The organism is Methylobacterium goesingense, assembly GCF_022179225.1.
In the GTDB taxonomy this organism is placed as follows: Bacteria; Pseudomonadota; Alphaproteobacteria; order Rhizobiales; family Beijerinckiaceae; genus Methylobacterium; species Methylobacterium goesingense.
Window position 1 is genome coordinate 1 of sequence record NZ_BPQL01000066.1, and the last position, 81,016, is coordinate 81,016.

Annotated in this window: 71 protein-coding genes and 2 pseudogenes; 37 read left to right on the forward strand and 36 right to left on the reverse strand. The window is 66.9% G+C overall.

Annotation, left to right across the window (positions count from 1 at the left end; all coding sequences use genetic code 11):
* The 4 genes and pseudogenes from MFF30_RS12360 to MFF30_RS12375 all read left to right on the forward strand — a co-directional run.
* Nucleotides 1–269, forward strand: a pseudogene (locus tag MFF30_RS12360) (succinate--CoA ligase subunit alpha); the annotation flags it as partial.
* Nucleotides 270–487: 218 nt separating this feature from the next.
* The gene (locus MFF30_RS12365; protein ID WP_238279724.1) at nt 488–3,247 is read left to right on the forward strand and encodes a phosphoenolpyruvate carboxylase; all 2,760 of its coding nucleotides are present in this window, start codon (nt 488–490) and stop codon (nt 3,245–3,247) included.
* Between the two features lie 130 nt (nt 3,248–3,377).
* Nucleotides 3,378–4,352, forward strand: coding sequence for an HpcH/HpaI aldolase/citrate lyase family protein (locus MFF30_RS12370; RefSeq protein ID WP_238279725.1), 975 nt, complete (start codon nt 3,378–3,380; stop codon nt 4,350–4,352).
* Between the two features lie 219 nt (nt 4,353–4,571).
* Nucleotides 4,572–5,006, forward strand: a complete 435-nt coding sequence (locus MFF30_RS12375; protein WP_238279726.1) for a GlcG/HbpS family heme-binding protein — start codon at nt 4,572–4,574, stop codon at nt 5,004–5,006.
* Nucleotides 5,007–5,162: 156 nt separating this feature from the next.
* Here MFF30_RS12375 and MFF30_RS12380 read toward each other — a convergent pair whose 3' ends face one another.
* Nucleotides 5,163–6,029 (reverse strand): outer membrane protein, encoded by an 867-nt coding sequence (locus MFF30_RS12380; RefSeq protein ID WP_238279727.1) that lies wholly within the window; start codon nt 6,027–6,029, stop codon nt 5,163–5,165.
* 264 nt (nt 6,030–6,293) lie between these two features.
* Between MFF30_RS12380 and MFF30_RS12385 the strand changes: the two genes are divergently transcribed.
* Nucleotides 6,294–6,473, forward strand: coding sequence for a hypothetical protein (locus tag MFF30_RS12385; RefSeq protein ID WP_238279728.1), 180 nt, complete (start codon nt 6,294–6,296; stop codon nt 6,471–6,473).
* Between the two features lie 211 nt (nt 6,474–6,684).
* Here MFF30_RS12385 and MFF30_RS12390 read toward each other — a convergent pair whose 3' ends face one another.
* Together MFF30_RS12390 and MFF30_RS12395 are read right to left on the reverse strand one after the other, a co-directional pair.
* Entirely contained in the window at nt 6,685–7,443 is a 759-nt protein-coding gene (locus MFF30_RS12390) for a competence/damage-inducible protein A (RefSeq protein WP_238279729.1), read from the reverse strand.
* 67 nt (nt 7,444–7,510) lie between these two features.
* Nucleotides 7,511–9,781 carry a lytic transglycosylase domain-containing protein gene (locus MFF30_RS12395; protein WP_238279730.1) on the reverse strand — a complete coding sequence of 757 codons (2,271 nt, stop codon included), beginning with the start codon at nt 9,779–9,781 and terminating at the stop codon, nt 7,511–7,513.
* 187 nt (nt 9,782–9,968) lie between these two features.
* Between MFF30_RS12395 and dapA the strand changes: the two genes are divergently transcribed.
* Both dapA and smpB read left to right on the forward strand, forming a co-directional pair.
* Nucleotides 9,969–10,868, forward strand: a complete 900-nt coding sequence (gene dapA / locus MFF30_RS12400) for a 4-hydroxy-tetrahydrodipicolinate synthase (RefSeq protein ID WP_238279731.1) — start codon at nt 9,969–9,971, stop codon at nt 10,866–10,868.
* An 82-nt stretch (nt 10,869–10,950) separates the two neighbouring features.
* Nucleotides 10,951–11,424: an SsrA-binding protein SmpB gene (gene smpB / locus MFF30_RS12405; protein WP_238279732.1), complete on the forward strand. Its 474-nt coding sequence runs from the start codon at nt 10,951–10,953 to the stop codon at nt 11,422–11,424.
* 182 nt (nt 11,425–11,606) lie between these two features.
* On the opposite strand, the gene MFF30_RS12410 is transcribed toward smpB, so the two are convergent.
* Entirely contained in the window at nt 11,607–12,299 is a 693-nt protein-coding gene (locus MFF30_RS12410) for a LabA-like NYN domain-containing protein (protein WP_238279733.1), read from the reverse strand.
* Between the two features lie 875 nt (nt 12,300–13,174).
* On the opposite strand from MFF30_RS12410, the pseudogene MFF30_RS26195 reads away from it, so the two are divergent.
* Nucleotides 13,175–13,489: pseudogene (locus tag MFF30_RS26195) on the forward strand (aldehyde dehydrogenase family protein); the annotation flags it as partial.
* A 640-nt stretch (nt 13,490–14,129) separates the two neighbouring features.
* Here MFF30_RS26195 and cynS read toward each other — a convergent pair.
* The 4 genes from cynS to MFF30_RS12430 are packed head-to-tail and all read right to left on the reverse strand — an operon-like array spanning nt 14,130 to nt 17,860.
* Nucleotides 14,130–14,618, reverse strand: a complete 489-nt coding sequence (gene cynS, locus MFF30_RS12415; RefSeq protein ID WP_238279734.1) for a cyanase — start codon at nt 14,616–14,618, stop codon at nt 14,130–14,132.
* A gap of 36 nt (nt 14,619–14,654) precedes the next feature.
* Nucleotides 14,655–15,650 (reverse strand): ABC transporter ATP-binding protein, encoded by a 996-nt coding sequence (locus MFF30_RS12420; RefSeq protein ID WP_238279735.1) that lies wholly within the window; start codon nt 15,648–15,650, stop codon nt 14,655–14,657.
* A gap of 5 nt (nt 15,651–15,655) precedes the next feature.
* Complete coding sequence (gene ntrB / locus MFF30_RS12425; RefSeq protein ID WP_238279736.1) at nt 15,656–16,495, reverse strand: nitrate ABC transporter permease; 840 nt, start codon at nt 16,493–16,495, stop codon at nt 15,656–15,658.
* A gap of 3 nt (nt 16,496–16,498) precedes the next feature.
* Complete coding sequence (locus MFF30_RS12430) at nt 16,499–17,860, reverse strand: CmpA/NrtA family ABC transporter substrate-binding protein (RefSeq protein WP_238279737.1); 1,362 nt, start codon at nt 17,858–17,860, stop codon at nt 16,499–16,501.
* Nucleotides 17,861–18,033: 173 nt separating this feature from the next.
* On the opposite strand from MFF30_RS12430, the gene MFF30_RS12435 reads away from it, so the two are divergent.
* Entirely contained in the window at nt 18,034–19,938 is a 1,905-nt protein-coding gene (locus MFF30_RS12435; RefSeq protein WP_238279787.1) for a sigma 54-interacting transcriptional regulator, read from the forward strand.
* An 18-nt stretch (nt 19,939–19,956) separates the two neighbouring features.
* On the opposite strand, the gene MFF30_RS12440 is transcribed toward MFF30_RS12435, so the two are convergent.
* Complete coding sequence (locus MFF30_RS12440; protein WP_238279738.1) at nt 19,957–21,579, reverse strand: ABC-F family ATP-binding cassette domain-containing protein; 1,623 nt, start codon at nt 21,577–21,579, stop codon at nt 19,957–19,959.
* Nucleotides 21,580–21,747: 168 nt separating this feature from the next.
* On the opposite strand from MFF30_RS12440, the gene MFF30_RS12445 reads away from it, so the two are divergent.
* The 3 genes from MFF30_RS12445 to MFF30_RS12455 are packed head-to-tail and all read left to right on the forward strand — an operon-like array spanning nt 21,748 to nt 25,157.
* Nucleotides 21,748–23,646: an MHYT domain-containing protein gene (locus tag MFF30_RS12445; RefSeq protein ID WP_238279739.1), complete on the forward strand. Its 1,899-nt coding sequence runs from the start codon at nt 21,748–21,750 to the stop codon at nt 23,644–23,646.
* Between the two features lie 34 nt (nt 23,647–23,680).
* Nucleotides 23,681–24,094 carry a response regulator gene (locus tag MFF30_RS12450; RefSeq protein WP_238279740.1) on the forward strand — a complete coding sequence of 138 codons (414 nt, stop codon included), beginning with the start codon at nt 23,681–23,683 and terminating at the stop codon, nt 24,092–24,094.
* A gap of 13 nt (nt 24,095–24,107) precedes the next feature.
* The gene (locus MFF30_RS12455) at nt 24,108–25,157 is read left to right on the forward strand and encodes a sensor histidine kinase (protein WP_238279741.1); all 1,050 of its coding nucleotides are present in this window, start codon (nt 24,108–24,110) and stop codon (nt 25,155–25,157) included.
* A 144-nt stretch (nt 25,158–25,301) separates the two neighbouring features.
* On the opposite strand, the gene MFF30_RS12460 is transcribed toward MFF30_RS12455, so the two are convergent.
* Nucleotides 25,302–26,231, reverse strand: a complete 930-nt coding sequence (locus MFF30_RS12460; RefSeq protein ID WP_238279742.1) for a histone deacetylase family protein — start codon at nt 26,229–26,231, stop codon at nt 25,302–25,304.
* A 390-nt stretch (nt 26,232–26,621) separates the two neighbouring features.
* Here MFF30_RS12460 and panD point away from each other — a divergent pair, with 390 nt between their 5' ends.
* From panD to MFF30_RS12495, 7 genes are all read left to right on the forward strand, one after another.
* Nucleotides 26,622–27,044: an aspartate 1-decarboxylase gene (gene panD, locus MFF30_RS12465; RefSeq protein ID WP_238279743.1), complete on the forward strand. Its 423-nt coding sequence runs from the start codon at nt 26,622–26,624 to the stop codon at nt 27,042–27,044.
* A gap of 201 nt (nt 27,045–27,245) precedes the next feature.
* Nucleotides 27,246–27,680: a hypothetical protein gene (locus MFF30_RS12470; protein ID WP_238279744.1), complete on the forward strand. Its 435-nt coding sequence runs from the start codon at nt 27,246–27,248 to the stop codon at nt 27,678–27,680.
* Nucleotides 27,681–27,893: 213 nt separating this feature from the next.
* The gene (locus MFF30_RS12475; RefSeq protein ID WP_238279745.1) at nt 27,894–29,897 is read left to right on the forward strand and encodes an acetyl-CoA carboxylase biotin carboxylase subunit; all 2,004 of its coding nucleotides are present in this window, start codon (nt 27,894–27,896) and stop codon (nt 29,895–29,897) included.
* 68 nt (nt 29,898–29,965) lie between these two features.
* Nucleotides 29,966–30,397, forward strand: coding sequence for a gamma-glutamylcyclotransferase family protein (locus MFF30_RS12480; protein ID WP_238279746.1), 432 nt, complete (start codon nt 29,966–29,968; stop codon nt 30,395–30,397).
* The gene (locus tag MFF30_RS12485; protein WP_238279747.1) at nt 30,397–30,675 is read left to right on the forward strand and encodes an acylphosphatase; all 279 of its coding nucleotides are present in this window, start codon (nt 30,397–30,399) and stop codon (nt 30,673–30,675) included. Before MFF30_RS12480 ends, MFF30_RS12485 begins: the two co-directional genes overlap by 1 nt.
* A 115-nt stretch (nt 30,676–30,790) precedes the next feature.
* On the forward strand, nt 30,791–31,513 hold the full coding sequence (locus MFF30_RS12490; protein ID WP_238279748.1) for a DUF599 domain-containing protein: 723 nt from the start codon (nt 30,791–30,793) through the stop codon (nt 31,511–31,513).
* 134 nt (nt 31,514–31,647) lie between these two features.
* Nucleotides 31,648–31,917 (forward strand): DUF3253 domain-containing protein, encoded by a 270-nt coding sequence (locus MFF30_RS12495; RefSeq protein WP_238279788.1) that lies wholly within the window; start codon nt 31,648–31,650, stop codon nt 31,915–31,917.
* Here MFF30_RS12495 and MFF30_RS12500 read toward each other — a convergent pair.
* Nucleotides 31,866–32,708, reverse strand: a complete 843-nt coding sequence (locus MFF30_RS12500) for a YdcF family protein (RefSeq protein ID WP_238279749.1) — start codon at nt 32,706–32,708, stop codon at nt 31,866–31,868. The two genes, MFF30_RS12495 and MFF30_RS12500, sit on opposite strands and share 52 nt — an antisense overlap.
* A 267-nt stretch (nt 32,709–32,975) precedes the next feature.
* Here MFF30_RS12500 and MFF30_RS12505 point away from each other — a divergent pair, with 267 nt between their 5' ends.
* Nucleotides 32,976–33,242 carry a DUF6894 family protein gene (locus MFF30_RS12505; RefSeq protein ID WP_238279750.1) on the forward strand — a complete coding sequence of 89 codons (267 nt, stop codon included), beginning with the start codon at nt 32,976–32,978 and terminating at the stop codon, nt 33,240–33,242.
* Nucleotides 33,243–33,473: 231 nt separating this feature from the next.
* Here MFF30_RS12505 and MFF30_RS12510 read toward each other — a convergent pair whose 3' ends face one another.
* From MFF30_RS12510 to rpoZ, 3 genes are all read right to left on the reverse strand, one after another.
* Nucleotides 33,474–36,131, reverse strand: a complete 2,658-nt coding sequence (locus MFF30_RS12510) for an MGH1-like glycoside hydrolase domain-containing protein (RefSeq protein WP_373320893.1) — start codon at nt 36,129–36,131, stop codon at nt 33,474–33,476.
* A gap of 459 nt (nt 36,132–36,590) precedes the next feature.
* Nucleotides 36,591–38,834, reverse strand: a complete 2,244-nt coding sequence (locus MFF30_RS12515; protein WP_238279752.1) for a RelA/SpoT family protein — start codon at nt 38,832–38,834, stop codon at nt 36,591–36,593.
* 182 nt (nt 38,835–39,016) lie between these two features.
* Nucleotides 39,017–39,427, reverse strand: a complete 411-nt coding sequence (gene rpoZ / locus MFF30_RS12520; protein ID WP_238279753.1) for a DNA-directed RNA polymerase subunit omega — start codon at nt 39,425–39,427, stop codon at nt 39,017–39,019.
* A gap of 232 nt (nt 39,428–39,659) precedes the next feature.
* Here rpoZ and MFF30_RS12525 point away from each other — a divergent pair, with 232 nt between their 5' ends.
* The 5 genes from MFF30_RS12525 (at nt 39,660) to fabF (ending at nt 44,322) form a co-directional block, all read left to right on the forward strand.
* A complete protein-coding gene (locus tag MFF30_RS12525) occupies nt 39,660–40,382 on the forward strand; it encodes a carbonic anhydrase (RefSeq protein ID WP_238279754.1) in 723 nt (240 codons plus the stop codon).
* Nucleotides 40,383–40,552: 170 nt separating this feature from the next.
* Nucleotides 40,553–41,494, forward strand: coding sequence for an ACP S-malonyltransferase (gene fabD, locus MFF30_RS12530; protein WP_238279755.1), 942 nt, complete (start codon nt 40,553–40,555; stop codon nt 41,492–41,494).
* Between the two features lie 15 nt (nt 41,495–41,509).
* A complete protein-coding gene (gene fabG / locus MFF30_RS12535) occupies nt 41,510–42,250 on the forward strand; it encodes a 3-oxoacyl-[acyl-carrier-protein] reductase (protein ID WP_238279756.1) in 741 nt (246 codons plus the stop codon).
* Nucleotides 42,251–42,737: 487 nt separating this feature from the next.
* Nucleotides 42,738–42,974 carry an acyl carrier protein gene (locus MFF30_RS12540; RefSeq protein ID WP_018044468.1) on the forward strand — a complete coding sequence of 79 codons (237 nt, stop codon included), beginning with the start codon at nt 42,738–42,740 and terminating at the stop codon, nt 42,972–42,974.
* Between the two features lie 85 nt (nt 42,975–43,059).
* Nucleotides 43,060–44,322 carry a beta-ketoacyl-ACP synthase II gene (fabF, locus tag MFF30_RS12545; RefSeq protein WP_238279757.1) on the forward strand — a complete coding sequence of 421 codons (1,263 nt, stop codon included), beginning with the start codon at nt 43,060–43,062 and terminating at the stop codon, nt 44,320–44,322.
* A gap of 3 nt (nt 44,323–44,325) precedes the next feature.
* Here fabF and MFF30_RS12550 read toward each other — a convergent pair whose 3' ends face one another.
* The gene (locus MFF30_RS12550; protein WP_238279758.1) at nt 44,326–45,225 is read right to left on the reverse strand and encodes a DUF4435 domain-containing protein; all 900 of its coding nucleotides are present in this window, start codon (nt 45,223–45,225) and stop codon (nt 44,326–44,328) included.
* 92 nt (nt 45,226–45,317) lie between these two features.
* A complete protein-coding gene (locus tag MFF30_RS12555) occupies nt 45,318–46,358 on the reverse strand; it encodes an AAA family ATPase (protein WP_238279759.1) in 1,041 nt (346 codons plus the stop codon).
* 483 nt (nt 46,359–46,841) lie between these two features.
* Between MFF30_RS12555 and mltG the strand changes: the two genes are divergently transcribed.
* The 3 genes from mltG to gmk are packed head-to-tail and all read left to right on the forward strand — an operon-like array spanning nt 46,842 to nt 49,769.
* The gene (gene mltG / locus MFF30_RS12560; RefSeq protein ID WP_238279760.1) at nt 46,842–48,203 is read left to right on the forward strand and encodes an endolytic transglycosylase MltG; all 1,362 of its coding nucleotides are present in this window, start codon (nt 46,842–46,844) and stop codon (nt 48,201–48,203) included.
* 13 nt (nt 48,204–48,216) lie between these two features.
* Nucleotides 48,217–49,095, forward strand: a complete 879-nt coding sequence (locus tag MFF30_RS12565; protein WP_238279761.1) for a YicC/YloC family endoribonuclease — start codon at nt 48,217–48,219, stop codon at nt 49,093–49,095.
* 11 nt (nt 49,096–49,106) lie between these two features.
* Nucleotides 49,107–49,769, forward strand: coding sequence for a guanylate kinase (gene gmk / locus MFF30_RS12570; RefSeq protein ID WP_238279762.1), 663 nt, complete (start codon nt 49,107–49,109; stop codon nt 49,767–49,769).
* A gap of 34 nt (nt 49,770–49,803) precedes the next feature.
* On the opposite strand, the gene MFF30_RS12575 is transcribed toward gmk, so the two are convergent.
* The 5 genes from MFF30_RS12575 to MFF30_RS12595 form a co-directional block, all read right to left on the reverse strand.
* A complete protein-coding gene (locus tag MFF30_RS12575; RefSeq protein WP_238279763.1) occupies nt 49,804–51,456 on the reverse strand; it encodes a sensor histidine kinase in 1,653 nt (550 codons plus the stop codon).
* A gap of 293 nt (nt 51,457–51,749) precedes the next feature.
* Nucleotides 51,750–53,219, reverse strand: a complete 1,470-nt coding sequence (locus tag MFF30_RS12580) for a Hint domain-containing protein (protein ID WP_238279764.1) — start codon at nt 53,217–53,219, stop codon at nt 51,750–51,752.
* A 303-nt stretch (nt 53,220–53,522) separates the two neighbouring features.
* The gene (locus MFF30_RS12585) at nt 53,523–54,353 is read right to left on the reverse strand and encodes an EamA family transporter (protein ID WP_238279789.1); all 831 of its coding nucleotides are present in this window, start codon (nt 54,351–54,353) and stop codon (nt 53,523–53,525) included.
* A 75-nt stretch (nt 54,354–54,428) separates the two neighbouring features.
* Entirely contained in the window at nt 54,429–55,508 is a 1,080-nt protein-coding gene (locus tag MFF30_RS12590) for a lysylphosphatidylglycerol synthase domain-containing protein (RefSeq protein ID WP_238279765.1), read from the reverse strand.
* A gap of 91 nt (nt 55,509–55,599) precedes the next feature.
* Entirely contained in the window at nt 55,600–55,974 is a 375-nt protein-coding gene (locus tag MFF30_RS12595) for a (2Fe-2S) ferredoxin domain-containing protein (protein WP_238279766.1), read from the reverse strand.
* A 210-nt stretch (nt 55,975–56,184) separates the two neighbouring features.
* Between MFF30_RS12595 and MFF30_RS12600 the strand changes: the two genes are divergently transcribed.
* The gene (locus MFF30_RS12600; protein ID WP_238279767.1) at nt 56,185–57,498 is read left to right on the forward strand and encodes a KpsE/RkpR family capsule polysaccharide export protein; all 1,314 of its coding nucleotides are present in this window, start codon (nt 56,185–56,187) and stop codon (nt 57,496–57,498) included.
* A 52-nt stretch (nt 57,499–57,550) separates the two neighbouring features.
* Nucleotides 57,551–57,817 carry a hypothetical protein gene (locus MFF30_RS12605; RefSeq protein WP_238279768.1) on the forward strand — a complete coding sequence of 89 codons (267 nt, stop codon included), beginning with the start codon at nt 57,551–57,553 and terminating at the stop codon, nt 57,815–57,817.
* Nucleotides 57,818–57,937: 120 nt separating this feature from the next.
* Here MFF30_RS12605 and flbD read toward each other — a convergent pair whose 3' ends face one another.
* From flbD to MFF30_RS12645, 8 genes are all read right to left on the reverse strand, one after another.
* Nucleotides 57,938–59,305 carry a sigma-54-dependent transcriptional regulator FlbD gene (flbD, locus tag MFF30_RS12610; protein WP_238279769.1) on the reverse strand — a complete coding sequence of 456 codons (1,368 nt, stop codon included), beginning with the start codon at nt 59,303–59,305 and terminating at the stop codon, nt 57,938–57,940.
* Between the two features lie 170 nt (nt 59,306–59,475).
* On the reverse strand, nt 59,476–59,820 hold the full coding sequence (gene fliN / locus MFF30_RS12615; RefSeq protein WP_238279770.1) for a flagellar motor switch protein FliN: 345 nt from the start codon (nt 59,818–59,820) through the stop codon (nt 59,476–59,478).
* 21 nt (nt 59,821–59,841) lie between these two features.
* Nucleotides 59,842–60,441 carry a FliH/SctL family protein gene (locus MFF30_RS12620; RefSeq protein WP_238279771.1) on the reverse strand — a complete coding sequence of 200 codons (600 nt, stop codon included), beginning with the start codon at nt 60,439–60,441 and terminating at the stop codon, nt 59,842–59,844.
* Nucleotides 60,438–61,490 (reverse strand): flagellar motor switch protein FliG, encoded by a 1,053-nt coding sequence (gene fliG / locus MFF30_RS12625; RefSeq protein WP_238279772.1) that lies wholly within the window; start codon nt 61,488–61,490, stop codon nt 60,438–60,440. Before fliG ends, MFF30_RS12620 begins: the two co-directional genes overlap by 4 nt.
* 39 nt (nt 61,491–61,529) lie before the next feature.
* A complete protein-coding gene (gene fliF / locus MFF30_RS12630) occupies nt 61,530–63,146 on the reverse strand; it encodes a flagellar basal-body MS-ring/collar protein FliF (protein ID WP_238279773.1) in 1,617 nt (538 codons plus the stop codon).
* A gap of 211 nt (nt 63,147–63,357) precedes the next feature.
* Complete coding sequence (gene sciP, locus MFF30_RS12635; RefSeq protein ID WP_018044452.1) at nt 63,358–63,633, reverse strand: CtrA inhibitor SciP; 276 nt, start codon at nt 63,631–63,633, stop codon at nt 63,358–63,360.
* 100 nt (nt 63,634–63,733) lie between these two features.
* Nucleotides 63,734–64,408: a flagellar hook assembly protein FlgD gene (locus MFF30_RS12640; protein ID WP_238279774.1), complete on the reverse strand. Its 675-nt coding sequence runs from the start codon at nt 64,406–64,408 to the stop codon at nt 63,734–63,736.
* 12 nt (nt 64,409–64,420) lie between these two features.
* Nucleotides 64,421–66,091 (reverse strand): flagellar hook-length control protein FliK, encoded by a 1,671-nt coding sequence (locus MFF30_RS12645; RefSeq protein ID WP_238279775.1) that lies wholly within the window; start codon nt 66,089–66,091, stop codon nt 64,421–64,423.
* A 305-nt stretch (nt 66,092–66,396) separates the two neighbouring features.
* On the opposite strand from MFF30_RS12645, the gene mnmA reads away from it, so the two are divergent.
* The 4 genes from mnmA (at nt 66,397) to MFF30_RS12665 (ending at nt 70,780) form a co-directional block, all read left to right on the forward strand.
* Nucleotides 66,397–67,548 carry a tRNA 2-thiouridine(34) synthase MnmA gene (gene mnmA / locus MFF30_RS12650; protein WP_238279776.1) on the forward strand — a complete coding sequence of 384 codons (1,152 nt, stop codon included), beginning with the start codon at nt 66,397–66,399 and terminating at the stop codon, nt 67,546–67,548.
* 66 nt (nt 67,549–67,614) lie between these two features.
* Complete coding sequence (locus tag MFF30_RS12655; protein ID WP_238279777.1) at nt 67,615–68,268, forward strand: class I SAM-dependent methyltransferase; 654 nt, start codon at nt 67,615–67,617, stop codon at nt 68,266–68,268.
* Nucleotides 68,269–68,330: 62 nt separating this feature from the next.
* Nucleotides 68,331–69,107 (forward strand): TVP38/TMEM64 family protein, encoded by a 777-nt coding sequence (locus MFF30_RS12660; protein WP_238279790.1) that lies wholly within the window; start codon nt 68,331–68,333, stop codon nt 69,105–69,107.
* 191 nt (nt 69,108–69,298) lie between these two features.
* Nucleotides 69,299–70,780, forward strand: coding sequence for a sensor histidine kinase (locus MFF30_RS12665; RefSeq protein ID WP_354466057.1), 1,482 nt, complete (start codon nt 69,299–69,301; stop codon nt 70,778–70,780).
* 46 nt (nt 70,781–70,826) lie between these two features.
* Here MFF30_RS12665 and bioB read toward each other — a convergent pair whose 3' ends face one another.
* Both bioB and MFF30_RS12675 read right to left on the reverse strand, forming a co-directional pair.
* Entirely contained in the window at nt 70,827–71,846 is a 1,020-nt protein-coding gene (gene bioB / locus MFF30_RS12670; protein WP_238279779.1) for a biotin synthase BioB, read from the reverse strand.
* A 49-nt stretch (nt 71,847–71,895) separates the two neighbouring features.
* On the reverse strand, nt 71,896–72,780 hold the full coding sequence (locus tag MFF30_RS12675) for a fumarylacetoacetate hydrolase family protein (protein WP_238279780.1): 885 nt from the start codon (nt 72,778–72,780) through the stop codon (nt 71,896–71,898).
* 450 nt (nt 72,781–73,230) lie between these two features.
* Here MFF30_RS12675 and MFF30_RS12680 point away from each other — a divergent pair, with 450 nt between their 5' ends.
* Nucleotides 73,231–74,556, forward strand: a complete 1,326-nt coding sequence (locus tag MFF30_RS12680) for an OmpP1/FadL family transporter (protein WP_373320895.1) — start codon at nt 73,231–73,233, stop codon at nt 74,554–74,556.
* A 147-nt stretch (nt 74,557–74,703) separates the two neighbouring features.
* Here the strand turns inward: MFF30_RS12680 and MFF30_RS12685 are convergent, their stop codons facing one another.
* Together MFF30_RS12685 and MFF30_RS12690 are read right to left on the reverse strand one after the other, a co-directional pair.
* Nucleotides 74,704–75,513, reverse strand: coding sequence for a universal stress protein (locus MFF30_RS12685; RefSeq protein ID WP_238279781.1), 810 nt, complete (start codon nt 75,511–75,513; stop codon nt 74,704–74,706).
* Between the two features lie 78 nt (nt 75,514–75,591).
* Nucleotides 75,592–75,888 (reverse strand): BON domain-containing protein, encoded by a 297-nt coding sequence (locus tag MFF30_RS12690; RefSeq protein WP_238279782.1) that lies wholly within the window; start codon nt 75,886–75,888, stop codon nt 75,592–75,594.
* A 265-nt stretch (nt 75,889–76,153) separates the two neighbouring features.
* On the opposite strand from MFF30_RS12690, the gene MFF30_RS12695 reads away from it, so the two are divergent.
* Nucleotides 76,154–76,972 (forward strand): universal stress protein, encoded by an 819-nt coding sequence (locus MFF30_RS12695; protein WP_238279783.1) that lies wholly within the window; start codon nt 76,154–76,156, stop codon nt 76,970–76,972.
* A 101-nt stretch (nt 76,973–77,073) separates the two neighbouring features.
* Here the strand turns inward: MFF30_RS12695 and MFF30_RS12700 are convergent, their stop codons facing one another.
* From MFF30_RS12700 to MFF30_RS12710, 3 genes are all read right to left on the reverse strand, one after another.
* On the reverse strand, nt 77,074–77,901 hold the full coding sequence (locus tag MFF30_RS12700; protein ID WP_238279784.1) for a Crp/Fnr family transcriptional regulator: 828 nt from the start codon (nt 77,899–77,901) through the stop codon (nt 77,074–77,076).
* Nucleotides 77,898–78,254 (reverse strand): Hsp20/alpha crystallin family protein, encoded by a 357-nt coding sequence (locus MFF30_RS12705; protein ID WP_238279785.1) that lies wholly within the window; start codon nt 78,252–78,254, stop codon nt 77,898–77,900. The genes MFF30_RS12700 and MFF30_RS12705 overlap by 4 nt, the downstream gene beginning before the upstream one ends.
* A gap of 463 nt (nt 78,255–78,717) precedes the next feature.
* The gene (locus MFF30_RS12710) at nt 78,718–79,686 is read right to left on the reverse strand and encodes an alpha/beta hydrolase (protein ID WP_238279786.1); all 969 of its coding nucleotides are present in this window, start codon (nt 79,684–79,686) and stop codon (nt 78,718–78,720) included.
* A gap of 435 nt (nt 79,687–80,121) precedes the next feature.
* On the opposite strand from MFF30_RS12710, the gene MFF30_RS12715 reads away from it, so the two are divergent.
* Nucleotides 80,122–81,016: TolB family protein (locus MFF30_RS12715; RefSeq protein WP_373320894.1), on the forward strand; the 895-nt coding region annotated here is incomplete at its 3' end.

The following is an 81,016-nucleotide window of genomic DNA, read 5'->3' on the forward strand; positions in this document are numbered from 1 at the left end:
TGATGATCGGCGAGATCGGCGGTCCCCAGGAGGCGGAAGCCTCCGCCTGGATCAAGGAGCACATGACGAAGCCCGTGGTCGGTTTCGTCGCCGGCCTAACCGCCCCCAAGGGGCGCCGCATGGGCCATGCCGGCGCGATCATTTCCGCCACCGGCGACTCCGCCGCCGAGAAGGCCGAAATCATGCGCTCCTACGGCCTGACCGTGGCCCCGAGCCCCGGCGAGTTCGGCACGACGGTGGCGCAGGTGATGCGCAAGCTGGCGGCCTGAGATCGTCGACCCTCCCCCGTCTCGTGGGGAGGGTGGTCATGGGCGAGACGGCGGGGGATGTCCCCATGCGCTGAGGTCAGGCCCTCGCGCATCGCCCCCGAGCCCCGGCCCTTGAACGTTCCGGCCGCCGATCGCATGCTTGCGGTGGCCGCTTCACACGGACCGTTGCCCGCTTCCGTCGCGGTCAGTCGGCGAAGAACTTTCCTCAAGGTGGCCCCATGACGGATACCCTGCACGCCCCGGTCGGAGCCGTCGACCATACCTTCGCGCCGCCCGTGATCACGGGCACCTCGTCGAAGGAAGCCCTCGACATCCTGTTCCACGCCCTGCTCGCCGTGGCCCGCCGGCACGAGCCCGAGCTTGAGGACGTGCTGCACGGGCGCGCCAACATCTCAGAATTCTCGCCCGAGCTCCTCGCGCGCGCCCTCCAGGTGCAGGGCATCTGGTTTCAGCTGCTCTCCATCGCCGAGCAGAACGCGGCCATGCGCCGGCGCCGTCAGGTCGAGCGCACCAAGGGCCGCGAGGCCTTGGGCGGCAGCTTCAGCGCCGTCCTGTCCGAGGCGGTCGCGAGCGGCATCAAGGCCCCGGAGATTCACGCGCTCCTCAAGGACCTGCGCATCCGACCGACGATCACCGCGCACCCCACCGAGGGCAAGCGCGTCACCGTGCTGGAGAAGTTCCGCCGCATCTATCTGGTGCTGCGCGAGCTCGAATTGCCGCGCTGGACCGAGCGCGAGCGCAACGGCCTGATGAACGAGCTGCGCGACCAGATCGAGCTCGTCTGGATGACGGGCGAACTCCACCTGGAGAAGGCCACCGTCGAGCGCGAGGTCGCCTGGGGCCTGCACTTCTTCGACGAGACCCTGTTCGAGATGCTGCCCGAGGTGCTCTACTCCCTCGAGGAGAGCCTGGCGCAGTATTATCCGGACGAGAAGTTCGAGGTGCCGCCGTTCTTCCAGTTCGGTTCGTGGATCGGCGGCGACCGGGATGGCAACCCCTACGTCACGTCCTCGGTCACCCGCGCCACCCTGCAGCGCAACGCGCTCGCCTCCCTCCGGCGCTACCGCGACGGCGTCACGGCGCTCGGCCGTACCCTTTCGCTGACCGAGCGCTCGCTGCCGGTGCCGGAAACCTTCAAGGCCGCGCTGGCGCAGATGCTCGCCGAGAGCGGCGACGGCCGCGCCATCGCCAGCCGCAATCCCGGCGAGGCCTATCGCCAATTCCTCACCTGCGTCCTGCGCAAGCTCGAAGCGACCATCCTGCGCAACAAGGGCCAGCGCTCGACGGGACCCGACTATCCGAGCGCCGACGGCCTGATCAACGATCTGCGCACCCTGGAGCAGGGTCTGGCCGACGCCAAGTGCCCGTCGCTGGCCGTCGACCTCGTGCGGCCGGTGCGGCGCATGGTGGAGATCTTCCGTTTCTCGACGGTCCGCCTGGATCTTCGCGAAAACACCACCCGCACCACCAAGACCCTGCAGGCCCTCTGGCAGGAAGCCAACGGCCAGAACCGGACGCCGCCGGACGTCGACGCCCCCGAGTGGAAGGCTTGGCTGCTCGCCGAGCTGGCCAAGCCCCGCCAGGGCGAGCGCAGCTTCGAGAACCTGCCCGACGACGCCCGCGAGACCCTGGAGACCTTCGCCCTCGTGGGCGAGATGCGGGCGCAGCTCGACCGCGAGGCCTTCGGCGCCTTCATCCTGTCGATGACCCGCTCAGTGCAGGACATCCTGGGCGCCTACCTGCTGGCCAAGGAGGCCGGCAACTTCCTCGACGCCGCAGGCACCGAGATCTGCTGCCTGCCGATCGTGCCACTGTTCGAGACCATCGACGACCTGCGCGCCGCCCCCGCCATCATGAAGGAGCTGTTCTCGATCCCGGTCGTGCGCCGCTCCACCCGCTGGCAGGGCGGCGTCCAGGAGGTCATGATCGGCTACTCGGATTCGAACAAGGACGGCGGCTTCGTCGCCTCGAACTGGGAGCTCTACAAGGCCCAGGACAAGCTGACCCAGCTCGGCAAGGCCGCCGGCGTGCCGATCGCGTTCTTCCACGGCCGCGGTGGCTCGGTGAGCCGTGGCGGCGCCCCCACGGCCCGGGCCATCGCGGCCCAGCCGCCGGGCTCGATCAACGGGCGCTTTCGCACCACGGAGCAGGGCGAGGTCGTCTCGTTCAAGTACGCCAACCGGGGCACTGCCGCCTACCAGATGGAGCTCCTGGCCTCGTCCGTGTTCCAGCACGCCCTGAAGTCGGAGCGCGAGGCCGCCGGCATCCCACGCAGCGAGTTCGACGATTGCCTGGAGGCGCTCAGCGGCGCCTCGCGGGCAGCCTACGTCAACCTGATCCAGCACCCCGATCTCGTGACCTATTTCGGCTCGGCGAGTCCGTTGGACGAGATCGCGCTCCTCAACATCGGCTCGCGCCCGGCCCGCCGCTTCGGCGCCCGCTCGCTCTCCGACCTCCGGGCGATTCCCTGGGTGTTCGCCTGGTCGCAGAACCGGCACGTCATCACGGGCTGGTACGGCGTCGGCTCGGGCCTCGCGAGCTTCCTCGACGTGCGCGGCGCGCAGGGCGAGGCGCAGCTGAAGCGGCTTTTCGCCGAATCGAAGCCCTTCCGCCTCATCCTCGACGAGGTCGAGAAGACGCTGCTCATGGTCGATCTCGAGATTGCCCGCGATTACGCGAGCCTCGTGCCCGACGAGGGCGCCCGCAACAGCATCTTCCCGCTGATCGAGGCCGAGTACGCGCTGACCCGCGAGATGGCCCTGCGGGTCAGCGGTGGGCGCGAACTCGCCGAGCGCTTCCCCCTGTTCCGCGACCGCCTGAATGGGCGGCTGCCGACCATCAACCAGGTCAGTCGCGAGCAAGTGGAGCTTCTGCGTCGCTTCCGCTCCGAGCAGGACGAGGACCAGCGCGAGGCGGTCAAATCCGCCCTGCTGCTCTCCATCAATTGCATCGCGGTCGGCTTCGGTGCGACCGGATGACGAACTTGTCAGGTTGCCGGAGGTGCGTCGCGGTCCATGGGCCGGCGCGCCGCGGCGCCTCCATCGGTATGGTGGCCCGACTCTCGGGTCTCATGAACGTCCAGAATACTTGCCCTAGGAAGGATACCCAATGAGCTTCACCCTGATCCAGCAGGCGACCCCGCGCCTCCACCGCTCGGAACTCGCCGTCCCGGGCTCCAACCCGACCTTCATGGAGAAGTCCGCCAGCTCCAAGGCCGACGTGATCTTCCTCGACCTCGAGGACGCGGTCGCCCCGGACGACAAGGAGCAGGCCCGCAAGAACATCATCCAGGCACTCAACGACCTGGATTGGGGCACCAAGACCATGATGATCCGCATCAACGGTCTCGACACCCACTACATGTACCGCGATGTCGTCGACATCGTTGAGGCCTGCCCGCGCCTCGACATGATCCTGATCCCCAAGGTCGGCGTGCCGGCCGACGTCTACGCGATCGACGTGCTGACCACCCAGATCGAGCAGGCCAAGAAGCGCGAGAAGAAGATCGGCTTCGAGGTGCTGATCGAGACAGCCCTGGGCATGGCCAACGTGGAGGCGATCGCCACCTCCTCGAAGCGCCTGGAGGCCATGTCGTTCGGCGTGGCGGACTACGCCGCCTCGACCCGCGCCCGCTCCACCGTCATCGGCGGCGTGAACAAGGACTTCTCGGTGCTCACCGACAAGGACGAGGCCGGCAACCGCGAGACCCATTGGCAGGACCCCTGGCTGTTCGCCCAGAACCGCATGCTGATCGCCTGCCGCGCCTACGGCCTGCGCCCGATCGATGGCCCCTTCGGCGACTTCTCCGATCCGGATGGCTACACCTCCGCCGCCCGCCGCTGTGCGGCCCTGGGCTTCGAGGGCAAGTGGGCGATCCACCCGAGCCAGATCGATCTCGCCAACGAAGTCTTCACCCCCTCCGAGGCCGAGGTCACCAAGGCCCGCCGCATCCTCGAGGCCATGGAAGAAGCCGCCAAGGCGGGACGCGGCGCCGTCTCCCTCGACGGCCGCCTCATCGACATCGCCTCGATCCGCATGGCCGAGGCGCTGATCGAGAAGGCTAACGCGATGTCCGCCAGCTGAGCGTTCGGCTCGGGCAACCTCAAGAACCCACGACGCGGCCGCCCCTTCGGGGCGGCCCTTTTGTTTGGCGCGTGGCACCGGACCGTCCGGCACCAAATTGCGTCGACATCCGTTAGCAGACGTCCGCTACGGCGTGCCTTGCCGCACCATCGACTGGGCGTCGCCGGCCGGCGGCCGCATGACACGAGAACCCTCACCGGTATTCAGGGAGCCCCCATCATGCACGTGACCATCGAAGACGCGCACAAGGCCATTGAGGCCGCCCGCGCCAAGGCCGTGGAACTCGATACGCAAATGTGCATCGCGGTCGTGGATTCCGGCGGCAACCTCAAGGCCTTCTATCGGATGGACGGTGCCTGGGTCGGCTCCATCGACATCGCGCACAAGAAGGCGAAGACGTCCGTCTTCTTCGGGATGACGACGGGGCAGATCGGCCAGCTCTCGCAGCCCGGCGGACCGCTCTACGGCATCGAGCATTCCAACGACGGGCTCATCACCTTTCCGGGCGGCATCCCGATCGTCGACGCCGACGGCGAGATGTCCGGCGCCATCGGCGTCAGCGGCTCCACCGTGGAGAACGACCACGCCGTGGCCCTGGCGGGCGCCAGCTCCATCGGCGCTACCGAACTGCCCGCCCATCCCTGGCGCACCTGAGCGGTTTGATGCGCGCGGGCCGGGCGACCGGACCCCGCGCCTTCCCCGGCCGGTTTGCCTGCGCAAGACCGAAACGAAAGAATGCCCCGCTCTCGCGAGCGGGGCCTTCTTTCGTCTTAAGCTCCGGCCCCACGTGGAAGCCGGAGCGTGGGCAGCTCAGAGGCCGCCGAACTTGTAGTTGAAGCCGGCCTTGATGATGTTGCCGGAGGTCTCGAAGCGCGAGGTGTAGGAGCCGGTGGCAGCGGGGAGGCCGACGTTGTTGACGACGACGTTGCGGCTGCCGAGGTCGTAGTGGAGGTACTCGGCCTTCAGCGTGATGGCGCTGGCGCCGAGGAGGCCGCCGATGAAGTTGAAGCGGTTCAGGAAGCTGTCGGTGGGGATCGCGTACTCGATACCGCCGCCGTAGGCGAAGCCCGTCTCCATGTCGTTGTAGCGGCCCGAATAGGCCAGGACGTTGGTGCCGGTGAAGAAGTTGGCGCGGTAATCGACGCTGCCATAGGCGAAGCCGCCGGTTCCATAGACGAGGAACCGGTCGAAGGCGTAGCCGAGGCGGCCCTGCACGGTGCCCAGGTAGTCGAGGCGCTGACGGAAGGTCGCGGGATCGCCGAGAACCGGGTTCAGGGGCGTCAGGGGACCGAGGTAGCCGTAACGCTTGCTGATGTCGGTCCAGGTGACGTCGGCGTTGACGCCGATGACGAAGCCGGAGCCCGGGGTGAACTGATAGTTGTAGCCGATGCCGCCACCGACGTTGCCGATCCCGTCCTGCTCGGAGCGGAAGTTCTGCGGACGACGGTTGAGGTCGACGTTACGCTGGGTCAGCGCATCGTTGCCGATGGTGCGGATGTTCTGACGGTCGCTAAACGCGTACGAGCTGTGGGTGCCGAGGTAGAAGCCGGTCCAGGTGAAGACCGGGATGGCCGTGAAGACCGGCGGCGGCGCCTGGCGGCGCGGCAGGTCGGCGGCCGAGGCCGAGCCGATGGCGACCAGCGAGGCGACGCCGGCCAGGAGAAACTTCTTGATCATCACGGTGGGTTCCGAAATCCGAGGCTTGACCGCGAAGCTAGCTCGCCCCGCCGGCACGGACTATGCCCGCCAAGCCACACCCAACCACAGATGCGTTCGCCGACGCACAAAGTTGCGCCCACGCGAAGTCCGACCCACCGCATGATGCACTATGCGCGAAATGCCTGCGGCTCGGAACGGTGCGTCGCGGGATACGTGAACGGCCGGTTAAGTACGTTGGGCTAAACCGTTCGGGGACGTTTTCCAACCGTGACGGGAGCGACGATGACACGGGACCAACTCGCCGCCGAACTGAAGCGCATCGCCGCCGACCAGGTCAGCGACATCGAGCGCGCGGTCAAGGACGGCCACAAGACGATCGCGCTGAACGAGATCGCCGATCTCAACCGCAATCTCAAGGCTCTCGCCGCGGCAGTGAAGGGTAAGAGTATCGTTCGCGCCTGAAACGACGACACGCTTCAGCCTGGATCGGAGGATTTGGCCGGCGGCATATGCGTGTCGTTTCTCGATCTACTCCGGCCATGACGCTGTCGATGGGCGGACAGATTTTTCCATGCTCATCAAACACTCCGCCCCTGGCTCGCTTTTGCTCGACGAGCCCTCCGCGTCTGCTTCGCGGGCCGCCGAGAAAAAAGCGTCCCCCGGTCGTGAACGGTCAGCCGGACATGCCGCCGCGCAACCCGTCGAGAAGCGCGTCCACATCGGCCCGGGCGGCGGCCAGGGCGGCGGCATCGCGCCCACGCACGACGATGCGATTGGCAAAACCATTCGGCGTCATCGAGGGATAGGAGCCGATCGAGACCGTCGCGTGCGCCTTGGCGATGGCCGCCAAACCACCCGCATAGGTACCCTCGGGCAGGTTGCCGGCCTCGATCGTCTCGGACAGGACCTTGGCGCCGGTCACCAGCGTCGGCCCGACATTGTCGAGCATCGCCTGCATGATCCCCGGCACGCCTGCCATGACGATGACATTGCCGATCCGGAAGCCAGGCGCCTTGGAAATCGGGTTGGTGATGAGGTCTGCCCCAGCCGGGATGCGCGCCATGCGCAGGCGCGCCTCGTTCAGGTCTTCGGGCTTGTGACGCTCCAGCAACATCGCCTTCGCCCGCGGGTCGACATCGATCGACACGCCGAAGGCAGCGGCGACGCAGTCGGCGGTGATGTCGTCGTGGGTCGGACCAATGCCGCCGGTGGTGAAGAGGTAGGTGTAGGCACCGCGCAGAGCATCGATGGCGGCGACGATGCGGTCGGCCTCGTCGGGCACGATGCGCACCTCCTTCAGATCGATGCCGATGGCGGTGCAGTAATCCGCGATCGTGCCGATGTTCTTGTCCTTGGTGCGCCCGGACAGGATCTCGTCACCGATGACCAGGACGGCAGCGGTGACGGCGGCGGCTTCGGATGTTTCGGTCACGGCAAATCCGGGTCAGGGGGACAGAGCCTGCCAAGTAGCGCGACCGGGCCCGCCTGACCACGCGTTCTCAGCGTGCGCCGCGCTGAAGGTCGCCGTCGATGAGGAGGGCGCTCTTGCCGTCGAGCCGATTGCGGTAGACCTGCAGGTTCTCCATCACCCGCTGGACGTAATTGCGCGTCTCGGTGAAGGGGATGCGCTCGACCCAGTCGATGGGATCGATCCCGGTCTTGCGCGGGTCGCCGTAGGCGTCGATCCATTTCTTCACGTTGCCGCCACCGGCATTGTAGGCCGCGAAGGCGAGGATGTACGAGCCGCGCCAATCCTCCATAAGTTCGCCGAGGTGGGCTTGGCCGAGGCGGGCGTTGTAGGCAGGATCGCTGGTCAGGCGGTCCTGGTCGAAACTGGCACTGACGCGGCGGGCGGTACGCTGTGCGGTGGCTGGCATCATCTGCATCAGCCCACGCGCGCCGACGCTGGACTGCGCCAGCGGATCGAACTGGCTCTCCTGCCGGGCGATGGCGAAGACCATGGCCTTCTCCACCAGGGGCACAGCGGCCGACGCCTCGTAGCTCGGGATACCGATGGTCGGGTAGGCATGGGCGTCGAGGGGCAGCCCACGCTGGACGGCGATCTTGCCGATGGCCACCAGGGCGCGGGAGTTGCGCTGCTCGGCGGCGATATTGCCGAGCGCTTCGAGCTCGGCCGCATCGGTGAGGCGGTTGGCGGTGTCGATGTAGAGGGGCAGCGCGAGGTCGCGGATGGCGGCGGCCTCCAGCATCTTCAGGGCCCGCACGTAGAGGCGCTGGTCGAAGGCTGCTTGCTGGCTGGCGTCGAGGCTGGGGATGCTGCGGAGCGACAGGCTCGAGCGTCCGAGCTTCGTCCGCGCCAGTTGGCCGTAATACGCGATGGGCTGGAGGGCGGCGCGCTCGTAGAAGGCCTTGGCGGCATCGGCCTGGCCGAGTGCCTCGGCCGCGCGGCCCTGCCAATAGGCGGTGCGGGCCAGCGAGATCGGCGTTTCGGCGATTCGGGCCGCCTCGGCGAAATGTTGCGCCGCCCTGGCGGCATCGTCCTGGAAGCGCAGCGCGATCCAGCCAGCATGAAATTCCGCCTCGATACGCTTTTCGACGGTGCGGGCACACGGCGCACGGGCCACCGCGTAGGCGGCGCCCGGATCGTTCGCGTCAATCAGCTTGCGAGCGACGATCCGGCGCTCGACCCACCATTCGTCGCCGTCCACGAGCACATCGGGGTTCGAGGGCGCAGTGGCCAGCATCGCCGCCGCCTCCACGAACTTGTCGTGTCGCCGCAGGTACTGTGCCCGTGACAGGATGTATGAGGAATCGCTGCGCAAGGCCGGCGGCACCGCGTTGAGGGCGGCCGGTGCGCTCGAGCTTTTGTCTTCCACCGCGCGCCGCGCACGCACGAGGGTCGCGTAGCCACCGCCCGCCAGCGTCGCCGCCCGCCCGGCCGTGTCGTAATCCTCCTTGAGGAGCGCGCGCTCCATGCGATAGCGGTGATCGACCCGGGTCAGAGCCGTCGGAAAGGCATCGAGCACCCGCATCTCGAGGTTCCGGCCGAAAGTCTCGGAGCGCCACAAGTCACGCACGAGCACTGAAGCGTCCTCGTCGAGGCCTTCCGCCCGGAACGCCAGAGCCAGGGCGAACTTGCCCGGCGCACTTGCTGGCCGCGACGCGGCGAAGAAGGCCCGCACCGTCGCGGGATTACGACGTTCGGTCAGCAGGGCTTCCTCGGCCCGGCGACGGAGGAGGGGGCCGGCCGGCCAGTCGGGATTGGTGCGGGTAAAGGCAACGGTGCGCTCGAAGCCGATGCCGGCGCCTGCCCGGATCGCCACCCATTCGAGGAGCGCGCGCGCGGCCGGGTCGTTGAAACCGTCCCGCAGTCGGTCACCCTCGGAGACGCGGCCCTTGCGGTAGGCGTCGATGGCCTGCCGCAGAGCCGGCAGGTCGATACCCGGCGCCACCTGGGCCGCACGGGCAGGGTCGGGCACCTCCGGGACAGGGGCCGCCGGGGAGACGGTCGCGTCAGGCAACGGGAAAGCGATGCCAGCCTCGGGATCGGCCGAAGCGTAGGCCTTGGCGGCGGCAGGCAGCCCCTGGCTCGGGGCAGCTTCCGGCGTCCTTCCTTCGACCTTAAGAGCATCGGCCGCGATCGGGTCGGCGGCCTTGGCCTCTGGCAGTGCGGCCGACGGCGCGACAGCGTCGCTGGCTGGGCGATGGCTCGCCGCATCCCCTTCCTGAGCGGACGCCGCCGCGAGGGCGCCGGCCGAAACAAGGCTGAGGGCCAGCATCAGGGCTGCGCGCTGCGTCGAGAACACCATGGTTCTTCCAGTCCCATCACCTCGGACAGTCCTTCAAGCTCACCCAAAGGGCATTAAGAAGGCATTAACCCCGTGAAAGCAGCGTTTGCGCCGTTGCTGGCGAGGGCCTATGTCTGCCCGTCCGCGTAAAGCGGTGCCGCTGCCGGACAACCGGCGCATGACGAGACCGACGGCTGGGAACGCCAGGATGACCGAGACCTCCACACGACGCCTTAGGGGCGCAATGTCCGCCCTCGTGACTCCGTTCAAGGACGGTGCCTTCGACGAGGCGGCCTTCCGCAAGTTCGTGAACTGGCAGATCGCGCAGGGCATCCACGGGCTCGTTCCGACAGGCACCACCGGCGAGAGCCCGACCCTGAGCCATGCCGAACACGACCGCGTCGTCGAAATCTGCATCGAGGAAGCCGCCGGCCGCGTGCCCGTGATCGCCGGCGCCGGCTCCAATTCCACCGCCGAGGCGGTGGAGCGCGCCCGCCACGCTGAGAAGGCGGGAGCGGATGCGGTGCTGGTTGTCACGCCTTATTACAACAAGCCGACCCAGGCCGGCCTCTACGCGCATTTCAAGGCCGTGAACGATGCCATCGGCATTCCGATCATCCTCTACAATATTCCGGGCCGTTCCATCGTCGACATGAGCGTCGAGACGATGGCGCGCCTGTACGAACTCGAGAACATTGCAGGCGTGAAGGATGCCACGGCCAAGCTCGACCGGGTGAGCCTGCAGCGCCAGGCCATGGGCGAGGATTTCATTCAGCTTTCGGGCGAAGATGCGACGGCGTTGGGCTTCAATGCCCATGGCGGCCGCGGCTGCATCTCGGTGGTCTCGAACGTGGCGCCGCGGCTCTGCGCCGAACTGCAAGAGGCGACCCTCGGTGGCGACTACGCCAAGGCGCTCCAGATCCAGGACCGCCTGATGCCTCTTCACGCCAGCATGTTCGTGGAGCCGAACCCGTCGCCCGCGAAGTACGCCCTCGCGCGCCTCGGCCTGATGACCGACGAGGTCCGTCTTCCACTCCTTCAGGTGAGCGCAGAGACGAAGGCGCTTGTCGATGCCGCTCTGCGCCATGCGGGCCTCCTTGACGCTTGAGTCCGACTGGCGAAGTGAACCGCGCAGAACCATATTCCTCGGCCCGGTCGCGATGGCGCGGCCGGCCTGACCTGACGTTGTGATGGCTCCCAAACCAGAATCGAACCGCCGCGTCGTCGCCGACAACCGCGCCGCGCGCTACCATTACGAGATCACCGACACGTTTGAGGCCGGACTCGCCCTGACGGGGACCGAGGTCAAATCGCTGCGCAAGGGCAAGGCGACCATCGGAGAGGCCTATGCCGGACCGTCCGGTACCGATCTGATGCTGTTCAATGCGTATATCCCGGAATACGTCGAGGCAAACCGCTTCAACCATGAGACGAAGCGGCCACGCCGGCTTCTGCTTCATCGCAAGCAGATCAACAAACTGATCGGCGCCACCCAGCGCGAGGGCTTTACGGTCGTGCCCCTGAAGATCTACTTCAACGAGCGCGGCCGGGCCAAGATCGAACTCGGCCTCGGCCGGGGCAAGAAGCTGCATGACAAGCGTGAGGCCGCCAAGGAGCGCGATTGGCAGCGCGCCCGCGCCCGCATCTTGCGCGATCGCGGCTAGCTGTTTTTCGCCGAACGGTCGGCGTCGAAGGTCCCAATCGCTAGCCTGAGGCGCCGAATCGTCGGCGTTGATACAACTTAAACTACACCATCGTAGTACCGTACTACCGTACCCGGGTTCACCGGGACGGCAGCGCAATATGGGCAGCTCCAGGCGTGAGGGCGTCCAAAACGACCGTCGCGTCAGGTTTCCGAAACGTCATCGTTCTGACGGATCCCGTAGCGACTTTCGAGGGCTGGGCTCGGCCGCACTGGGCGATCCGCCGCGCTCTCTCCACGCGAACGTGTGGGCGTTTCACCATGGGGGCGTGTCTCCTGCCCACGCGCCTCGTGGTTACGCGGAGACCGCTCGCCGGCATCGCGTCCGATTCGCGGCAGTAGGTGAGCGAGGTCAATGAACTCATCGGCTTGGCGCCGTAGATCGTCGGCAATCATGGCGGGTTGGGTCTGGATCGTCGAGACGACGGTGACTTTCACACCGCGCCGTTGCATCGCCTTCACAAGCGAGCGGAAGTCGCCGTCGCCCGAGAACAGGATCATGTGATCGATACGTGAGGCCAGATCGAGAGCATCGATCGCCAACTCGATATCGATGTTGCCTTTGACTTTACGCCGTCCCTGCGAGTCTACGAACTCCTTTGCAGGCTTCGTAACAACGCAAAAGCCATTGTAATCCAGCCAATCGATCAGCGGTCGGATCGAGGAATATTCCTGGTCTTCGACGACCGCAGTATAATAGAACGCTCGCACGAGCATGTCGCGAGATTGAAATTCCTTCAGTAACCTGCGATAATCAATCTCCGCTCCGAGAGTTTTTGTGGCTGCATACAGATTTGCGCCATCAATGAAGAGCGCGCTACGTTGACCGGAATTCATAGATTAATCCAAAAATTATCTAATATTTTGACTTGATCGGTGTAGTTCTTGGTCTAGACTATCGTTAAGGATGCATCGATTTTAGATCCCACTGAAAATAAGAATATTTTCTTATTAAATTGACTGCCATACTATTACTGTAGCGGAACTGGAAAGGCGAGCATCCGGTACCTGTGACCATAAGCCAGGGAATGTCAATTCCGTCCCCCGTATTTGTCTTGGGCGGGATCTGCTGACTAAGAGTAAGCGTCAACAGAATGTTGCCATCGACTGAGAGCTATCCTAGGTTGTGCTTGCTTGGTCTTTAGACTCGCTCGGCCTTGACGTCATCTGCGAGCGCCGCCGTGCCCCGCTTCATCCCCTCGTCCTCATCACCAGATGACTAGAATCGGTGGCGCTCGGTCTGTGTTCGATAAGATGGGCGCCTCTCCGGGCAGCTGCGGCGGGGACTGCTCGTGCCCGGCATCGTCTCGACGCCGATGCTATCGCGGCGACCGTTGCGACGGATTTCTCGGGACGACGAGGACAGTCTGTCGGCGACTGCTCAGCATGCACCTCCTTCGCGTCCTGCTCCGCCGGGTCCTGGCAATCCCGGGCGAGCGTGAGATCGAGGCGATGGTCGCATGACCGCGCCGCAGTTGCTCTCCCTCACCGGTGACGAAACGACGATCCGACGCATCTTTGAATTGCGTCTGTCGCTGGCCGATGTCCCGCCGTCCGACCTAGGCCTACCCCGTCACAGGCACCGGCGGTGAGACGGCGCGCCAAGGAGGTCGACAGCGCAATGTCCGCATTCTCGAGGTTGCCGACGAAACTCCGCCGGACGCCCGGGGGCTTCGACAATCCTGATGACGAGGTAACGGGCACGAACGGCATGCGCAGAGTTGCTGGTCGAAGGGCGCAGTCTGGGCCAGCGGGGCCACTTCCTCAGCGATACCTTGTCCGGCCATGTTCTTTCGGAGTTTTCGATCTACCGTGAGGAGATCCTCGGGCCTGTGCTTGCGATCACCCGGTCAACGGGCGACGCCGCCGCGCGCCTCAGAAACGACTACGCGTTCGGCCGCAGTGCCGCGATCGTCGCCCGCGATGTGGGATGCCGCGCGCCAGTTCATCCACGGGATCGGCATGGTTGCATCAACGTGCCGATCCCGTGCGACGGCGCTCCACTCGTTCGACCGCCGGGCTTCTAGACCCGTCTCCAAACCGTCAATGCCCGCTGGCGCACAGGCATCCGCGCCGGCTCCAATCCTGACGTGCCCACTTGGGAATCGGGCCGAATATTCTTTAATCCGCAGCGATCGCCCTGAAACTCCGTCGAACGAATTCGGGTGCCTTCACCGATGATGGGATGATGACCTTGCGCAAGGTAAGGCAGGGTCGTTTTAATATCCTCCGACGGCGTTGCCGCCTCCCGAAACCAGGCACATCAGCTGCCGTGCGCATACTGAATAGTCTGGATCGCATTTTCTCGGCGACAAATGAGACTTGTCAGAGTGCTGTCGCTTACCAAGCTGATGCTACCCGGTAAAAAACGATATCGCCTTACATCCCATGCTCTAGCTTTTCCGGAGGCATCGATGTCTTGAGCGATTGGAATCGACACACGTTCCCGGTCGCACATTCCATCCTGCGCTCGCCATGATCAAGGCTTTCGCAGCCAGAGATCTCTTGGTCCCGTCCGATCCGGACCCGGCGCTCGACCACTCCGCCTTCCGCAGCGCCTGCGACGTTGGCCTATCCATCGCCACGACACAGGCGCTGCCAGCCGCCTCGGTGGCGGGCGGGAGTCTAACCCGCACGCCGCCGAGCCCAGGGGCGTGAGAGCCGCCCTCAACCTTCCTTGAAGCCGTAATCCGGCACGCCCTCTTCGTTGCCGTAGTACTTATAGGGTAGGAACTTGCCCGAGAGGTTCATCTTCACCCGGTCACCCTTGTTGTTCGGCTCGCGCTCCATGGTCATGTTGAAGTCGATGGCGGACATGATGCCGTCGCCGAACTCCTCCTGGATCAGTTCCTTCCAGGTGGTGCCGTAGACCATCACCAACTCGTAGAAGCGGTAGATCAGCGGGTCGGTCGGCGGCATCTGGGCGATCGAGCCGCGATAGGGCGCCTCGTTCAGCATGCGCTCTTCGGCCTGCGAAAGGCCGAACAGTGCAGCGGCCTTGGCGGCCTGGGCCTTGGGGAGCTTCATCTGGCCCATGCAGGCTGCGGTGATCAGAATCGGCGAGATGCCGCCGATCTCGTCCTGGATGTGTTTCCAGGTCCAGCCCTTCTCGCGCTTGATGTCGAGGAGCTTCTCGGTGAGGTCTTCGCGCTTCATGGCTTTCGTCTCCGTGACGGGTTGGAAGGGGGTTGGTCAGGCGCGCAGAGCCGGGGCTTCGGCGCCCAGCAGTGCAGCGGTGTCCGCGTCGCTCAGACTGGGACGGATCACCGGCGGGTGGCGCTGGTCGTAGCCGGGCGGCATTGCGTCCCGCAGGGTCTTCGAGCGCGTGACGAGGAAGTCCATCAGGTGATTGCGCAGGGCATAGTAGCCGGGCGCGTGGTGCAGTTGCGTGCGGTCACGGACCTTCGGCAGCGGGTTCTCGACGATTTCGGCCACCTTGGCCTGGGGGCCGTTGGTCATCAGCACGATGCGGTCGGCCAGATAGATCGACTCGTCGACGTCGTGGGTGATCATGAAGACGGTCTGGCCAGTCTCGACGCAGATTCGCCGGACCTCGTCCTGAAGCGTGCCGCGGGTTAGCGCGTCGAGCGCCGAGAACGGCTCGTCCATGAGCAGGATCTTGGGCTCGATGGCCAGCGCCCGGGCGATGCCGACACGCTGCTTCATGCCCCCGGACAGCTCCGACGGCCGCTTGTGTTCGGACCCGGCCAGCCCCACCGTCGCGATGGCCTTGTGGGCGCGGGCCTCGACCTCGGCCCGGCCCGCCTTGCGCCAGCGCGAGGAGACCGCGTAGGCGACGTTGCCCAGCACGGTGCGCCAAGGCAGGAGCGCGTGGCCCTGGAAGATCACGGCCCGATCGAGGCTGGTTCCCTCGATGGCCTGCCCGTCCGCGATGACGACGCCCTCGCTCGGCGCCTCCAGCCCGGCCAGGATGTTGAGCACCGTGGTCTTGCCGCAGCCGGAATGCCCGATCATGCAGACGAACTCGCCCCGCCGCATCGGTAGCCAGAGATTCTCGAATACCGTGGTGCTGGTGCCGCCGGGCGCGGGGTAGCGCCGGGCGATCCCTTCGATCGAGATGAATTTCTCGGATTGGGGTGTGGTCTGGGACGGCATGCGGGCGTCTCCGGTATTGTCCGACGATCCGGAGCGGAAGGGCGAGGCGCGGAAGGGGAGGAGCGTTGCCATGGCGTTCACTCCGGAAAGGTGACGAGGCGTTGCGCCCGCGCCAGCACTTGGTCGAGGATCATGCCCACGAGGCCGATGACGAGGATCGAGGTGATCACATTGGTGATCGAGAGATTGTTCCACTCGTTCCAGACGAAGTAGCCGATGCCGGTGCCGCCCACGAGCATCTCGGCCGCCACGATGACGAGCCACGCGATGCCGATCGAGATGCGCATGCCCGTGAGGATGGTGGGCGCCGCCGCCGGTAGGATCACCGTCACCGCCCGACGGAATGGGCCCACCTCAAGAGTTCTGGCGACGTTGAGCCACTCGCGCCGGGTTCCGGCGACCCCGAAGGCGGTGTTGATCAGCATCGGCCAGAGCGAGCAGATGAAGATCACGAAGATCGCCGAGAGCCCGGAATCCTTGATCGTGTAGAGGGCGAGCGGCATCCACGCCAAGGGCGAGACCGGCTTGAGAAGCTGGATGAAGGGGTCGAGGGCCCGGCCCATCAGGGGCGACATGCCGATGATGAAACCGATCGGGATCGCCACGATCACCGCAAGTCCGTAGCCGAGCGCCACGCGGCCGATGGAGTAAGCAAGCTGGATACCCAGCCCCTTGTCGTTCGGCCCCCGGTCGTAGAACGGGTCCCGTAGGTGCTTCCAGATCGTGGCGCCGACGTCGAGGGGCCCCGGCATGGCCGACTTGCCGGTGGTGGCGCTGGCGCCCATGAGGGCGGCGTATTCCGGGTCCATCGCCTCGGTCTTGGCCGTGCCGCTCACGGCGATCTGCCAAGTGAGCAGGAATGCGAGAAGCAGGGCAAGCGAGACGAGGCCGGCGCGAAACCGAAGGGTGTTGGCCATGGTTCAGCCCGCCCGCTTGATCTTGAAGGAGTCGAGATATTCCTTCGGCTTGGCCGGATCGAAGGTCTTGCCCATCACCACGAAGCTCTTGGTGGTGGTCTCCGGCGGCGTGAGGCCGTTCTGCTTCATCAGCCTGGCGGCGTCGGTGGCGAGGTAGACCTTGGCGGCCACGGCCGCGTAGTCGACATCACCCTTGATCTGACCCCAGCGCTGCATCTGGGTCATGATCCAGACGGCGAAGGACTGCCAGGGGAAGGCGTCGAAATCGACCCGGTCGGGCACCTTTCGCACGTTGCCGAGGCCGTCCGCGAAGGTGCCGGTGAGCACCTGCTCCACCACCGTAACCGGCTGGTTGAGGTAATTCGCCGGTGCGATCTGCGCGGCGATCTCTTTCCGGTTCTCGGGCTTGGCCGCGTAGGTCGTGGCCTCGATGATCGCCCGCAGCAAGGCCGCGTAGGTGTTCGGGGTCTGGGTGATGAATTCCTGCGAGGCCGCGAAGGCGCAGCAGGGATGGCGGTCCCAGATTTCCTTGGACAGGATGTGAATGAAGCCGACCCCGTCATAGACCGCGCGCTGGTTGACCGGATCGGGGGCCAGGAACCCGTCGATGTTGTCGGCGCGCAGGTTCGCGACCATGTCGGGCGGCGGCACCGCGCGGATCTGCACATCGGTGTCGGGGTCGATGCCGGCTTCCGCGAGGTAATAGCGCAGCAAATAGTTGTGCATCGAATAGTCGAAGGGCACCGCGAGCTTGAAGCCCTTCCAGTCCTTCGGGTCGCGCCGGTCCTTGTGCTTCATGGCCAGCGTGATCGCCTGACCGTTGACGTTCTCTACCGCCGGCATGGTGTAGGGCTGGGGGTTCGACCCGACGCCGAGAGAGATCGCGATGGGCATGGGCGCCAGCATGTGGGCGGCGTCGTATTCGCGGTTGAGGGTCTTGTCGCGGATCACCGCCCATCCGGCAGTCTTCACCACCTCGACGTTGAGGCCCTGCTTCTCGTAGAAGCCCATGGGCTTCGCCATGATGATCGGCGTGGCGCAGGTGATCGGAATGAAGCCGATTTTCAGATCGGTCTTCTCGGGCTTGGCGCCCTGCGCGAAGGCCTCGGCGATGAGGCCGGTGGGCAGGAACTGGCTGACGGCGGCGAGCGCCGTGCCGGCCCCGACGCTCTTCAGAAAGGCGCGGCGCTCGGCATCCCGCGGGAACAGCGCCCGCATCACCGTGCCCTCGACGACCCGCTGGATCGCCGCATCTCCGCTCGGCAAGGCCGCATCGTGCTCGCTTTGAGAACCATGCGCGCCGCAGGAGCAGCCGCCGCGGCGTAACCGCCGGGACGCATCGAAGGGATTATCGAACAGGGCCATGTTTCGCTCGCCGTCGGATGATGCAGCTCATCAGCAAGCAGCATGCCAACGGGTCCAGAATTTATTGTTCAGACATTGCAACACTTTAAGAGATCGATCATGAAATACGTGAATTCGTGATTCATGAAAAATCGGAGTTCTACTCCGAAAATTCGTAGCAGCGATTGGGAATGATGAGCGATACAGCGCGTCGATCAGACTTCGGCCTCGCGTTCGAGGAGTGCCGTGAGCCCATGCTCGTGCTCGATCCGGCAGCAGACCGCATCGTCGACGCTAATGCGGCTGCCGCCCGCCTACTCGGGTATCCGCGCGCCGGTCTGCAAAGCATGCCCGCGAGCGCCCTTCATCCCGGTCAATTGGCGACGCTGATCGTCTTCACCCAGGCCGTCCAAGCGAAGGGGCATTGGTGGACGCATGCCCTGACGCCGCGCCATGGCGAGGGTCGGGCGCTGCGCCTCGAATATGCCGGTTCTCTTCTGCCAAGCGTCGCGCCGATGATGCTGGTCACGCTGGCCGACCTCGAGGATCGCCGCCACCGGCAAGTGGATGCGCAGGCCGACGCCCACATGCGTGCGGGCCTCTCCGAGTGGCAGCGGATGGAGCGGATCTTTCGCGACATCGAACGCGAGAACCAGCTCATCCTGCGGGCAGCCGGGGAGGGCATCTACGGCGTTAACGCCGAGGGCGTGACGACCTTCGTGAACCCGGCGGCCGAACGCATGCTGGGGTGGGCCGCGACCGACCTCGTCGGCAAGGACATGCACGCCACCGTTCACCACACCCATCCCGACGGCGTGCACTACCACCACCACGATTGCCCGATCTACGCAGCATTCCGCGACGGGGCCGTCCATCAGGTCGACACGGAGGTGTTCTGGCGCCGCGACGGCAGCGCGTTCCCGGTGGAGTACACCTCGACGCCGATTCGCGATCGGGGACGTCTCCTCGGCGCGGTCATCGTGTTCCGCGACGTCAGCCAGCGCCGCGAGGCAGACGAGCGCCTGCGCCAGGCCCTCGCCGAGGTCGATTCCCTGCGCGAGCGCCTGGAACTCGAGAATGCCTACCTCAAGGAGGAAATCCGGCTGGAGAGCCACCACCAGGGCATCATCGGCCGCTCACCCGCCATCGAGGCGACGTTGCGGCAGATCGACCTCGTGGCCGGCACCGATGCCACCGTCCTGGTCACGGGCGAATCCGGTACCGGCAAGGAGCTGATCGCGCGCGCGATCCACGAGGCGAGCCGCCGCCGCGACCGGCCGCTGATCCGGGTGAACTGTGCCGCCGTCCCGCGCGAGCTGTTCGAGAGCGAGTTCTTCGGCCATGCCAAAGGCGCCTTCACGGGTGCCCTGCGGGACCGGGTCGGGCGCTTCGAGCTCGCTGATGGCGGCACGCTGTTCCTCGACGAGGTCGGAGAGATCCCCCTCGACCTTCAGGGCAAGCTGCTGCGGGTGTTGCAGGAGCGCTCCTTCGAACGCGTCGGTGACGAGCGCACCCGCGCCGTCGATGTCCGGCTGATTGCCGCCACAAACCGCGACCTGCGCGATGAGGTCCGGCGCGGTCGCTTCCGCGAGGATCTCTACTTCCGGCTGAACGTCTTTCCCATCGCGGCGAGTCCCTTGCGCGAGCGTCCGGAGGACATCCCGTTGATCGCGCAGCATTTCCTGAAAGGGGCCGCGCGCCGCCTGAACATCCCGGAGCCGCGTCTGACGGAAGGGGATGCGCGCCGCCTCGCCCGCTATCCCTGGCCCGGCAACGTGCGCGAATTAGAGAACGTCATCGAACGTGGCGCCATCCTGGCCGTGCGCGGCCGCCTGCATCTCGACCTGCCGGAGGCGGAACCCGCTGCGCGCGGTCGTGATGCCGTGCCGTCCCTCGCGCCGGCGACCCAGCCCGTGACGGAGGCCGAGCGCCGGGCGCGCGACCGCGCGGAGATCGAGGCGGCCCTGGCGATGACCGGCGGCAAGGTGTTCGGTGAAGGAGGAGCGGCCGAGATGCTCGGTCTGCGCCCGACCACCCTGGCCTCCCGGATCAAGGTGCTGGGGATCGATGGCCGGGCCTATCGCGGGAAACGATCATGAACGCCGGCGAGCGCCGCCTCAGCTGCGCAGGCCCGGCGCCTCCTGGCCCGTGCGGGCGACGTATTCGGTGTAGCCGCCGCCGTACTGGTGGATCCCGTCCGGGGTGAGTTCGAGGACGCGGTTCGAGAGCGCGGCGAGGAAATGCCGGTCGTGGCTGACGAAGAGCATCGTGCCCTCGTAATTCGCAAGCGCGGCGATGAGCATCTCCTTGGTGCCCATGTCGAGGTGGTTGGTCGGCTCGTCGAGCACGAGGAAGTTCGGCGGATCGTAGAGCATTCGTGCCATCACCAGCCGTGCCTTCTCGCCGCCCGAAAGTACGCGGCAGCGTTTCTCCACGTCGTCGCCCGAGAAGCCGAAGCAGCCGGCCAGTGCCCGCAGGCTGCCCTGGCCGGCCTGCGGAAAGGAATCCTCCAGGAAACCGAACACCGTGCGGTCGCCGTCGAGGACATCCATGGCGTGCTGGGCGAAGTAGCCGAGCTTGACGCTGCCGCCCACCGCCACCGTGCCGTCGTCGGGCTGCGCGGTGCCGGTGACGAGCTTCAGGAGCGTCGACTTGCCGGCGCCGTTGATGCCCATCACGCACCAGCGCTCGCGCCTGCGAATCCCGAAGTCGAGTCCCTCATAGATCGTGCGGCTGCCGTAGCGCTTGTGCACGTTCTTGAGCATCACGACGTCGTCGCCGGAGCGGGGAGCCGGCAGGAACTCGAAGGCGACGCTCTGGCGGCGCTTCGGGGGCTCCACGCGCTCGATCTTGTCGAGCTTCTTGACCCGGCTCTGGACCTGCGCGGCATGGGAGGCGCGCGCCTTGAACCGCTCGATGAACTTGATCTCTTTCGCCAGCATCGCCTGCTGGCGCTCGAACTGCGCCTGCTGCTGCGTCTCGTTGACCGCCCGCAGCTGCTCGTAGAAGGCGTAGTCGCCCGAATAGGTGGTGAGCTGGCCGCCGTCGATCTCGACGATCTTCGTGACGATGCGGTTCATAAACTCGCGGTCGTGCGAGGTCATCAGGAGCGCGCCCTCGTAGCCCTTGAGGAAGGCCTCCAGCCAGATCAGGCTCTCCAGATCCAAATGGTTCGACGGCTCGTCGAGGAGCATCACGTCGGGGTTCATCAGCAGGATGCGGGCGAGCGCCACGCGCATCTTCCAGCCGCCCGAGAGCTTGCCGACATCGCCGTCCATCATCTCCTGGGAGAAGCTGAGGCCCGCCAATACCTCGTAGGCGCGGCCTTCGAGCGCGTAGCCGTCGAGTTCCTCGAAACGGGCCTGGACCTCGCCGTACCGCTCGATCAGGGCTTCCATCTCGTCGGCCCGGTCCGGGTCGGCGAGGGCCAGTTCGACCTGCTTCAGCTCGGCCCCGATCTCGCTTACCGGCCCCGCGCCGTTCATCACCTCCGTGACCACGGTGCGGCCGGACATCTCGCCCACATCCTGGCTGAAATACCCGATGGTGATGCCGCGATCGGCGGCGACCTGGCCCTCGTCGGGCTGCTCCTCGCCGGTGATCATCCGGAACAGCGTGGTCTTGCCGGCACCGTTCGGGCCGACGAGACCGACCTTCTCGCCCCGCTGAAGGGCGGCGGAGGCCTCGATGAAGACGATCTGGCGGCCGTTCTGCTTGCCGATTTTTTCGAGGCGGATCATGACATCACGGAGGTTCGGGCGGGTGCAGCGGCCTTACGGCATGCGGGCGCCGAGGGGTAGTGCGGCGCGGCAACCGAGCGGATCGATCCTGCCCGCGTCCGCAATGGCCCTCAAGCGAGGGACCGGCTAAGTTCGCTTCGTCTCCGGAACGGTCTCCCGCGCGCAACGATGCTTCACACCGGCTACAATCCGGCGCTCGTCGCCTTGTCCATCTCCATCGCGGTCTTCGCGTCCTACACCGCGCTGGACCTTGGTGCCCGCGTCGACGCCGCCGGATCGAAACGGCGTTGGGGCTGGATCGCCGGTGCGGCGGTCGCGATGGGCGGCGGCATCTGGTCGATGCACTTCGTGGGCATGCTGGCTTTCGAGATGGGGATGCCGGCAGCCTACGACCTGCCCACCACCGCGCTGTCCCTGCTTCTCGCGATTCTCTTCACCGGGGCGGCCTTCGCGTGGATCAGCGCGCGCGGTGCGACGGGCCGCAGCTTCCTGATTGCCGGCCCGGTGATGGGGCTCGGCGTCGCGGCGATGCACTACACCGGCATGGCGGCGATGCGCGTGCCGGGCAATCTCGCCTATCACTGGCCCGTGGTGATGGTCTCGGTCCTCATCGCGGTAATCGCCGCGACCACAGCGCTCTGGCTCACATTTCGCCGAAACAGCGTCTGGCAGAAGCTCATCGCCGCCGTGGTGATGGGCATCGCGGTGGCGGGCATGCACTACACCGGCATGGCGGCCGCAACGTTCACCGCCGAAGAGGCGGGCGCCCACGCGGTCCACGAAGCCGTTCTCAGCCATGCCCAGCAGAACCTCGCGCTTGGGGTCTCGGGCGCGACCTTCCTGATTCTGTTCCTGGCGATGCTCGCGTCCTCGTTCGATCAGCAGCGGGTCCAGACCGAGCTGCGCGCCAGCGAGGCGCGCTTCCGGGCCGCCGTCCAGGCCGTGCGCGGCGTGCTCTGGACCAACGACGCGGAGGGCCGAATGCTCGGCGACCAGCCCGGCTGGAGCGCCATTACCGGCCAGACCCGCGCGGAGTACGAGGGCTACGGCTGGGCTGACGCCGTGCACCCGGATGACAAGCAGCCCAGCATCGAGGCCTGGAACGAGACGGTGCGCCAGCGCCGGACCTTCGTGCACGAGCACCGCGTCCGCTCCGCGGACGGGAGCTGGCGCCACTACGCGATCCGGGCCGTGCCGGTGACGGATGCCCACGGGGCGATCCGGGAATGGGTCGGCGTGCATACCGATATTTCCGAGCAGCGCCTGGCCGAGGCCGAGCTGCGCGAATCGAACGAGGAGATTCAGCGCTACGCCTACATCGTGAGCCACGATCTGCGTGCGCCCCTCGTCAACGTGATGGGCTTCACCAGCGAGCTCGATGCCACACGCGAGGACGTGCGCGCGGCCCTGGGGGATCATCCGCAGGCGGCGCGGATCGACGCCGATCTCGAGGAAGCCCTCGGCTTCATCAAGGCGGCCGTGACCCGGATGGAAAGCCTGATCGCCGCGATCCTGAAGCTGTCGCGGGAGGGCCGACGTACCTTCGCGCCGGAACCCCTCGACATGTCGGCGCTCCTCGGCCGGATCGCCGACGCTCAGCGTCACCAGACCGAGCGGGCGGGCGCGCAGGTGATCATCGCCCCCGACCTGCCGGTCATCGAGGCGGACCGGCTCGCCGTCGAGCAGGTGTTCGGAAACCTGATCGACAACGCCGTGAAGTACCTCGATCCCGCACGGCCCGGCCGGATCGAGATTCACGCCAGCGCCGTCGGCGGGCGCCGCGTCCGTTTCAGCGTCACCGACAACGGACGGGGCATCGCCGCGCGGGACCACGCTCGGGTGTTCGAACTATTCCGGCGCTCAGGTACGCAGGATAAACCGGGGGAGGGCATCGGGCTCGCCCACGTCAAGGCGCTCGTGCGCTCCCTCGGCGGGCGCATTCACATCGATTCGGAGTTGGGCATCGGCACAACCTTCAGCGTGACGCTGCCGCGCGAGGGCGTTACAGGTCATGCTTCGTCCATTCCCGAACGGGACGGGCCGCGGGTGCGGCTCGCAGCAGAGTAAGGGCTCGGTCAGCGTGAACGCCGTCGAAATCGTCATGATCGAGGACGATGAGGGTCATGCCCGCCTGATCGAGCGCAATATCCGCCGGGCGGGCGTGAACAACACCATCCTGCCCTTCCGGGACGGGACGTCGGCGCTCGAGTACCTCCTGGGTGCCGACGGCTCCGGCGAGGCGAGCGCCAAGCGCCACATCCTGATCCTCCTCGACCTCAACCTGCCGGACATGACCGGCATCGACATCCTCGAGAAGGTGAAGGCGAACCCGCACACCAAGCGTTCGCCCGTGGTCGTCCTCACCACCACGGACGACAACCGCGAGGTCCAGCGCTGCTATGACCTGGGTGCCAACGTCTACATCACCAAACCCGTGAATTACGAAGGCTTCGCGAACGCCATCCGGCAGCTCGGTTTGTTCTTCTCGGTCATGCAAGTGCCTGAAAACCCATGATGTCTGCCCGCTCATGACCGAGCCCCTGCCTCCAGGCCGCGGACGCGTCCTCTACATCGACGACGATCCCGGCCTGGGGCGGCTGGTGCAGCGCGCGCTCACGGCGCGGGGCTACGTCGTGGAACTGGCCCTCGACGGCGATGCAGGGCTGGTCCGCCTCGGGGCGGGCGGCATCGACGTGGTGGCCCTCGATCATCACATGCCCGGCCAGACAGGTCTCGACATCCTGCCCTGCATCCGTGCCCTGCCCGAGGCGCCGCCCGTCGTCTACGTCACCGGTTCGGAGGACAGCCGCGTCGCGGTGGCGGCCCTGAAGGCCGGCGCTGTCGATTACGTCTGGAAGGATCTCCAGGGCCAGTTCCGCGAACTCCTCGGCGAGGCGGTCGACACGGCCCTCCGCCAGGAGGCGCTCCGGCGTGACAAGGAGCGGGCCGAGCAGGCGGTACGCGAGGCCCGCGACCGAGCCGAGATCATGCTGCGCGAGGTCAATCACCGCGTGGCGAACTCGCTGGCGCTGGTGGCGGCGCTGACGCACATGCAGACCAACGCGGTCTCGGACCCAGCCGCCAAGGCGGCCTTGCGCGAGATGCAGGCGCGGATCTCCGCTATCGCCGGTATCCACCGGCGGCTCTATACCTCCGACGACGTGGAGGCCGTCGACCTCGACGCATACCTCGCGAGTCTCGTGGAGGAACTTCAGGCTGCGATGAAGGCGGCGGGACGCGATCACGCCATTCGCCTCGAGGCGGCCCCGGTACGGCTTGCCACCGACAAGGCGGTCTCGGTGGGCGTGGTCGTCACCGAGCTCGTGACGAACGCCTACAAGTACGCCTACCCACCGGACGTGCCGGGTGAGATCCGGGTTTCGGTGATTCGCCAGGACGCGGACAGCCTGACCTTGACCGTCGAAGACGATGGCATCGGTTGGACCGGGGAGGGCCAGCCTCGCGGGACCGGCCTGGGCTCGCGTATCGTCAAGGCGATGGCGGCGAACCTGCGCACGGCCCTTGTCTACGCCGGCGGCCGGGCCGGCACACAGGCGACCCTGTCATTCCAGGGCTAGAGCCGGGGACGCCAGTCGCGACATTTCATACCAAATCTGTTTGATCCCTTCCGGCGATCCCTGCGGGATGCCAGATTTGGGCTTCGCTCAAGCGCCGCGCAGGCTTGCTGATGGGTCATCCGCTTCGATCAAGCTGATGACCCATCACCGCCCCATCAGCGCATCCACGTGCGCGGCGGCGGAGAGCCCGAGCCCTTTGAGGCTGTAGCCGCCCTCCAGCACCGAGACCACGCGTCCGCCCGCGTGCCGCTCGGCCAGGTCCATCAGGCGGCGAGTGGCCCAGCCGAAATCGGCCTCGGTCAGGCGCACGCTCCCGAGCGGGTCGAGGTGGTGCGCGTCGAAACCCGCCGAGATGATAATGAGGTCCGGCGCGAAGGACTCGAGGCGGGACAGGATTCCGGCCTCGAAGACCTCGCGGAAGACCGCGCCATCGTCGCCCGCGCGCAGGGGCACGTTCACGATGGTGTCGTGATTGCCACGCTCCCCACGTGCACCCGTGCCGGGAAACAGGGGCATCTCGTGGGTCGAGGCGTACATGACGGATCGATCGTCCCAGAAGATGTCCTGTGTCCCGTTCCCGTGATGGACGTCCCAGTCGACCACGGCGACGCGGGCCGCCCCGTGTGCCTCGCGGGCATGGCGAGCGGCGATGGCGGCGTTGTTGAAGAGGCAGAAGCCCATGGCGGTCATGCGCTCGGCATGGTGGCCGGGCGGACGCATGGCGACGAACGCATTGGTGCACTCGCCCGTCATCACCGCATCGACCGCATGGACCGCACCGCCGACCCCGCGCAGGGCCGCCTCCAGGGTGCCGGGCGAGAGAAGCGTATCGCCGTCGATCTGGACGTAACCATCCTGCGGCGACGCCTCGATGATCGCCTGTACGTAGGGAACCGGGTGAACGAGGGTCGGAACCTCCGGCGCGGCCTTCGGCGCCAGTGCACGCACGAGTCCGACGAAGCGTTCGTCCTCCAGGGCCCGGTCCACGGCGCGGATACGGTCCGCCCGCTCGGGGTGCCCCTCCGGCATGGCGTGGTCGAGGGCAGCGGGATGGCTCACGTACAGCGTCGTCACGGTCGTCCCCCTGGCGGTATCGCTGCGCGCCGCCGCGCAGCAGCGAGCCTTGCAGATGTGCCATGCCTGCGCGCACTCCACCATGCCGGGATGCGCGCCGCATTCCGGTTGTGCAAGCCTTCGTTCGCGCGAGCCTTCGCAGACCGAGCCACGATTTTGCAGGCGCTTTCCGCCGCTGACAGACCCGCGATCGGACATTGAGCCGCGTGAGGTGGCAGAGCATGACATGCGCTCTCGGAGGGATCCGTGCTTGCATCACGGGCCGTCCGCACGCGATGAGCCTGCCGCGAGTGCAAGGCGCGGCAGGCGCGGGGTATGTCGGCCCCGGACGAGCCATCGTGAGATCAGGGGCTGGCGCCGACGCACGGCCGAACCAGGGAAGTTTAGACGATGCAGAGTTTCATGCGCGCCAAATTGCATGGCCTCCGGGTGACCGGTGCCGACCTCAACTACCACGGCTCGATCACCCTTGATGCCGACTTCTGCCGGGAGGTCGGACTCGATCCGCTGGAGTTCGTCGAGATTTGGAACAAGATGTCGGGCGCGCGGATCAGCACCTACGTGCTCTACGGAGCAGCCGGCTCGCGCTGCTGCATCCTGAACGGCGCTGCTGCGCGGACCTGTCAGGTCGGCGACGAGGTCATCATCGCCTCCTCGACCTACGGTTCGGTTGCGGACGTCATCGCGCAAAAGCCGAAGGTACTCATCTTCGGTGACGGCAACACCGTCGCCGACCGTGTCACTTACGATGTCTTCCGAGACGCGGAGGGACGGCTCGATATGCGCGTCCTCAGCACCGGACCGATCGCGTGAATCTCCGCATCGCGATCGCGCGCCGGGATTCGGGTACGCGGCCGGCAAGTCAGGATTTCGAAACGCTCATTCGTGAGCAGGCTTTAACCTGAACGTCGATTCAGATTTGCGCGTTAAGGACTTGAACGATGCCCTCCTGCATAGTCGAACAATCGAAAGACACACAGACCGGCCAAGACAAAGCCGGAGAGGTATCAAGAGATGATCAACCTTTCGCTGCAGGTTTTCTGTAACCGTATCGTCGCCGCCGGCCGCATCGGCGCCGAGGACGTCCAGACCCTCTGCCGGAACGTCCTGCCGGACGGGCTGACCTGCCGGGACGAGGCCGACATGCTGATCGCCCTCGACCGCGTGGCGACCTCGGATGCCGCCTTCGGCGACTACCTCGTGACCTCCGTGGTGGATTTCGCGGTGTGGGGCGAGCGGCCGACCGGCTACATCGACCCCGAGGTGGCCCGCTGGCTCGTCGGCTCTCTCAGCAACGGCAGCGGCCCAACCGCGCTCGCCGCCCGGATCGCCCGCGAAGTCGTGCGCGAGGCCCAGGCCAGCGACGAGGCACTCATCGCCTTCGCGCTGGCCGTAAACCGCCACACCGCCGAGACGACGGCCTCCACGATGGTGCGGCTGGCTGCCTGAGCGGGTCGCCCACACGATCCAGGCCGCACAAATCGGCGCATACAAAATCCATTTGTGCAATGCACATCCTCATGGCTGCGACGCACGCACGAAAACTCTGGACACCCTCGGATCGATCAGCTTCCCGAAGCCGCATAACTGCTTTAACGGGAACGAGCTTGGGCGTTTGTTGAGACGCCGCATGTTCCCTGACGGACCAGAGTGCGCGGAAAGATGTTCGACAAGATTCTGATCGCGAACCGTGGCGAGATCGCCTGTCGCATCATCAAGACCGCCCGCCGCATGGGCATCAAGACCGTGGCGGTCTACTCGGATGCCGATCGTGACGCCGTGCACGTCGCCATGGCCGACGAGGCGGTGCATATCGGCCCGGCCCCGGCCGCGCAGTCCTACCTGCTGATCGACAAGATCATCGACGCCTGCAAACAGACCGGCGCCCAGGCGGTGCATCCCGGCTACGGCTTCCTGTCCGAGCGGGAATCCTTCCCGCGTGCGCTCGAGGCAGCCGGCATCGTTTTCATCGGGCCGAACCCGGGCGCGATCGCCGCGATGGGCGACAAGATCGAATCCAAGAAGGCGGCCTCGGCCGCCCAGGTCTCGACCGTGCCGGGCTTCCTCGGCGTCATTGAGAGCCCTGAGCACGCGGTCACCATCGCGGACGAGATCGGCTATCCCGTGATGATCAAGGCCTCCGCTGGTGGCGGCGGCAAGGGCATGCGCATCGCCCACTCGGCCGGCGAAGTCGCGGAAGGCTTCGCCCGTGCCAAGTCCGAGGCCGCCTCGTCCTTCGGCGACGACCGCGTCTTCGTCGAGAAGTTCATCACCGATCCGCGCCACATCGAGATCCAGGTGATCGGCGACAAGCACGGCAACGTGATCTACCTCGGCGAGCGCGAGTGCTCGATCCAGCGCCGCAATCAGAAGGTCATCGAGGAGGCGCCGTCGCCGCTGCTCGACGAGGCCACCCGCCGGAAGATGGGCGAGCAGGCCGTCGCACTGGCGAAAGCCGTGAACTACGATTCCGCCGGCACGGTGGAGTTCGTGGCAGGCCAGGACAAATCGTTCTACTTCCTCGAAATGAACACCCGCCTGCAGGTGGAGCACCCGGTCACCGAGATGATTACCGGCCTCGACCTCGTCGAGCTGATGATCCGTGTCGCGGCCGGTGAGGCTCTGCCGCTGGCGCAGGCCGACGTGAAGCTGAACGGCTGGGCGGTCGAGAGCCGCGTCTACGCCGAGGACCCGACCCGCAACTTCCTGCCTTCGATCGGTCGCCTCACAACCTACCGGCCGCCGGCGGAGGGTCAGTTCGGCGCCGCGACCGTGCGCAACGACACCGGCGTGGAGGAGGGCGGCGAGATCGCGATCCACTACGATCCAATGATCGCCAAGCTCGTCACCTGGGCGCCGACCCGGGCCGAGGCCATCGAATCGCAGGGCGAGGCCCTCGACGCCTTCGCCATCGAGGGTATCCGCCACAACATCCCGTTCCTCGCCGCCCTGATGGCGCATCCGCGCTGGCGCGAGGGCAACCTCTCGACGGGCTTCATCGCCGAGGAGTTTCCGGAGGGCTTCGTCGCCCCCGAACCGAAGGGCGAGATCGCACGGCGCATGGCGGCCGCGGCCGCGGCCATCGACCACAAGATGAACCAGCGCAAGCGCGGCATCTCCGGCCAGATGCGCGACCCCGCGCTGCTGCACTTCGAGCGCGAACGCGTCGTGGTGCTGGCGGGCGAATCCTATCCGGTCACCGTCGAGGCGGTGGGTGGCACCCTGATCGTCAAGGCCGAGGACGGCGAAACCTGGACGGTGTCGAGCGACTGGCGCCCCGGCGAGCCGGTCTGGCAAGGTGAGATCGCCGGAACCCGCGTCGCCATGCAGGTGCGTGGTCTCCTCAACGGCGTCGCGCTCCAGCATGCCGGCGCCGCCGCCGAAGCCCGCGTCTACACGAAGCGCGAAGCAGCGCTCGCCGCCCTGATGCCCGTCAAGGAGGATGCGGGTTCGGGGAAGCAGGTGCTCTGCCCGATGCCCGGCCTCGTCAAGGCGATCCTGGTCAAGGAGGGCCAGGAGGTGAAGAACGGCGAAGCGCTCGCCATCGTCGAGGCGATGAAGATGGAGAACGTGCTGCGCGCCGAACGCGACGCCACCGTCGCCAAGATCGCCGCGAAGGAAGGCGACAGCCTCGCGGTCGACGCCGTCATCCTCGAATTCGCCTGAGGATCCGCCGCCGCGCGCGCTTCGCCTCTCGGACGAAGCGGGCGTGACCAAGAGCCAGGGACGGGTCGATGCCCCTCTATTTCGCTTACGGCGCGAACATGGACGCCGGCGCGATGGCGGCGCGCTGCCCGCGCTCGACTTTGATCGGGCAGGGCCGTCTCAATCGGCATCGCTTCATCATTATGCGCGAGGGCTATGCCTCGGTTGTACGCGATCCGCGTGCGACCGTGTTCGGAATCCTTTGGGATCTCGCCCTCGGGGACGTAGCGGCCCTCGACCGCTACGAGGGTGTGGCCTCGGGTCTCTACATCAAGGCGATGCAGCCGATCACGGTGCCGGGTGGATCGAAGCGAGCGCTGATCTACCTCGGCGGCACGAGCGTCACGGGTTCGCCCCGCCCGGGCTATCTGGAAGCGGTCCTGGCCGCGGCCACCGCCGCGCAACTGCCGGCGGCGTACCGCGCGGAATTGCATGCCTGGCAGCGAGGACGAACGCCGTGATGTCCGAAATCCGTACCGTTGCCGTCATCATCCGTGGGCGGGTCCAGGGCGTCGGATACCGGATGTGGACACGGGACGAGGCCGAGCGCCAGGGCCTCGCGGGCCATGTTCGCAATCGGTCCGACGGCAGCGTCGAAGCGGTCTTCTCGGGGTCGAGTGACGCGGTCGGTCGGATGCTGGAGGCTTGCCGGCACGGCCCCCCCGGCGCGCGGGTCAGCGAAGTGGTGGTGTCCGACCACGGCGAGGCGCCGCCACAAGCTGGATTCGCGATCCGCTGACGCCGGACACCCTTCGATCGGTTTCAGGGCACAGGACGGGTGGACAGCCAGTCGGCATCCGGGCTAGCGCCCGGTGCGAGGCGGCCGGCCACCGGGCGTCCAGAGACGGGACCCGATGCTCACCGCCGACTTCTCCTATCTCGACCTCGCGGCGCTTTGCTACTTCGTGGCGGCCTGGGCCGGATACGGCGTCGCCGTCGCGCGCATGCGCGGGCGCCGCACCAGCCTCAGCCAGATCATGAACGCCCAGCGCGCCGAGTGGACGCGCCAGCTCATCGGGCGCGACAACCGCGTGGTCGACACCACCATCAACGCTTCGTTGCAGAACGGGACCGCTTTCTTCGCCTCGACATCATTGATCGCGCTGGGCGGCGTGCTGACCCTTTCGCGCTCCGGCGACGATGTGCTCACGCTGTTCGGGGCCCTGCCGTTCGGTGCCATCGCCACGCGGGTCACCTGGGAGATCAAGGTCGCGGGCCTGGCGGTCGTGTTCGTCTACGCCTTCTTCAAGTTCTCCTGGGCCTATCGCCTGTTCAATTACGGCGCGATCCTCCTCGGTGCCGTGCCGCCGAAGGGATCTGGAGCCACGCCGGAACAGATGCAGCGCGCCGCCCGCAAGGCAGCGGCGATGAACATCGCCGCCGGTAGCCATTTCGCGCGCGGACAGCGAGCCTTCTTCTTCGCCCTGGCCTATCTCGGCTGGTTCGTGAGTCCCTGGCTCCTCATGCTGACGACCACGGCGGTGGTCCTGGTCATGTGGCGGCGGCAATTCGCATCGAAAATTCGCGCGGCACTGCTGGCGGAAGACGACGGGACAGGGCAGGGGTGGCAACCATGACGATTCCAAAAAAGCCGACGCGCCAGCGCACCTCCTCCCCGAAGAAGCCGCCTGAGGCGGCCAAACCGGTTGCTCAACCGGCCGCCGCGAAAACGGGTGGGCGGCCGGAGCGGAAGGGCCCATCCGAGGAGGCCATCGCCGAAACGATCCTGCGCCTCGTCGCGGCGCGCGGGGCCAGCAAGACGGTTTGCCCCTCGGAAGTGGCGCGCGATCTTGCCGGGCCGCAGCCGGAGGCCTGGAGCCCTCTGATGCAGCCCGTCCGCCGGGTCGCGGTGCGGATGACCAAGGCCGGCGAGGTCGCGATCCTGCGCAAGGGCAAGCCCGTCGAGGACCCGGACGACTTTCGCGGGATCTACCGGCTCGGCGCCGTCTCGGCGACCTCGGACGATACCGACGCGGATTGAGGCGCGGGCAACAGGGCGTCGGTGTAGCCGGCGAGCCTGTAGGCCACGAGGCCGAGCCATTCCTTGACCATCAGATCAAGGAGCATCAGCCCGTCCGAGGCGAAACCGTTGAAGCGCAGGGCATCGCCCCACCCGTTGGTGCGGTAATCCACCGGGTAGGCGGTGACCGTAAACCCCGCCTGTCGGAAACAGCCGACGGCGCGGGGCATGTGCCAAGCGGATGTGACCAGGAGCCAGCGCTCGCCGGGCTTTGGCTTCACCAAAGCAGCACTGAAGACCGCGTTCTCGCGGGTGTTGCGAGAGCGATCCTCTAGGATCAGCCGGGTGCGCGGCAGGCCCATCGTTTCGGCGTAGCGCCCGACAATCTCGGCCTCGGAGGCTGTAGTGCCGTTGAGGCTACCACTGCCGCCGGTAAAGACGAGGCGGCTCTGCGGATATCGCCGGGCGAGGTCCGCCATGGCGATCTGGCGCTCGCCGGCATCGTTGACGACGAGTTGGCCCCGCTCCGCCGAGGTGCGGGTCTCTATGGCACCGCCAAGCACGATGATGCCCGCTACCGGGATGTCATCGGCCACATGGGCGGGAAATCGCTCCTCCAGTGGCAGCGCGACCAAGCCTGCGATTGGGGTGAAGCCGACCGTAACGAGTAGGATGCTCGCGAGGGCACCAAGCCAGAGGCCGAGGCGGAGCCATCCGGATGCCGCGAGACCGAAGCCGACGAGCACCAGCAGCGTCAGGGTATTCGACGGCGTGACAAGGAAGTAGAGAAGTTTCGAGAGCGGGAAAAACATCGGGGCGCGGATTCTCGGGACGGTTTGAAGGTCATACATTAAGGCGCGACGTGCTGTCCCGCGTCATCGCCGACCATCATCCATCCGTCGATTGGCGGCGTTTTTCCTTTCGAACGCTTCACCCGCGCGACATCTGAGGACTCTCCCGCCGAGCGTGACAGAAATGTCCCGCAGAGCATCGAAGCGTGCTCCGGAGATTGCGCTTCAGCCGACGACGGCTTAGGTTAACCATGAGGGTGGGATAAATTCCCACGGATTCTAAGCTTCATGCCACGCTACTTCATCGATCTCCACGACGGCGCACATTACGTCAAGGACAAGGTCGGCTTCGAACTCGCCGATGAAGCCGCCGTTCGCGGCAAGCTCGTGCGGATCATGGCCAAGATCGCGCAGGAATTCAGTCTTGATACCGAACGCCAGGATTATCTAGCGATCGTGCGCGACGAGTCCGCAGGGGTGCTCTATCGCGCCCATCTGTCCCTGGACATCGAGAAGGTAGACCGCACCCTCGAGATGCCGCGCGACGAATCCTGAGCGCGCGACGTAGATAATGGCCAGGCGGCTCGGTGTGTCTGATTGCCACCGAGGACGGCTCGTTCGTGGCGCTCTTCGTTCCGGAAGCCGACAGTGAGATCGGCGTCGGCGAGGCCGTCAGATCATGGGTGCCGCCGAAATCCCAGCTGGGCGATGCTGAGCGCACCGACCACGAGCGGATGGGTGGGCACCAGTGCCGGCCTCGGTAACACTGAGGCCGAGACTAAACACCTATTTCTCTGAACGGGTTGCCCGATTGTGCAGCAGATTCAAAATCAGCGCTGTCCAACCGGTCTGGTGGGACGCACCAAGTCCACGCCCGGTATCGCCATCGAAGAACTCGTGGAAGAGCAGCGCTTCATCGGAGCCCGGAGCGTCTGGGATGGGCGTACGGCTGCCGTGAAAGGGACGGTGCCCGTCTTCATTTTTGGCGAAGAGCGAAATGAGGCGGTCTTCCAGAGCGTCCGCGATCGCACTGAGCGTCTTGTGCTCTCCCGAGCCAGTTGGATATTCCACCAAGAAGTCGTCGCCGTAATAGGTGTGAAACCGACGCAGCGCCTCGAGGATGAGGTAATTCATCGGCATCCAGACAGGCCCTCGCCAGTTTGAGTTGCCGCCGAACATATTGGATGTCGAATCAGCCGGGTCGTATCGGACGGTGAAGGAGGCGCCGAACTCGTTCAAGGCGTAGGGTTGATCGCGATGTGCCTTCGAAAGCGAGCGGATCCCGTGGACGGAAAGGAACTCGGCCTCGTCGAGCATGCGGCGCAGCAGCGCCTTCATGCGATGACCGCGCAGCAGCGATAGAAGCTTACGGTCCTGCACCCCACCCTCGTCCCAGCGCGAGACAAGGCAGGCCAGATGAGGGCGGTTCTCGAGAAGCCAGTTCAAGCGTCGAGCGAAATCCGGGAGGCGCTGGAGCACCCACGGTTCGATCACCTCGACAGCGAAGAGCGGGACGAGCCCAACCACCGAGCGAACTCGCAGGGGCAGCATTCCACCGCCGGGGATATCGACCTCGTCGTAGTAGAATTCGTCATCCTCGTCCCAAAGGCCGAAGCCCTCGCCGCCCATGTCGGTCATCGCTTCCGCGATGAGCAGGAAGTGCTCGAAGAACTTCGAGGCAGTGCTTTCGTAGACATCGTTATGGAGCGCCAGCTCAAGGGCGATGCGCATCATGTTGAGTGCGTACATCGCCATCCAGGCGGTGCCGTCAGCCTGGTGGATGCGCCCAAACCCAGGCGGCGGTCGTGAGCGGTCGAACACCCCGACATTGTCGAGGCCGAGGAAGCCGCCCTGGAATACGTTCCGGCCCTCAGCGTCCTTGCGGTTTACCCACCAGGTGAAATTGATCAGGAGTTTGTGGAACACGCCTTCCAAGAAGGCGAGATCGCCGCGCCCGCCGCGCCGGTCGCGATCGATCTCGAACACCCGATAGGTCGCCCATGCGTGGACCGGCGGGTTGGCGTCGCCGAATTCCCACTCGTAGGCCGGAAGCTGGCCGTTCGGGTGCATGTACCATTCGCGGGTAAGGAGAAGGAGCTGCTTCTTGGCGAAGTCCGGGTCGAGCAGGGCGAGCGGAAGACAATGGAAGGCGAGATCCCAGGCGGCAAACCAGGGATACTCCCATTTGTCCGGCATCGAGAGCACATCGGCCGCCGCGAAATGGCGCCAGTGAATGTTGCGGCCTTCGTTTCGCTCTTTCGGCGGCACCGGCTGGGATGGATCCCCCTTGAGCCAGAGTCGAACATCGTAGGAGTACAACTGCTTGGACCAGATGAGCCCCGCCGCAGCCTGACGAAAGATTCCGCGCGCGTCTGCGTCCGTGATGCCGTCCTGTAGCGAATCATAGAAGGCATCCGCCTCTGCAATGCGGCGGTGAATAATGGTCCCCTCGCGATCCACCGGACGCAGGCGCGTGCCGGCCGAGAGACGTAGCGTCACGCGCGTTGTTTCCCCCGGCTCTAGCCGGCGGAAATAATGTAGCCCCAGTTTCGTTCCGGATTCGCGGCTCACTGCGGAGTCGTCGCCGTCGACGATGGCGGCGTGGAACCCGTCCTTGAAGGGACCGATGGCATCGGGTTCCGAGCCGTGCAGACGCAAATTCGTATCGTTCTCGCAGAATAACGGATCGGGGTAGCCGTCGAAGGAGAGCCGGTACGACCCGAGGCGAGGATGCTCACATGCCACGCCGCCATCGGGTCGCAGCTTCAGGTTTGGACGCCGCTGTGTCGCCCCCTCCCGCCACGACCAGGTGTTGCGAAACCAAACCTGCGGGACGATGTGAAGATCGGCAGCCTCAGCGCCCCGATTGACGGCGGTGATGACCGCGTGGATATCGTCGACATCCTCTTTTGCATACTCGACCGTCACATCGAAGAAGCTGTTGTCTCGAAATATACCGGTGTCCTCAAGCTCGTATTCCGGCTCGTTGCGACCCCGCCGTTGCCCTTCACGCACCAATTCGTCGTAGGGATAAGCAGCGTGCGGATAGCGATAAAGGAATTTCAGATAGGCATGGCTCGGGACTGCATCGAGATAGTGGTAGATCTCCTTGACATCTTCGCCGTGATTACCTTCTTCGTTCGCTAGGCCGAACAAACGCTCCTTTAAGATATGATCATGCCCGTTCCACAGGGCCAGCGAAACGCACATCTGTCCGCGCTCATCGCAGAGCCCCGCCAGACCGTCCTCGCCCCAACGATAAGCGCGGGAACGCGCCTCCTCGTGGGGGAGAGAGCGCCAAGCATTCCCGTCGCGACTGTAATCTTCGCGCACGGTGCCCCATTGGCGCTCCGCGAGGTAAGGGCCCCAGAGCGACCATGGGCGCTCGGCCCGTGCCTGTTCGGCGATCCGGCGGCGCTCGGCCCAACCATCGAGTTCACTCACGCGCATAGCTCGACGGCGCCAGATTCCGCGCAATGGTCCCGCTCCGACCGAAACGGGTCGGATAAATGGATGTGTGCCTGGCGTAGGATCGTAAAGGGTGACCTGATCACGTTCATCGGTTTCCGGTGGCAGCGCATGGTGACCCGTACGGATGCATCAATGGCGCCAAGAGCGTGGCGTCATATCCCTTCCGTGCTTCTCGGAGGCGTCCGCGTTTAACGGGCGACATCACGCCAGGCCAAAGGACACCCGACGGCGGCAGATCGAGCCTCCATCCATCGGAGATCTTTCAGTGACTCTGTCAGATCAGGATTCTGATTGAGCTTTCTGTATCAGCCAAAAGATTATGGGTCTCAAACGGCCGGCTTTGATAAATCGAACACCTGTAGGGCTACTGTCACTCGATTGATCGAGGCAATTCGCCCATCTGAAGATCAAGTCGGCACAAGCTGCGGTGGTTTATCCGTTCACGCGCTCGACCTTATTGACGGTTCGCTTTCCGCGCAGCTCCGCGATAATCGCATTCAGGTGCTTGAGGTCCCATACGGATAGATCGATTACGACTTGCGTAAAATCCTGGGTCTTTCGCTTCATCGATACATTATCGATGTTCCCGTCGTGATCCGCGATCACTTGAGCGATCTGTGCGAGTACGCCGGGCTCATTGATGGACTGCATGGCGAGACGCGCGGGAAACCGCTCGCTCGTACCAGCTTCCACATCCCAGCGCACATCGAGCCAGCGATCCGGCTCGTTATCGAACGCGGCCAACGCCGCCGACTGGATCGGGTAGATCGTGACGCCGATGCCGGGCGTGAGAATCCCGACAATCCGATCACCGGGAACCGCCCCTCCGTTGGGCGCAAAACTCACTGGCAAATCACCATCGAGACCACGAATTGGAATTCCATCCGTCCGGCCGATGTCGCTGGTGCTGCCCTCTGGGAACGTCAGGCGCATCGTCTGATCTTTGGCCAAGCTGAGGCGACCGGCTCCGTCCGTCGAGGCCGGTTGAGGAAGACGCGCCGGGGCACCACGGCGCTCATCTTTATGGTCGGGGTAAACAGCCCGCACCACGTCGCCCGAAAACATCTCGCCACGACCCACAGCGGCGAAAACGTCCTCGGTGCTCTGGCGCGCGAGGCGTGGCAATGCCCCACGCAGCTTATCTTCGGAGAAGCTCTTGGCGGCCCGCTCGAAAGCGCGATCCAGGATCTGACGTCCCAATCCCGCATATTGCCGGCGTACAGCCGAGCGCGTCGCGCGTCGGATCGCCGAACGGGCTTTTCCCGTGACGACGAGCGATTCCCATGCGGCCGGCGGCGAAGCGCCGTCGGAGCGCGCGATCTCGACTTCGTCACCGTTGACGAGTTCGTGAAGAAGCGGCGCCATGCGGCCGTTGATCTTCACCCCGACCGCCGAGTTGCCGACATCCGTGTGGACCGCGTAAGCGAAATCAATCGGTGTGGCGCCCCGCGGGAGGGCGATCAAACGCCCCTTCGGGGTGAAGCAAAAAACTTGATCCTGAAAGAGTTCGAGTTTCGTGTGCTCGAGAAACTCCTCAGGACTGTCGCCCTCGGCCAGAAGTTCGATCGTTCGGCGAAGCCACTGATAGGCGCCGCTCTCGGTTGCGAGCCGGGGATGAATACCGCCGATTTCGCCCTTACGTCCACTTTCCTTGTAATGCGCGTGGGCAGCGATGCCGTACTCGGCAATCTCCTCCATCGCGGCCGTGCGAATCTGAAGTTCGACGCGCTGGCTTTTCGGGCCGATCACCGTCGTGTGGATGGAGCGATAGTCGTTCTGCTTAGGAGTCGAGATGTAATCTTTGTATCGTCCCGGCACCATTGGCCAGCTGGTATGGACGACGCCAAGCGCGCTATAGCAGTCCGACAATGTCTGGACGACGACCCGGAACCCGAATATGTCCGACAACTGTTCGAAGGCAACAGATTTACGCTCCATCTTGGCAGAAATCGAGTAGGGACGCTTCTGCCGCCCCGTCACAACCGCCTCGATGCCTTGGGCAGCGAGCTTCGCAGTCAGATCCTGCTCGATGCTCTCGACGAGCCGCTCGGATTTGGATGATAGGTCGGTCAGCCGTTGGGCGATGGTCGCGTAGATCTCGGGCTTCAAATTTCGAAGCGCCAAGTCTTCGAGTTCCTCGCGCAGTTCCTGCATACCCATGCGGCCGGCTAGCGGAGCATAGATATCCAGTGTTTCCTGGGCGATCCGCTCACGCTTGTCCGGCCGCATATGGTGGAGCGTTCGCATATTGTGCAGGCGGTCGGCGAGCTTGACCAGCAAGACACGGACATCGGCCGCGACGGCCAGGAGCAACTTGCGAAAGTTCTCACCCTGGGCCGCCCGTTTCGAGACGAGATCCAGTCGTTTCAGTTTGGTCAGGCCATCCACCAGAGCCCCGATCTCGGGGCTGAACAGCTCCCGGATTTCGTCGAGGGTCGCGGCCGTATCTTCCACAGTGTCGTGCAGGACCGCCGCCACGATGGTGGCGTCATCGAGTCGGAGGTCCGTGAGAATCGCAGCGACTTCAAGGGGATGCGCGAAAAACGGGTCGCCCGAGGCCCGCTTCTGGGTTCCGTGGGCGCGCATGGCGTAGACGTAGGCGCGGTTGAGCAGGGCCTCGTTCGTCGCAGGATTGTAGCGCTTGACCCGCTCGACAAGCTCGTATTGGCGCATCATCCGCCGAGAGACCCTTTCACGACACGGCGGGTCCGGCAGCGGACGCGCGCCTTCGATGTGTCCCGCATCGCACGCGGGGGCGCCAGCCCCACGGCGTCGCATCAGGGGTGAATTCCCGGTTTGCCCATGAAAAAACCCGGCGCGGAGGCCGGGTTCTGTAGGAAGCGACGGAGCGTGAGGCCTTACTCGGCCTCGTCGTCCGTTTCGGTGGGGGGCGCCAGATTTTCCAGGCCGCGGAGGAGATCCTCCTCGCTCATGCGGTCGAACTGCACGGCGCTGTCGTCGCTGGAGGATTGCGGAGCCACGGCGGCGGCGGCCGGAGAGCTCGAGAGCAGCGGAACGGTTTCCGCTTCCGGCTCATCAACTTCGACGTATTTCTGCATCGAATGGATGAGCTGTTCCTTGAGATCGTCCGCCGTGATCGTCTCGTCGCCGATCTCGCGCAGCGCGCAGACAGGGTTCTTGTCGCGGTCGCGGTCGATGGTCAGCGGGGCGCCGGCCGCGAGCAGGCGGGCCCGGTGGCTGGCCAGCAGAACCAGCTCGAAGCGGTTCTCGACTTTGTCGATGCAGTCTTCAACGGTGACGCGAGCCATGGCGGACGGCTCCTTCCTCGGACGGAATTTCTGGGCTGAGCCCGCCTCTTACACCCGATGCGCCCGCGCAACAAGCGGCGCGCGTGGGTGCATCATGCGGCGTACGTCCGGCACCCAGGGGGTCATCCGCGCGGCGAGTCACGCAAAACGTCTCAGCGACGGGCCTGACGACACCTGTATACAGGTTCCCGGCCGAGTCGCAGAACCGGTCCGACGAGGGGGAGACGCGACCATGACCATGATGCTCAGCCGCCGGGGCCTGCTCGCCTGCGGATGCCGAATCGGCACGGCTTGCTTCGCTGCCAGCACTTTGCCGAACCTGAGTTTCGCCGCCGCGCCCTCCTCCAAGAAAACGACAATGAGCGCCGACCAGGCCCTGGAGGCCCTGAAGGAAGGCAACCGCCTCTACCACACCGACAGTCCGGTCCGGGCGGTCCAGGGCCGCGAGCGCCGGATCGAGATCGCCCTCGGTCAGACGCCGTTCGTGGTGCTGGTGAGCTGCTCCGATTCGCGCGTCTCGCCGGAGATCCTGTTCGGGCGCGGGCTCGGTGAGCTCTTCATCGTGCGCAATGCCGGCAACTGCGTCGACACGGCGGCGCTCGGGTCCATCGAGTACGCGGTCTCGCAGCTCGGGGTGCCGCTCGTCCTGGTGATGGGCCACAGCCGCTGCGGCGCCGTGGAGGCTGCCGTCGACGTCGTGAAGAACAACACCGTGTTCCCCGGCTCCATCGGCCGGATGATCGAGCCGATCGTGCCCGCAGTGCTCTCGCAGCGCGACAAGCCGGGCGACTTCGTGGAGAACTGCGTGCGGGCCAACGTGAGCCGGGTGGTAAACCGCCTGCGCTCGGCCTCGGAACCGTCCCTGCTCGACCCCCTGAAGGCGGGCCGACTGCGGATCGTCGGCGCCTCCTACAGCCTCGACAACGGCACCGTGGACTTCTTCGACGAGGCCTGAACTGCCTCGCTCGTGCTGCGGTGCCATGTTGACACAGGGGGCGGGCGGTGCGACTGCGCCGCCCTCGCGCGGGGGCTGACCGGCTCCCGGGCGGCCCGGCACCGGAATCACTTCAACGCCGAAGTCCATTCGGCACCGAAGCTGATTCGGCACGACGACGAGGAGTTCACATGGCGCGCGCTTGCATCTTCCCCGGCCAGGGCAGCCAGGCCGTCGGCATGGGGCGGGCGCTCGCCGAGCATTTCCACCAGGCCCGCGACGTGTTCGCGGAGGTCGACGACGCCCTCGGCCAGCCGCTCTCGCGCTTGATGTTCGAGGGCCCGGTGGAGGAACTCACCCTCACCACCAATGCGCAGCCGGCCCTGATGGCCGCGAGCCTCGCGGCCCTGCGCGTGCTGGAGGCCGAGCGCGGCCTCGACCTGAAGCGGGACGTGGCCTGCGTGGCCGGCCATTCGCTCGGCGAGTACACGGCGCTTGCCGCCGCCGGCACCTTCTCCATCGCCGACACCGCCCGGCTTCTGCGCATTCGCGGCACCGCCATGCAGGGCGCGGTGGCCCCGGGGGAGGGCGCCATGGCGGCCCTGATCGGCGCCGATGCCGAGACCGCCCAGGCCATCGCCGAAGAGGCCGCCGAGGGCGCGGTCTGTGAGGTCGCCAACGACAATGGCGGCGGGCAGGTCGTCCTCTCCGGCACCCGGGCGGCGGTGGAGCGCGCGGTCGCCATCGCGCAGGGGCGCGGCATCAAGCGCGCGGTCATGCTCAACGTCTCGGCGCCGTTCCACTGCTCGCTGATGGCGCCGGCGGCCGAGGCCATGCGGGCGGCGCTCGCCGAGGTGGCGATGCACAGCCCCGTGGTCCCGGTCTACGCCAACGTGCTGGCCGCCCCCGTCACCGAGCCGGGCGCCATCCGCGAGGCCCTGGTGGCCCAGGTCACCGGCACCGTGCGCTGGCGCGAATCCGTTGCCGCCATGGCGGCGGCCGGCATCGACCAGTTCACCGAGGTCGGCACCGGCAAGGTGCTCACCGGCCTCGTCAAGCGCATCGCCCCGGGGGTCGCGGCCGGCACCGTCGGCACGCCCGACGACATCGCCAGCTTCCCCGCCCTCGGCTGAACGACAGGATAGCCCATGTTCGACCTGACCGGCCGCAAGGCCCTCGTCACCGGCGCCACCGGCGGCCTCGGCGGCGCCATCGCGCGGGGCCTGCACGCGCAGGGCGCCACCATCGCCATCTCGGGCACCCGCCAGGCGGCGCTCGAGGCTTTCGCGGCCGAGCTCGGCAACGAGCGCGTCCACGTCGTGCCGGGCGATCTCTCCGACAAGGCCTCGGTGGAGGCCCTGGTGCCGGCGGCGGAAGCGGCGCTGGGCGGCCTCGACATCCTGATGAACAATGCCGGCATCACGCGCGACAACCTCGTGCTGCGCATGAAGGACGACGAGTGGGATGCAGTCATCGCCGTCAATCTCTCGGCGGCGTTCCGGCTCTCGCGGGCGGCCGTCAAGGGCATGATGAAGCGCCGCCATGGCCGCATCGTGAACATCGGCTCCGTGGTGGGCGCCACCGGCAACCCGGGCCAGGTCAACTATGCCGCCGCCAAGGCCGGCCTCGTGGGCATGACCAAGGCGCTGGCCGCCGAGGTCGCCACCCGCAACCTCACGGTCAATTGCATCGCGCCGGGCTTCATCACCTCGCCGATGACGGATGCGCTCAACGACAAGCAGCGCGAGGGCATCCTCACCCGCGTGCCCATGGGGCGGCTCGGCACCGGCACCGACATCGCGGCGGCGGCGATCTACCTCGCCTCCGACGAGGCCGCCTACGTCACCGGCCAGACCCTGCACGTGAACGGCGGCATGGCGATGTATTGAGGGAACGCCTCACGACTCCCTCCTTATGGGGAGGAGCCGGAGATGGGGGTGGTTGGGTGACCCTCGACCCGCGGAAGCCGGCGGCGCCGCCCCCACCCCCGACCCCTCCCCACAAGGGGAAGGGGGATGCCCGCGCCACCACGTCTTGCTGCACCGCACAGCCGACAAAACAGGCGATTGGCTCGGAAAAGCCACACCGATGAACGGGTTGTGAACCGCCACTCGCCAGCGTCGGAACCCTGTGTTAACACCCCGGCTGCCGTGCGAGGGGGGTGCCGATTCAGCGTGTTGCGGACGTCTTAAAAAACCCGGGTCACCGACTGGACAAACCCGGTGACTTGACCGAAACGCGCGATCGAACACACCGGCCGCCTTAACCACACAGTCCCGGGACGGGACGGCGGCCACGGCACCTTCACCAGCAAGATCCTTCACCAAACAAGATCCTTGCACCATCACGACCTTGAAGAGCTAAGGACCAAGACCGATGAGCGATATCGCTGAGCGCGTGAAGAAGATCGTTGTCGAGCACCTCGGCGTTGAGCCGGAGAAGGTGGTCGAGGGCGCGAACTTCATCGATGATCTCGGCGCCGACAGCCTCGACACCGTCGAGCTCGTGATGGCGTTCGAGGAAGAGTTCAACGTCGAGATCCCCGACGACGCCGCCGAGACCATCCAGACGGTCGGCGACGCGGTGAAGTTCCTCGAGAAGAACTCCGCTTAAACGTCACGGGTCGCGCGCAAGCGGGGTCTGAAACGGACCCCGCGCGCCATTCGTTGTGATGACAGGACCGGTTCGGGATAGCGCGATGCGTCGGGTAGTGGTGACGGGCTTGGGGATGGTGACGCCGCTGGCCAGCGGGGTCGAGGCCACCTGGAGCCGGTTGATCGCCGGCGAGTCGGCGGCCAAAGTCGTGACGGCATTCCCCGTCGACGATCTCGCCTGCCGCATCGCCTGTTCCGTGCCCTTCGGTGACGGCACGAACGACAGCTTCAACCCCGACGCCTTCATGGAGGCCAAGGAGCAGCGCAAGGTCGATCCGTTCATCGTCTACGCCATGGCGGCGGCAGGCGAAGCCCTGAACGACGCCGACTGGCACCCGACGAGCTACGAAGACCAGTGCGCCACCGGCGTCATGGTCGGCTCCGGCATCGGCGGCATCGGCGGCATCTACGACGCCTCCGTGACCCTGCACGACAAGGGCCCGCGCCGGATCTCCCCCTTCTTCATTCCCGGCCGCATCATCAACCTGGCCTCCGGCCAGATCTCGATCGCGCACGGGCTCAAGGGCCCCAACCACGCGGTGGTGACGGCCTGCTCGACGGGCGCGCACGCCATCGGCGACGCGGCCCGGCTGATCCAGTTCGGCGATGCCGACGTCATGGTGGCGGGCGGCGCCGAATCACCCGTGAACCGCCTCGCGCTCGCGGGCTTCGCCGCCTGCCGCGCCCTCTCCACCGGCTTCAACGATGACCCGACCAAGGCCTCGCGCCCCTACGACAAGGATCGCGACGGCTTCGTGATGGGCGAAGGCGCCGGCGTCGTCGTGCTGGAAGAGTACGAGCACGCCAAGGCCCGCGGCGCCCGGATCTACGCCGAGGTGATCGGCTATGGCCTCACAGGCGACGCCTACCACATCACCTCGCCGGCCCCGGACGGCGACGGCGCCTTCCGCTGCATGAGCGCCGCTGTGAAGCGCGCCGGCATCCAGGCCAGCGACCTCGACTACATCAACGCCCACGGCACCTCGACGCCCATGGGCGACGAGCTGGAGCTGAAGGCCGTTGAGCGCCTGCTCGGCGACCACGCCGCCAAAGCGTCGATGTCCTCCACCAAGTCCTCCATCGGCCACCTCCTTGGCGCTGCCGGCTCCGTGGAAGCGATCTTTTCGATCCTGGCCATCCGCGACGGCATCCTTCCGCCGACCCTCAACCTCGACAATCCCTCCGTGGAGACCGCGATCGACCTCGTGCCGCACGAGGCCAAGCGCAAGCGGGTGGATACGGTGCTGTCGAATTCGTTCGGGTTTGGTGGGACGAATGCGAGCTTGGTGATGCGGCGAGTGGATTGAGACTCAGGCTGTTTCCAGATACGCGTTCAGCTCTGGTAAACCCTCAAGGTATGGCCGACTCTGCGAGAAACAGTACGAGCCTATTTTTGAGAGTAAACTTTCCAGCGAAATTTGCTTTGTACCGCCTATTTGGGCCGCAACATACTTTACAGACATGCGAAGCATCTGCAGCGCGATTTTCCCTTTTATCCAGTATTTATAGTCAATAGCTTTAAAGCACTTGCATAAAGAAACGATATCGGAGCGACGAAATTCAAAATCGTCAGATTTTATTTGTCTGGCGATTTTCTCTATTCGATTTCGTTCTTTCACGATCTTATCTTCGTTAGAATTGTATCGAGAAAAGTCACTGATACTCAATTTTTGTAGTTCAACATCTACTTCCCTAGCCCGCATGTGACAAAACAGGGCCATTGGCGCTAAAAGGTTCCGTGCGAGCACTGCCATAGTACTGTCTATCGAGCTCACGATATTATCACGAGCACCCCCCTTAATGGCAGTTGGTATAAATTTTTCGATAAGATATCGAATATACGCCCCTTCCGCAAAGTAGCTCTCTATTGAATAGTATTTAGTTACAAACATATCGTTGGGTAATTTATTATTAAATTCGTCAAAATCTCTGTCTCGCAAATACAATATTTTATGCGGATTTATCTTTAATTCGTAATCGTCAATAAAACTCTTGACTTCTGCCATCGCTTTCTTCCCGCCACATGTATAAATGCGTAGGGCGTGTCCAGTAAAGTGTGAAGAAAGGAAGTCGAAATAGAAAGGGGGATCATCGACACCCTCAAAAAAAACGATAACATCGTCAGATTTGTATTCACTATTTATAAACTCAAGGACTGTGGCATTAACGTTGCTCTGCTCTTTAATGAGTAGTTCGGCAAAATCAATCATTTTACTGTACACTTAGCTTTCTAACATCAACGATCTGGTTGCGAACCTCATTATCAAAGACAAACGGGCTGTGAGTTACTGCAAATAACTGACTACACCTTCCCGCTCGCAAGTATGTCAGGCAAAAACTTTCTTTGCCAGGGCACCGAAAGCGATAGCTCGGGCTCATCGATTATAACTATATTTTCCTGATCTCGCAGTAGATGCAGGTATGCAAACATGGATACGATCTGTTTTTCTCCCGATGACAAATCATCTAGGAATAATTCTTTTTTCAATCCTGAACTTTCAAGGTGGAATTCGTAGTTTCGATAAATTACTTGCTTATTATCCGCTATGTATCGAGATACGACGTTCGTAAAATCTACGAATGGGCGCTCCTCTTCATTCATTTGAACATATACATTCAACATTTTTTCGACAAAAAATCCTAGATATTGCATATCTTTCGACGGCTTCCCTCTCTTTCGCTCTCTCAGCGACGTTATATCTTTAAACAGGATATTTTTATCTTTTTCCGAGATTAATTGGTCATCAAGACGCGCAACGAACTCCGAAATAATACTAGCATCAAGGTCGCGTATAATACTGATAGAGTAATCCTTGATTTTCCCCTGCACCATATCTCGGATATATTCCTGCGCAGCAGCATTTGACTTAGTCTTAGATAGTGCATTTAGATTTTTCGTGTATTCAAGTATCAGGTTTTTAACATCATCCATGCCGAAGCTGACGATTTCTTGAAATGTAGCACCCCGCCTTGCGAGTGATTGGTTGGGGTTCAATCGGGTGCGCATCCGATCTTCAATATCGGGAAATATTGACCTTAAATCCTTTTCAATACGTCGATAAGTTGGAAGGTATAGAACCCGGCCTAAGTTTAATGACTCAAGTTGCCTTTCTGCATCAATGACCTTTGAGCGGAACAAATCGGAAGTTTCGCTTTGTATCATCCGTCGAAGGCGAATGACTTCAGATGTGGGAACTCCGAGCAACGTTGAATAATATTCGGCTTCAGCTTTCGAAATTCTTGATGAAGAAACAAAATCAGTAAACTTATTAGAATTTCTCAGTGTAGATATGTATCGATTTAGTCGAGGAGAGATATTATCGGAATTTTCAAAGTCAACCAAATCCAATCGCGACAATACAATTTTTATATCGCCAGCGATCAGCTCGACATCAGAGAAACTATATTCGATCAGCCTGGACCATTGCTTGTAATAAATAAATAAAATATATTTATGAATGTACTTTTCCCCGTTCCATTTTGGCCAACAATAATACTGACATTGCCTTTTACATCAAGTTTGTAATTTACATTTCCAAGGATATTATTTGCCCTAAAGCTCCTAATTGGAGTTTTCATCACATATGCCCATGCTACCCGAGATATCACTCTAGATTGCACTTTTATGCATTGCAACACTGTCGCTACAAGTAGCTCCGGTGAAGTCGGTTTGCTCACAACTCATAGGAGCCTCCGCCACAAAACCCACCAAGTTCGCGCGCCAGAGTGCCAGCCCCCTGCGCCCACCCCCTCGACTCGGGCGCGCGGATTCCCCAACACTCCGGCGGCGGCCGGGGCGGGGACCTGAGGCCCGAACAGGATGTCCATGTTCTTCCGCAAACGCCCAGAACCGGCGCCGACGCCGATCCCCTCCGACGAGCCGGCCCTGCCCAATCGCCTGTCGCCGCGCAGCCCCTCCGAGGCGATCAAGCCCACCGCCGCGCCGCCGCCGCCCGACCGTCCGGTTCGTGAGCGCGGCGGGCTGCTCGCCCGCATCTCCGGCCTGCTCACCGCCTCCGTGGTGCTGGCCATCGCGGTGATGATCGGCGTGACGCTGTTCGAGCGCCAGACCAAGGAGCCGGGGCCGCTGCCCGCCGACAAGGTCGTGGTGATCCCGCCCCGCAGCGGCACCACCGAGATCGCCGAGGCCCTGAGCCGCGAGGGCGTCATCAGCCACACCGCTCTGTTCGAGTGGGCGGCCCGGCTCTCCGGCAAGGCGCTGAAGGCCGGCGAGTACACCTTCAAGGCGCATGCCAGCATCGGCGAGGCCATCGACACCCTGGCCTCCGGCCGGCAGGTGCAGCACGCCATCACCTTCCCGGAGGGGCTGACCTCCGAGCAGATCGTGGTGCGCCTCAACGACAACGACGTGCTCACGGGCGACATCAACGAGATCCCCCCCGAGGGCTCGCTCCTGCCCGACACCTACAAGTTCGAGCGCGGCGCCACCCGCCAGCAGATCGTCAACCTCATGCGCGCCAAGCAGCGCGAGGTCCTGAACCAGATCTGGCTGCGCCGCTCGGCCGAGATTCCCGTGAAGACGCCCGCCGAGATGGTGACGCTCGCCTCCATCGTCGAGAAGGAGACGGGCCGGGCCGACGAGCGGCCCCGTGTGGCGGGCGTGTTCGTCAACCGCCTCAACAAGCGCATGAAGCTGCAATCCGACCCCACCATCGTGTACGGGCTGGTGGGCGGGCGCGGCACCCTCGGGCGCGGCATCCAGCGCTCCGAGATCGAGCGCGCCACGCCCTACAACACCTACGTGATCGAGGGCCTGCCCCCGGGCCCCATCGCCAATCCGGGCCGCGCGGCGCTCGAAGCCGTCGCCAACCCCTCGCGCACCAAGGACCTGTTCTTCGTGGCCGACGGCACCGGCGGCCACGCCTTCGCCGAGACCCTGGAGGGCCATTCCCGCAACGTCGCCCGCTGGCGCCAGGTCGAGAAGGCCCGCCAGGCCCCGACCCCGGACGCAGCGGTGGACAAGGCCGATCCGCCGGGCGCCCCCGCCGTGCCCGGCACCGCCTCGGCCTACGCGCCGGACGGCACCAACATGGCGGCGACGCCCGAGCCCGGCGCCGTGCGCCCCAAGGCCTTCGACGCCTCGGAGGGGACCCGCCTCGACCCCTTGCGGAACAAGACCTTCGACCTGAATTCGCCCAAGACCGTGCCGGTGCTCAAGCAGCCGTAGGGAGAGCGACACCATGATCCTCTCCAGCATGACCGGGTTCGCCCGGGCGTCCGGCACCACCGGACCGGTGCAGTGGGCCTGGGAGGTCCGCAGCGTGAACGGGCGCGGCCTCGATGTGCGCCTGCGGGTGCCGAACGGCTACGACGCCGTCGGCGAGGTCGCCCGCACGGCCCTCCAGAAGACCCTGACCCGGGGCCAGTGCCAGCTGAACCTCAGCCTGACCCGCGCCGATACGGCGCCCCGCGTGCGGATCAACGAGGCGCTGCTCGCCGACCTCGCCGCGGCGATCGCCTGCGTGCCGCGCCCCGAGGGCATCGCGCCCGCCACCCTCGACGGGCTCCTGTCGGTCCGGGGCGTGGTCGAGGCCGACGAGGAGCCGGGCGCCGACACCGAGGCGCTCGCCCGGGATCTGGCCGAGGGCGTGGTCCGGCTGGTGGCCGACCTCGTGGAGGCCCGCCGCGCCGAGGGCCGCGCCCTCCTCGGGGTGATCGAGGGCCAGCGCGCCGAGATGGCCCGGCTGACGGCGCTCGCCGAAGCCTGCCCGGCCCGGAAGCCCGAGGCCGTGAAGGCGCGTCTCGCCGCCGCCGTGGCGAGCCTCGTGGAGGCCGGCGGGCTCGACCCCGACCGCCTGCACCAGGAAGCGGTGCTGCTCGCCGCGAAGGCCGACGTGCGGGAGGAACTCGACCGCCTGCAGGCGCATCTGGCCAGCGCCGCCGAACTCCTGGCCGCGGGCGGCCCCATCGGCCGCAAGCTCGATTTCCTGGCTCAGGAGCTCGGGCGCGAGGCCAATACCCTGTGCGCCAAGGCCAACGACATCACCCTGTCGCGGATCGGACTCGACTTGAAGGCCGTGGTGGAGCAATTCCGGGAGCAGGTTCAGAACGTCGAGTAGGTTTTTCTCAGATGCAGGCCCCCACGAAGGAGAATGCGACGACGATCGGGCGGCGCGGGTTCATCCTCATCCTGTCCTCCCCCTCCGGTGCGGGCAAGACCACGCTGACGCGCCAGCTGGCGTCCGATCACACATGGGGCCTCGACGTCTCGATCTCGGTGACGACCCGCCAGCGCCGCCCCTCCGAGATCGACGGCAAGCACTACCAGTTCATCGACCGCGAGGCCTTCGACGCGCTGCGCAGCGCCGACAACCTCCTCGAATGGGCCGAGGTGCACGGCAATTTCTACGGCACCCCGCGCAAGCCCGTGGAAAAGGTGCTGGGCGTCGGCCGGGACATGATCTTCGACATCGACTACCAGGGCACCCGGCAGGTGCGGGCCAAGCTCACCGACGACGTGGTCACGGTGTTCATCCTGCCGCCCTCGCTGGCCGAGTTGCGCCACCGCCTGGAGCGCCGGGCCGAGGATTCGCCGGACACCATCGAGAAGCGCCTCGCCAACGCCCGGATGGAGATCCAGCGCTGGAGCGAGTACGACTACGTCATCGTCAACGACGACCTCGACGACGCCTTCCGCTCCCTGGAGGGAATCCTTATCGCCGAGCGCCTGAAGCGCGCCCGCCGCACCGGCCTGACCACCTTCGTGGAAGGGCTCCTGGCCGAGCCGGATTGAGGCGATTTCCGGCGGATCGCTTCGGGCCGCCGGCCTATTCCTCGGCGCCGATCCCGCGCAGGGGCGCGGTGAGTTCGCAGACGAGGCCCGTCTCCGCATAGGTGGTGCTTACCGTGCCCCCCACCGCGCCGGCCAAGCCCCGCGCGATCAGCCGGCTACCGAACCCCCGGTGCGAGGGGGCGGCGACCGCCGGGCCGCCGCGCTCGGTCCAGCACAGGGACAGCATCGCCTCGGGGCCGCTCTCGTCCACGGACCAGGCGACGGTCACGGTGCCGGTGGGGCAGGACAGGGCGCCGTACTTGGCGGCGTTCGTGCCGAGTTCGTGCATCATCAGGGCGAGCGACAGGGCGGCCTGGGAGCCGACTTGGACATAGGGGCCTTCGCACCGCAGGCGCTCCGAGCCGGCATCGTCGTGAATCGCGAGGGCTCCCCGGATGACGGCCGCGATGCTGGCGCTCTCCCGGGTGCCGGCGAGGAGCAGGTCGTGGGCCTTGCTCATGGCGATCAGCCGGTCGGCCAGGACGTCCTTGGCCGTCTCCAGGTCGGGGGCAGTGCGCAGGGTCTGGGTGGCGATGGCCTGGACCATGGCCAGCATGTTCTTCATGCGGTGGCTGAGTTCGCGATTGAGCACCGCCTGCTGCTCCTCGGCGCGCAGCCGCGCGATGCCGACCTGGACGCGGTCCGCGACGTTGCGGACGAAGGCGACCTCCTCGGGCCGCCACACGCGGGGCGCCGCGCTGTGCACGAAGAACAGCCCGACGCTGCGCCCGCGCTCGCGCACCGGGACGTTGAGCAGGGCGCCCACCGGCATGCGGGCTCCGTCCGCGGCGCTAACCAGGGCGCGGGGATCGTTCGCCATGGCGTCGACCACGAGGGTCTCGCCGCGCGACAGACTTGGACCGAAGGTCTCGTGGTTGAGGGAGCGGTGGCGCCCCACCAGGCTCTCCGAGCCGGCGGTCGTCCAATCGCGATGGATGGTGATGATGCCACCGGTGGCGTCGAGTTCGCCGTAACCGGTCCGGTTCGCCTCCAGGGTCTGCCCCACGATCTCGGCCGCCCGGTGGGTCATGGCGGGGATCGACGATTCGTTACGCAGGAAATCCCCGAGTTCGATCAGGGCGGCGCGCCGCAGCGAGGCCGCGCGAGCGTAGATTTCCTCCGCCTTGACCAGGGCGATCTGGCGGCGCTCGCCGAGCAGAATCGTGACCTGGCGCCCGAGGCGGCGCAGCCCGTCCGCCTGATCCTCCGTCAGCCCATCCGGGCGCGGCTGGTGGTCGAGCACGCACAGGCTGCCGAGAACCTGGCCGCTCGGCATCCGCAGGGGCGCCCCGGCATAGAAGCGGACATGCGGTTCGCCCGTGACGAGGGGGTTCCGGGCGGTGCGGGGGTCGCTCGCGAGATCGGGGATGACGAGGAGGTCGGGCTCGCTCAGGGCATAGACGCAGACGGACGCGCTCAGATCCGTCTCGCAGGGCGGGAAGCCGGCGCGCGCCTTGAACCATTGCCGGTTGCCGTCGACGAGGCTGACCAGGGCAACCGGGGCTCCGCACAGGAGCCGGGCCAATTGAACGACGTCGTCGTACGCCTGCTCCGGAGGGGTATCGAGGATCTGGAGCCCGGCCAGTTCGTCGAGCCGCACAGCATCGGATGTATCCGGCCTGATGCTCTGGTCGAGATGGCAGCTCATGAAGGGAACTTTCCCCAACGACGCGCCGTTATGTCTCTCGTTCTGCACCATGTCACTCGGCGCGAGCGGTTCCGGCCGGGACTTGGCGACGCATCTTCGCTCGAGTGTCGCGACGATTCTGGACACGTCGCCGTTCGGGTATTTCCAAAGCCTGCGGCCGCTCCCCTTATTTCAGCGCCACAAAGCGGAACGGCGCCCGCGATCAGAGGATCGCGAGCGCCGGTCGTGTCTGGGACCCGGCCGCCGGAATGGTGGCCGGGTCGTCGCGTCCGTCGTCCGGACGGGTCCGTTCTTTAAGCGGCGCACTCAGCGTCGGTGGTCGCGTCGACCGCCACGGTGATGGCGTCCACGGCGGACGGCGCCTGCCAGGCCGACAGGGTGCCGCGCTCGACCGCGATCGCGACGTTCAACGTCACCGCCTCCGTGGTGCCGGCCCAGAGTGCGGCCGGGAGGGTGGCGTTGCCGTCCGTCCAGCGCCAGGCATCGCCCTCGGCGGTCTGCACGAAGGAGTAGCCGTCCGTCAGCAGCGCATGGTCGACCGGCAGGCTGCGGACGACGCCGGCGCCGTCGACGGCCGAGAGGCCGCGCAGGGGCAGGCCGAGGCGGCGGCCGTCGCCGGCCCCAACCCGCACGCGCTCCGGCACGAAGCTGCGCGAGACGAGGCGGGCCTCGACCGTGCCGGCCGGGATCGTGAAGCGGGCGACGGCCCCGTCACGCTCCGGCTGGATCGCGACTCCATCGGCCAGGACGTGCAGGTCGTCGGTGTCGGTCAGAGTCCAGCCGAGGGCGGCGGCCCGGGCCAGCAGGCGGACGCGGACCGCATCGACGATCGGGCCTTCCTGCACCAGCGGCAGGCAGAACCCGTCCATGGAGAGCGGGCTGAAATCGGGGTGCAGCGCCATGAACGCACCGGCATTCTCGAAGCCGTTGCGCACGCCCGTGTCGAGGAAGCTCTCGGTCGGCAGGCCCTCGGCCACGAGGATGTCGTGCGCGTCGAGTTCGACGTGCCAGTAGGTCACCGTCTCGGTCTTCACCTGGGCGATGGTCGCGTCGTTGACGAGGTGCTTGACCGGAATGAGGACCTCGTCGAGCACGCTCACGCGCACCGCATGGTCGGGCGAGAGCCAGAGGTCGCGCTGGGGCAGGCCTTCGCCGAAGGCGCCGGCCAGAACGCGCACGGGCCAGATCGCGTCGGGGATCCGATGGCGGGTGCAATCGATGCTGCGCTGGCCGATCCACACGATGGGCCGGCGTGCGCCGGAGGCCGTCACCACGCTGTCGCCGACCGCGAGCGCCTCGACCGCGACCTCGCCGCGATCCGTCAGGATCAGCGTGCCGCTGGCAAAGCAAGGCACGGCCGCCACGTTGTAGCTGTTGAGGTTGTTGTCGCCGTCGGCAGTGAAGCGCGTCCGAGTCTGACCGGCCGGGGGCGGGCTTCCGTAGACCTGCGTGTTCGACAGGAGGTAGCGGTAGGTGCCCGCATCGGTCTCGCCGGGCGGGATATCAGTGCTGGTGAAGAGGATCTGGGTCGAGTTGTCGAGGGGCGAGGCCGTCAAGGTGACGGCGCGGTTCGCGTAGCCAGCCGGCGCATCGGCGCCGTAGGTCATCGTGACCGTGTCGCCGGCCTGGTTCACAACTCCATTGACGCGCACAGTATAGGTCGACGGCGCGTCGACCTGGAACGTCCTTTGCGCCGGAACACCACCGTCGTCGATGCCCAAAAACCCGGGTGGATAAGTGGTGTTGTTGAAATTGATTGCCATGATCGACTCCCTACGCCCGATCCGAGTTTTTTGATCTTGGATTTGTTGGTCGCATACCTGCGCCTGGACCGGAGAATGCCGCGCCCGTGGGAGGGGGGCAATGCACGACGCGTCGCCAACCCGTGAATATCCGGGATGTATCGGATTGTTCTGACGTGATGTTGCGCGTTGGCCACAAGTATCTGGGCTTATAGAGAATTTCCGGGATAAGTACGCAGCTTGCCCGGTCCGATTAGGCAAACAGACTGCAAGATGATCCCGGACTAATTGCCACTTCATCCCAATCCCGGACGCGAGGCCGCGTCAGGCCGGCAGGATCGGCGTGGCCAGGGGGCGCCGGCGCGAGGCGCTCACCGTGTTGCCAACCGAGGCGACGACGATGAAGGCGATGGCAAGCCATTCCGTCCCGCTCAGGCGCTCACCGAGGATGGCGAGGCCGGCCAGCGAGCCGATGGCCGGTTCCAGGCTGAGGAGGACGCCGAAGCTCTGTTTTGTCAGGCGCTTCAGCGCCACCATCTCGAGGGAGTAGGGCAGGGCGCTCGACAGGGCCGCGACGGCGAGGCCGAACGCCAGGGTCGCGGGATCGAGGAGGGCGGTGCCCGCGCTCGCGACCCCGAAGGGCAGAACCACCAGGGCGGCTACCGACATGCCGATGGCGACGGAGCGGCCGCCATGCAGGTGGCCGACGCGCTGGCCGAAGACGATGTAGAGCGCCCAGCACAGGGCGGCCCCGAGGGCACAGGCCACACCGACCGGATCGAGTCCGCCGGAGAGGCCGCCGAGCGGCAGCAGGAGCCCGAGGCCGAGCACCGCGCAGGCGATCCAGACGAAGTCGATCGGCCGTCGCGAGGCGGCCAGCGCGAGGGTGAGGGGCCCGGAGAACTCGATGGCGATGGCGAGCCCCAGGGGAATCGTCCGCAGGGACAGGTAGAAGAGCAGGTTCATCGCGCCGAGCACGCCGCCGTAGAGCAGGAGCGCGCCGGCATCCGCCCGACTCGGCCGCAGGTGCCAGGGGCGCCAGACCGCGTTGAGGATCAAAGCCGCGAGGCCGACCCGCAGGGCGGTCGTGCCCTCGGCACCCACCGTGGCGAAAAGGTGCTTGGCAAACGAGGTCCCGACGCTGAGGGAGACCATGCTGGCGACGAGGGCCGCGACCGGGACGAGGCTCCTCACAGCTGACCTGCCTTGGGGTGACGCATGCGGGACGGCTCAGGCGCGCGGCGGCAGGATTGTCCCGCGGCGTGCCTCCAGCGTCTGCCAGAGGATCAGGGCGGGCAGGCCCAGCACCACGTCCGGCACGCGCTTGACCAGCGAGAGCGCCAGCGCGGTGCCCGCGTCGATGCCGAACAGCCCGCCGAGGAGCACGAAGCCGCCCTCCTGCACGCCGAGGCCGCTCGGCACCGGGAAGGCCGCCGACTTGATGGCCTGGCTCAGCGCCTCGATGATGAGGATCTCGGCGACGCCCACCGAGGGGACGCCGATGCAGGCGAGCGCGATGCCGATCTCCACCGCACCCAGCAGCCAGGCCGCCAAATGGAGCAGGATCGAGGCCGCGAGGTTGCCCCGGCGCGCGCGGGCCCAGATCGCGTCGAGGGCGCCGTAGACGCCGCCGCCTTGCGGCGAATCCGCGGCCTCGGGTCCGCGCAGGGCTCGGCGGCCCCAGGCCACGACACGCCGCGCGGCCGCCCGCGCCGCCGGGCTGCGCTGGGCCGCCACGAACCCGGCGAGGAGGAGCGCAGTGACGGCGAGCGCCCGCAGCACCCAGGTGGCGAGGGCGTGGGCCGATTCACCGCTGACCTGGAGCAGCAGCCCGACGCCGAGGAGCGCGAAGACCGCCTGCGTTCCGGCCTGGAACAGCATGTCGACCATGATGGAGGCCGCCGCCAGGGCCCCCGTCGCGCCCCAGAAGGTCAGCAGGCGCCCGCCGACGACGTCGCCGCCCACGGAGGCGACCGGCAGGAGCACGTTGATGCCCTCGCGCACGAAGCGCAGGACCGCGAAGGCGCCGGACCCGGCCTGTCCGATCCCCGCCAGTCCCCGGATGGTCTGGCCCCAGGCCATGCCGCACAGGAGGAGGATAAGGACGCGCACGAGAACGATGGCGGCAAGGCCCGGGGCGCCGACGCGGCCGAAGGCGTCCGCGATCGCGCCGAGATCATTGGTGGCCACGAGCCAGGTTCCGAGGGCGAGCCCCAGCAGCGTGCCGACGAGCGGCAACCGCCGCAGCACCGCGCGGCCAAGGGAGCGCGCCGGACGGGGTCGGTCCGTGTCGAGGGCGGGATCGGTCAAGCGGCTGGCTCGCGGCAAGTCCGGCGCGCCGGGCGCGCCGGTGAGGGAAGCGGGCGGCGCGCCGGGCGCGCTCAGGTGGAGCACGGGCGCCTCACGGCCCCCGCGTGCGGGTCAGGTCTCCGGTTAGGCTTCCTTTGGGGCCGAAATCGGGGAAGAGCGCGTCGACCGCCTGGGCCGGGGTGGCGGCGGGGTCGAGAAGGTGGATGCGCTGCTTGGCCAGGCTGTCGGCGGTGGCGACGGCAAGCGCCCGCTTCGGGCAGGGGCCGAGGCAGCCGACCTCCACCACGCGCGGCTTGCCGGGCATGGCCCGGCCCTTCAGCTCGCGCTTGATGCGCGAGCGCAGGGCGCCCTTCTTCAGGCCCTGGCGCTTGACGCATTTCGTGCAGACGAGCACGAGTTCGGAGAACCCGGCGCGGGCCATGCGGATCCGTGCCGGCCTCGGCGCGGTCCCGTCCTTGCTGTCCATGAAACCCCCAGACTCCCCATACCCGGTCGCGCCGACCCGATACGGGGAAAGCGACGCCTTAAAAAGGGCCGAAAAACGCGGGATTGCCGGGGACAACGGCAACGTGTCGAGAGGGCTCCGCAGGCGTGACCATTTGCAACGTCGCGGGGCGCACGCGCCCCGGATGTCACCCGTGACCCGACCGCGCCGAGCCCCTGGAAACCGGAATCCATGAAGGTCGACGAGATCAAGCCGACGGACCGCGTGCGCGGGATGATCGACCTCGCGCTGCGCTCCGTGCCGGATCTGCGGCGCAATGCCGAGACCGTCACCCCCGTGGCGCCCGACCGGCTGCCCGCGCTCCTGCGCCGGGCGCGGGAGCGCCTCGACTGGCGCCGCCTGCCGGGCATCCGCCGGCCGCCGTCCCGCCCGCAGAACATCATCGGCGGCGTGATCAAGCAGTTCGCGATCTTCGTGCTGCTGCCGACCCTGATGGCGGCGTTCTATTTCTACGTCTTCGCCAGCGACCAGTACATCGCCACGGCGCAGTTCGCCGTGCGCGGCAACGTCGAGCCGATGGAGGAGAGTTCGTCCACGGCCTTCGTCGGGCTCGCCCAGAAGCACAACAGCCAGGACAGCTTCATCGTCAAAGACTACATCCAAAGCCAGACCCTGGTCTCCGCGGTGGAGGCCAGCCTGAAGGTCTCGACGATGTTCTCCCGCCCGGGCGTGGACTTCTGGGAGCGTTACGACACGAACCAGCCGGTCGAGGAACTGGTGAAGTACTGGCGCTATCGCGTCACCACCCGGATCGAACCGATCTCGGGCATCATCACCCTGAACGTGCGGGCCTTCACCCCGGAGGACGCCCTCGTCATCGCCCGCGACGTGGTCGCCCGCAGCGAGCGGTTGATCAACGACATCTCCCGGCGCGCCCAGGCCGACATGCTCGCCCATGCCGAGGGGGATGCGGCCAAGGCCCAGGACCGCCTGCGCAAGGCCCACTTGGCGCTCCAGGCCTACCGCAACCGCTGGGGTATCATCGATCCGGCCAAGACCGCGGAGGCCATGCTCACCACGATCGGCGGCCTGCGCAAGGAGCGACTGAAGGCGGAATCCGATCTCGCCGTGCTGCGCGGCTCGAGCCTCGACGAGAAGGCGCGCAGCATCCAGAACCTCGTCTCGCTCGTGACCGCCCTCGACCAGCAGATCAAGAAGCTCACCGACCAGCTCACCACCGAGGCGGGCACGGGGCCGGACATCACCAACAACATGACGAAGGCGCTCCTGGAGTTCGAGGGTCTTCAGGTCGAGCGCACCATCGCGGGCAAGCTCAACGAATCGGCCAACCTGATGGTCGACCGGGCCCGCATCGCGGCCGGCAAGCAGCAGATCTTCCTTGCGACCTTCGTGGAGCCGGCGCTGCCGGGCGATTCGCTCTATCCGCTGCGCGGGCACGCGATCCTGGTGGTGTTCTTCTGCTGCCTCGTGACCTGGAGCTCCATCGCCCTGATCATCGCGGGCATCAACGACCAGCGGCTCTGATTACGTCCGCCCGGAACCTCACGCCCGACCGCCTCACCGAGCCCTGCCGATCATGTCCGAGTTCAGCGATCTCGTCGCCCGCGCCGTCAACCCCACGATGTCTCGCGCCGAGCGCGAGGCGGTCTACGGCGTCGTGAAACAGGCCGTCGAACGGCTCCAGACGCGGGACGGCCTGACCCCGGACGATCCGCGCATCGCCCTGCAGCAGCACCTCGTCGAGGAGACGATCCGCGACGTCGAATCCGACATCGCGCGGTTCCTCTCCTTCGAGAAGCTGGAGCGGGCGCATTCCGTCCAGATGGGTGCCGAGAAGGTCTGATCCGCGACGCGGACCGGCCTGTCGTCCGGCCTGGACCGGATCTCGATGAGGCTGACCTCATCGAGGTCCGCGAGACCCCGGGAAGCCCGACCTATGGGTCAGGCTCCCTGAGACTTGGTATCAGCCGTAGGCGGCCATGGCCCGCACGCTGCCGGGCTCGGCCACGGAGAGGCCGGCATCCACGTACTCGTTGAGCTTGTTGCGCAGGGTCCGGATCGAGATGCCCAGGATCTTGGCCGCATGCGTGCGGTTGCCGAGGCAGTGGTCGAGGGTGTCGAGGATGAGGTCGCATTCCACCTGCGCCACCGTCTGACCCACGAGGCCGCGGGTGGCGGCCTCGGCCACCCGCGCCGCGCGCTCGGCCGGCCCGGCCGAGACCGGCGCGATGCTGTCCCCCTCCGGCGTCAGGATCGCCTCCGGGCCGATCTCCGGGCCCGAGGCGAGCAGCACCGCCCGGTGCAGGGTGTTCTCGAGTTCGCGCACGTTGCCGCGCCACGGGTTAGCCCGCACCAGCCCCTGCGCTTCGGCGCTGAGCGGCCGTACCGGCATCCCGTTCACCTCGGCGTACTTGCGGCCGAAATGGGCGGCGAGTTCGAGGATGTCGCCGGGGCGCTCGCGCAGGGGCGGCAGGCGCAGGTGCACCACGTTCAGCCGGTAGTACAGATCTTCGCGGAAGGTGCCCTTGCGGACCTCCTCCACGAGGTTGCGGTTCGAGGTGGCGAGCACGCGGATATCGACCTTGACCGGCGCGGTGCCGCCGACCCGGTCGATGACCCGCTCCTGGAGGGCACGCAGCAGCTTCGATTGCAGCCGCACGTCCATCTCGGAGATCTCGTCGAGGAGCAGGGTTCCGCCATGCGCCTCCTCGAAGCGGCCGATGCGGCGGGCCACCGCCCCGGTGAAGGCGCCTTTCTCGTGGCCGAACAGCTCGGATTCGAGGAGCGCCTCGGGGATTGCGGCGCAGTTCACGGAGACGAAGGGGCGGTTGGCCCGGTTCGACTTGCCGTGGACGTGGCGGGCCAGCACCTCCTTGCCGGTGCCGCTCTCGCCGGTGATGAGCACGGAAGCCTCCGAGCGCGCCACCTGCTCGGCGAGCTTGACCACCCGCTCCATGGAGGCGTCACGCCAGACGAAGGCGCGCCCGTCCTCTGAGACCGCCTGCAGCACGGCGGCGATCAGCTCGGGGTCCGGCGGCAGGGGGATGTATTCCCGCGCGCCCGCCTCGATGGCCGCGACCGCCGCCCTGGCGTCGGTGGCGACTCCGCAGGCGATCACCGGGGTGCGGATGCGCTCGTCGGCGAGGGCCGTGACGAGTTCGCGGATCGCGAGCGTCACGTCGATCATGATGAGGTCCGCGCCCTTGGCGCGCAGCACCGCGAGCCCCTGGGCGAGGCTCTCGGCGTTGGTGACGGCCGCGCCCCGGTTCATGGCGATCTTCGAGGCGGTGATCAGTTCGCCGTTCAGGCGTCCGATGATGAGGAGGCGCATGGCCGAAGGTCTCCGTCAGGGTCGGCTTCGCGCGGGGGCGCGCGGCGGCCGGAAGGGCAGGGGGTCATACCAAATCCGTTTGATCCGTTCGGGATGGCGGATTTGGATTTCGCTCAAGCGCCGCGCGGGCTTGCCGATACGACATCCGCTTTGATGAAGCGGATGACGTATCAGTGGTCGCTCTTGATGATCTCGGTCATGGTCACGCCGAGGCGTTCCTCGACGAGCACGACCTCGCCGCGGGCCACGAGGCGGTTGTTCACGTAGATGTCGATGGCCTCGCCGACTTTGCGGTCGAGCTCAAGCACGGCGCCGGGCTGGAGCCGAAGCAGGTCGCCGATCGGCATGCGCGAGGAGCCGAGCACCGCCGAGACCATCACGGGCACGTCGAAGACCTGTTCGAGGTCGGCCGCGCTCTTGGGCGTGGTGGGTGCGTCGCGGATCGATTCGGTGCCGAGCCCGTCGAAGGAGGCATCCGTTCCGTTGAGCTGGGGCAGGCTGAAATCGTCGGACATGAGGGCTCTCGGGTTCGGGGATCAGGCGACGATGCCGAGGGCGGACAAGACGGCGCCCTCGATGCGGGCGCGGTCGCGGACGACGCCGCCATCGGCCCATTCCATGCGGGCGTCGCCGAGGGCGAGGTCGGGTTCGCCGAGGACGACGAGGCGGCCCTCGAAGCCGCGCTCGCGCGCCAGGCGTTTCACCAGAGCCTCGGATTCGTCGACGAGGCTCTCGTGGACCCGAACGACGAGGTGGGGCACGCCGCGCAGGTGCTGGAGCGCGGCCCGCGCCGCGTCGCCGATGGCGGCCAGCGGATGCGCGTCGAGGGCTTCACCGGCGATCCTGCGGGCGAGCGCGATGGCGAAGTCCATCGCCTCGTCCTCGCGGGCCGCGTCCCGGTCGTCGGACTGGCCGATCAGCCCCGCGGCGGCGAGGCCGAGGCGGGTGACGGCGTCCGAGAGCCGGGCCTGGACCTGCTGCTCGGCCAGAGCCTGGCCGTCGCGCAGGCCCCGCGCATAGGCCTCGGCCTCGGCCCGCAGCACGGCTTCCGCCTGCGCGGCCGCCTCCTGCTGGTGGACGGGATTGTCCGGGCGGGGCCGGAAATCGGTGTCGAAGAGGAACCGGCGCGCGTTCAATAGACCAGCTCCTCCTCACCGCTCGACTTGGCGATCATGATCTCGCCCTTCTCGGCCAGCTCCTTGGCGAGTTCGGTCATCTTGGCCTGGGCCTCGTCGACGTCCTTCAGGCGGATGGGCCCGAGCGAACCCATCTCGTCGGTGATGTTCTTGGCCGCCCGGGTGGACATGTTCTTCAGGAAGAAGCCGCGCACGCGCTCGTCGGCGCCCTTGAGCGCACGGCACAGGGTCTCGTTGTCGATCTTGCGCAACAGGGTCTGGACGCTGCCCGCATCGAGCTTGAGCAGGTCCTCGAAGGTGAACATGAGTTGGCGGATCTTCTTGGCCGAGCCCCGGTTGGCCTGATCGAGGGCCGTGAGGAACCGTCCCTCCGTCTGCCGGTCGAAGGCGTTGAAAACGTCGGCCATGAGCTCGTGGGCGTCGCGCCGTGTGGTCTGCGCGATGGTGGAGACGAACTCGACCCGCAGGGTCTCCTCGATGTGGCGCAGGGCCTCCTTCTGGACCGTCTCCATCCGGAGCATCCGGCTGAGGACGTCGATGGCGAATTCTTCGGGCAGGATGGTCAGCACCTTGGCGGCATAGTCCGAGCGCACCTTGGAGAGCACCACCGCCACGGTCTGCGGGTACTCGTTGCGCAGGAACGAGGCCAGGATCTCGGGGTCGATCTGGGTCAGGCTCGCCCAGACGCGCTTGCCCGAAGCTCCCTTGATCTCCGCCATGATCGCCGAGACCTGCTCGCTCGGGAAGATCTTCAGGAGGAGCGATTCCGTGCGCTCGAAATTCGACGTGATGCCGCCGCCCGAAGACAGGCGCGAGACGAAGTCGACGATGAGCTTCTCGACCGTCTCGGCCTCCAGGGACCCGAGCTGAACCATGGCGTGCGAGACGAGCTTGACCTCGTCCTCGTCGAGCATCTGCCAGATCGGCGCGCCCTCGCTCTCGCCGAGCAGCAGCAGCAGCGCGGCGGCGCGCTGGGCGCCCGTCATGGCCCCGAAGGCGCCGTTGCTGCCCTTGGCGAGCTCGGCCTGGATGTTCAGTCCCGACGACATGGGCTCAACGCCTCGCGGCTGCGTGAAGGAGGATCGGCATCAGCTCTCGTGAATCCAGTTGCGGAGGACTTCCACGGTCTCGCTCGGGCTGGCGCGGACCATGTCGACCACGCGCTGCACCGTCTCGGCCTGGACCTTGCCGTTGAGCTGGGCAAAATCCACGAGGCGCGCGGTGGCGTTCTCGGGCTGGGCCAAGAGTGCCTCCGCGTTCCCCGCGACGGCACCGGCGCCCCCGGCCCCGGCGACGAGGGCGATCTGGATCGGGTCGGTCGCCAGCACCTTCTTGAGGAGCGGGCGCACCACCGCCATCAGCACGATCAGCGTCAGCATGGTGAGGACGGCAAGTTCGACGATGCGCATCACCTCCTCCTTGGAGGGGCTGAGCAGCGACTGGATCAGGCTCGGCTCCACGAAGGCGGCCTGCGCGGGCGATTCGGCGAAGCGCAGGTTCACCACCTCGACCTGATCGCCCCGCGCCTTGTCGAAGCCGATGGCGGTGCGAACCAGGGCGGCGATCCGCTCGACTTCCGCCGCCGGGCGCGGCTGATAGACCGCCTTGCCGTCGGGACCGGCCACGTAGGCGCCGTCGATCACCACCGCCACCGAGAGCCGCTTGACCCGGCCGCCCTCGGCGACCTCGGTCTTCGTCACGCGGGAGATCTCGTAGTTGGTGGTCTCCTCGTTCTTGTTCGTCGAATCCTTCTGGGTCGGAGCCTGTCCGGGCTGGTTGGCGCCGGGCAACTCGTTGCCGACGCTGACCGCGCCCTCGGCGCCGCCCGAAAGCGCGTTCTCGCTGCGGGTCTGGGTGGAGCGCACGACCCGGCTCTCGGGATCGTAGCTCTCCGAGCGGCTCTCGATGCGGTTGAGGTCGAGCTCTGCGCTGACCTGGACGCGGGCGCGCCCGGCCCCGACGATGCCCGCGATGATTTCCTCGATCTGGGAGCGCAGGCGCCGCTCGATGCCGACCTGCTTCTCCTCCATGCCGGCCCCGGTCTCGGCCTCGGCCCCGCGCGCGCCGTCGGCCAGGAGCCGACCGCGCTCGTCCACGATGGAAACGCGCTCCGGCTTGAGCCCCTCGACCGCCGACGCCACGAGGTGACGGACGGCGCGCACCTGCGAGGCGTCGAGGTCACCCATCAGCTTGAGGACGATGGCGGCGCTCGGGCTCTCGCGGTCGCGCTCGAACAGGCGGCGCTCCGGGATTACGAGGTGGACGCGGGCGGCCTGAACGCGCCCGATCGCCCGGATCGAGCGGGACAACTCGCCCTCGAGCGCCCGCAGGTGGTTCACGTTCTGGACGAAGTTGGTGGACGAGAAGGCGTCGCCCTTGTCGAAGATCTCGTAGCCGACGCCGGCCTGGCTCGGCAGGCCCTTGCCGGCGAGGTCCATGCGCAGGCGCGGGAGGTCGGCGCGGGGCGCCATCACGGTCTGGCCGGCATCGCCCCGGGTCTCGTACTTGATGCCGCGCGCATCGAGGTCGCGGATCACGGCCGAGGAATCCGACATCGACAGGTCGGCGAAGAGCACGCCCATGTCGGGCTTCGAGACGCGCAGGATCACGAAGGCGAAGAAGCCGATCAGCGTCATCGTGACGGCGGCCATGGCGGCGAGCCGCGCCGGTCCGAGCTTTGCCACGAGGTCGAAGACCGGTTTCACGACGCCACGTACCCATCCGACCCGAAGCGACGGACACTCCGCGCTCGCCCGGCAAAATTTGCCCAGGCCATGGTTAGCGTCCGGTTAACGAATGGCACGCAGGGCGCCGCATCCCGGCTCCGGAATCGCGAAAGCCGCGCCCGGATGAGGGGACGCGGCTTCCGATGACGGGGCCCTGGTGGTTCGACCGATGCCCCGGCGGGTCTCGCGCTCAGTGCCGGTAGTGCTGGATGCGCGTGGTGCGCAGGCCGGCCAGACCGTGCTGATCGATGGAGAACTGCCAGCTCAGGAATTCCTCCGTGGTGAGGGTGTAGCGCTGGCAGGCTTCTTCGAGGCTGAGCAGACCGCCCCGGACGGCGGCAACCACTTCGGCTTTGCGACGGATGACCCATCGACGGGTGGTGGTCGGCGGAAGATCCGCAATGGTTAACGGACTTCCATCAGGCCCGATCACGTACTTCACTCTCGGGCGGCTTGGTTCGGTCATGATACGCTCTACAACTCGACTGACCTGTCGAGATTGGAAGCTAGTCCTGCCCGCTTAAGATATCTTGAAGCGGTTCGATCGCTTTGGAATCATACGGCGTTCATGTGGACAACTTGGCGCCGATGTTCTGAACGGCCGAGAGCGGGATCCGGGTCGTGCCGAGCAGGAGCACCGGTTCCGTCCCCGTGAGGTCGATGCCGTCCACGGTCCCGGCGACCTGGGTGTCAACGGCCACCTTGGCGCCCGTCGCGTCCACCGCGTCCACCTTGATCGCGTAGGTGCCGTCGGCGGACGTGAAGCCGCTGGTGGAGCGGCCGTCCCAGGCGAAGGTCTGGACGCCGGCGGCCAGCGCCTTGGTCTGGGTCGCGACCACGTTGCCCTTGGCGTCGCTGATCGTGATCCGGGCCTGCGTCGCGGCTCGGGCCGGGGTCAGGGTCCAGCTGGCCGCGCCGCTCTTCAGGGCGGTGGTCCTGCCGTCCGCCGTGATGGTCTGGCCGATGAACCCCGTGGCCGAGGCCGCGCTCGACGACTTCGCGTTGGTGAGGATCGAATCGAGGCGGTCGTTCGACTTCAGCTGCTGCTCGACGCCGGCATACTGCACCAGTTGCTGCGTGAACTGGTTGGTATCCATCGGGTCGAGGGGGTTCTGGTTCTTCAACTGCGTGGTGAGCAGCGTCAGGAACTGCGTGAAGTTGCCCGCCAGTTCCTGCGACGAAGTCTTGGTGGCCGCACCCGTGGCGGTGCTGCTTGTGGTGCTGCTGATGCCGGACGCCATGGGATCGTTTCCTCAGATTCGGATGTCGATGCCGCGTCCGGCGCCGTAGAGGCGCTGCAACACGGCATCCAGCGGGATTTGGGTCTCTTGGCTGGGTCGACGCGGCTGGCCCTGGGAGCCCGAGCCATGAGCGCCGGAACCTTGCGCGCCCGAGCCTTGCGCGCCCGAGCCTTGACCGTTCGAGCTTTGGCCGTCCGCTCCGCTGCCGGCCCCGTCGCCGCGCAGGCTCAGGGAGATGCTGCCGTCGGGGGCGTCGAGACCGGCCTGGGTGAGCGCCTGCTGCAGGTTGCCGGCGTCGCGCTGAAGCAGCGCCAGGGTCTCGGGCCGGTCGACCACCAGGCTGGCCTGAACCGCGCCGGTCTCCTTGTCGATGGCGAGGTTGACCTCGATCCGGCCGAGATCCTTCGGATCGAGGCGGATCTCGAAATTATTGCTGCCCGAGAGCGAGCGCAGGCCGATCGTCATCGGCACCGCCCCCAGGGGGATTGGTAGTGGGGTCTGGGCCTCGTGCCTGACCGTCATCGCCGCCTGCGACGCGGGCGCTTGCGCTGCCGGCGCCGGGGCGGGTGTTTGTGCCAGGAGCGCCGTGGGATCGGCATTCGCCGCCAGGAACGACGCGGCCTCGCCGTCCTTCGAGGAGACTGCCGATTCGCCCGAGGTCGCGGCCTCGCCCCCGCCCGGGCGGGACGCACCGCGCGGGCCGGATGCAGCCGCCCCGGCAAGCTGCGCTCCGGCGACCGAGGCGGCGACCTCGCCCGTCCGGGTCGCGGGCGGCGGCTGGGTCGGGCTGGCCGAAGACATCGGGCCTGGAGTCGCGGGCTGGAGCGAGGCCAGGACCCCGGCGAGACCGGCCCCGGCCTGCGCCGAATCCGCGACATCCTGCGGCGTCGATGACGAGACGACGGATTCGGCGTTCGGATCGATCTCCCCCGCCTGGGTCGCGAACGCGGCGACCATCCTCTGCGCGACAGAGGTACCGGCGGGCGTCGTCGCCGGAGCCGTACCCTCGGACGGCTGCGTCCCGGCGGAGACCGGGGCCGCGGGCTGCGCGAGCGCGGCCGGGTGCGTGATCGGATTGGCCGGGGCGGCCTCCGTTTGCATCGCCGGCGCCGTACCCTCGGACGGCAGAATCCCGGCGAAGGCCGGGGGCGCGGGGAGCACAATCACGACCGGGGGTGGCGTCGGATTGACCGGGGCGGCCTCCGTCTCCTGGAGCGCGTCGGGCGTCGTCTCGGTATCCGCCTTCGTGGCTGGGTCAGTCGCCGCGCCGGAGGCGTCCGGTGCTGCCCCGGCGACCGCTATCGCGGCGGAGGTCGGCTCGGAGGACCCGGCATCCGGCGCGGAACCAGCATCCGGTAGCGGACCGGCACCCGGTGTCGCCGCCGTCCGGGACGACGGGTTGCGGGCCGCCTGCGCCGAACTCGTCGGGGCACGCGATGAAGCCCGGTCCGCCGCCGACGATCGCCGCTCCAGCAAGGGCAGGAAATCCGTCGCCGCGGCGGAGGCGTCCGGTTCGTGCGTGGGCGCCCTGGGTTCCGTCGCCTTGGGTTCAGTCGCCTTGGACGCTTCGCGCACCGGCGGCGCGACCTCCCGGGCCGGCGGGTCGATCCGAAAGGCGCGGGCACCCGGCTCCCGGGATCGGGCGGGCATCGCCGAGGCGAGGCGCGGAGTCGAGGAATCCATATCAATCGCCGGAAAGGCCATGCGCCGCGTTTCTCCCTGGGCGACGGAGCGCAAGCGGCGGGCCAGACGTGAGGCGCGACAAGGCACTGATTCTGAAGGGATTGCTTGCGATCCGGCATCGGCCGGGATCGCGCGGCTCGGCAATTCCTGCCCCGACCCGGCAGCTTTGACCACGTGCCCCACGTCGCGGTCGCGCGCGTCGCCCGGGGAGAGCCCCGATACGCCCGCCCTGGAAACCCGGGGCGAGGATCGCTATAGACTCACGCGTAGGGTCGGACCGGCCCTCTCCGGCAAACCCTGGCGCAATGAACTCCCTCGATCTTCCCAAGGCTCCGCACGAGACGCGCGTCGTCGTCGCCATGTCGGGCGGCGTCGATTCCTCCGTCGTGGCCGGGCTCCTGAAGCGCCAGGGCTACGACGTCGTCGGCATCACGCTCCAGCTCTACGACCATGGCGCCGCCACGCACCGCAAGGGCGCCTGCTGTGCCGGCCAGGACATCCACGACGCCCGCCGGGTGGCCGAGGCCCTCGACATCCCGCACTACGTCCTCGACTACGAGGACCGCTTCCGCGAATCCGTGATCGACCGCTTCGCCGAGAGCTATCTGGCCGGCGAGACCCCGATTCCCTGCGTGGAGTGCAACCGCTCCATCAAGTTCCGCGACCTGCTGCGCACGGCCCGCGATCTCGAGGCGGATTGCCTCGCCACGGGCCATTACGTGGCGAGCCGCCCGGAGGCGGCCGGCGGGCGCGGGCTCTACCGGGCCCTCGATCCGGCCCGCGACCAGAGCTACTTCCTCTACGCGACCACGGCCGAGCAGCTCGACTTCCTGCGCTTTCCCTTGGGCGAGTTGCCCAAGGACGAGACGCGGCGGCTCGCCCGGGAACTCGGCCTCGCGGTGGCCGAGAAGGCCGATAGTCAGGATATCTGCTTCGTGCCGCAGGGCCGCTACGCCGACGTGATCGCGCGCCTGCGCCCCGACGCGGCCCGGGCCGGCGACATCGTCGACCTCGGCGGACAGGTGCTGGGGCGGCACGAGGGCATCATCCACTACACCGTCGGCCAGCGCCGGGGCCTGCGCCTCGCCGTGGGCGAGCCCCTCTACGTGATCCGCCTGGAGCCGGACACCGCCCGCGTGGTGGTCGGCCCGCGCACGGCCCTGGCCACGAGCCGGATCCGCCTCGGGGACATGAACTGGCTCGGCGGACCGGGCGAGGCTGCCGCGCGCCCCGTGGCGGTGCGCGTGCGCTCCACCCGTGAGCCCCGGCCGGCGCTCCTCTTCCGCGACCCCCAGGGCGACGGGGCCGAGATCGAGCTCGCGACTCCCGAGGACGGCGTCTCGCCCGGGCAGGCCTGCGTGATCTACGCCGATGACGGCCCCCGCGCCCGCGTGCTCGGCGGCGGCACCATTCGGCGGGTCGACGCGTTGGCCCGCGGCGCTGCGCAAGCTGCCTGACCGAACAAGTCGCCCGACCGCGCAAGGCCCATCCACCCTCTCCCCACACAGGACTTCGAGATCGTCATGCTGAGCGAGCCGCGGGAGGCCGGTCCAAGCACCGCCCTGATGCGCAAGGCCTATGCGCGCTGGGCGCCGGTCTACGACGTCGTCTACGACAAGCTCACCGAGCCAGCCGCCCGCGACGCGGTCGAGGCCGCCGTCGCCTGCGGGCCCCGCATCCTCGAGGCCGGCGTCGGCACGGGGTTGTCGCTCGGCTACTACCCGCCCACGAGCTTCGTCTGCGGCGTCGACCTCTCCGAGGACATGCTCAAGCGCGCCCGCGCCAAGGTGCTGCGCCGGGGCCTGCGCCACGTGCGCGGCCTCCAGGTCATGGACGTCTGCCGCCTCGGCTATGCCGATGCCAGCTTCGACGCGGTGGTGGCCCAGTTCCTGATCACGCTGGTGCCGGACCCGGAAGCCGCGCTCTCCGAGTTCCTGCGCGTGGTCCGGCCCGGCGGCGAGATCGTCCTCGCCAACCACTTCGGACAGAGCACCGGCCCGGTGGCCAAGGTCGAGGAGATCGTTGCCCCGCTCTGCACCAAGATCGGCTGGTCCTCGGACTTCAAGTCGACCCGGATCGAGGCCTGGGCCCGGTCGCACGGGGTCGAGTTCATCGGCGTCGCGCCGACTTTCCCCGGCGGGTTCTTCAAGATCCTGCGGATGCGCAAGCCCGGGTGAGCACGCGCCCGCCCTCCTTGGCCGAGCCGACCCCGGAATCACCGGCGGCGCGGCCCACGCGGATGCGGCGGGTCCTGCGCTGGCTCCCACTCCTGCTCCTGGTCGGGGCCTCGCTCGCCGCTCTGGTCTCGGGCGCCTCGCATCTCCTCAGCCTCGACCGGCTCCTGGCCTCGCGGGCCTGGTTGATCGCCTGGGTGGCGGAGGACCGCTTCCGCGCCATGGTGGTGGCCTACCTCGTCTACGTCTCGGCGGTGGTCGTCTCGGTGCCGGCCTCGCTGTTCCTGACGATGCTGTGCGGCTTCCTGTTCGGCATCGTGCCGGGCGCCCTGATCGCCCTGGCCTCGGCGACGACGGGGGCCGCCATCGTCTTCACCATCGGGCGCGGGGCGGCGGCCGATCTGCTGCTGCGCCGGGCCGGACCCCGGCTCGCCGGGCTCGCGGCCGGGTTCCGCGCGGATGCCTTCGGCTACATCGCCTTCCTGCGGCTGCTGCCGATCTTCCCGTTTTGGATGACGAACCTCGCGCCGGCCGCCTTCGGGGTGAAGCGCAGCACCTTCGTGCTCGCGACCCTGGTGGGGCTGCTGCCCGGCGTCTTCATCTACGCCTCCACCGGAGCGGCCATCGAGGAAGTGGTCCTTGCCCACGAGAGCGCCAAGGCGGCGTGTCTGGCCGCCGACGGGCTCGACTGCGAGAACGCCCTGACCCTGCGGACCCTGGTGACCCCCAGGATGGTCGCGGGCCTCGGCGCCCTGGCGGCCTTCGCGCTGTTCTCGGTATTCCTCCGCAGGCGCTTCCAGCGCACATCGCGTGCCGGCGCCGCCGGTATGGAGGAACCGTGAATTTCTGATCGAATTTAGCCATAAGTCTGATCAGAATCTGCGAGACGCGGGGCAGCCTAACGGCCTCATGAGCGTTATGAGGTCAAATCGCGCATCGAGCTTACGCTCTGGAAACGCCGTCGGGTCACCGTCAGCCGGACCTCAAGCCGACACCCGCCGCGCCGAGGGGACCGGGAACCCGAAGAACCAAGATGGGTGTGAATTCACGCGTTGTGTTCGATCAGGAGGTCGCCGCGCCCAGCGTGCCGGCGGCGCGCGGCCTCGGCCGGCACCTCGGCCTGTCCGGGCGCCTCTTCCTGCTGACGGTGGCCTTCGTGGCCGTCATCGAAGTGCTGGTCTACGTGCCCACGGTCGCCAATTACCGGCGCATGTGGCTGTCCGATCGGATCGCGGCCGCGCAGGTGGCCGCCCTGGTGCTCGACGCGGCCCCCGACCAGCGCGTCTCGGAGAGCCTCGCCCAGCGCCTCCTGGCGGGGGTGGGCGCGCGGGCCATCGTGGTGCAGGGCAACGGCACCCGGCGCCTGCTCTCCAACGAGACGGTGCCGGACGCGGTCTCCGACCACATCGACCTGCGCGAGGAGGACCTGATCGAGTCGATCCGCGGCGTGGCCCGCACGCTGATGGCGGACGGCACCCGTCCGATTCGCGTCATCGGGCACGGCAGCGACGGCTTCGACCTCGTGGAGATCCTGATCGATTGCCTGCCGGTGCGCGACGCCGTGACGGCCTTCGCGATCCAGCTCGCCCTGTCGTCCCTCGCCATCGCGGCGGCGGTGGCGGGCCTGATCTTCCTCGTCCTGCAGCGGGCCATCGTCCGCCCGGTGCGGCGGCTCGTGCACAACATCACGGAATTCGCGCAGGACCCGGAGGCGGCCGACGGCGTCATCGTGCCCTCGCGGCGCACCGACGAAATCGGCAACGCGGAGGTGGCGCTGGCGCAGATGGAGACGGCGCTGGCCCGCGAGCTGCGCGAGAAGCGGCATCTCGCTGACCTCGGGCTCTCGGTCAGCAAGATCAATCACGAGCTACGCAACCTCCTGACCACCGCGCAGCTCCTCAGCGACCGTCTCGACGGCGTCGCCGATCCGCTCGTCCAGCGCGTCGCCCCGCGCCTCGTGGCGACCCTCGACCGGGCGATTCGGTTCTGCGAGGAGACTCTGGCCTATGGCCGCGCCACGGAGCGCAATCCGAACCGGCGCCTGGTGCCGCTGGCCGCCATCATCGCCGAGCAGGCGGACCTGTCGGGGCGCGAGCGCGATTCGGACATCGTGATCCGCGAGATCTGCCCGAACGGCCTGCGGATCTGCGTCGATCCGGACCAGTTTTCCCGGGCGCTCGCCAACATCGTGCGCAACGCGGTCCAGGCCCTGGCGCCGCCCGGCCCCGGCTACGAGGCGGTGACGCGCGTCGAACCCACCATCACCATCGAGGCGCGGCGCATCCAGACCGGGAGCGGCACCATGGTCCTGGTCACCGACAACGGCCCGGGCCTGCCTGCGCGGGCGCGCGAGCACCTGTTCAGCCCTTTCAAGGGCGCTTCGCGCCCGGGCGGCACCGGCCTCGGCCTCGCCATCGCGTCGGAGCTGATCCAGCTCAACGGCGGAACCCTGTCCCTCGACGAGACCCCGGCCGGCACCTGCTTCCGGATCGTGATCCCCGACCCGGTGGGGTGAACGGGCGGGGTCGCGCCGGACCCGAAGACCTGCCGGGGATCGCGCCTTACTCCGCCGCCGCCAGGGTCAGGCCCGGCACCGCGATGCCGAGGTCCTGCAGCAGTTCGGCGTCCGAATCGGTCTCGTTGTTGGCGGTGGTGAGCAGGCGCTCGCCGTAGAAGATCGAGTTGGCGCCGGCGAGGAAGCAGAGGATCTGGGCCTCGCGGGTCAGGCCCTTGCGGCCGGCGCTGAGGCGGACCCGCGCGCGCGGCATCACGATGCGAGCCGTGGCGCACATGCGCACGAGGTCGAGGGGGTCGACCGCCGGGCGGTCCTCCAGGGGCGTGCCCTCCACCGCCACGAGGGCGTTGATCGGCACGCTCTCCGGGTGGGGCGCATGGTTGGCCAGCACCTGGAGCATGCCGGCCCGGTCCTTCACGCCCTCGCCCATGCCGACGATGCCGCCGCAGCAGACGCCGATGCCGGCCGCGCGCACGTTCTCCAGGGTGGTCAGGCGGTCCTCGTAGGTCCGCGTAGAGATGATGTCGCCGTAGAAGTCCGGGCCGGTGTCGAGGTTGTGATTGTAGGAGGTGAGCCCGGCCTCCGCGAGGCGCCCGGCCTGCGAGGGGGTGAGCATGCCCAGCGTCACGCAGGCTTCCATGCCCAGACCGCGCACGCCCCGCACCATGGCGAGCACCGCGTCGAATTCCGGCCCGTCCTTGGGCTGGCGCCAGGCCGCGCCCATGCAGAAGCGGTGCGCCCCGTTGGCCTTGGCGGCGGCGGCCTCCCGCAGCACCGCATCGACCGGCATCAGCCGCTCGCGGGCCATGCCGGTGCCCTTGTGGTGGGCCGATTGCGGGCAGTACGCGCAATCCTCCGGGCAGCCGCCGGTCTTGATCGAGAGCAGGGCGGCACGCTGGATGTCGGCCGGGTCGTTGTGGGCGCGGTGGACCGCCGCTGCCCGATAGACGAGGTCGAGGAGCGGCAGGTCGTGGATCGCCTGGATCTCGGCCACGCTCCAGTCGTGGCGGATCGCGGCGGTCTCGGCGGCCGGGGTGGATGCGCGGGGGGCCAGGGTCTCGGTCATGGCCCCATGAGGCGAATCCCGGCCTAAAAATCAAGCCGGGCGTGCGGCCTCAATGCGTCGGCTCACCCGCCGCGACCTTCGCGGTCCAGTCGTCGAAGGCGACGATTTCCTGGCGCTGCGTGCCGAGACCCGCGATCCCGAGGGTCATCACGTCGCCGTTGCGCAGGAAGCGGGGCGGCTTGCGGGCCATGCCGACGCCGGGGGGCGTACCCGTGGTGATGACGTCGCCGGGCTCCAGCATCATGAAGTGCGAGACGTAGGCCACGAGTTGCGCCGGATCGAAGATCATCGTCGCGGTGGAGCCCGTCTGCATGCGGGTGCCGTTCACGTCCAGCCACATGGCGAGGTTCTTGAGGTCCGGGATCTCGTCGAGGGTGACGAGCCAGGGGCCCAGCGGACCGAAGGTCGGGCAGCCCTTGCCCTTCGCCCAGGTGCCGCCCCGCTCCATCTGGAATTCGCGCTCGGAGACGTCGTTGCAGATGCAGGCGCCCGCCACGTAGGACAGGGCCTCGTTGGCGTGCACGTAGGAGGCGCGCGCGCCGATCACGAGGGCGAGTTCCACCTCCCAATCTGTCTTGGCCGAGCCCTTGGGCAGGATCACCCGGTCGTTGGCGCCCCCGAGGCACGAGGGCGCCTTGTTGAACAGGATTGGTTCCGGCGGGATGTCGGCGCCGATCTCGGCGGCGTGGTCGGTGAAATTCAAGCCGATGGCGACGACATTGCGGGTGCCACCGACGCAGGGACCGAGGCGGGTCGCAGGGGGCAGGAGCGGCAGGCTCTCCGGGTCGATCCGGCGCAGGCGCTCCAGGGTCTCGCGCGACAGCACGGATCCGGCGATGTCGCGGACATGGTCCGAGAGGTCGCGCAAGCCGCCGCGTGCATCGACGAGGCCGGGCTTCTCGTCGCCGCTCTCGCCGTGACGGATCAGTTTCATCGCTCGTTCCTCCGCGCAGGATCTTTCCGGCAGACATCGATCGGACGGACCGGAACGGCAAGGGGCGCGGGACGCGGTCCGGTGGGCAAATCGCCAGCATGGTCACGGCCGATACCGCCGGGGTTGCCCGATTCGTCACCAAAAGGTCACACCGCCGCCCCGAGATGCGGCACCGGGCCATTTTTCTGTTTCGACGCTTATTCAAGCCGACAAAAGTTTAGATGTGAACCATTCTGCCTGTGCCCATCGGTTAGAGGCTCGCTTCCTGCAATATCGCGCAAATTCCAGTTTAGGTACAAAATTCTTCTTGGTCTTTACTTGCAGGTCCAGACATTGCGCAGTCGCTGAGGCCGCGTCATTGTCGTGTCCAAGGTGCAGCGTCCGGTCCGACAGGGCGGGACCAAGCCAAGCACCACGCATAGGGGTGGGTCTCACGACATGATGGGCACGATTCGGAGCCGTTCTTACCGCAGCTGGGCGCTCTCGGGCGTTTCCGTTGCTCTCCTCGCCGCCGGCGTCACGCAGGCCTCGGCCGGTGCCTTCGGCATCCGCGAGCAGAGCACCGAGGCACAGGGCATGGCCTTCGCGGGCACGGCCTCCGGCTCCGGCGGCGTCTCGTCGATGTTCTGGAACCCCGCCACCGTGACCATGCGGCCGGGCTGGGTCACCGAGCAGAACCTCAGCCTGATCAACCTGTCCGGCAAGATCACCCCGGAGGCGGGTACCAACCCGGCCTTCGCGCGCCTGGGCGACAGCGGCGACATCGGGCAGGGCGCGATCGTGCCGGCGGGCGCCACCTCCTACCAGCTGAACGACCGGCTCTGGGTCGGCATCCAGACCGGCGCGCCCTTCGGCCTCGTGACGAAGCCGCGCGACACCTGGGCGGGCGAGCTCTACGGCCGCTCGAACCGGATCTTCACCCTCGCCTTCAATCCGGTGATCGGCTTCAAGGTGAACGAGTGGCTCTCCATCGCCGCCGGTCCCAACATCGAGTATTTCAAGCTCACCCTGAAGCAGGCGCAGATCACCGGGGTGCCCTTCGACCCAGCGAACCTCGCGAGCGCGCGCCTGGCGGGCGATTCCTGGGGCGTCGGCTTCACGGCGGGCGTGCTGGTCACCCCCTGGGCCGGAACCGCCTTCGGCGTCGGCTACCGCTCCTCGGTCCATCACGACATCGAGGGTTCGCTCCGGCTGCCCGGCGCCGCCGCCCCCCTCGGCGGTCCGGTGGTGGCCAACCTGAACACGCCCGAGAAGGTCACGGTGGGCGTGACCCAGGCGATCAACCCCGTCACCCGCGTCAATTTCGGGTTCGAATGGGATAACTGGAGCCGCCTCAAGAACGTCGCCGTCGTCCCGCTGGTCCTCGGCCGCGCCGGGACCGCGCTGCCCCTGAACTACAAGGACGGGTTCACCTACGCGGTCGGTGCCGAGTACGACTGGTCGCCGGCTCTCACCGTCCGGGGCGGCGTCGCCTACGAGGTCTCGCCCATCGACTTCGAGAACCGCTCTGTGCGCCTGCCCGACAACAACCGCGTCAACGTCTCGGTGGGCGCGAGCTACCGCTGGAGCGAGAAGCTGGTCCTGACCGCCGCCTACTCGCACTTCTTCGTCGAGAAGGGCCGCATCCTGTCGGGCGCCGGGCGGGACTACAACGTTCAGAACATCGCCTTCGCGGGCGTCGCCGACAGCAGCGCCGACATCGTCTCGGTGGGCTTCCGCTACGTCTTCGGCGAGCCGGCGGTCGCCGCCCCAGCGCCGATCGTGCGCAAGTTCTGAGACGGGCAAGCTCCTAGACGGCTAAGCTCCGCAACGCGGGGCAGCAGGACCCGGCGGCCGTCGCAGACGACGACAGAGCCGTCATGCGGGATCATGAGGTTCCGCCTGCCGTTCATGGGGTCGCTCCGAACCGGGCGCGTGTTACCGTCAGTGGCTCATCAGGCAGCACATGGGGCAGCCGGCGAGCAGGTCACGGGTGACGCCGCCGAAGGCCCATTCGCGCAGGCGGCCGTGCCCGTAGGCGCCGGCCACGATCAGGTCGGCGGCATGCTCGCTGGCCGCCTCGACGAGCGCTTCGGCGGTCGAACTGCCGAGGGCGTCCTTCGCCACGGCGGATGCGTGGACGTCGTGGGCCTGGAGGAAGCCGACGACGTCCCGCGTGTCGGCGGCACCCGCGCCATCGTCGATGGCGAGCACCACGACGTGGGAGGCCCGCGCGAGGAAGGGCAACGCATCCCGCAGGGCGCGATGGGCCTCGCGCGTGGTCTTCCAGGCGACGGCCACCCGCTGCGCATCGAGATGCTCCACCCCCGGCGGCACGACCAGCACCGGGGCGCCGAGCCGCATCACCGCGTCGCCCGGATCGACCGACAGGAGCGGGTTGCCCGCATCGCCCCGGCCGACGACCACGAGGTCGGCGGCGGCCGACTGGCGGGCCAGGAACTCCATCGGAAAGTCCAGGTTCGAGCGCCACTCGACGCGGCTTCGGCCGGCGCCGGCTTCCTCGAAGGCCGCGTGCGCGATCCGCAAGTCGTTCAGGACGGCTTCCTGGACCGAGGCGAGGCAATAGGCGCTGCCGAGGGTCGGTCCCACCGGCGCGGCCTCGTAGGCCGGCATCTCGGCCGCGACCCCGATGAGGCGGGCCTTGAAGGCGTCGGCGAGGTGCCCGGCGAGGCGGATCCGGCCGCGGGTGGATTCATCGAGATCCACCGCGACCATGACGCTGGCATAGGACATCGGAATCCCCTGTTCGGCGACGGCGTCGGAGGGTCGGAGCGGGGTGAGCCGCGAGCCCGGCCCCGGCTCACGCGAGCGTCAGGTGGTCATCGACGGAGTGCACACCATGCGTCGTTCGCGACGCGGTTGCGGCGCGTGCCAGGCGTGCGGCTTGCCCACCAGGATCACCTCGGCGTCCGTCACCGTGATCGCGTCGACCATGCCGCGCACCGTCCGGGCCGCATTCTCGGCCACTACGTGCTCGCTGTCGCTCCCGACATGGCCCGTGCGCGTGACGATGCCTTTGTCCACGGCGACGCCAGTATGGGCCGTATCGATGCTGAGCGCGAAGTCGAACGCCTCGACGATGCGCTGGCGCAGGCTCTCGTCGTTCATGGAGACACTTCTTTCGCGGCGATTCGGTCCGGCAGGAGCGCGAGTGCGCCCGGTCGTGTGACGCATCCTGCTCCCCCGCAGGCCTGGCAACATTGATCCACCTCAAGGGAGAGACCGGCGCCGACGGGACAGGGCTTCGCGCCACGGCACGGGTGCGGCCCGTTCCGCGGACAGGACCGGCGCGGTGTTGAGGCAGATCAAGGCCCGGCACCGACACGGGCCGCACCCTGACGGCGTCGCACGTTCGAGCCCGGGAGCGGATCCGATGTCCTTTGCAAGCCTCATGGTCGCGGTCGATGACGGGCGCCACGCCGCGGCGCGGGTCCGTCTCGCCGCGGAACTCGCACACCGCTTCGGCGCGCGTCTGGTCGGGGCGGCCGGCGGCCTGCCGGACTATCCGCAGGGCTTCGGCGAAACCATCGTTCCAGCCGGCATGGCCATCGAGGAGATCCGGCAGGCCGCCCTCGACCGGCTCAGGGGCGCGGAGCAGATCTTCCGGGAGGCCTCGTGCCTGAACGATCGGGTCGCCTGGCGTTCCGACCTCGCCGCCCCGGTCCCCTTCCTGAACCGGCAGTCGCGGGCCGCGGACCTGATCGTCGTCGGGCGCCCCGCGGACGACGAGGAAATCTCCCCCGGCATGGCCGTCGACCTCGGCGACGTGCTGATGGGCAGTGGCCGACCCGTGCTGGTGGTCCCGCCGGGCGTCGAGCACCTCAAGGCGGGGCGCATCGTGGTGGGCTGGAAGAACACGCTTCAGACGCGCCGGGCCGTCTCGGACGCCCTGCCGTTCCTGCGGCGGGCCGACGCCGTCCAGGTGGTGCGGATCGCCGATGGCGAAGATCGGACCGAGATCGAGGACGTCGCCGCATACCTGACGCTGCACGACGTCAATGCGACCGCACAGGTCGTGACGTCGTCGGGTTGGACCGTCGCGCACGACCTCAGGACAGCGGCCGGCGCATTCGACGCGGACCTGATCGTGACGGGCGCCTACGGCTACAGCCGCCTGCGCGAATGGTTCTTCGGCGGCGTGACGCAGGACCTGCTGTCGAAAGGCGCTGTTCCCTGTCTGATGTCCCATTGATCGCGCAACCGCTCAGGTCCGATTCGCGTGACCCTGGATGACGCGAGCCGAGCGGTCCGAGGTCGTCGCCGGTGTCCCCGTCCAAGCCGGATCTGGACCTGTCAGAGAGCGACGGCGTTCCCGCCATCGACGACGCTGAGCCTTCGGAGCGGATCGAAGTCCGACAGGGACGGTTCGACCGGCTCGGGCAGGCGCAGGTAACCCGGGTCGAAGTCCGCATAGGCCGCGAGCCGATCGGGATCCGGGACGGTGATCACGCCTTTCACGAGCCTGATCCGGTCGGCGTCCTGGAGGGCGTGCAGCACGCGATTGACGTGAACGATGGAAATCCCCGCGATGTCGGCAATTACCGCCTGCCGGACGCCGTTGGCGAATGCTTCGCCTTCCCGGCATCCGACCGCGCGGAGCCGGGCCACGATCTCGCAGATGAGATGGGCGACGCGGCCTTCGGCATCCCGCCCGGCATTGACGAGCCAGCGCTGGGCGATGCCCAGTTCCAGGAGCGTCAACCAGGCAAGACTCCGCTCGATACCCGGGTGGGCTCGGACCAGGGAGCGCAGCGTGTCGTGGGCAATGTCGGCGACCGCGCAGGCCGACAGGGTTTCGACTTTGCCCGGAAGTTCGAGTGGAAGCAGCGAACGCGACGCGCAAAGGTCGCCGGGTAGAAACAGCGCCACGATGCGTCGATTTCCTCCGGGTTCCCGCACGGAGCGACAGGCCACGCCGTCGAGAATGAGGTGGAGGCCGCTCGGGCCTGCTCCACCGTCGAGTTCGGCACGCGCCGCCACGGGTCGCGGTTCAAGCGGAAGGGCAAGCAGGGCGTGACGGGCCACTTCGTCGAGGTGGTCGCTCCTCGCCAGCCGTCGGACCAGCCATACACGCATGGCCAATCCGCTCACGCCGACGCCGCTCATGCCGACGCCGCTCATGGGGCCCTGATCGCGATGCGCTGGGGCGCGAGTGACGTCATCGCGTCCTTGGGGAACCTCACCGTCAGGCCCCCCTCGTCCAGGCTGGCCGCAATGCCTTCGGCCTCGATGCAAGAGGGCAGGCCCGGGCTGCGGGCGGAGACGCCGTGGGAGCAGGCGGTGCTCGTCCGTGAACCCTTCTCCACGACATTCATGCGCGGCACGATACCGCCTCGCAGGGGCGCCGGCAGGCCGACGCGACGGTCACCGAACATCGGGTCGTCAAGCCGGTGCAACGGCCAGACGGAGGCTCGCTCATCGGCGGATGGCGTCGCGCCATGGTCGCCGAGGGTCGGAAGCGATCTCATATCCATGGGAAGGCCTCCCTATGGGCGGGGCCGGTAGGCCCGGTCTCAGGAAAGGTGCAGTTAGGCCTTCGCGTTGGCCTTGATCTGGATCAAGGCGCGAAGATCTGTGCGTTCGAGGCAATCCGATTCGCGAGATTCCCGTGTGGGCTCGCAAGTCTTCCGAACCCCCGCACCCCGCGCGCCGCAGACGCGACGCGGGCCATCCTCGAAAGATCGATCCGGTCCTTCGCACAGGATCTTTGGATGCGTGTTGCGACACTCCTGCCGACTTAGCCCTCGAGAGCGATCTGCTCCATTTTCTGGGATAAAGCCGTGATGCCGACACGACGATGCCGATCCTTCCGCGATCCAGCGCGGTCGTCGGTGCGTCGCGACAGGCTCATCGACCGCATCGTCTTCATCGGAGGTTCGTGGAAGCCCCGGCGGAGCGGGCAGCGCCCGGCGGCATCCGCGCGGCGGGCCGCGCCCGTCAGGCGCGAAGCGTGCGTCCAAGCTCCACAACCGCCCGGGTCAGAACGCCATCCGACGGCCGCAGGTGATCGTAGATCGTGAAGTGGTTCGCGCGCGGCGCCGGGATCAACGCTCCCGCCTGATGTCTGGCCGACCGATAGGCGTGAAAGGTTCGACTGTTCTCGACGAGCGCCGGCAGCTCGGCGGTGCCGTAGGCGAGCACCAGCGGCTTGTCGACAGGAGGCAGACGCAAGGGCGAGAGCGTCGCGATCTCGCCGTCGCTGAGATGCAGTTTCGCGTTCAGGTAGGTGTCTCGCAAGGGTCCGAGTTCGTAGATGCCGGACATCGCCAGACCGGCGCGCACGCTCGGATGTCCGAGACCTGCCGCGCAGAGATGGCCACCCGCCGACCAGCCCGACAGAATGATCGGTCCCGCGATACCGTGTGCCGGGCCTTCGGCGGCAAGCCAGTCGAGGGCACGATGAACCTCCGCCACGATCTCGGTGAGCGTCGCGTCCGGGGCCAGCGTGTAGCCCGGCATCGCGGCGGCGAAACCGGCGGCGAGGACGCCTTCCATCATGCAGGAGAAGTTCTCGCGCGAACGGGCCTGCCAGTAGCCGCCGTGAACGTGAACGAGACAGGGCGCCATGCGGTCGGAGGCGGGAAACAGATCCCACTTGTTGCGGGGGCGGGGCCCATAGGCGAGATCGATGGTACCGGCATGCTGCGCGCGGAGGCGGGCGGAGTCCGTCGTCCAACCCTCCACGATCCCCGCACTGCCCGGCACCGCAGTGGAGTTGTTGTAGGCGCTGTCGCGTTCGCCCTGACTCGCGGTCATCCAGTTGTCGGGGGCGGCGGTGAGCGCGTGTGCGGACACATCCGTCGCGAGGCCCGCAGCGGCGAGAGCACTTGCGGATGTGGCGAGCAAGCGACGACGATTTGGATCGGTCATCGACCTTACATAGCGCGAGCCCGCGCCGGGAACCACTCCGTGTCCGGCGACACCTCGGCGGCCCCGAAGCCGACCCCGCGGCCCGCCGGACGGTCGAGCCTGGCAGTTTCGCGAACGTTGTCCCAACATACGACACCACCAATCCAGCATCTAGGAACAAATACAATGGCACATTTGTCAGTCTTCATAACCACAAAGATACGGTAAAATTTTTCCACAACGAATGAATCGATCTTTTTGCTCGCACGTATAGCCAAATTCTGGATAAATCTGCGCCACAAAGGCACTCTATATTCTACTTTATCTGTGTTATCTGGTATTTTACTGACAAATCGTGTCAGCACGCAGGTTGAGGCCAGGACTTCTGGTGAGTATGTGTGATTTTGACACTTTCCTCATCATACGCACCGCGATACGCCCGTGCCATCGTTCGTGGGCATCTCCGCCGGCACGGGCACGCAGGACACGAGCATGGCCATCACACGCGTATCGACCGCTTCTGATGGAACGCAGGGCACCTCCGTCAGCCAAACGGCCGCAACGGGATCCCAGGTCTCGGCCGACGGGCGCTACGTCGTCTTCCAGAGCCTCGCCACCAACCTCGTGGCCGGCGATACGAACGCTCAGCAGGACGTCTTCGTCAAGGACACGCTCACCGGCACGGTCACCCTGGTCTCCACCAGCAGCGCGGGGGTGCAGGGCAACAGTACCAGCAACACCGCCTCGATCTCGGCCGACGGCACCCGTGTCGCCTTCCAGAGCAGCGCCAGCAACCTCGTGGCCGGCGACACGAACGGTCAGCAGGACATCTTCGTCAAGGACCTGACGACCGGCACCACCACCCGCGTCTCCACCGACAGCACGGGCGCGCAGACCACATCTGGCACCAGCACCACCCCCTCGATCTCGGCCGACGGCACCCGCGTTGCCTTCCAGAGCGGCGCCACCAATCTCGTGGCCGGCGACACGAACGGTTTGACCGACGTCTTCGTCAAGAACCTGACGACCGGCACCACCACCCGCGTCTCCACCGACAGCGCGGGCGCGCAGGTCAACGGTACCAGCAACAATGCCTCGATCTCGGCCGACGGCACCCGCATCGCCTTCCAGAGCATCGCCAACAACCTCGTAGTCGGCGACACGAACAGCTTGACCGACGTCTTCGTCAAGGACCTGACGACCGGCAACACCACCCTGGTCTCCACCGACAGCACGGGCGCGCAGGCCAGTAGCATCAGCAGCAACGCCTCGATCTCGGCCGACGGCACCCGCGTCGCCTTCCAGAGCACCGCCACCAACCTCGTGGCCGGCGACACGAATGGCGCCACGGACGTCTTCGTCAAGGATCTGGGCACCGGCACCACCA

Excerpts from the sequence above, each read along its gene's own strand:
- MFF30_RS12430 (WP_238279737.1), bottom strand. The coding sequence starts at position 17,860 with ATGGCCCTGTTCGATAATCCCTTCGATGCGTCCCGGCGGTTACGCCGC.
- MFF30_RS12540 (WP_018044468.1), top strand. The coding sequence starts at position 42,738 with ATGAGCGATATCGCTGAGCGCGTGAAGAAGATCGTTGTCGAGCACCTC.
- MFF30_RS12485 (WP_238279747.1), top strand. The coding sequence starts at position 30,397 with ATGTCCGAAATCCGTACCGTTGCCGTCATCATCCGTGGGCGGGTCCAG.
- fliG (WP_238279772.1), bottom strand. The coding sequence starts at position 61,490 with ATGTCGTCGGGACTGAACATCCAGGCCGAGCTCGCCAAGGGCAGCAAC.
- MFF30_RS12695 (WP_238279783.1), top strand. The coding sequence starts at position 76,154 with ATGTCCTTTGCAAGCCTCATGGTCGCGGTCGATGACGGGCGCCACGCC.
- MFF30_RS12395 (WP_238279730.1), bottom strand. The coding sequence starts at position 9,781 with ATGGTGTTCTCGACGCAGCGCGCAGCCCTGATGCTGGCCCTCAGCCTT.
- sciP (WP_018044452.1), bottom strand. The coding sequence starts at position 63,633 with ATGACCGAACCAAGCCGCCCGAGAGTGAAGTACGTGATCGGGCCTGAT.
- MFF30_RS12445 (WP_238279739.1), top strand. The coding sequence starts at position 21,748 with ATGCTTCACACCGGCTACAATCCGGCGCTCGTCGCCTTGTCCATCTCC.
- MFF30_RS12585 (WP_238279789.1), bottom strand. The coding sequence starts at position 54,353 with ATGGTCTCCCTCAGCGTCGGGACCTCGTTTGCCAAGCACCTTTTCGCC.
- MFF30_RS12575 (WP_238279763.1), bottom strand. The coding sequence starts at position 51,456 with ATGAGCTGCCATCTCGACCAGAGCATCAGGCCGGATACATCCGATGCT.
- MFF30_RS12515 (WP_238279752.1), bottom strand. The coding sequence starts at position 38,834 with ATGATGCGCCAATACGAGCTTGTCGAGCGGGTCAAGCGCTACAATCCT.
- ntrB (WP_238279736.1), bottom strand. The coding sequence starts at position 16,495 with ATGGCCAACACCCTTCGGTTTCGCGCCGGCCTCGTCTCGCTTGCCCTG.
- MFF30_RS12690 (WP_238279782.1), bottom strand. The coding sequence starts at position 75,888 with ATGAACGACGAGAGCCTGCGCCAGCGCATCGTCGAGGCGTTCGACTTC.
- MFF30_RS12370 (WP_238279725.1), top strand. The coding sequence starts at position 3,378 with ATGAGCTTCACCCTGATCCAGCAGGCGACCCCGCGCCTCCACCGCTCG.
- MFF30_RS12600 (WP_238279767.1), top strand. The coding sequence starts at position 56,185 with ATGAAGGTCGACGAGATCAAGCCGACGGACCGCGTGCGCGGGATGATC.
- fliN (WP_238279770.1), bottom strand. The coding sequence starts at position 59,820 with ATGTCCGACGATTTCAGCCTGCCCCAGCTCAACGGAACGGATGCCTCC.
- rpoZ (WP_238279753.1), bottom strand. The coding sequence starts at position 39,427 with ATGGCTCGCGTCACCGTTGAAGACTGCATCGACAAAGTCGAGAACCGC.
- MFF30_RS12660 (WP_238279790.1), top strand. The coding sequence starts at position 68,331 with ATGCGGCGGGTCCTGCGCTGGCTCCCACTCCTGCTCCTGGTCGGGGCC.
- MFF30_RS12505 (WP_238279750.1), top strand. The coding sequence starts at position 32,976 with ATGCCACGCTACTTCATCGATCTCCACGACGGCGCACATTACGTCAAG.
- flbD (WP_238279769.1), bottom strand. The coding sequence starts at position 59,305 with ATGCGCCTCCTCATCATCGGACGCCTGAACGGCGAACTGATCACCGCC.
- MFF30_RS12375 (WP_238279726.1), top strand. The coding sequence starts at position 4,572 with ATGCACGTGACCATCGAAGACGCGCACAAGGCCATTGAGGCCGCCCGC.
- MFF30_RS12470 (WP_238279744.1), top strand. The coding sequence starts at position 27,246 with ATGATCAACCTTTCGCTGCAGGTTTTCTGTAACCGTATCGTCGCCGCC.
- MFF30_RS12480 (WP_238279746.1), top strand. The coding sequence starts at position 29,966 with ATGCCCCTCTATTTCGCTTACGGCGCGAACATGGACGCCGGCGCGATG.
- MFF30_RS12550 (WP_238279758.1), bottom strand. The coding sequence starts at position 45,225 with ATGATTGATTTTGCCGAACTACTCATTAAAGAGCAGAGCAACGTTAAT.
- MFF30_RS12475 (WP_238279745.1), top strand. The coding sequence starts at position 27,894 with ATGTTCGACAAGATTCTGATCGCGAACCGTGGCGAGATCGCCTGTCGC.
- gmk (WP_238279762.1), top strand. The coding sequence starts at position 49,107 with ATGCAGGCCCCCACGAAGGAGAATGCGACGACGATCGGGCGGCGCGGG.
- MFF30_RS12685 (WP_238279781.1), bottom strand. The coding sequence starts at position 75,513 with ATGTCCTATGCCAGCGTCATGGTCGCGGTGGATCTCGATGAATCCACC.
- MFF30_RS12365 (WP_238279724.1), top strand. The coding sequence starts at position 488 with ATGACGGATACCCTGCACGCCCCGGTCGGAGCCGTCGACCATACCTTC.
- MFF30_RS12490 (WP_238279748.1), top strand. The coding sequence starts at position 30,791 with ATGCTCACCGCCGACTTCTCCTATCTCGACCTCGCGGCGCTTTGCTAC.
- MFF30_RS12440 (WP_238279738.1), bottom strand. The coding sequence starts at position 21,579 with ATGATCCGCCTCGAAAAAATCGGCAAGCAGAACGGCCGCCAGATCGTC.
- mnmA (WP_238279776.1), top strand. The coding sequence starts at position 66,397 with ATGAACTCCCTCGATCTTCCCAAGGCTCCGCACGAGACGCGCGTCGTC.
- MFF30_RS12700 (WP_238279784.1), bottom strand. The coding sequence starts at position 77,901 with ATGAGCGGCGTCGGCATGAGCGGCGTCGGCGTGAGCGGATTGGCCATG.
- fabG (WP_238279756.1), top strand. The coding sequence starts at position 41,510 with ATGTTCGACCTGACCGGCCGCAAGGCCCTCGTCACCGGCGCCACCGGC.
- MFF30_RS12385 (WP_238279728.1), top strand. The coding sequence starts at position 6,294 with ATGACACGGGACCAACTCGCCGCCGAACTGAAGCGCATCGCCGCCGAC.
- cynS (WP_238279734.1), bottom strand. The coding sequence starts at position 14,618 with ATGAAGCGCGAAGACCTCACCGAGAAGCTCCTCGACATCAAGCGCGAG.
- MFF30_RS12645 (WP_238279775.1), bottom strand. The coding sequence starts at position 66,091 with ATGGATTCCTCGACTCCGCGCCTCGCCTCGGCGATGCCCGCCCGATCC.
- MFF30_RS12410 (WP_238279733.1), bottom strand. The coding sequence starts at position 12,299 with ATGAATTCCGGTCAACGTAGCGCGCTCTTCATTGATGGCGCAAATCTG.
- MFF30_RS12655 (WP_238279777.1), top strand. The coding sequence starts at position 67,615 with ATGCTGAGCGAGCCGCGGGAGGCCGGTCCAAGCACCGCCCTGATGCGC.
- MFF30_RS12640 (WP_238279774.1), bottom strand. The coding sequence starts at position 64,408 with ATGGCGTCCGGCATCAGCAGCACCACAAGCAGCACCGCCACGGGTGCG.
- MFF30_RS12595 (WP_238279766.1), bottom strand. The coding sequence starts at position 55,974 with ATGGACAGCAAGGACGGGACCGCGCCGAGGCCGGCACGGATCCGCATG.
- MFF30_RS12565 (WP_238279761.1), top strand. The coding sequence starts at position 48,217 with ATGATCCTCTCCAGCATGACCGGGTTCGCCCGGGCGTCCGGCACCACC.
- MFF30_RS12380 (WP_238279727.1), bottom strand. The coding sequence starts at position 6,029 with ATGATCAAGAAGTTTCTCCTGGCCGGCGTCGCCTCGCTGGTCGCCATC.
- smpB (WP_238279732.1), top strand. The coding sequence starts at position 10,951 with ATGGCTCCCAAACCAGAATCGAACCGCCGCGTCGTCGCCGACAACCGC.
- fabF (WP_238279757.1), top strand. The coding sequence starts at position 43,060 with ATGCGTCGGGTAGTGGTGACGGGCTTGGGGATGGTGACGCCGCTGGCC.
- MFF30_RS12420 (WP_238279735.1), bottom strand. The coding sequence starts at position 15,650 with ATGGCAACGCTCCTCCCCTTCCGCGCCTCGCCCTTCCGCTCCGGATCG.
- mltG (WP_238279760.1), top strand. The coding sequence starts at position 46,842 with ATGTTCTTCCGCAAACGCCCAGAACCGGCGCCGACGCCGATCCCCTCC.
- MFF30_RS12435 (WP_238279787.1), top strand. The coding sequence starts at position 18,034 with ATGAGCGATACAGCGCGTCGATCAGACTTCGGCCTCGCGTTCGAGGAG.
- MFF30_RS12675 (WP_238279780.1), bottom strand. The coding sequence starts at position 72,780 with ATGAAACTGATCCGTCACGGCGAGAGCGGCGACGAGAAGCCCGGCCTC.
- MFF30_RS12665 (WP_354466057.1), top strand. The coding sequence starts at position 69,299 with ATGGGTGTGAATTCACGCGTTGTGTTCGATCAGGAGGTCGCCGCGCCC.
- MFF30_RS12605 (WP_238279768.1), top strand. The coding sequence starts at position 57,551 with ATGTCCGAGTTCAGCGATCTCGTCGCCCGCGCCGTCAACCCCACGATG.
- MFF30_RS12525 (WP_238279754.1), top strand. The coding sequence starts at position 39,660 with ATGACCATGATGCTCAGCCGCCGGGGCCTGCTCGCCTGCGGATGCCGA.
- MFF30_RS12705 (WP_238279785.1), bottom strand. The coding sequence starts at position 78,254 with ATGGATATGAGATCGCTTCCGACCCTCGGCGACCATGGCGCGACGCCA.
- MFF30_RS12500 (WP_238279749.1), bottom strand. The coding sequence starts at position 32,708 with ATGTTTTTCCCGCTCTCGAAACTTCTCTACTTCCTTGTCACGCCGTCG.
- MFF30_RS12580 (WP_238279764.1), bottom strand. The coding sequence starts at position 53,219 with ATGGCAATCAATTTCAACAACACCACTTATCCACCCGGGTTTTTGGGC.
- MFF30_RS12450 (WP_238279740.1), top strand. The coding sequence starts at position 23,681 with ATGATCGAGGACGATGAGGGTCATGCCCGCCTGATCGAGCGCAATATC.
- fabD (WP_238279755.1), top strand. The coding sequence starts at position 40,553 with ATGGCGCGCGCTTGCATCTTCCCCGGCCAGGGCAGCCAGGCCGTCGGC.
- panD (WP_238279743.1), top strand. The coding sequence starts at position 26,622 with ATGCAGAGTTTCATGCGCGCCAAATTGCATGGCCTCCGGGTGACCGGT.
- MFF30_RS12455 (WP_238279741.1), top strand. The coding sequence starts at position 24,108 with ATGACCGAGCCCCTGCCTCCAGGCCGCGGACGCGTCCTCTACATCGAC.
- dapA (WP_238279731.1), top strand. The coding sequence starts at position 9,969 with ATGACCGAGACCTCCACACGACGCCTTAGGGGCGCAATGTCCGCCCTC.
- bioB (WP_238279779.1), bottom strand. The coding sequence starts at position 71,846 with ATGACCGAGACCCTGGCCCCCCGCGCATCCACCCCGGCCGCCGAGACC.